Source organism: Streptomyces sp. 5K101, from assembly GCF_046506645.1.
Lineage (GTDB): Bacteria > Actinomycetota > Actinomycetes > Streptomycetales > Streptomycetaceae > Streptomyces.
In genome coordinates, this window is record NZ_JBKFFO010000005.1 from 343,199 (window position 1) to 457,800 (window position 114,602).

The 114,602-nt window shown below is 69.5% G+C and carries 104 protein-coding genes, 3 tRNA genes, 3 pseudogenes and 1 riboswitch (2 of these 111 running past the window's edge); of the genes and pseudogenes, 51 read left to right on the forward strand and 59 right to left on the reverse strand.

Features of this window, described 5'->3' with window-relative positions; genetic code table 11:
- The 3 genes from ACLB9X_RS12515 to ACLB9X_RS12525 all read left to right on the forward strand — a co-directional run.
- A protein-coding gene (locus ACLB9X_RS12515) for an alanine/glycine:cation symporter family protein (protein ID WP_410360372.1) crosses the window boundary here: on the forward strand, positions 1-445 show its final stretch. Its footprint begins 1,091 nt before the window's first position; only the last 445 of its 1,536 coding nucleotides appear in the window; the start codon falls outside the window, past its left edge; its stop codon occupies positions 443-445.
- A gap of 285 nt (positions 446-730) precedes the next feature.
- Positions 731-2,029 carry a Na+/H+ antiporter NhaA gene (gene nhaA, locus ACLB9X_RS12520; protein WP_410360373.1) on the forward strand — a complete coding sequence of 433 codons (1,299 nt, stop codon included), beginning with the start codon at positions 731-733 and terminating at the stop codon, positions 2,027-2,029.
- Between the two features lie 34 nt (positions 2,030-2,063).
- Positions 2,064-2,216 (forward strand): hypothetical protein, encoded by a 153-nt coding sequence (locus ACLB9X_RS12525; protein WP_410360374.1) that lies wholly within the window; start codon positions 2,064-2,066, stop codon positions 2,214-2,216.
- Between the two features lie 18 nt (positions 2,217-2,234).
- Here ACLB9X_RS12525 and nhaA (ACLB9X_RS12530) read toward each other — a convergent pair.
- From nhaA (ACLB9X_RS12530) to ACLB9X_RS12545, 4 genes and pseudogenes are all read right to left on the reverse strand, one after another.
- Positions 2,235-3,475: pseudogene (gene nhaA, locus ACLB9X_RS12530) on the reverse strand (Na+/H+ antiporter NhaA).
- Positions 3,421-4,197 (reverse strand): DUF3040 domain-containing protein, encoded by a 777-nt coding sequence (locus ACLB9X_RS12535; RefSeq protein ID WP_410360375.1) that lies wholly within the window; start codon positions 4,195-4,197, stop codon positions 3,421-3,423. Before ACLB9X_RS12535 ends, nhaA (ACLB9X_RS12530) begins: the two are co-directional and overlap by 55 nt.
- Positions 4,194-4,985, reverse strand: coding sequence for a slipin family protein (locus tag ACLB9X_RS12540; RefSeq protein ID WP_410360376.1), 792 nt, complete (start codon positions 4,983-4,985; stop codon positions 4,194-4,196). Before ACLB9X_RS12540 ends, ACLB9X_RS12535 begins: the two co-directional genes overlap by 4 nt.
- On the reverse strand, positions 4,970-6,340 hold the full coding sequence (locus ACLB9X_RS12545) for an NfeD family protein (protein WP_410360377.1): 1,371 nt from the start codon (positions 6,338-6,340) through the stop codon (positions 4,970-4,972). Before ACLB9X_RS12545 ends, ACLB9X_RS12540 begins: the two co-directional genes overlap by 16 nt.
- 153 nt (positions 6,341-6,493) lie before the next feature.
- Between ACLB9X_RS12545 and ACLB9X_RS12550 the strand changes: the two genes are divergently transcribed.
- Positions 6,494-8,089 (forward strand): PucR family transcriptional regulator, encoded by a 1,596-nt coding sequence (locus ACLB9X_RS12550; RefSeq protein WP_410360378.1) that lies wholly within the window; start codon positions 6,494-6,496, stop codon positions 8,087-8,089.
- A gap of 292 nt (positions 8,090-8,381) precedes the next feature.
- Here ACLB9X_RS12550 and ACLB9X_RS12555 read toward each other — a convergent pair whose 3' ends face one another.
- Together ACLB9X_RS12555 and ACLB9X_RS12560 are read right to left on the reverse strand one after the other, a co-directional pair.
- Entirely contained in the window at positions 8,382-8,651 is a 270-nt protein-coding gene (locus ACLB9X_RS12555) for a hypothetical protein (RefSeq protein ID WP_410360379.1), read from the reverse strand.
- A gap of 109 nt (positions 8,652-8,760) precedes the next feature.
- Positions 8,761-9,981: a cation:proton antiporter gene (locus ACLB9X_RS12560; protein ID WP_410360380.1), complete on the reverse strand. Its 1,221-nt coding sequence runs from the start codon at positions 9,979-9,981 to the stop codon at positions 8,761-8,763.
- A gap of 575 nt (positions 9,982-10,556) precedes the next feature.
- Between ACLB9X_RS12560 and ACLB9X_RS12565 the strand changes: the two genes are divergently transcribed.
- A complete protein-coding gene (locus ACLB9X_RS12565) occupies positions 10,557-10,925 on the forward strand; it encodes a hypothetical protein (RefSeq protein WP_410360381.1) in 369 nt (122 codons plus the stop codon).
- A gap of 249 nt (positions 10,926-11,174) precedes the next feature.
- Here the strand turns inward: ACLB9X_RS12565 and ACLB9X_RS12570 are convergent.
- Positions 11,175-11,261: transfer RNA gene (locus ACLB9X_RS12570), tRNA-Leu, on the reverse strand.
- Positions 11,262-11,598: 337 nt separating this feature from the next.
- Between ACLB9X_RS12570 and ACLB9X_RS12575 the strand changes: the two genes are divergently transcribed.
- The 6 genes from ACLB9X_RS12575 to pknB all read left to right on the forward strand — a co-directional run bounded on the left by ACLB9X_RS12575 (position 11,599) and on the right by pknB (position 19,704).
- Positions 11,599-12,432: an FhaA domain-containing protein gene (locus tag ACLB9X_RS12575; RefSeq protein WP_410360382.1), complete on the forward strand. Its 834-nt coding sequence runs from the start codon at positions 11,599-11,601 to the stop codon at positions 12,430-12,432.
- A 10-nt stretch (positions 12,433-12,442) separates the two neighbouring features.
- Positions 12,443-12,955, forward strand: coding sequence for an FHA domain-containing protein (locus ACLB9X_RS12580; protein ID WP_410360383.1), 513 nt, complete (start codon positions 12,443-12,445; stop codon positions 12,953-12,955).
- A 149-nt stretch (positions 12,956-13,104) separates the two neighbouring features.
- Positions 13,105-14,604, forward strand: a complete 1,500-nt coding sequence (locus ACLB9X_RS12585; protein ID WP_410360384.1) for a PP2C family protein-serine/threonine phosphatase — start codon at positions 13,105-13,107, stop codon at positions 14,602-14,604.
- 26 nt (positions 14,605-14,630) lie between these two features.
- On the forward strand, positions 14,631-16,055 hold the full coding sequence (locus ACLB9X_RS12590; RefSeq protein ID WP_365994920.1) for an FtsW/RodA/SpoVE family cell cycle protein: 1,425 nt from the start codon (positions 14,631-14,633) through the stop codon (positions 16,053-16,055).
- Positions 16,052-17,512 (forward strand): peptidoglycan D,D-transpeptidase FtsI family protein, encoded by a 1,461-nt coding sequence (locus tag ACLB9X_RS12595; RefSeq protein WP_410360385.1) that lies wholly within the window; start codon positions 16,052-16,054, stop codon positions 17,510-17,512. The genes ACLB9X_RS12590 and ACLB9X_RS12595 overlap by 4 nt, the downstream gene beginning before the upstream one ends.
- A 167-nt stretch (positions 17,513-17,679) precedes the next feature.
- Entirely contained in the window at positions 17,680-19,704 is a 2,025-nt protein-coding gene (gene pknB, locus ACLB9X_RS12600; protein ID WP_410360386.1) for a Stk1 family PASTA domain-containing Ser/Thr kinase, read from the forward strand.
- Positions 19,705-19,779: 75 nt separating this feature from the next.
- Here pknB and ACLB9X_RS12605 read toward each other — a convergent pair whose 3' ends face one another.
- The 6 genes from ACLB9X_RS12605 to ACLB9X_RS12630 are packed head-to-tail and all read right to left on the reverse strand — an operon-like array spanning position 19,780 to position 24,201.
- Positions 19,780-20,457, reverse strand: a complete 678-nt coding sequence (locus ACLB9X_RS12605; protein ID WP_410360387.1) for a class E sortase — start codon at positions 20,455-20,457, stop codon at positions 19,780-19,782.
- Between the two features lie 39 nt (positions 20,458-20,496).
- On the reverse strand, positions 20,497-21,819 hold the full coding sequence (locus tag ACLB9X_RS12610) for a class E sortase (protein WP_410360388.1): 1,323 nt from the start codon (positions 21,817-21,819) through the stop codon (positions 20,497-20,499).
- Positions 21,816-22,454 (reverse strand): aminodeoxychorismate/anthranilate synthase component II, encoded by a 639-nt coding sequence (locus ACLB9X_RS12615; protein ID WP_410360389.1) that lies wholly within the window; start codon positions 22,452-22,454, stop codon positions 21,816-21,818. Before ACLB9X_RS12615 ends, ACLB9X_RS12610 begins: the two co-directional genes overlap by 4 nt.
- On the reverse strand, positions 22,451-22,624 hold the full coding sequence (locus tag ACLB9X_RS12620) for a hypothetical protein (RefSeq protein ID WP_410360390.1): 174 nt from the start codon (positions 22,622-22,624) through the stop codon (positions 22,451-22,453). Before ACLB9X_RS12620 ends, ACLB9X_RS12615 begins: the two co-directional genes overlap by 4 nt.
- A 56-nt stretch (positions 22,625-22,680) precedes the next feature.
- The gene (locus ACLB9X_RS12625) at positions 22,681-23,382 is read right to left on the reverse strand and encodes a class E sortase (protein ID WP_410360538.1); all 702 of its coding nucleotides are present in this window, start codon (positions 23,380-23,382) and stop codon (positions 22,681-22,683) included.
- Positions 23,383-23,433: 51 nt separating this feature from the next.
- Positions 23,434-24,201 (reverse strand): DUF881 domain-containing protein, encoded by a 768-nt coding sequence (locus tag ACLB9X_RS12630; protein WP_410360391.1) that lies wholly within the window; start codon positions 24,199-24,201, stop codon positions 23,434-23,436.
- A 140-nt stretch (positions 24,202-24,341) separates the two neighbouring features.
- Between ACLB9X_RS12630 and crgA the strand changes: the two genes are divergently transcribed.
- Complete coding sequence (gene crgA / locus ACLB9X_RS12635; RefSeq protein ID WP_410360392.1) at positions 24,342-24,599, forward strand: cell division protein CrgA; 258 nt, start codon at positions 24,342-24,344, stop codon at positions 24,597-24,599.
- Between the two features lie 264 nt (positions 24,600-24,863).
- Here the strand turns inward: crgA and ACLB9X_RS12640 are convergent, their stop codons facing one another.
- A complete protein-coding gene (locus ACLB9X_RS12640; protein ID WP_410360393.1) occupies positions 24,864-25,769 on the reverse strand; it encodes a rhomboid family intramembrane serine protease in 906 nt (301 codons plus the stop codon).
- Between the two features lie 95 nt (positions 25,770-25,864).
- Positions 25,865-26,398 carry a peptidylprolyl isomerase gene (locus ACLB9X_RS12645; protein ID WP_410360394.1) on the reverse strand — a complete coding sequence of 178 codons (534 nt, stop codon included), beginning with the start codon at positions 26,396-26,398 and terminating at the stop codon, positions 25,865-25,867.
- A gap of 277 nt (positions 26,399-26,675) precedes the next feature.
- Here ACLB9X_RS12645 and ACLB9X_RS12650 point away from each other — a divergent pair, with 277 nt between their 5' ends.
- Complete coding sequence (locus ACLB9X_RS12650; RefSeq protein WP_410360395.1) at positions 26,676-27,356, forward strand: DUF5324 family protein; 681 nt, start codon at positions 26,676-26,678, stop codon at positions 27,354-27,356.
- Between the two features lie 192 nt (positions 27,357-27,548).
- Here ACLB9X_RS12650 and ACLB9X_RS12655 read toward each other — a convergent pair.
- A pseudogene (locus ACLB9X_RS12655) lies at positions 27,549-27,908 on the reverse strand (DUF6344 domain-containing protein); the annotation flags it as partial.
- Between the two features lie 626 nt (positions 27,909-28,534).
- On the opposite strand from ACLB9X_RS12655, the gene ACLB9X_RS12660 reads away from it, so the two are divergent.
- Genes ACLB9X_RS12660 through crcB form a run of 3 tightly spaced genes read left to right on the forward strand, consistent with a single transcriptional unit; the run spans position 28,535 to position 29,720 of the window.
- Positions 28,535-28,999, forward strand: a complete 465-nt coding sequence (locus ACLB9X_RS12660) for a fluoride efflux transporter FluC (protein WP_410360539.1) — start codon at positions 28,535-28,537, stop codon at positions 28,997-28,999.
- Positions 28,996-29,349 carry a DUF190 domain-containing protein gene (locus tag ACLB9X_RS12665; RefSeq protein ID WP_410360396.1) on the forward strand — a complete coding sequence of 118 codons (354 nt, stop codon included), beginning with the start codon at positions 28,996-28,998 and terminating at the stop codon, positions 29,347-29,349. Before ACLB9X_RS12660 ends, ACLB9X_RS12665 begins: the two co-directional genes overlap by 4 nt.
- Complete coding sequence (gene crcB / locus ACLB9X_RS12670; RefSeq protein WP_410360397.1) at positions 29,346-29,720, forward strand: fluoride efflux transporter CrcB; 375 nt, start codon at positions 29,346-29,348, stop codon at positions 29,718-29,720. Before ACLB9X_RS12665 ends, crcB begins: the two co-directional genes overlap by 4 nt.
- A 123-nt stretch (positions 29,721-29,843) precedes the next feature.
- Here crcB and ACLB9X_RS12675 read toward each other — a convergent pair.
- Positions 29,844-29,916 (reverse strand) — tRNA-Ala (locus tag ACLB9X_RS12675).
- A 190-nt stretch (positions 29,917-30,106) separates the two neighbouring features.
- Between ACLB9X_RS12675 and ACLB9X_RS12680 the strand changes: the two genes are divergently transcribed.
- A complete protein-coding gene (locus ACLB9X_RS12680) occupies positions 30,107-30,655 on the forward strand; it encodes a helix-turn-helix domain-containing protein (RefSeq protein ID WP_410360398.1) in 549 nt (182 codons plus the stop codon).
- Between the two features lie 46 nt (positions 30,656-30,701).
- Positions 30,702-32,057: a protein kinase domain-containing protein gene (locus ACLB9X_RS12685; protein ID WP_410360399.1), complete on the forward strand. Its 1,356-nt coding sequence runs from the start codon at positions 30,702-30,704 to the stop codon at positions 32,055-32,057.
- A gap of 14 nt (positions 32,058-32,071) precedes the next feature.
- Here the strand turns inward: ACLB9X_RS12685 and ACLB9X_RS12690 are convergent, their stop codons facing one another.
- The 11 genes from ACLB9X_RS12690 to dnaA form a co-directional block, all read right to left on the reverse strand.
- Positions 32,072-33,562 (reverse strand): hypothetical protein, encoded by a 1,491-nt coding sequence (locus ACLB9X_RS12690; protein WP_410360400.1) that lies wholly within the window; start codon positions 33,560-33,562, stop codon positions 32,072-32,074.
- Positions 33,563-33,984: 422 nt separating this feature from the next.
- Entirely contained in the window at positions 33,985-34,119 is a 135-nt protein-coding gene (locus tag ACLB9X_RS12695; RefSeq protein ID WP_003958712.1) for a DLW-39 family protein, read from the reverse strand.
- A 165-nt stretch (positions 34,120-34,284) separates the two neighbouring features.
- A tRNA-Ile gene (locus ACLB9X_RS12700) sits at positions 34,285-34,361 on the reverse strand.
- Between the two features lie 82 nt (positions 34,362-34,443).
- Complete coding sequence (locus ACLB9X_RS12705) at positions 34,444-35,079, reverse strand: DUF3566 domain-containing protein (protein WP_410360401.1); 636 nt, start codon at positions 35,077-35,079, stop codon at positions 34,444-34,446.
- A 3-nt stretch (positions 35,080-35,082) separates the two neighbouring features.
- Entirely contained in the window at positions 35,083-37,677 is a 2,595-nt protein-coding gene (gene gyrA / locus ACLB9X_RS12710; protein ID WP_410360402.1) for a DNA gyrase subunit A, read from the reverse strand.
- 44 nt (positions 37,678-37,721) lie between these two features.
- The gene (gene gyrB / locus ACLB9X_RS12715) at positions 37,722-39,797 is read right to left on the reverse strand and encodes a DNA topoisomerase (ATP-hydrolyzing) subunit B (RefSeq protein ID WP_410360403.1); all 2,076 of its coding nucleotides are present in this window, start codon (positions 39,795-39,797) and stop codon (positions 37,722-37,724) included.
- 305 nt (positions 39,798-40,102) lie between these two features.
- Positions 40,103-40,648: a DUF721 domain-containing protein gene (locus tag ACLB9X_RS12720; RefSeq protein ID WP_410360404.1), complete on the reverse strand. Its 546-nt coding sequence runs from the start codon at positions 40,646-40,648 to the stop codon at positions 40,103-40,105.
- Positions 40,645-41,814, reverse strand: a complete 1,170-nt coding sequence (recF, locus tag ACLB9X_RS12725; RefSeq protein ID WP_410360405.1) for a DNA replication/repair protein RecF — start codon at positions 41,812-41,814, stop codon at positions 40,645-40,647. Before recF ends, ACLB9X_RS12720 begins: the two co-directional genes overlap by 4 nt.
- A gap of 57 nt (positions 41,815-41,871) precedes the next feature.
- Positions 41,872-42,765, reverse strand: a complete 894-nt coding sequence (gene gnd, locus ACLB9X_RS12730) for a phosphogluconate dehydrogenase (NAD(+)-dependent, decarboxylating) (protein WP_410360540.1) — start codon at positions 42,763-42,765, stop codon at positions 41,872-41,874.
- An 86-nt stretch (positions 42,766-42,851) separates the two neighbouring features.
- On the reverse strand, positions 42,852-43,982 hold the full coding sequence (gene dnaN / locus ACLB9X_RS12735; protein WP_177149470.1) for a DNA polymerase III subunit beta: 1,131 nt from the start codon (positions 43,980-43,982) through the stop codon (positions 42,852-42,854).
- Between the two features lie 902 nt (positions 43,983-44,884).
- Complete coding sequence (gene dnaA, locus ACLB9X_RS12740) at positions 44,885-46,693, reverse strand: chromosomal replication initiator protein DnaA (protein ID WP_410360406.1); 1,809 nt, start codon at positions 46,691-46,693, stop codon at positions 44,885-44,887.
- A gap of 360 nt (positions 46,694-47,053) precedes the next feature.
- On the opposite strand from dnaA, the gene rpmH reads away from it, so the two are divergent.
- The 9 genes from rpmH to ACLB9X_RS12785 all read left to right on the forward strand — a co-directional run bounded on the left by rpmH (position 47,054) and on the right by ACLB9X_RS12785 (position 53,917).
- Positions 47,054-47,191, forward strand: coding sequence for a 50S ribosomal protein L34 (rpmH, locus tag ACLB9X_RS12745; protein WP_003956500.1), 138 nt, complete (start codon positions 47,054-47,056; stop codon positions 47,189-47,191).
- Between the two features lie 18 nt (positions 47,192-47,209).
- Positions 47,210-47,581 (forward strand): ribonuclease P protein component, encoded by a 372-nt coding sequence (gene rnpA, locus ACLB9X_RS12750; protein ID WP_392324512.1) that lies wholly within the window; start codon positions 47,210-47,212, stop codon positions 47,579-47,581.
- The gene (gene yidD, locus ACLB9X_RS12755) at positions 47,578-47,937 is read left to right on the forward strand and encodes a membrane protein insertion efficiency factor YidD (RefSeq protein WP_177149323.1); all 360 of its coding nucleotides are present in this window, start codon (positions 47,578-47,580) and stop codon (positions 47,935-47,937) included. The genes rnpA and yidD overlap by 4 nt, the downstream gene beginning before the upstream one ends.
- 3 nt (positions 47,938-47,940) lie before the next feature.
- Positions 47,941-49,227: a membrane protein insertase YidC gene (gene yidC / locus ACLB9X_RS12760; RefSeq protein ID WP_410360407.1), complete on the forward strand. Its 1,287-nt coding sequence runs from the start codon at positions 47,941-47,943 to the stop codon at positions 49,225-49,227.
- Between the two features lie 14 nt (positions 49,228-49,241).
- On the forward strand, positions 49,242-49,754 hold the full coding sequence (locus ACLB9X_RS12765; RefSeq protein ID WP_410360408.1) for a protein jag: 513 nt from the start codon (positions 49,242-49,244) through the stop codon (positions 49,752-49,754).
- 109 nt (positions 49,755-49,863) lie between these two features.
- Complete coding sequence (rsmG, locus tag ACLB9X_RS12770; RefSeq protein ID WP_410360409.1) at positions 49,864-50,580, forward strand: 16S rRNA (guanine(527)-N(7))-methyltransferase RsmG; 717 nt, start codon at positions 49,864-49,866, stop codon at positions 50,578-50,580.
- Positions 50,581-50,827: 247 nt separating this feature from the next.
- Positions 50,828-51,901, forward strand: coding sequence for a ParA family protein (locus ACLB9X_RS12775; RefSeq protein WP_410360410.1), 1,074 nt, complete (start codon positions 50,828-50,830; stop codon positions 51,899-51,901).
- Complete coding sequence (locus tag ACLB9X_RS12780) at positions 51,898-52,995, forward strand: ParB/RepB/Spo0J family partition protein (RefSeq protein WP_410360411.1); 1,098 nt, start codon at positions 51,898-51,900, stop codon at positions 52,993-52,995. The genes ACLB9X_RS12775 and ACLB9X_RS12780 overlap by 4 nt, the downstream gene beginning before the upstream one ends.
- A 304-nt stretch (positions 52,996-53,299) precedes the next feature.
- Positions 53,300-53,917: a GNAT family N-acetyltransferase gene (locus ACLB9X_RS12785; protein ID WP_410360412.1), complete on the forward strand. Its 618-nt coding sequence runs from the start codon at positions 53,300-53,302 to the stop codon at positions 53,915-53,917.
- Between the two features lie 75 nt (positions 53,918-53,992).
- On the opposite strand, the gene trxA is transcribed toward ACLB9X_RS12785, so the two are convergent.
- From trxA to ACLB9X_RS12820, 7 genes are all read right to left on the reverse strand, one after another.
- Positions 53,993-54,325: a thioredoxin gene (trxA, locus tag ACLB9X_RS12790; protein ID WP_307714557.1), complete on the reverse strand. Its 333-nt coding sequence runs from the start codon at positions 54,323-54,325 to the stop codon at positions 53,993-53,995.
- 49 nt (positions 54,326-54,374) lie between these two features.
- Positions 54,375-55,349, reverse strand: a complete 975-nt coding sequence (gene trxB, locus ACLB9X_RS12795) for a thioredoxin-disulfide reductase (protein WP_410360413.1) — start codon at positions 55,347-55,349, stop codon at positions 54,375-54,377.
- 122 nt (positions 55,350-55,471) lie between these two features.
- Positions 55,472-56,371 (reverse strand): hypothetical protein, encoded by a 900-nt coding sequence (locus ACLB9X_RS12800; RefSeq protein WP_410360414.1) that lies wholly within the window; start codon positions 56,369-56,371, stop codon positions 55,472-55,474.
- On the reverse strand, positions 56,368-57,072 hold the full coding sequence (sigM, locus tag ACLB9X_RS12805) for an RNA polymerase sigma factor SigM (protein WP_410360415.1): 705 nt from the start codon (positions 57,070-57,072) through the stop codon (positions 56,368-56,370). Before sigM ends, ACLB9X_RS12800 begins: the two co-directional genes overlap by 4 nt.
- A 24-nt stretch (positions 57,073-57,096) precedes the next feature.
- Positions 57,097-58,833 (reverse strand): protein kinase family protein, encoded by a 1,737-nt coding sequence (locus ACLB9X_RS12810; RefSeq protein WP_410360416.1) that lies wholly within the window; start codon positions 58,831-58,833, stop codon positions 57,097-57,099.
- 120 nt (positions 58,834-58,953) lie between these two features.
- Positions 58,954-61,107 carry a murein biosynthesis integral membrane protein MurJ gene (murJ, locus tag ACLB9X_RS12815; protein WP_410360417.1) on the reverse strand — a complete coding sequence of 718 codons (2,154 nt, stop codon included), beginning with the start codon at positions 61,105-61,107 and terminating at the stop codon, positions 58,954-58,956.
- Between the two features lie 44 nt (positions 61,108-61,151).
- Positions 61,152-63,506, reverse strand: a complete 2,355-nt coding sequence (locus ACLB9X_RS12820) for a DUF6049 family protein (protein WP_410360418.1) — start codon at positions 63,504-63,506, stop codon at positions 61,152-61,154.
- Between the two features lie 181 nt (positions 63,507-63,687).
- Here ACLB9X_RS12820 and ACLB9X_RS12825 point away from each other — a divergent pair, with 181 nt between their 5' ends.
- Positions 63,688-65,154, forward strand: a complete 1,467-nt coding sequence (locus ACLB9X_RS12825) for a CCA tRNA nucleotidyltransferase (RefSeq protein WP_410360419.1) — start codon at positions 63,688-63,690, stop codon at positions 65,152-65,154.
- 93 nt (positions 65,155-65,247) lie between these two features.
- Here the strand turns inward: ACLB9X_RS12825 and ACLB9X_RS12830 are convergent, their stop codons facing one another.
- The 3 genes from ACLB9X_RS12830 to ACLB9X_RS12840 form a co-directional block, all read right to left on the reverse strand.
- The gene (locus ACLB9X_RS12830; protein WP_410360420.1) at positions 65,248-66,516 is read right to left on the reverse strand and encodes an MFS transporter; all 1,269 of its coding nucleotides are present in this window, start codon (positions 66,514-66,516) and stop codon (positions 65,248-65,250) included.
- Between the two features lie 77 nt (positions 66,517-66,593).
- A complete protein-coding gene (locus ACLB9X_RS12835; protein ID WP_410360421.1) occupies positions 66,594-67,676 on the reverse strand; it encodes an inositol-3-phosphate synthase in 1,083 nt (360 codons plus the stop codon).
- 59 nt (positions 67,677-67,735) lie between these two features.
- A complete protein-coding gene (locus tag ACLB9X_RS12840) occupies positions 67,736-68,452 on the reverse strand; it encodes a helix-turn-helix transcriptional regulator (protein WP_410360422.1) in 717 nt (238 codons plus the stop codon).
- A 372-nt stretch (positions 68,453-68,824) separates the two neighbouring features.
- On the opposite strand from ACLB9X_RS12840, the gene ACLB9X_RS12845 reads away from it, so the two are divergent.
- Together ACLB9X_RS12845 and ACLB9X_RS12850 are read left to right on the forward strand one after the other, a co-directional pair.
- Positions 68,825-71,485 (forward strand): transglycosylase domain-containing protein, encoded by a 2,661-nt coding sequence (locus tag ACLB9X_RS12845; RefSeq protein ID WP_410360423.1) that lies wholly within the window; start codon positions 68,825-68,827, stop codon positions 71,483-71,485.
- Between the two features lie 121 nt (positions 71,486-71,606).
- Positions 71,607-73,208, forward strand: a complete 1,602-nt coding sequence (locus ACLB9X_RS12850) for a glycosyltransferase family 87 protein (protein ID WP_410360424.1) — start codon at positions 71,607-71,609, stop codon at positions 73,206-73,208.
- 41 nt (positions 73,209-73,249) lie between these two features.
- Here ACLB9X_RS12850 and ACLB9X_RS12855 read toward each other — a convergent pair whose 3' ends face one another.
- The 3 genes from ACLB9X_RS12855 to ACLB9X_RS12865 form a co-directional block, all read right to left on the reverse strand.
- Positions 73,250-74,281, reverse strand: a complete 1,032-nt coding sequence (locus ACLB9X_RS12855; protein WP_410360425.1) for an alanine racemase — start codon at positions 74,279-74,281, stop codon at positions 73,250-73,252.
- A 94-nt stretch (positions 74,282-74,375) separates the two neighbouring features.
- On the reverse strand, positions 74,376-75,494 hold the full coding sequence (locus ACLB9X_RS12860; RefSeq protein ID WP_177149303.1) for a lipid II:glycine glycyltransferase FemX: 1,119 nt from the start codon (positions 75,492-75,494) through the stop codon (positions 74,376-74,378).
- 141 nt (positions 75,495-75,635) lie between these two features.
- Positions 75,636-75,950, reverse strand: coding sequence for a hypothetical protein (locus tag ACLB9X_RS12865; protein WP_410360426.1), 315 nt, complete (start codon positions 75,948-75,950; stop codon positions 75,636-75,638).
- A 271-nt stretch (positions 75,951-76,221) separates the two neighbouring features.
- Here ACLB9X_RS12865 and rpsF point away from each other — a divergent pair, with 271 nt between their 5' ends.
- The 4 genes from rpsF (at position 76,222) to rplI (ending at position 77,917) form a co-directional block, all read left to right on the forward strand.
- Complete coding sequence (gene rpsF / locus ACLB9X_RS12870) at positions 76,222-76,512, forward strand: 30S ribosomal protein S6 (RefSeq protein WP_004950685.1); 291 nt, start codon at positions 76,222-76,224, stop codon at positions 76,510-76,512.
- A 75-nt stretch (positions 76,513-76,587) separates the two neighbouring features.
- Positions 76,588-77,172, forward strand: a complete 585-nt coding sequence (locus ACLB9X_RS12875) for a single-stranded DNA-binding protein (protein ID WP_365994878.1) — start codon at positions 76,588-76,590, stop codon at positions 77,170-77,172.
- A gap of 43 nt (positions 77,173-77,215) precedes the next feature.
- Complete coding sequence (gene rpsR / locus ACLB9X_RS12880; protein WP_005315025.1) at positions 77,216-77,452, forward strand: 30S ribosomal protein S18; 237 nt, start codon at positions 77,216-77,218, stop codon at positions 77,450-77,452.
- An 18-nt stretch (positions 77,453-77,470) separates the two neighbouring features.
- Entirely contained in the window at positions 77,471-77,917 is a 447-nt protein-coding gene (gene rplI, locus ACLB9X_RS12885; RefSeq protein WP_410360427.1) for a 50S ribosomal protein L9, read from the forward strand.
- Positions 77,918-78,057: 140 nt separating this feature from the next.
- Here rplI and ACLB9X_RS12890 read toward each other — a convergent pair whose 3' ends face one another.
- A complete protein-coding gene (locus tag ACLB9X_RS12890) occupies positions 78,058-79,395 on the reverse strand; it encodes an MATE family efflux transporter (protein WP_410360428.1) in 1,338 nt (445 codons plus the stop codon).
- 426 nt (positions 79,396-79,821) lie between these two features.
- Between ACLB9X_RS12890 and dnaB the strand changes: the two genes are divergently transcribed.
- Together dnaB and ACLB9X_RS12900 are read left to right on the forward strand one after the other, a co-directional pair.
- On the forward strand, positions 79,822-81,294 hold the full coding sequence (gene dnaB, locus ACLB9X_RS12895) for a replicative DNA helicase (RefSeq protein WP_410360429.1): 1,473 nt from the start codon (positions 79,822-79,824) through the stop codon (positions 81,292-81,294).
- Between the two features lie 141 nt (positions 81,295-81,435).
- Positions 81,436-82,812 (forward strand): serine hydrolase domain-containing protein, encoded by a 1,377-nt coding sequence (locus tag ACLB9X_RS12900; protein WP_410360430.1) that lies wholly within the window; start codon positions 81,436-81,438, stop codon positions 82,810-82,812.
- An 83-nt stretch (positions 82,813-82,895) separates the two neighbouring features.
- On the opposite strand, the gene ACLB9X_RS12905 is transcribed toward ACLB9X_RS12900, so the two are convergent.
- The 4 genes from ACLB9X_RS12905 to ACLB9X_RS12920 form a co-directional block, all read right to left on the reverse strand.
- Positions 82,896-83,348 carry an N-acetyltransferase family protein gene (locus tag ACLB9X_RS12905; protein ID WP_410360431.1) on the reverse strand — a complete coding sequence of 151 codons (453 nt, stop codon included), beginning with the start codon at positions 83,346-83,348 and terminating at the stop codon, positions 82,896-82,898.
- Positions 83,349-83,358: 10 nt separating this feature from the next.
- The gene (locus tag ACLB9X_RS12910; RefSeq protein WP_410360432.1) at positions 83,359-83,817 is read right to left on the reverse strand and encodes a MarR family winged helix-turn-helix transcriptional regulator; all 459 of its coding nucleotides are present in this window, start codon (positions 83,815-83,817) and stop codon (positions 83,359-83,361) included.
- A gap of 170 nt (positions 83,818-83,987) precedes the next feature.
- The gene (locus ACLB9X_RS12915) at positions 83,988-84,842 is read right to left on the reverse strand and encodes a GNAT family N-acetyltransferase (RefSeq protein WP_410360433.1); all 855 of its coding nucleotides are present in this window, start codon (positions 84,840-84,842) and stop codon (positions 83,988-83,990) included.
- 5 nt (positions 84,843-84,847) lie between these two features.
- On the reverse strand, positions 84,848-85,393 hold the full coding sequence (locus ACLB9X_RS12920; protein ID WP_410360434.1) for a DUF2269 domain-containing protein: 546 nt from the start codon (positions 85,391-85,393) through the stop codon (positions 84,848-84,850).
- Positions 85,394-85,925: 532 nt separating this feature from the next.
- On the opposite strand from ACLB9X_RS12920, the gene ACLB9X_RS12925 reads away from it, so the two are divergent.
- Complete coding sequence (locus ACLB9X_RS12925) at positions 85,926-87,845, forward strand: globin domain-containing protein (protein ID WP_410360435.1); 1,920 nt, start codon at positions 85,926-85,928, stop codon at positions 87,843-87,845.
- A gap of 39 nt (positions 87,846-87,884) precedes the next feature.
- On the opposite strand, the gene ACLB9X_RS12930 is transcribed toward ACLB9X_RS12925, so the two are convergent.
- The 4 genes from ACLB9X_RS12930 to ACLB9X_RS12945 form a co-directional block, all read right to left on the reverse strand.
- The gene (locus tag ACLB9X_RS12930) at positions 87,885-88,364 is read right to left on the reverse strand and encodes an NUDIX domain-containing protein (RefSeq protein WP_410360436.1); all 480 of its coding nucleotides are present in this window, start codon (positions 88,362-88,364) and stop codon (positions 87,885-87,887) included.
- 61 nt (positions 88,365-88,425) lie between these two features.
- A complete protein-coding gene (locus ACLB9X_RS12935) occupies positions 88,426-89,316 on the reverse strand; it encodes a LysR family transcriptional regulator (RefSeq protein WP_410360437.1) in 891 nt (296 codons plus the stop codon).
- Between the two features lie 239 nt (positions 89,317-89,555).
- Complete coding sequence (locus ACLB9X_RS12940; protein WP_410360438.1) at positions 89,556-90,689, reverse strand: cystathionine gamma-lyase; 1,134 nt, start codon at positions 90,687-90,689, stop codon at positions 89,556-89,558.
- Between the two features lie 51 nt (positions 90,690-90,740).
- The gene (locus ACLB9X_RS12945) at positions 90,741-91,118 is read right to left on the reverse strand and encodes a phage holin family protein (protein ID WP_410360439.1); all 378 of its coding nucleotides are present in this window, start codon (positions 91,116-91,118) and stop codon (positions 90,741-90,743) included.
- 47 nt (positions 91,119-91,165) lie between these two features.
- Between ACLB9X_RS12945 and ACLB9X_RS12950 the strand changes: the two genes are divergently transcribed.
- The 4 genes and pseudogenes from ACLB9X_RS12950 to ACLB9X_RS12965 all read left to right on the forward strand — a co-directional run bounded on the left by ACLB9X_RS12950 (position 91,166) and on the right by ACLB9X_RS12965 (position 93,431).
- Positions 91,166-91,483, forward strand: a complete 318-nt coding sequence (locus tag ACLB9X_RS12950) for a cupin domain-containing protein (RefSeq protein ID WP_410360440.1) — start codon at positions 91,166-91,168, stop codon at positions 91,481-91,483.
- 128 nt (positions 91,484-91,611) lie between these two features.
- Complete coding sequence (locus ACLB9X_RS12955) at positions 91,612-91,827, forward strand: DUF5326 family protein (RefSeq protein ID WP_410360541.1); 216 nt, start codon at positions 91,612-91,614, stop codon at positions 91,825-91,827.
- Positions 91,828-92,085: 258 nt separating this feature from the next.
- Positions 92,086-92,855 (forward strand): annotated as a pseudogene (locus ACLB9X_RS12960) (IclR family transcriptional regulator).
- 141 nt (positions 92,856-92,996) lie between these two features.
- Entirely contained in the window at positions 92,997-93,431 is a 435-nt protein-coding gene (locus ACLB9X_RS12965; RefSeq protein ID WP_410360542.1) for an SsgA family sporulation/cell division regulator, read from the forward strand.
- 22 nt (positions 93,432-93,453) lie between these two features.
- Here ACLB9X_RS12965 and ACLB9X_RS12970 read toward each other — a convergent pair whose 3' ends face one another.
- Positions 93,454-94,782, reverse strand: coding sequence for a YibE/F family protein (locus tag ACLB9X_RS12970; protein WP_410360441.1), 1,329 nt, complete (start codon positions 94,780-94,782; stop codon positions 93,454-93,456).
- A 71-nt stretch (positions 94,783-94,853) separates the two neighbouring features.
- A riboswitch (TPP riboswitch) is annotated at positions 94,854-94,986 on the forward strand.
- Here ACLB9X_RS12970 and thiC point away from each other — a divergent pair.
- Positions 94,979-96,769 (forward strand): phosphomethylpyrimidine synthase ThiC, encoded by a 1,791-nt coding sequence (gene thiC, locus ACLB9X_RS12975; RefSeq protein WP_410360442.1) that lies wholly within the window; start codon positions 94,979-94,981, stop codon positions 96,767-96,769. Its footprint overlaps the riboswitch before it by 8 nt.
- A 797-nt stretch (positions 96,770-97,566) precedes the next feature.
- On the opposite strand, the gene ACLB9X_RS12980 is transcribed toward thiC, so the two are convergent.
- From ACLB9X_RS12980 to ACLB9X_RS12990, 3 genes are all read right to left on the reverse strand, one after another.
- On the reverse strand, positions 97,567-97,830 hold the full coding sequence (locus ACLB9X_RS12980) for a hypothetical protein (RefSeq protein WP_410360443.1): 264 nt from the start codon (positions 97,828-97,830) through the stop codon (positions 97,567-97,569).
- A gap of 91 nt (positions 97,831-97,921) precedes the next feature.
- A complete protein-coding gene (locus tag ACLB9X_RS12985; protein ID WP_410360444.1) occupies positions 97,922-98,164 on the reverse strand; it encodes a hypothetical protein in 243 nt (80 codons plus the stop codon).
- A gap of 4 nt (positions 98,165-98,168) precedes the next feature.
- Complete coding sequence (locus ACLB9X_RS12990; RefSeq protein WP_410360445.1) at positions 98,169-98,699, reverse strand: DUF5994 family protein; 531 nt, start codon at positions 98,697-98,699, stop codon at positions 98,169-98,171.
- Between the two features lie 335 nt (positions 98,700-99,034).
- On the opposite strand from ACLB9X_RS12990, the gene ACLB9X_RS12995 reads away from it, so the two are divergent.
- The 3 genes from ACLB9X_RS12995 to ACLB9X_RS13005 are packed head-to-tail and all read left to right on the forward strand — an operon-like array spanning position 99,035 to position 99,886.
- Complete coding sequence (locus ACLB9X_RS12995; RefSeq protein ID WP_410360446.1) at positions 99,035-99,559, forward strand: DUF5994 family protein; 525 nt, start codon at positions 99,035-99,037, stop codon at positions 99,557-99,559.
- A 5-nt stretch (positions 99,560-99,564) separates the two neighbouring features.
- Positions 99,565-99,723: a hypothetical protein gene (locus ACLB9X_RS13000; RefSeq protein ID WP_410360556.1), complete on the forward strand. Its 159-nt coding sequence runs from the start codon at positions 99,565-99,567 to the stop codon at positions 99,721-99,723.
- A gap of 34 nt (positions 99,724-99,757) precedes the next feature.
- Positions 99,758-99,886, forward strand: coding sequence for a hypothetical protein (locus ACLB9X_RS13005; RefSeq protein WP_410360447.1), 129 nt, complete (start codon positions 99,758-99,760; stop codon positions 99,884-99,886).
- A gap of 163 nt (positions 99,887-100,049) precedes the next feature.
- On the opposite strand, the gene ACLB9X_RS13010 is transcribed toward ACLB9X_RS13005, so the two are convergent.
- The 3 genes from ACLB9X_RS13010 to ACLB9X_RS13020 all read right to left on the reverse strand — a co-directional run bounded on the left by ACLB9X_RS13010 (position 100,050) and on the right by ACLB9X_RS13020 (position 103,415).
- On the reverse strand, positions 100,050-100,862 hold the full coding sequence (locus ACLB9X_RS13010; RefSeq protein WP_410360448.1) for a hypothetical protein: 813 nt from the start codon (positions 100,860-100,862) through the stop codon (positions 100,050-100,052).
- A gap of 148 nt (positions 100,863-101,010) precedes the next feature.
- Positions 101,011-102,108, reverse strand: a complete 1,098-nt coding sequence (locus ACLB9X_RS13015; RefSeq protein ID WP_410360543.1) for a metallophosphoesterase — start codon at positions 102,106-102,108, stop codon at positions 101,011-101,013.
- Between the two features lie 194 nt (positions 102,109-102,302).
- Positions 102,303-103,415, reverse strand: a complete 1,113-nt coding sequence (locus ACLB9X_RS13020) for a LacI family DNA-binding transcriptional regulator (RefSeq protein WP_410360449.1) — start codon at positions 103,413-103,415, stop codon at positions 102,303-102,305.
- A 359-nt stretch (positions 103,416-103,774) separates the two neighbouring features.
- On the opposite strand from ACLB9X_RS13020, the gene hisC reads away from it, so the two are divergent.
- Complete coding sequence (gene hisC / locus ACLB9X_RS13025; protein WP_410360450.1) at positions 103,775-104,854, forward strand: histidinol-phosphate transaminase; 1,080 nt, start codon at positions 103,775-103,777, stop codon at positions 104,852-104,854.
- A 53-nt stretch (positions 104,855-104,907) separates the two neighbouring features.
- On the opposite strand, the gene ACLB9X_RS13030 is transcribed toward hisC, so the two are convergent.
- Positions 104,908-105,300 (reverse strand): cyclophilin-like fold protein, encoded by a 393-nt coding sequence (locus ACLB9X_RS13030; protein ID WP_410360544.1) that lies wholly within the window; start codon positions 105,298-105,300, stop codon positions 104,908-104,910.
- A 191-nt stretch (positions 105,301-105,491) separates the two neighbouring features.
- Here ACLB9X_RS13030 and ACLB9X_RS13035 point away from each other — a divergent pair, with 191 nt between their 5' ends.
- The 4 genes from ACLB9X_RS13035 to ACLB9X_RS13050 all read left to right on the forward strand — a co-directional run bounded on the left by ACLB9X_RS13035 (position 105,492) and on the right by ACLB9X_RS13050 (position 113,185).
- On the forward strand, positions 105,492-106,997 hold the full coding sequence (locus ACLB9X_RS13035) for a cytochrome ubiquinol oxidase subunit I (protein ID WP_410360545.1): 1,506 nt from the start codon (positions 105,492-105,494) through the stop codon (positions 106,995-106,997).
- 21 nt (positions 106,998-107,018) lie between these two features.
- Entirely contained in the window at positions 107,019-108,020 is a 1,002-nt protein-coding gene (cydB, locus tag ACLB9X_RS13040; protein ID WP_410360451.1) for a cytochrome d ubiquinol oxidase subunit II, read from the forward strand.
- A 15-nt stretch (positions 108,021-108,035) separates the two neighbouring features.
- Positions 108,036-111,626, forward strand: coding sequence for a thiol reductant ABC exporter subunit CydD (gene cydD, locus ACLB9X_RS13045; RefSeq protein WP_410360452.1), 3,591 nt, complete (start codon positions 108,036-108,038; stop codon positions 111,624-111,626).
- A 560-nt stretch (positions 111,627-112,186) separates the two neighbouring features.
- Complete coding sequence (locus ACLB9X_RS13050) at positions 112,187-113,185, forward strand: peptidoglycan DD-metalloendopeptidase family protein (RefSeq protein ID WP_410360546.1); 999 nt, start codon at positions 112,187-112,189, stop codon at positions 113,183-113,185.
- A gap of 69 nt (positions 113,186-113,254) precedes the next feature.
- Here the strand turns inward: ACLB9X_RS13050 and ACLB9X_RS13055 are convergent, their stop codons facing one another.
- Entirely contained in the window at positions 113,255-114,118 is an 864-nt protein-coding gene (locus ACLB9X_RS13055; protein ID WP_410360453.1) for a Cof-type HAD-IIB family hydrolase, read from the reverse strand.
- 125 nt (positions 114,119-114,243) lie between these two features.
- Between ACLB9X_RS13055 and ACLB9X_RS13060 the strand changes: the two genes are divergently transcribed.
- Positions 114,244-114,602, forward strand: partial view of an LLM class flavin-dependent oxidoreductase gene (locus ACLB9X_RS13060; RefSeq protein ID WP_410360454.1) — the beginning only. It continues 538 nt past the right edge of the window; the window shows 359 of its 897 coding nt (coding positions 1-359); its start codon is at positions 114,244-114,246; its stop codon lies off the right edge, out of view.

A 114,602-nucleotide genomic window follows, 5' to 3' on the forward strand; every position in this document is an offset into this window, starting at 1 on the left:
CAGCTGGGCCGAGGCCCGCGCGGGCGAGTCCATCGGCGGCGTCACGATCACCTCCGACGCCTTCGCCACGGTGCTGCCCTGGTTCCCGTACATCCTCACCATCGCGGTGATGCTGTTCGCGATCTCCACGGTGCTGACCTGGGGCTACTACTGCATGAAGGCCTGGACGCACCTGTTCGGCCGCAGCCAGGCCAGCGAGCTGACCTTCAAGGTCCTCTACACGGTGTTCGCCGTCGCCGGCTCGCTGCTCACGCTGCAGACGCTGATCGACATGGCCGACGCGGTGCTGTTCATGCTCGCCGTCATCAACATCATCGGCCTGTACCTCCTCGCCCCCGTCGTCAAGCGCGAGCTCAACTCGTTCCTGGAGTTCGTCCGCGCCCGCAATGCCGGTGAGATCACCGAGGACGACGAAGACCAGGAGCCGGTGAAGACCACCGTCTGACCGCCCCCGCGGCCCGGCTCCTGGGGTCCCCCCGCCGAAGGCAGGAGGGAGGGCCCGTCCACACCTCGCGCCCTTGGTGTGGACGGGCCCGCTTGTCATGTCTCTGAGGGCGTTTCAGCAGGTGAAACGCCCTCTAGTGGGATCGCGTAGGGCCGGTTAGGGTGTGAAGAACGCGTCAACGGCCCTCCCCTGAGCGGCAGTGCCAGACGCGCGGTGTGCCGGGAAGTCTGGTCGGCGTCTTCGGGCCCGTGTGCCCAAACCGATCCCTTACCCGGAGGTCCACCCATGGCTGCTGCCCCGCGCGAGCGTGCCCCGTTCCTCGGCCTGCTCCCGCTGCCGGAACGCAACGCCGTGGTCCAGGCTCTGAGGACGGAAACGGTCGGCGGCCTGGTGCTCCTCGCCGCCGCCGTGCTGGCCCTGGTGTGGGTGAACAGCCCCTGGGGCGATGTCTACGAGCGAATACGTGACTTCCACTTCGGCATACCGGCACTCGGCCTGGACCTCTCCGTCGGCCACTGGACCGCCGACGGACTGCTCGGCGTCTTCTTCCTCGTCGCCGGCATCGAGCTGAAGCGAGAGCTGGTCGTCGGTGAACTGCGTACGCCCGCCACCGCCGCCCTCCCGGTCATCGCCGCGGTCAGCGGCATGGTTGTTCCCGCCGCCTTCTACGCCGTCACCGCCTCGGCCGGCGGCGGAAACGTGAACGGCTGGGCCGTGCCGATGGCCACCGACATCGCCTTCGCTCTCGCCGTGCTCGCGGTCCTCAGCAGCCATCTGCCCGCCGCGCTCAGGGCGTTCCTGCTCACGCTCGCCGTCGTCGACGACCTCGGCGGGATCCTCGTCATCGCGATCTTCTTCACCAGCGACCTGAACTTCGCGGCATTGGGCGGCGCGTTCGCCGGCCTGGTCGTCTTCTACGTGCTCCAGCGCTTCCGTGTGCGCGGCTGGTGGTGGTACGTCCCCCTCGGCATCGCGATCTGGGCGCTGATGTACAACGGCGGCGTCCACGCCACCGTCGCCGGCGTCGCCATGGGCCTGATCCTGCGCACCACCCGCGACAAGAGCGAGGACGCCTCCCCCGCCGAGCGCACCTCCCACCTCCTGCACCCCGTGTCCGCCGGTATCGCAGTGCCTCTGTTCGCGCTCTTCGCCTCCGGCGTCAGCGTCACGGCCGCCTCCCTGGGACAGGTCTTCACCGAACCGGAGCCGCTCGGCGTTGTGCTGGGCCTGGTCGCCGGCAAGGCCCTCGGCATCTTCGCCGGCACGTACCTGGCGGCCCGCTTCACCCGAGCCCGTCTCAACCCCGAACTCGCCTGGGCGGACGTCTTCGCGCTCGCGGTGCTGGCGGGGATCGGCTTCACCGTCGCGCTGCTCATCGGCGAGCTGGCCTTCCCCGATCCGGCCACCGCCGAACACATCAAGGCCGCCGTCCTCGTCGGCTCAGTCATCGCCGCCTGCCTCGCCGCCCTCCTCATCAAGCGCCGCAACGGTGTATACCGCCGCCTGTACGAGGAGGAGAACCGCGACGACGACCACGACGGCATCCCCGACATCTACCAGCGCGCCGGTGCCCCGAACCACTGACGCCGGTGCCCCGAACCACTGACCAGGAGGGCACATGGATCCCCACTCGCTGACGGTGGCCGTCACCGCCGTCACCCTCGTCATGGGAACCGCGGTGGCGTGGTCGATGCTTGCCGGTGTACTCGTCGCCTACGTCGTGGGCCCGTCCACCTCGGGACTGACCACCCTTTCGCAGGCGTGGGCCTGATGAGCGCGGTTGGTGGTCCTAACCGTTGCTCGAGGGAGGGTCCCTGGCCTTCGGGCGCGTGCCGCGCCGACGCTCGTGGGCATCGCCAAGCTGGTAGATGTCCGGAATGCCGTCCGCGTTCTGGTCGGCGGTCTCCGCCTCGTACAGCCGCCGGTATTTGTTGTTCCGCAGCCTCAGCAGCAGGCAGGCCACGACGGCAGAGGTCAGGGAGCCCAGGAGGACTCCGGCCTTGATGTGCTTTAGCTCGGCCGGATCGGGGTAGGCCAGCTCGCCGATGAGCAGGGACACGGTGAATCCGATGCCGGCCAGCATGGCCACGGCGACGACGTCGGCCCAGGCGAGGTCCTCGCTGAGTCGGGCTCGGGTGAAGCGCACGGCGAGGTAGGAGCCGCCTGCGATGCCCAGGACCTTGCCGGCGGCCAGGCCGAGCGCCACACCCAAGGGTTCGGGGCGTTCGACGACATCGCCCAATGTGTCGCCGGAAACGCTCACTCCGGCCGCGAAGAGTGCGAAGAGCGGAACGGCCACCCCGGCGGAGACGGGCCGGGCCAGGTGGGCGATCCGCTCGGCCGGACGCCTGCCTCGCTCGCCGTCCTTCGCCACGCGCAGCATGAGCCCCATGGCGACTCCGGCCACGGTGGCGTGGACGCCGCTGGCGTGCGTCAGCCCCCAGATGGCCAGGGGCAGGTACCAGTACCAGCCGTGCACCCGCCTCCGGTCATGCAAGTGGAAGAACAGCCCGAGGCCGAGTACGGCGCCGATGAGGGCGGGAAGGTGGATCGCGGACGTGTAGAAGATGGCGATGACGACGATGGCCCCGAGGTCGTCGACCACGGCGAGGGTGAGCAGGAACGCGCGCAGTGCGGAGGGCAGATGGGTACTGATCACCGCGAGGACGCCCAGTGCGAAGGCGATCCGTGGCCATGGGGACGGCCCAGCCGTTCCACGTACCGCCCCTGGAGGTGGCGACGAGTCCGTAGACCAGTGCCGGCACGAGCATGCCGCTGGCGGCCGCGACTACGGGCAGGAGGGCGGTTTCCCGATGGCGCAGTTCACTCGATGACCAACTCGCGCTTGAGTTCGGCGCCGGCCACGAAGAAGAAGATGGTCAGCAGTCCGTCCGCCGTCCAGTGGGCCACGGAGAGGTTCAGGCCCAGTGCTTCGATGCCGAAGTGGAAGTTGCGTATTGACTCGTACGCGCCGCTCAGCGGCGTGTTCGCCCACACCAGCGCGACGGCCGCCGCGGCGAGCAGAACCATGCCGCCCACGGTCTCCGTGCGCAGAGCGTCCGCCACGAAGGTGTGCTCGGGCAGGGGGAGCCGCCCGAGGAAGGTGCGGGTCCGGCGGTTGCTCCGGGGCATGCGGCTGATCTCTCGGCGGTCAGGGGGTCTTCGTACGCTTCAGGTCGGGGAGCCTGCCAGCGGCCGGGTGGTGCGCGTTCAGGGCGGTAAGCGTGCGGCTCGTCGATCAACGGCGTGGGTGTCGGATGGGCCGGAGAGGGGGCGAGCGCAACTGACATGGGGTCACCGGGGGAGGCCTTCTCGAAGGTCCTTCCGGCGGCCTCAGGTGCGAGGGTCGGAATGCCGTCCCTCGCGTGCCGTGGGGTAGCGGATCGCTGCGCGCGCCGTCCTTTCGCCGGTGTTGCCGGCAGGACGCGGCGCTGCATGTGTAGGGAATGGGCCGGAGTAACGCCGTTCGGCGGGCTCTTGTTGTCGTCGGGCGACGTCTGCCCGCTGAGGATCGCCGTGAGGAGCATGCCGACCACCGCTACCACGGCGAGCACGATGGCCAGCTTCCCGTACCACTTGTGTGATGCCTTGTTGTCGTTCTCGTTCTCGTGGCCGTCTTCGGGGAACTGATGGTTGAGGGCGTCCATCAGCGAGGCCAGCTCCGGGTCGTCCCGGGCGAGGTGCCGCTCCATCTCCGCGAGGATGCGCCGGTCGTCCATCGAAGGGGTCACTCCGATCACCTGCGTTCTCATGTCTGTACGGGGCGGGGGGCACCCCCGGCATCGGGCGGGCGGAGCATGTCGACCAACCGCAGGATTTCCATGGGCAGCGGGAAGATGAGGGTGGAGTTCCGCTCGGAGGAGACCTCGGCCATGGTGGAGAGGATCCGCAGGTGCATGGCGGCGGGGTGGCCCTCAAGCCGTTCCGCCGCATCCGCGAGCGTCTGCGCGGCCTCGAACTCGCCCTTGGCGTGAATGACCTTGGCGCGCCGGTCGCGCTCAGCCTCGGCCTGCCGGGCCATCGCGCGGCGCATGGCCTCCGGCAGCTCGACGTCCTTCACCTCGACCAGGGTGACCTTGACGCCCCAGGGGTTGGTGACGTCGTCGATGATCTGCTGGAGACGCTGGTTGATCTCGTCCCGATTGACCAGCAGCTCGTCCAGGTCCACCTGGCCGAGGATGCTGCGCAGCGTGGTCTGGGCTATCTGCGAGGTGCCCTTGATGTGGTCCTCGATCGACACGACGGAGCGGTTGGGGTCGACGACGTTGAAGTACGTTACGGCGTTGACCCGTACCGTGACGTTGTCCTTGGTGATGACGTCCTGCGGCGGGATGTCCATCGTCACCGTCCGCAGCGAGACGCGCACCATACGGTCCACCACGGGAATGATCACGAACAGTCCCGGGCCCTTGGCGCCGATGATCCGTCCGAGCCGGAAGATCACCCCGCGCTCGTACTCGGGCACGATCTTCACGGCGGCCATCAGCAGCATGAGCAGGACGGCTGCGCCGAGGATGATGCCGATCAGTCCTGAGTCCATGATCCATCCTCCTGTTCGGTCTCCCGGCCCCCCTCGGGGCCGGCACCTTCGACGATCAGGTCCAGTCCATCGAGGTCCACGACGCGGACGTGCTCTCCTGCGACGATCGGGGCGTCGCGGCCGCGGGCGGTCCACCAGGCGCCTTCGAGCAGCACCTGACCTGTACTGGTGCGGGGATCGACTCGGCGTACGACGGCCTCACGGCCCACCAGCCCCTCGTGCCCGGTCGTGGCAGGCGCCCGGCGGGCACGCCACGCAAGCCGGCCCGCCAGCAGAGTGCCGCCTCCCACCACCACGGCGGTGGGCCACAGCACGGCGGGATCCACGCCCAGCTCGCCCCGGAAGAGCAGCACGCCCGCGAACACGAGAGACACGGTTCCTCCGGCGGCGAAGATGCCGACCCCTGGTGTGAGCACCTCCGCGACGAACAGAGCGGCGGCGAGTGCAAGGAGCAGCAGACCGCCGACGTTGAACGGCAGCACGCTGAGCGCGACGAAACCGAGGACCAGGAGGATCGCCCCGGTGACCCCTCCAAGCCCCATGCCCGGGCTGGCCAGCTCGTAGATCAATGCCAGCGTTCCGATCGACAGGAACAGAAACGCCAGCTCGGGGCTGGCCAGCAGTTGGCGGAGCTCGCCGAAGAAGCCGAGGCCGTGCTCCACCACCTGAGCGCCGGTCGTCCGCAGGACGACCTCGTGCGGGGCGTCCGCCGGGCCGACGATGACCCGCCGTCCGTCCAGCTCGGTGAGCAGGACATCACGAGACGGCGCCACCAGATCGACCACATCAGTCCGCACCGCCTCCTGGTCGGACACCGCCGTACCCTTGCGCACCATGTCCTCGGCGAACCGCGTACTGCGCCCTCGCTCTTCGGCGATCGACACCGCGAACGCGACCGCGTCACTGACGACCTTGTCGCTCGCCTCCTCGCCCTGGCCGGTCACCGGCGTGCCGGCCCCGATGTGGGTGCCGGGCGCCATGGCGGCGACGTGCGCGGCCATCGCGATGTAGGCGCCCGCGGACGCGGCGCGCGCTCCGGGCGGGGCGACGTAGACGACCACGGGGACCTCCGACGCGAGGAAGTCCTGGACGATCTCCCTGGTGGACTGCAGCAACCCGCCCGGCGTATCGAGCTCGATCACATACGCCGCGTGCCGATCCTGCTCGGCGGTGCGCAACCCTTCCTGGAGGTGATCGGCGACGACGGGGGTGATGGTGCCGTCGACACGGGTGACGAGCACAGTCGACGGCGACTGCGCCGCGCTGATCGACGGTGCCGCGAGCAGGCAGGCCAAAGCGAGCAGGAGGAGGCGGGTAAGCCTCCGCAATGACGCCAGAGAGCGGGTCTGGGGCACGGCGCGGCACCCCCTTCGAGTCCGAGCGCGGACCTCGCCGGGTGCTGTGTATTCACGGGCTACCCGTCCCCTTCGACCGGACGCCTGCCGAGGCTGCACAGCGACGGCCGTCTCGGACCATCCCATATTGCCGAGGTCCGGCAAAATGGGACCATGGAGACGGGCAAGCGGGGCGACGCAGCGCAGGCAGCCGCGGGAACGGCCGCAACGGAGAGGGGCCTGCCGGCGGCCGATGCGCTGGAGGGCTTCGAGGAGCAACTCGCCGTGATCTCCCTCAACAGGCGACGGCTGGCTGAGGCAGACCTCGAGCCCTTCAGGGAACTCGCGGTCGCCGCGGCGGACGACGGCACTCCGCTGCGGGCGCTTGTCGGCACCTGCCTGGACTCCGCCTGCCGGCACTGGGCGGATCTACCCGGCGCGAAACAGGCACGGGACCGTGAAGCTCTGGAGCAGGTGGTCTCCGCCGTCCTGTGGGCCGTCGGGGATACGACGGTGGCGCTGACCGAGGCGTACGAGACCGCTCACCGGGCGGCCATTCGCGGAGAGGAGGCTACACGGCGCGAGTTCGTCGACGACCTCCTGGAAGGCCGCACCCACCTGGGCCGGCTCGCCGAGCGGGCCGAGCGGTTCGGATTCCGTCTGCTGGGCCCCCACGTCGTCGCTGTCGTCCGCGCAGCAGGCGCCTTCGGGGCTGGGGATGCCGCGACCCGTTACGTCGAGGAGGCGCTGGTGGCCCGGTTCAGCGCCCGCGGGGAACTGATCACTACCAAGGAGGGCCTGCTGGTGTGCGTGTCGCCCGGCGCGGCGACGGAGGTCCCCGCCTCCCTCGCCGAGGGTGTGCGCCACGCCGTGGGCGAGGAGTACCGGATCGCCGTCAGCCGGCCCCGGCCGGGACCCAGCGGCATCGTCCGCTCCTACCAGGAAGCCCGCAGCACCCTCGGCCTCGCGGCGACCCTGGGCCTGCGCACCCAGGTCGTGGACGCCGCCGACGTCCTGGTCTTCCAGGTGCTCGGCAGGGACCGAGCGGCGATCACCGACCTGGTCGCCACCGTGCTCGGTGGGCTTGAGGGGGCCCGCGGCGGCCCTCAGCCGCTCCTGGAAACCCTGAGCGCGTACTTCGCCAGCGGCTGCCTGAACACCACCACCGCGCGGCTGCTCGGCCTGAGCGTCCGAACCGTCAGTTACCGGCTCGGCCGCATCCGGCAGCTCACCGGCCACGACCCCACCGATCCCGAGCAGCGATACGTCCTCCAGACCGCCGCGCTCGGCGCCCGTCTCCTCGACTGGCCCTCCAGCCCCCTCCAGCCCGCCGACTGCCCCCTCCTCCCTCACCCCAAGGAAGCGTTCAGCGATGCAGGGCCTCCGTCGCGGCGAAGAGCCCGACGGCCAGCGGCAGCGCCCGCCAGGCGAACGCAACGCCCGTCACAGCACGGCCGGCCTGGCCCTGGGGCGGCAGCTCAGGGTGGCGGGCGAGCACCGTCAAGGTGTCCGCCACGTGGCTGCCGTGGCTGGTACGACGCAACAGCCGGTTCGCCCACGGCGGCAAGAAGGAGCCTGCCAGGGCCTCCTTATCGGGGCCGGAAAAGCCGAGGAACCCGTCGCGGCGAAGCTCGACGTGACCGATCGCCGACCACGGAATGCATCGCACCGCCCAGAACCTGCGGAGGTGCACGCCCTCTCGGTCGGCGGCGACACGCCACATGCCCAAACGGCAGCACACCAGCCCACGGCGGCACCCCGGCCGGGTAGGCCCGCACGCCAGACGAACGGCACTGGAGACGCTTCCATACCGGCCGCCAGTTCCTCGATCCGCAACCGCCGCTCGTACCGCTGCCGGTGCCGTGCGCTGCGCCGGTCCACGGCCGTCACCGCCCGTCCCGGGCGAAGAGGCGCAGAACCGCGGCCATGAGCAGAAGGACCACCCCCGCTGCCAGCACGAGCGAGCCAGGGCCCGGAAGCACGTACATCACAGCCCCGGCGCCGACGAGCACGGCACCGCTGCCGGCCAGCCACCCCAAAGCCGGACGCCTGTACCGCCCGTTCACGACCCACCTACCTCGCCGCCGGAATTGACGGTCGGCCAGTTCGCTGCCTCACGGCGGTTGAATCGCTCGCAGAGCGTCGCCCCCAGGATGAGTCCGTGTCCGCCGAAGACGGTCATGGGCACCAGCACCATGCGCACGAGCTCCGCGGCCTCGGGTCCCATCCCGGAGAGGGTCGTGACCGGCGGAGCCAGCAGGCCCGCGTACAGGACGAACGCCGCGATCCCCTTCACCTTCAGCCCGCCGGGCGTGGAGTCCGCCGCATCCACCGCGGCACACGCCCGGCCATCAGCGCCGCCGCGAGAGGCAGCATCACGGCTGACGAGACGGCGATCCACAGCCACTGAAATATCAACACGGCTCCTCCTTGGGGCGCACTCAGCGCTGCCGGGCAACCGTGCCGTCGTCGTCCTTGTCCGGGATCCCGGCGAGGTCGTCGACGTCGAACAGCCTGGCGATGGGTACGTCGGTGCTGCTGTGGGCGATGATCGAGAACGCGATGCAGACGGCGATAAGCGTGAACGCCTGCTCGCCCTGCGGAATACCTGCCTGGAGCACGAGCAGCCCGTAGACGACCGATGCGAACCCCTTGGGTCCGAACCAGGCGGCGACCAGCTTCTCGCGGCGGTCGAACCGCGTGCCGATGAGCGAGAGCAGGAGGGATGCGGGTCGGATGAGCACGATCGCCAGGAACACCGCGACGTATCCGCCGAAGGAGAGGTCTCCGAAGAGCTGCGGTGTCAGGAGCGCGCCGAAGACGAGCAGGGCGGCGAACTTGGCCAGCTCCGCCAGGGCCTCGCCGAGCGGCTCGAACGCCGTCTTGGCCTCCGGCGATACGGCCACGATCACGGCGCCCGCCGAGAACGCCGCCAGGTAGGGGTTGGCGTGGGTCAGGTGGCACAGGGCGTACAGGATGATCCCGGTGGCCAGCGGCAGCAGCGGCTGCAGCTTCGGCTCCGCGCCCAGCAGGCGGAAACGTGCGAGCCCGTTGACGAGCAGCGGCAGCAGCACGCCGAAGGCGAGCCCCAGCGCCAGCTCCAGGCCGATCTTCCCGAACGACGCCTCGGCGTGGCCACTGCTCGGGCCAGCCGCGGCGATGAGGACCAGGACGACCGGGAGTGCGAGCCCGTCGTTGATGCCGCTCTCCACATTCAGCAGCTGCCGCAGCTTGGCGGGCACTTCCTTGCGGCTCACGATGGCGGAGGCGAACACCGGGTCGGTCGGCGCCAGGACGGCGCCGATGAGGAAGGACGTGGTCCAGTCCAGGCCGACCAGGTAGTGGGTGACCAATGCCATGCCGACGAAGGCGAGCGGCATGCCGAGGCCGAGGGCCCGGGCCGGGTTCTTCCAGCTGGCACGCAGCTTGAGGAAGGACACGTGCATGCCGTCGGTGAACAGCACGGCGAACAGCGCCAAGTCGGCGGTGACCGCGACGATCTCGCTCTCCGGCGTGATGTGGATCAGCCCGAGGAAGCCGTCACTGACGAGCGCGCCGCCGACGAGGAAGAGGAAGGACGTGGACAGCACGGTCCGGGCCGCGAGCCCGGAGAGCAGAACCGCGATGAGCAGAGCGGCACCGAAGACGGCTACGAGCACCATGCGAGAAACTTCCGATCAGCGAAGACAACTGTCCCTTGTTCGCCGACCAGGCTTCCCGGCACACCGCAGCGGACTTTACATGCTTCTTACGCGTTCTTGACAGGTGCCTGGCGGGCATACGCGATTGGTCCACGCTGCCGGTGCACGGCAACGACCGCACATACGGGGGCGCCCCACATCCGGATTCCCGCCGATACAACTGGGTCACGGCGGCCGAATCATTGACGCGCCGTACGCGGCGTCTAGGGCTTGCAACGCGGCTTCGTCGGTGTCCACATCCACCACGACGCGATTGTCCGGCGGTTCGCCGACAACGTCGGCGAACCGCCGACCGCCCAGGGTTCCGGGATGCCGGGTGCGGGCCGCGATCTCGTCGAGTCGGGGTGCGGGTGCTGGGGCTCTCACCGCGTTCAGTTCCCGTGCGCGGTGCTCGAGGCCCGCGCCGAGACCAGGTCGACTCGGTCGGTCAGGTCGGCCATCATGGACCGGCGTACGGCCACGTCGTGCCAACGCCTCTCCTTCTCCTCCAGAAGCTGGAGCTGCTTGTCGGGATCAACGGAAATTACCTTCCACTCGTGGACCCCGAGCCCAGCCCGGTCGGCCCGCTCAAGGTGTGCCGCCAGCGCAGCGTCACCCTGGCACCTGCCGAAGGCGCCAAGCACTGGCAGGCTCTCGAATACGGCGACGCAGAATGGCAGAAGGTCTACTTCCGGCTCCGCAACAGTGTCGAGGGCTACAACGGCTACGCGAAGAACCCCCTGGCCGAGGCCATCGAGGCTGCCGGCTCCGGCCGTAACCGCGGAATGCCGCCCAGACCATCCTCCTGGTCTTCCAGCTCGCCCACGCCAACCGCCGGAAGATCAAGAACTGGGTCGAGGCCCTGGCCCTGGCCGGCCAGAGACCTCGCCGACGCACCCACCACCGGCGACGGACCAAACCGCTGAGCAGCTGGACCCCCACCGGATACCTGGCCCCAAGCAGCTAGCACCACAGAGAACGGACCACCTCAACCGAAGATCTTGAAAGACGCGGGCCCGCTCCGTGACGTACGCCACGGAGCGGGCCTTGCTGCGTGCGGGCCGTCGGGCACGACGAAGCCCCTACAGCACTGCGGCCGCTGGGGTTGATCAACGAGAAACGGGCCCTCACCTGGACTTTCGTCCCTGGTGAGAACCCGTTTCGTCGGTTTCTCATGGTGCGCGAGGGGGGAGTTGAACCCCCACGCCCTTGCGGGCACTGGAACCTGAATCCAGCGCGTCTGCCTATTCCGCCACCCGCGCATTGGGTGTTGTCGTCCGGCGCTTCACCGGTTTCGGTGCTGCCCCCTGGCGACATGCAGAAGATTAGCACGCTGCGCAGGGTGGATTCACATCCGTTGTTTCGGGGCCCCTCGGAACGAACAGGGAACGAGGCGAGCAAGCGGGGAACGAAGAGCGGCCTGCCCCCACTCCTCCTGGATGCACCCCGGGTGCGGGACACTGTTCTCAGGCCGCCTCTACGATCCGTGTGAGAGGTGACACTCATCGACGGGGCAGACAAGGGGAACCAGCCGATTTCCCGACGCGTGGATACGATCAGTAAGCAGTACCAGGGCGACAACGACGGAGGAGGTGCCCCATGGGAGTCCTGAAGCGTTTCGAGCAGCGTCTCGAAGGCCTGGTCAACGGCACCTTCGCCAAGGTGTTCAAGTCCGAGGTCCAGCCTGTCGAGATCGCGGGCGCCCTCCAGCGCGAGTGCGACAACAACGCGACGATCTGGAACCGCGAGCGGACGGTCGTCCCCAATGACTTCATCGTCGAGCTCAGCGCGCCCGACTTCGAGCGCCTGAGCCCGTACTCGGGCCAGCTCGGCGACGAGCTGTCCGGCCTGGTCCGCGACTACGCCAAGCAGCAGCGCTACACCTTCATGGGCCCGATCAAGGTCCATCTGGAGAAGGCGGACGACCTCGACACCGGTCTGTACCGCGTGCGCAGCCGCACTCTGGCGTCGAGTACGTCACAAAACGCCGACCCCGCCGCCCCGCAGGGCGCACCGCGCGGCGGCTACGGCTACCCCCCTCCCGGCGCACCGCCCATGCCGGCCGCGCCGCCTCCCGGCATGCCCGGCGACCGGCGCCCCGGCCCCGCGGCCGGCCAGCGCCCGCCCGGCCCCGGCTCCCTGCCGAACGCGCAGGTACGCCGCTGGATCGAGATCAACGGCACACGCCATCAGATCTCCCGCCCGACGCTGGTGCTGGGTCGCAGCACCGACGCCGATGTGCGGATCGACGACCCCGGCGTCTCGCGCCGGCACTGTGAGATCCGGACCGGAACGCCCTCGACGATCCAGGATCTCGGGTCCACCAACGGCATCGTGGTGGACGGGCAGCACACCACCCGCGCTACGCTCCGCGACGGCTCGCGGATCGTCGTGGGCAGCACCACCATCGTTTACCGGCAAGCCGAAGGGTGAAGCGGGGGCAATGTCAGAGCTGACCCTGACGGTCATGCGGCTAGGTTTCCTGGCTGTTCTGTGGCTGTTCGTGATCGTGGCCGTCCAGGTCATCCGCAGCGACCTGTTCGGGACGCGCGTCACGCAGCGCGGCTCGCGCCGCATGGCCGACGCCCGTCCCCAGCAGGGGCGTCAGGCCGCTGCGCCGCCGCAGCAGCGCCAGCAGGCCGGCGGCCGCCAGCGCAGGGGGGCGCCCACGAAGCTCGTCGTCTCGGAGGGCAGCCTCACGGGCACCACGGTCGCCCTCCAGGGCCAGACGATCACCCTGGGCCGTGCGCACGACTCCACCATCGTGCTGGACGACGACTACGCCTCCAGCAGGCATGCCAGGATCTACCCCGATCGAGACGGCCAGTGGATCGTCGAGGATCTCGGGTCCACCAACGGCACCTATCTCGACCGGACCCGGCTCACCACCCCGACACCGATTCCGCTGGGCGCGCCGATCCGCATCGGCAAGACCGTCATCGAGCTGCGGAAGTAGTGCTACGTCATGAATGAGTGCGAGCGGAGCGAGCGAGCCGCAGGGGTCCCCGCGGGCGACCGGCACGGGCTCCCGACCGGAGGGTGGGCAGTGTGGCTCGAGACCGGCTGGCGCGACAGTCAAGCGGCGAACCGACGGGCGAGGTGCGCATGAGTCTTTCTCTGCGTTTCGCCGCCGGATCGCACAAGGGCATGATCCGCGAGGGCAACGAGGACTCCGGTTACGCCGGCCCGCGCCTGCTCGCCATCGCCGACGGCATGGGCGGCCAGGCCGCCGGCGAGGTCGCCTCCTCCGAGGTCATCTCCACGCTGGTCACCCTCGACGACGACGTTCCCGGCTCCGACATCCTCACCTCGCTCGGCAGCGCGGTACAGCGTGCGAACGACCAGCTCCGGATGATGGTCGAGGAGGACCCTCAGCTCGAGGGCATGGGCACCACGCTCACCGCGCTCCTGTGGACCGGTCAGCGCCTCGGTCTCGTCCACGTCGGCGACTCGCGCGCGTACCTGCTGCGCGACGGTGTGCTGACCCAGATCACCCAGGACCACACCTGGGTGCAGCGGCTCGTCGACGAGGGCCGTATCACCGAGGAGGAAGCCACCACCCACCCGCAGCGCTCCCTGCTGATGCGCGCGCTGGGCAGCGGCGACCATGTCGAACCCGACCTCTCCATCCGCGAGGTCCGCGTCGGTGACCGCTACCTGATCTGCTCCGACGGCCTGTCCGGCGTCGTCTCGCACCAGACGATGGAGGAGACACTCGCCAGCTACCAGGGCCCGCAGGAGACCGTGCAGGACCTGATCCAGCTCGCCCTGCGAGGCGGCGGTCCCGACAACATCACCTGCATCGTCGCGGACGTCATCGACACCGATTCCGGCGACACGCTCGCCGGACAGCTGAGCGACACCCCGGTCGTCGTCGGCGCGGTCGCCGAGAACCAGCACCAGCTGAACGACGGCGGCGCCATGCAGACCCCGGCCGGCCGCGCCGCGGGCCTCGGCCGCCCCTCGGCGGGGCAGGCTCCCAGCGGCAGCTTCGGCCCGCCCGGCTCCGGCGACGGATACGGCGGCATGCCGCCGGAGGGCTCGTTCGGGTCCTTCACCGACGACGACTTCGTCAAGGGGCGCGGCGGCCGCAAGTGGCTGAAGCGGTCGTTCTTCGTCGTCCTCGCCCTCGCGGTCGTGGGCGGCGGACTGTACGGCGGCTACCGCTGGACCCAGACCCAGTACTACGTCGGTTCCAAGGACGAGCACGTCGCGCTCTACCGGGGCATCAGCCAGGACCTGGCGTGGGTCTCGCTCTCGGATGTGGAGAAGGACCACCCCGAGATCGAACTCAAGTACCTACCGCCCTACCAGCGCAAGCAGGTGGAGGCGACGATCACCGAGGACAGCCTCGGCAGAGCCCGGGCAAAGATCGACGAGCTCGCCCGCCAGGCCACCGCCTGCAAGAAGGACGAGCAGCGCCGCGAGGTGGCCGACCGTGCCAGCACCCCGCCGCCCGGCGCGGGCGAGGGTGAGGCCGACGGCGCCGCCGGGACGCCGACCACGCAGAGCTCCAAGACCAAGCCGAACGCAGCCGCTCCCTCTCCGGGTCCCACCCTCTCGGAGGAGGAGCAGAAGCTGGCCTCGAACTGCGGCAAGCAGTAACAGGGCCGTAGGGGGCCTTCTCCACCATGAGCGTTGTCACCAACACGACCACGATCGGCGCGATCGACGCACCGAGCCGACGCAACACCGAGCTGATGCTGCTCGGGTTCGCCGTCGCGATTCCGGTGTTCGCGTACCTCAATGTCGGGCTCGCCCTCGACGGCGAGGTGCCGACCGGCATGCTCGGCTACGGCCTCGGCCTCGGTCTGCTCGCAGGCGTCGCCCACCTCGTGGTGCGCAAGTTCGCCAAGTACGCGGACCCGCTGCTGCTGCCGCTGGCGACGCTGCTCAATGGACTGGGCCTGGTGCTGATCTGGCGCCTGGACCAGTCGCCCCGGCTGCTGGCCCGCAGCGACTTCGCGCCGCAGGCCACCAACCAGCTGATGTACTCGGCCGTCGGCATCGCCCTGTTCCTCGGTGTGCTCCTCATGCTGAAGGACCACCGCATCCTGCAGCGCTACACCTACATCTCCATGGCGGCGGCGCTCGTTCTGCTGCTGCTGCCGCTCGTTCCGGGGCTCGGCGCGAACGTCTTCGGCGCGAAGATCTGGATCCGGGTCGGCGGTTTCTCCATCCAGCCGGGCGAGTTCGCGAAGATCATCATCGCCGTCTTCTTCTCCGGCTACCTCATGGTGAAACGGGATGCGCTGGCCCTGGCCAGCCGCCGCTTCATGGGGCTCTACCTGCCGCGCGGCCGGGATCTCGGCCCGATCCTGACCATCTGGGCCATGAGCCTGCTGGTGCTGATCTTCGAGAACGACCTGGGCACCTCGCTGCTGTTCTTCGGCATGTTCGTGATCATGCTGTACGTCGCCACCGAGCGGACCAGCTGGATCGTCATGGGTCTGCTGATGTCCGCGGGCGGCGCGGTCGTCGTCTCGCAGTTCGCGGGCCACGTCCAGTCCCGCGTGGCCGCCTGGCTCGACCCCTTCGGATGCCTGGAAACCGCCCAGGACCCCAACATGCTCAACGCCTGCGACCAGATGACGCAGGTCCTGATGTCCTTCGGCGCCGGAGGGACGCTCGGCACCGGACTGGGGCAGGGCAACTCCGACCTCATCCAGTTCGCCGCCAACTCCGACTTCATCTTCGCCACCGTCGGCGAGGAACTGGGCCTGGCCGGCGTGATGGCCTTCCTGCTGCTGTACGGCCTGCTCATCGAGCGAGGCGTGCGCACCGCCCTCGCGGCACGCGACCCATTCGGCAAGCTGTTGGCGATCGGCCTGTCCGGTGCGTTCGCGTTGCAGGTGTTCGTGGTCGCCGGCGGCGTGATGGGGCTCATCCCGCTGACCGGTATGACCATGCCGTTCCTCGCGGCAGGCGGTTCCTCAGTGATCGCCAACTGGGCCCTGATCGGCATCCTGATCCGTATCAGCGACACCGCGCGCCGTCCCGCGCCTGCCCCCGCCCCGTCCCCCGACGCCGAGATGACCCAGGTGGTCCGACCGTGAACAAGCCCCTGCGCCGGATCGCGATCTTCTGCGGGCTGCTCGTCCTCGCCCTGCTGATCCGGGACAACTGGCTGCAGTACGTCCGTGCCGACGAGTTGAACTCACACAAGCTCAACCGCCGCGTCCAGATCGAGCGCTACTCCTACGAGCGCGGCAACATCATCGTCGACGGCAAGGCCATCACCGGCTCCGTCGAGAGCGGCGACAGGTATTACAAGTACAAGCGCACGTACATCAACGGCCCCATGTGGGCACCGGTGACCGGGTACGCCTCCCAGGCGTACGACGCCAACCAGATCGAGAAGCTCGAGGACGGCATCCTCAGCGGCAACTCCGACCAGCTCTTCTTCGACCGCACCATGTCGATGTTCACCGGTGACAAGAAGAAGGGCGGCAACGTCGTCACCACCCTCAGCGGCAAGGCCCAGGAGGCCGCCTTCAAGGGGCTCGGTGACAAGAAGGGCGCCGTCGCCGCCATCGATCCGAAGACCGGCAAGATCCTCGCCCTCGCCTCCACGCCGTCCTACGACCCCTCCTCCTTCGCCGGCTACTCCGCCAAGGACGAGAAGGCCTGGGTCGCGCTGGAGAAGGACAAGGACAAGCCGAAGCTCAACCGCGCGCTCCGCGAGACCTACCCGCCCGGCTCCACGTTCAAGGTGGTCACGGCCGCTGCGGCACTGGAGTACGGCGAGGTCGACGACATCGACGCCGCGACCGACACCCCGGAGCCGTACATCCTGCCCGGCACCCGCACCCCGATGGTCAACCACGCGGGCGGCTGCGAGAACGCCAGCCTGAACGAGGCGATGCGCGTCTCCTGCAACTCCGTCTTCGCCAAGCTCGGCGACGACGTGAGCCGCGACAAGATGGTCGAGATGGCGGAGCGGTTCGGCTTCAACAACCCGGAGATCGACACGCCGGTCCGCGCCGCCGCCTCCGTCTACGACAAGAACATGAGCCGGGACGGCAACGCACAGTCCTCCATCGGCCAGTTCAACACCGCGGCCACCCCCCTCCAGATGGCCATGGTCACGGCTGCCATCGCCAACGACGGCAGGCTGATGAAGCCGTACATGATCGACAAGCTCGTCTCGCCGAACCTGGACACCGTCCAGCAGAACAACCCGGAGGAGATGAGTCGCCCGATCTCGCCGAAGAACGCCCAGCTCCTCCAGCAGATGATGGAGAACGTCGTCGAGAACGGCACCGGCGGCAACGCCGCGATCAGCGGCGTGAAGGTCGGCGGCAAGACCGGTACCGCCCAGCACGGCGAGAACAACAGCAAGAACCCCTACGCCTGGTTCATCTCGTACGCCAAGGACGACAACGGATCGCCCGTCGCCGTCGCTGTCGTCGTCGAGGACAGCAACGCCCGTCGTGACGACATCTCGGGTGGCGGCCTCGCGGCCCCCATCGCCAAGGCCGTGATGAAGGCGGTGCTCGACGAACAGGAGTGACGAGGATCACTCCCGACCCGCATACCTGCACATTGCGATACCGGTCGGGTATCAGCTGTCGCTCCCGGGCGGATCAAGCAGTACGTGCCCGGTAGCGTATGCGCGAACAGCACACCGGCGGACCACACACGGGTGCGGTCGGGACTGACGGAGAGGGCTGGAAGGTTATGGAAGAGCCGCGTCGCCTCGGCGGCCGGTACGAACTGGGCTCGGTGCTCGGCCGTGGTGGCATGGCCGAGGTCTACCTCGCCCACGACACCCGGCTCGGCCGTACCGTCGCCGTGAAGACGCTGCGGGCCGACCTGGCCCGCGACCCGTCCTTCCAGGCCCGGTTCCGCCGTGAGGCCCAGTCGGCCGCCTCGCTCAACCACCCGGCGATCGTCGCTGTCTACGACACCGGCGAGGACATGGTGTACGACGGCGCCTCCGGCGGGGGCGCCGGGGTCTCGATCCCGTACATCGTCATGGAGTACGTCGACGGGTCGACCCTGCGTGAGCTGCTCCACTCCGGCCGCAAGCTGCTGCCCGAGCGCACGCTGGAGATGACGATCGGCATCCTCCAGGCGCTGGAGTACTCGCACCGCAACGGCATCGTCCACCGCGACATCAAGCCGGCGAACGTCATGCTGACGCGCACCGGCCAGGTCAAGGTCATGGACTTCGGCATCGCCCGTGCGATGGGCGACTCCGGCATGACCATGACCCAGACCGCGGCGGTCATCGGCACCGCGCAGTACCTCTCCCCGGAGCAGGCCAAGGGCGAGCAGGTCGACGCCCGCTCCGACCTGTACTCCACCGGCTGTCTGCTGTACGAGCTGCTGACCGTGCGGCCGCCGTTCGTCGGCGACTCGCCGGTGGCCGTGGCGTACCAGCACGTGCGGGAAGAGCCGCAGCCGCCCAGCAACTTCGACCCCGAGATCACGCCCGAGATGGACGCGATCGTGTTGAAGGCCCTGGTCAAGGACCCGGACTACCGCTACCAGTCCGCCGACGAGATGCGCGCCGACATCGAGGCCTGCCTCGACGGCCAGCCGGTCGCCGCGACGGCCGCGATGGGCGCTGTGGGCTATGGCGGCGGCTACGGCCCCGACGACCAGCCGACCACGGCGCTGCGCCAGGCCGACCCGGCCGGTCAGACATCCATGCTCCCGCCGATGAATCCGGACGACGGCGGCTACGGCGGTTACGACGACCGCCCGGACCGCCGGCGACAGAAGAAGTCGAGCACCTCCACGATCCTGCTGGTGATCGCGGGCATCCTCGTCCTGATCGGCGCGGTGCTCATCGGCCGGGCGGTCTTCAGCGACAGCAGCGGCGGCAACGTGCCGGTGCCCCAGCTGGTCGGCCTGACCCTGGAAGAGGCGAAGCAACGGGCCGAGAACGCCAGCGTCGAGGTGCAGCAGTCCGGTACCCAGCGCTGCGACCAGCCCAAGGGCAAGATCTGCAGCCAGACCCCCGAGTCCGGTGAGGTCCCCGAGGGCAGCACGGTCAACGTGGTCGTGTCGGAGGGCGCGCCCAAGGTCAAGGTTCCCGACGTCACCGACAAGGACGTCGAATCGGCGACCGAACTCCTCGAGGAGGACGGCTTCACGGTCGACATCAAGGAGGTCGAGTCCGCCGAGGAGGACCCGGGCACGGTCCTCGAGCAGAACCCGCCCGGCCGGTCCATGGTCGAGAAGGGCACCGAGGTCACGCTGACGGTCGCCAAGCAGGCCAAGGCGGACCTGCCGGACGTGGTGGGCCAGCAGTTCGACAACGCGAAGGGCCAGCTGGAGATCCTCGGCTTCGAAGTGGTCCGGCTGGACGTCGACTCGGCCCAGCCGGCGAACCAGGTCGTCGGCCAGAACCCGCCAGCCGGCAAGGTCGCCAAGGGATCCAAGGTCACGCTGCAGGTCTCGAAGGGCCCGCAGCAGACGCAGGTCCCGGTGCCCGAGATCCGGGGCAAGCGGGTGTCCGAGGCCAAGCAGATCCTGGCGCAGGCCGGCTTCACGAACGTCGCGATCGCCCCTGGCAACCCGCAGGACGACAACGCCCTCGTGGCCGGCTCCAACCCGTCGCCCGGCACCCCCGCCGACCCGAGCCAGCCGATCGTCCTCGCGACGTTCGGCGGTGGCGGCAACAACGGCGGCAACAACGGCGGCAACAACGGCGGCAACGGCGGCGGCTTCATCGGCGGCGTCGGCGACGACTGAGGTCCTCCCCGGAGCAGCACAGAGCCCCGGCACCCATGAGCGGGTGCCGGGGCTTTCCCGTGCCGTGGAGGCCGGCTAGCGCAGCTCGGCCGGTGGCGTCCGCTGCGCGTCCACCTTCTCCGTGCGCTCCAGCTCGCCCCACACGATGTACCGGTAGTCCGACGTGTAGACCGGCGTGCACGTCGTCAGCGTGATGTAGCGTCCGGGCTTGTTCCTGCCCGACTCCTCCGGGATCGGCTTCAGCACGTCGACGTTGTACTTCGAGGTCTCCGGGAGCGTCTCGTAGACCTTGTAGACGTACCAGGTGTCCTTGGTCTCGAAGACGATCGGGTCGCCCTCGCGCAGCTTGTGGATGTTGTGGAACTTGGCGCCGTGGCCGTCCCGGTGCGCGGCCAGCGTGAAGTTGCCCTTGTCGTCCCACGGGAGCGCGGACTTGATCGGGTCGGTGTAGTAGCCGGCGATCCCGTCGTTGAGGGCCTCGGTGCTCGTGCCCCTCTTGACCAGCACCTCGCCGTTCTCCATGGCGGGTACGTGGAGGAAGCCGATGCCGTCCTTGGTGTCCAGCTCACCGGGACCCCTGCTCGCCCAGCCGTCGCGCATCCGGTCGCCCTGCTGGAAGGCCTCCCGGTCGGCGAGGACGTTCGTCCACCACAGCGAGTAGACGACGAAGAGCCCCAGCACCAGGCCCGCGGTGATCAGCAGCTCGCCGAAGACGCTGATGGCGCCGGCGATCCGGCTTCGTGCACGTGCCACTGCACCTGTTCCTGTCTTGAAGTGTCTCGGCCGACGTCATCAGCCGACCAGTGCGTCGGGTTTTCCCTTGCTGCGCGGCCGTTCCTCGACCATCTTGCCCCACACGATCATGCGGTAGGTACTGGTGAACTCCGGCGTACAGGTCGTCAGCGTGATGTATCGGCCCGGACGGGTGAAACCGGAGCCCGGCGGCACTGGACCGATCACGCTCACGTTCGACGGCGGGGTCTGCGGCAGGATGCTCGTCATCTCGTACGTGTAGTAGGTGTCCTGCGTCTCGACGACGATCGGGTCGCCGGGCTTCAGCCGGTTGATGTACCGGAACGGTTCGCCGTGGGTGTTGCGGTGGCCGGCCACCGCGAAGTTGCCCTGCTTGTCCTGGGGCATCGCGGTCTTGAGCTTGCCCTCGCTGTAGTGACCGACCATGCCGCGGTCCAGGACGCCGTTCTTGTCGATGCCCTCGGCGATGGGGACCACGACGTCCAGCTTCGGGATGTACATGATGGCGAAGCCCTGGCCCGGTTCGAAGGCATCGGGCTTGCGTCCCTTGGCCCAGTCGTCCTGGATCCTGTTCGCCGCCTTGTCGGACTGCTGTCCGGCCAGCACGTTCGTCCACCACAGCTGATACGTGACGAACAGCAGCATCAGCACGCCGAACGTGATGAACAGCTCGCCGATGGCGCGGCTCGCGATGACGGCCGGGCTGTCCTTGGCCGCCTTGGCCGCCCGTCTCGCCTCGACCCGCGACATCGGTTTCGCGGGCCCTGCGGGCGTCTCGGCGGCTGCGGCGGCCGTCGCGGCGGCGGGCCGCCTTCGGCCCCTGCCCTTGGCCGCCCTGCGCCGCTCGGCCCGGCCGGGACCCGGTGGCGCCTCGGCCGCGCGGCGCGTGTCGGAGGTGCGCAGCGCCACCGTCTCGTCGTCGGTCACCGGGACGGTGACGGAAGGGCCGGGCGCGGACTCCCCCGGCGCGGCCTTGGGGGCCAGCGTCCCGAACACGGCGGTCTCCGCCAGGGCGTCCGGGGTTCGCTCCTCGGGCGCCGGCGGCTGCGGCGTGACCGGAGCGTGCGACGGTGCCCGTACCGGGGCCGGTTCCGCCTCCCGCTTCGGCTCGGGGCCGTACCAGTCCTGGCGGTAGCCCTCGCGGTCGTACCAGTCGACCGGCTCCCCTGCTGCCTGCGGCTCCGCGTACGGCGCGGACGGGGGCTCAGGGCCCCGGGAAACAGTCGGTGTGCGGAACCAGGCGGAAGCGTGCTCGCCCGGGGGCAGGGGATCCGTCAGCGGGTCGTAGCCGGGCCCGGCCTCGCCCCCGTACTGCCGCCCGTGCTCATGCTCGTGCTCGTGCCCGGGGCGCACGGCGCTCACGCCAGTGCCTTGCCCACCACCGGTGCGAGCCCTGCCGAACGCCCCACGGCTCCGGCGTCGCCGCACTGCACCAGCCAGTTGGCGAGCATGAGATGTCCGTGCTCGGTCAGGACTGACTCGGGGTGGAACTGCACGCCTTCGACCGGCAGTTCACGGTGGCGCAGGCCCATGATGATGCCGTCGGCCGTGCGTGCCGTCACCTCCAGCTCGGCCGGCAGGTCGGCGGGCTCGGCGGCCAGCGAGTGGTAACGCGTCGCCGTGAAGGGCGACGGCAGCCCGGTGAAGACGCCCTTGCCCTCGTGGGTGACCAGCGAGGTCTTGCCGTGCAACAGCTCGGGTGCGCGGTCCACGACGCCGCCGTAGGCGACAGCCATCGACTGCATGCCCAGACAGACGCCGAAGACGGGCACGCCCGTGGCCGCGCAGTGGCGGACCATGTCGATGCAGACACCGGCCTGTTCGGGCGCGCCGGGGCCGGGGGAGAGCAGCACTCCGTCGAAGCCGTCCTGCGCGTGCTCCAGGGATACCTCGTCGTTGCGCACCACTTCGCATTCGGCGCCGAGCTGGTAGAGGTACTGGACGAGGTTGAAGACGAAGCTGTCGTAGTTGTCGACGACGAGGATGCGCGCGCTCATCGGGCCGCTCCTTCTCCGTCGACCGTCACGTCGTTGAACGGGAGCAACGGCTCCGCCCACGGGAAGATGTACTGGAACAGCACATAGACGACCGCCAGGACCAGCACGAGCGAGATGAGCGCCCGCACCCACGCATTCCCCGGCAGATGCCGCCAGATCCAGCCGTACATGCCGTCCCTTTCCGTTCGGTACGGCACCAGACTAAAGGGCCGCGGGGGCCCGTGGGTCAGCTGTGGAAAGCTCGCGGTTTGCCGTCGGTCACAGGCTGCGTCGTATCGAGACGCGCCCAGACGACGAGCCGGTGGCTGCTGCCCCACTCCGGTTCGCACGTGGTGAGCGTCAGATAGCGGCCCGGCCCGTCCAGTCCGGCGGCGCCGGCCTCGGCCGGATCCGGCACGGGAGCGATGACGCCGATGTCCGTGGGCAGCGTGCGGTAGGGGGCCTGCACGATCCGGTAGGTGAACCAGGTCGTCCCGTCCGTCAGCACGACGGCGTCCCCCGCGCGCAGCCGCGGGAAGTCCTTGAAGGGGTCGCCGTACGTGCGGCGGTGGCCGGCGACCGCGAAGTTGCCCGTCTCGCCCAGGGCGGCGGTCCCCGCGTAGTGCCCGAGTCCCTTCTTGAGGACCCCTGTGCCGGTGCCCTCGAGGACCGGCCAGTCCCAGTCCTTCCCGAAGCGCGGGATGTGCATGACGGCGAACGGCTTCCCGGACGCGTACCGCTTGGGTGCGGGCGGGCTCGTGCGGTCGGGCCGGGGCGTCGCCATCGGGGCCGTGGCCCAGCTGTCGCGCAGCCGGTCGATCTGCCCCTCCGTCGCGCCCTCGGCCTCGACACCGGTCCAGAACACCGCGTAGACGACGAACAGCACGATCACCGTGCCCGCGGTGATGCACAGTTCGCTGAAGGTCCGTACGAGCAGCCGCACCTTCACGTGCACCCCCAGGCTCCACCGACCGGCGGCGCCCGCCGGGCGGCCCGAGCGCTACCCGGCGGGCTTCGCGTAGTGGAGATCCACTGTGCCCGAGTAGCCGGGAAGAGTCACCCGCTCGTCCTCGTCCACTTTCCAGCCGAGGCCGTACGCCTCCACGTACAGCTGGTAGTTCTTGATCGCGGGTGACGCGGCGAGCGCCTTCTTGAGCGCCTCCTGGTCACCGACAGCGGTGATCTTGTAGGGCGGGGAGTAGACGCGCCCCTGGAGGATGAGCGTGTTGCCCACGCACCGCACCGCGCTGGTGGAGATCAGCCGCTGGTCCATGACCCGGATGCCCTTGGCCCCGCCCTGCCACAGGGCGTTGACCACCGCCTGCAGGTCCTGCTGGTGAATGACCAGGTCGTTGGCCTGGGGCTCGGGGTAACCGGGGGCGGCCTGCGCGTTCGGCGGCGCGTCGTTGAGCGTGACGCTCACGGCCTCGCCGCTCAGCCTCTCGGTGCCCGCGGACTCCTCCAGGGCCTTGAGCCTGGCGTCCTCGGCCTGGGTCGAGCCGTCGTCGCGCTGGGCGAGGGCGTCGACGTCGTCGCGTACGGCCGCGGTGGACTCCTCGAGGTCGCCGTTGTGGGCGCTGCGCTGCTTGATCAGGTCGGAGAGTTTCAGCAGGGAGTCGTCGGTGCGCAGATCGGTACCCTTGGCGGTGTTGAAACTCGTGACGAAGATCAGACCGGCGAGGGCGAAAACGGCAGCCGTGAGCAGCCGGACAGGCCGCCACCTGCTGCGGCGAACCTGCCCTTGCGGGGAGTCGGCAGAATTGCTCAACGTACCCTTATCTCCTTCGGCACCGCGGAAGCACTACGCTAACGGACGCCCGGGGAGCCGATGGTCCCCCTCGCGCCGCTCCCGGCGCCAGCCACAGTTACCTGCGCGGTCACGCAAGCGCATCGACAGGAGAGTCCCTCGTGCCGAAGTCACGTATCCGCAAGAAGGCCGACTTCACGCCGCCGCCCGCCTCGCGGCAGGCCGCGAACATCAAGCTGACCAATCGCAGCTGGGTCGCGCCGGTGATGCTCGCGCTGTTCCTGATCGGACTCGCCTGGATCGTTCTCTTCTACGTGACCGAGGGCAGCCTGCCGATCAAGAGCTTCGGCAACTGGAACATCGTCGCGGGCTTCGGCTTCATCGCCGCCGGCTTCGGTGTCTCCACGCAGTGGAAGTAGCCTCCGCGCCCGTCGGCCGTCAAGCCCTGCCCTGAGGTTATCCACACGGTTGTCCACAGCAGGGGAAAAGGTCAGACGATCTGTGGATAACTCTCCGGACGTTGACGCCGATGTGACTGCTACGGCCGGTCCGGTGAAGCGAAGGGCCCCTCGCCCTCGACCGGGAAACCCCAGGTCAGCGACGAGGGGCACGCTTGTTCCCCACAGCATGCACAAGATCCGCCACACGCTGTGGAGAACTTTGGGGAAAGATGCCGCCCCCGGTCAGGTGAGCGCGAGGGTCCGCGCCACGACGACCACGAGCGAGACGAGCAGGACGAAGGCGCACACGCCGAACTGGACCGCGGTGCGCCGCTTGCCCTGTGGTACGTGGACGAGCCCGTAGGCGATGGCCGCGCCGGCGACCAGACCGCCGACATGGGCCTGCCAGGCGATGTCGAGGCCCGGCAGGAAGGTGATCAGCAGGTTGATCGCCAGCAGCGCGAGGATGGGACGCAGGTCGTACCGCATCCGCCGCATCAGGACGATGGTTGCCCCGAGGAGCCCGTAGATCGCGCCGGAAGCACCGAGTGAGCCCGAGTTGGGCTCGGCGATGAGATAGGTCAGCGCACTGCCGGCGAACCCGGAGATCAGATAGAGCGCCAGGTAACGCGCACGTCCCAGCGCTTGCTCCAGCGGACCGCCGAGCCACCACAGCATGAGCATGTTGAAGAAGATGTGCCACACCTCTTGGTGCAGGAACACCGAGGTCAGCAGTCGGTACCACTCGCCTTCGGCCGCTACCCCCACCACGCCGTCCAGGACACCGTCATAGGCGGCCGCGATCAGCGTGAAGCGATGGATGAACGGGAGACCCAGCGCGAACCCCAGGACGTACACCGCGACGTTGATCGCCAGCAGCACCTTCGTCACCAGGCGCGGATCCGCCGTCACCGTCCCGCCCGCGATCGTGCGCGGGCGGTTCGCGTCGGGGGCGTGGCCGGTGCCCGATCCGGTGCGCACGCAGTCCGGGCACTGGAAGCCGACCGACGCGCTGATCATGCAGTCCGTGCAGATCGGACGCTCGCAGCGGGTGCAGCGGATACCCGTCTCGCGGCCCGGGTGCCGGTAGCAGCCCGGCAGGCCATGGGTGTCCTGCGGCTCCTGCGGACTGCCTGGCGCCTGGTCCATGAGGTCCCCTCGTCTTCCGGGCTCGCGCGACGTCGCCCTGCCCATCCTTACGGACGGACAGGGCGAAAAGGTTCCCGTACGGGAATCCCGCGGAATCAGCCCTCGCGCTTCTCCACGACGACCGACTCGATGACGACGTCGCTCAGCGGGCGGTCGGTGCGCGGGTTGGTCGGGGCGGCCGCGATGGCGTCCACGACCTTCTTGCCCGCGTCGGTCGAGACCTCGCCGAAGATGGTGTGCTTGCGCGTCAGCCACGCGGTCGGGGCCACGGTGATGAAGAACTGCGAGCCGTTGGTGCCCGGGCCGGCGTTGGCCATGGCCAGCAGGTACGGCTTGTCGAAGGCCAGCTCCGGGTGGAACTCGTCGGCGAACTCGTAACCCGGGCCGCCGGTGCCGTTGCCCAGGGGGTCACCGCCCTGGATCATGAAGCCGCTGATCACACGGTGGAAGAGCGTCCCGTCGTACAGCTTGTCCGTGGACTTCTTGCCGGTACCCGGGTGGACCCATTCGCGCTCACCGGTCGCGAGGTCGACGAAGTTCTTCACCGTCTTGGGCGCGTGGTTCGGCAGGAGCCGGATCTCGATGTCGCCTTGGTTGGTCTTCAGGGTGGCGTAAAGCTGCTCGGCCACGGTCTGCCTTCCGTAAGTCTTCTCTGACGTCGCCCGATCCTCGCACGGCGCGGCGGCGTACACGGAAAGGCAGCGGGGTAGTCGTCGTCGAAAGGCGCGCTTCGGCCCGAACAGGGGCATTGTCGTCCGCACGGTCCCGGACGTGACCCGGATGCCCGCCCCGCATGCCGGGAGAGCGCTCAAAAGGCATGATTTTCAATCGGGTGGAAAGGCGGAACTGTGCCCAACTGGGGACAAACCCCAGGCCCACCAGAACGCCACCGAGGAGGAGGATCCCGTGACCCGCATGGACAGCGTGCGCGCCGCGACCGGTACGGCGAAGGAGAGCGTGCTGCACGCCGCGGAAGTGGTGGCGCCCTACGCCGGCACGGCCAAGGACCAGGCCGCGCTCTACGCGCGCGAAGCCCGCGTACGGCTCGCGCCAACAGTCTCCAAGGCCGCTTCTCAGGCCCGTGTTCAGTACGGCGTACGTGTGGCGCCGCATGTGCCGCCCAAGCTCGACAAGGCCGCGCACCGGGCTGCTGTGAAAGCCCGGAGGGCCGCGTGTCAGGCGGCTGACTACACCGTTCCGCGTGTCGAGCACGCGGTGGCCGTCGCCCAGCCCGTACGTGCGGAGGCCGCGGCCCGTTCTGCTGCCGCTCTGGCCGCGCTGCGCGGACAGGTGACGGCGAAGGAGATCCGGAAGCTTGTGAGGAAGCACGAGCGGCGGTCCAGGGCCGGACGTGTCTTCAAGGGTGTTGCAGTGATCGGCGTGCTGGCCGGCGGCGCTTTCGCCGCCTGGAAGTGGTGGGACAAGCAGGCCAACCCGGACTGGCTGGTGGAACCGCCCGCCGCCACGGAGGTCTCCGACCGGGCCCCGCTGGCGTCCGTCGACGGCAGCACCAAGTCCGATCTGGATCCCGAGGTCCAGGCGAAGCAGGACGACGCGGAGTCCGCGGACCGCGACGAGGGTCGCTGACCATGGACGGTGGCGCCGGGAGATGAGGACGCTCCCGGCGCCTCACGCCGCTACGGCATACGCGGAACGGACAGGAGCGACGGCCGGGGCGCCGTTCGCGGGCCGCGCGGCGAGCGCCGTGCGTGCCGTCCGCCGTGAACCGGCGGGACGCGCCGCGGCGGCGGCGGGGGCGGCGACCGTGGGGGCCACCGTGGGGGCCGCTGCCTGGGCATCGGCCTCGGCCATGTCGGCGGCCTCGGCGTCGAGCGCGCGGACGTGCCTGGTGGCCGGGGAGGCACCGTGGGCCTCGGCGCCGATGCGCTGCTTCATGGTCGGCGGCAGCGACCGGTCCCGGGCCGTGGCGAGCCGGCGTGGCGTGGACGTTCTCCTCCTCTGCGCCGGCACGAGGACCGCGCCGGAGGCCTGCGGACGGGCCTTCGCCGGCTCCTCGGGCGTCCGGACGGCGGGCTGCGACGCGGCAGCGGCGGCGGTGGTGAGCCCCACCGAGGCAAGCAGTGCGAAGAACGCGGTGACGAACGCGGTCCACAGATTTTTGACCTTGAAGGCGGCCATGACCCCTCGCTTTCGGGTTGAGCGCTTTACATACCTTTCTCATGATGTGTACGCATCTCGAGGAGTGTGGGAGCGACGCCGCTCCCGCGCAGTTCTTCGGATGAACACCACCCGTGTGGCCCATCGCCCACGGCCGCGGACAGGCCGCGCACGGGATGCGAGGCCGGCCGAGGTCGTGTAGCGCGTGTCCCCCAGGACATCACCGCCCCTGATTCCTGCCTGATCAACGGCCGCCCACCCCCGCGCCTGCCAGGGGCAGATCGGCCGGCCCCCGGTGCGATCGGCGGGGCGACGGCGTCCCCAGCGGCAGGTGAGGATCTCGGCATCCGTCGGACGGCGCAGCGGGCGGCGCACGGTCCCGGGGCTGCTCCCCGTGCGACGGGTCAAATCGGCGAGCCCATTGGGCCGTCCGTGATGAGCCCGCCGAGCAGGGAGCCGAGCCCGCGAGCGGGCCACGCTACCCTTGAAGTCTGCGGCGACCGGAGTGGCCGCGCGGCGGTGGGGCCCGCCGTACTCAACCGCGGCGACGACGCCGCCAACGGTCCCTGCTTGCGACGTAGGCGTGCCCGGCCATCGGCCGGGTGCCGAGCGAGCAGGAGACGTGTGTGGGAGAGGCCCGACCCCGAGTGCTGAACGAACCCACCGACCCCGACGTCGATCTGCACGTGCCCGCCCAGCGGCGTGAGCTGGGACGCGGGCAGTTGCCGATCATCGCGGCGGTGTCCCTCGGCGGGGCCGTGGGTGCCTCGGCCCGCTACGGGGCCGCCCTGCTGTGGCCGACCGCCCCGGGCACCTTTCCCTGGACCACCTTCGCGGTGAACGTGATCGGCTGCGGCATCATCGGCGTCTTCATGGTGATCATCACCGACGTGTGGGCCGCGCATCGACTCGTGCGCCCGTTTTTCGGTACCGGCGTCCTCGGCGGCTTCACCACTTTCTCCACCTACGCCGTCGACATCCAGGGGCTCGTCGGCAACGGCCACGCGGGCACCGCCCTGGCCTATCTGGCCGCCACGATGCCGGCGGCCCTGGCCGCGGTGTGGACGACGGCGAACCTGACCCGCCGCGTGATCGAGTGGAGACAGTCATGACCCGCCTGACCGGCACCGCCCTGAGGCTGACCGTCTTCATCGGCGAGAACGACACCTGGCACCACAAGCCCCTGTTCTCCGAGATCGTCCACCGCGCCCACGCCGCCGGCCTCGCCGGGGCGAGCGTGTTCCGCGGGATCGAGGGCTTCGGCGCCTCGTCCCTCATCCACACCACCCGGCTGCTCTCGCTGAGTGAGGACCTTCCGGTCGCGATCGTCATCGTCGACACCGAGGAACGGGTCCGCGCCTTTCTGCCCCAGCTCGACGAGCTGGTCTCCGAGGGCATGGTGATCCTCGACGGGTGCGAGGTCATCCGCTACGTCGGCCGCGCCGTGAAGGAGCAGGCGTGAACTGGCTGCTCGTCATAGCCGGTGCCATGGTCGGAGCCCCGCTGCGCTACCTGACCGACCGCGCGGTGCAGTCCAGGCACGACACCGTCTTCCCGTGGGGCACCTTCACGGTCAACGTCGTCGGCTGCCTCGTCCTCGGCGTGCTCACCGGCGCCGTCACCGCCGGCACAGCCTCTTCCGAGATCCAGCTCCTGCTGGGCACCGGCCTGTGCGGAGCACTGACCACGTACTCCACTCTCTCCTACGAGACCCTCCGCCTGGCCGAGGAAGGCGCGCGCTTCTTCGCCGCGGCCAACGCGGTCGCCGGCATCGTCGCCGGTCTGGGCGCCGCCTTCACCGGAGCCGCCGTCGCACAGGCCATGTGGGCATGACCGCCTCCATCCCCGCCCCGGCCTCTCGCTCCAGGGCTCCCAAGCCTCTCGTGGCTGCTCACGCACCCGCACGCAAAATGCCCTCCGATCCCCGTTTCCGCGGATGGGAGGGCATTTCACGAGTGGAGCCTAGGGGAGTCGAACCCCTGACATCTGCCATGCAAAGACAGCGCTCTACCAACTGAGCTAAGGCCCCGGGAAAGGTGACCACGACCGAGAGGCACGCTTCTCGGTCACCGTCGCGCACCAGAGTACCGGGTCACCCCCGTGGTTCTGCAAAAGGATTGGGACTCCCGATGGGACTCCCGGTCCCTGGACACGCTCCGTAAGATGCACCACGCGGTTCGCAGCAGCGAAGCCGCTTGGGGAAGCGATGGGGAGGCGCAATGGACGCAGCACAGCAGGAGACGACCGCAAGAGCCCGGGAACTGCAGCGCAGCTGGTACGGGGAGCCGCTGGGGGCGCTCTTCCGCAGGCTCATCGACGACCTCGGCCTCAATCAGGCGAGGCTCGCCGGCGTGCTCGGTCTGTCGGCTCCGATGCTCTCCCAGCTGATGAGCGGCCAGCGCGCGAAGATCGGCAACCCGGCTGTCGTCCAGCGCGTCCAGGCCCTGCAGGAGCTGGCGAGCCAGGTGGCCGACGGCAGCGTGAGCGCCGTGGAGGCAACGGACCGGATGGAGGAGATCAAGAAGTCGCAGGGCGGCTCGGTCCTCACCGGCACCAGCCAGTCCGCGAACACCTCCGGGGCGCCGACCGTGCGCCGCGTCGTGCGGGAGATCCAGTCGCTGCTGCGCTCGGTCGCGGCGGCGGGCGACATCATCGATGCGGCCCACTCGCTCGCCCCCACCCACCCCGAACTGGCAGAGTTCCTCCGGGTGTACGGCGCCGGGCGCACCGCCGACGCGGTCGCCCACTACGAGTCGCACCAGAGCTGAACGAGGCGGACGCCGCCGCGAGGGAACCGGGAGCTGGCGCAGCACAATGGGTGAGGTCTTCGCTGGTCGGTACGAGCTGATCGACCCGATCGGACGCGGCGGCGTCGGAGCCGTCTGGCGCGCCTGGGACCACCGGCGCCGCCGCTATGTGGCGGCGAAGGTCCTGCAGCAGAGCGACGCCCACACCTTGCTCCGCTTCGTGCGCGAGCAGGCGCTGCGGATCGATCACCCCCATGTCCTCGCCCCGGCGAGCTGGGCCGCGGACGACGACAAGGTCCTGTTCACCATGGACCTGGTGAGCGGCGGGTCTCTGGCGCACGTCATCGGCGACTACGGCCCGCTGCCCCCGCGCTTCGTCTGCACCCTCCTCGATCAGCTGCTGTCCGGACTTGCCGCGGTGCACGCGGAGGGGGTCGTGCACCGCGACATCAAGCCGGCCAACATCCTGTTGGAGGCCACCGGAACCGGCCGGCCCCACCTGCGGGTCTCCGACTTCGGCATCTCCATGCGCAAGGGTGAGCCTCGGCTGACCGAGACCAACTACGTGGTGGGCACGCCGGGTTACTTCGCGCCCGAGCAGATGATGGGCGCGGAGCCGGACTTCCCCGCCGACCTGTTCGCCGTCGGTCTCGTGGGGCTCTATCTCCTGCAGGGCCAAAAGCCCGACTCCCAGGCGCTGGTCGAGCACTTCGCCAACTACGGCACCCCGAGCGCCCCTCAGGGCATTCCCGAGCCGCTGTGGCAGGTGCTGGCCGGGCTGCTGCAGCCCGACCCGCAGGCCCGCTTCCGCACGGCCACAGGTGCGCGCAAGGCGCTCACCGCCGCCGTGGAGATGCTGCCCGAGGCGGCGGCCGACGAGGAACCGGTCGAGATCTTCGACCAACTGGGGCCGCTGCCGGCCGGCTTCGGTCCGGGAGGGCCTGAGCCGGCCCAGGCGACGCCCCGGCAGGCACCGCCCGCCGCCCCTGCTCCGCAGCCCGTCCCGGCCTCTCAGACGGGCAGCTTCCACCTGGCCCCGCCCCCGCAGCAGCCGTCCGCACAGCTGCCGGATACGGCGCAGCCCGCCACTCCGCCCGCCGTGCCCGTCCAGCAGGAGTCCGCGCCGAGCCCGGCGCCCGCTGCCCCCGCTGCCGTACCAGCGCATCCCCTCTCCCCCCATCACGCGCCGACGCAGGGGCAGCCCTCACAGGCGCTCACCGCTCCGGTGCCGTACGAACAGCCTTCCACTCGTGCCTACACCGCCCAGCGCCCGCAGGTTCCCGATCCCGCCGCGCAGAATTCCGGGGCCCTCCGTTCCGCCGCACAGAAGCGGCCGGGACCGCCCCCGAAGGTCGCGGTCCCGGTTCTGATCGTCGCTCTGCTGTGCTTCGCGGTGGGCATCTGGGCGCTCACCCAGACCTGAGTCCGCCCTCCCGCCTACCGGCCGGGGGGCGGTCCGTACTGCCCGTACCCGTGGCCCTGTCCCGGCCGGCCCTGCGGGGGCTGCGGCGACTGCGCGGGTGGGTAGCCGTATCCGGTCGCCGGGCCGTACGCGGCTGCCGGCGGGTCCTGCGCCCGGGCCGCGTGGGCCTGATGCGCGGCCGGCGCCTGTCCTTGGGCCGGGACGGAGGCCGGGCCCTGCGCGGCCCCGCCCCGCCGCCGTGCGAGCAGGGTCCATGCGCCGAGCCCCAGCACCAGGACAGTTCCCGCGCCGATACCCGCCGCGGCGACGACCACCATCGTGCCGCTCTTCTCCGCGGCGTCAGCGTTCTTGCCGCTGTCCGCGGCGGCCCGGTCGTCGTCGGTGACCTGGAAGTCGCCCGCCGGACCGTCGTAGGCAGGCCCCGCCTCGGCTTGACCGGTCACGTTCACGCGCAGCGTCAGCGGCATCGGCTTCTCGCTGAACGCCTTGGCCATCTCCGGGCTCAGCGTGACGGAGAGGTAGTACCAACCGGCGAACCGCATGGCGGCCACGCTGCTGTCGGAGTCGTAGCGGTTCTCGTAGGCCACCGGCGGCAGGGGGTCCAGGGCCATGGACTTCTGCTTGCCGTCGTAGTAGACGCTGCTCTCCTCGTCCACGAGCCCGCGGGCCGGGTTGTGCAGGGCCACCGCCAGGGCGTTGCCGACGCCCTGCAGGCTGTCGCCCTCGGGGCTGTTGCCGAGGTCGGCGCTGACGAACAGCTGCTGCCCCCAGTCGACCGGCACCCGGTAGAAGAGCGTCTGCCCCGGTGCGATCGCGTCCTGCCACTCGCCTTGTTCGAGGCTGGTGGCGTCGTGGAAGCCGGCGCCTCCCGCCCGCTTCTGCGGACCGCCGCCCGGTGCCGCGGGGGAGGCAGACTCCCAGCTCTCCGGTGCCGCCGTGGGCTCGGCCTCCTTCAGCTCGGGCTCGGAGACGAAACGGATCTCCACGTCCCACGGCTCCGACCCCGACGCGGCATCGCTCGTACGCTCCAGGAGGACGTAGTAGGCACCCGCCTCCTGGCAGCTGCTTCTGTCCCTCTCGATCCGCCGCGTCGCGTAGTCGGCGACCGGGCGGGCATACAGCGCCGATCCGAAGTCGGCCTCGCCGTCGCTGCACTCGGAGCCCGACCGGTCCTCGATGCTGACCGCGAGCTTGTCGGCGTAGGCGACCTTCCTCCCATGCTCGGGGACGGCCACCGCCGAGACGTAGGCGTTGGACGTGGCGTCCAGGTCGATCCGGTAGTAGCGCTTCTCACCCGGCTTGATGCTGTCCCGGTACGTCGAACCGGCGGTCAGTTCCGGGCCGTTGCTGTTCACGGGCGTGCCCTGGACGCGCTTCGCCTCGTCGTCGAAGGTGTACGGGCTCGGTTCGCCCGCCGCCCGCGCCTGCCCCGGCAGCGCCGCCACGGCGCACATCGCCGCCATCGCGGCCAGCGTCACCCGGCCCCTGCCGCGCTGCCTCTTCACGCGCTTCTCCCTGTGGTCGATGAGTCCGACGATCCGCCGCCGGGCTCGGCCAACCGGACGGGCCGGTGGCCGCCGCGGTCCTGCGCCGCGGCAGGACGAGCGCCGCGGCCGCGATCAGGACGGCGCCGCCGCCCGCTGCCGCGGCGATCGCGACGCCGGACCATCCTGCCTCGTCGGCGCCCGCGCTGTCTGCGCGCGCGGGCGAATCACCCCTTCTTGTCCCGCTGTTCGCCCGTACCGCACTTCCCCCTCCCCGCCTCCCATTTGCTCTCGCACGTCAGTGATTTACGGAGGTGAATCCAACGACGCTGCGTCACGGCCACTCAACGGAACGCAGTCAACTGCCCTCGCGGTGTTGACCCCGGACAGCACGAAGCCCCGGCCGCTTCCGCGACCGGGGCCCGCGATCCAAGGACTGGGTCTCACACACCCGAACCTGCGGGCACGGAGTCGGTCGCCTCCGTCCACAGATCCTGCTCGGCGCGATCCGCCTGGATCTGGCGGTACACGAGGAGCCCGCCGATGGCGGCCAGTGCGACCAGGAGAAGCTTCTTCACCGCGCGACCTCGTCTTTCCTTGACGTATGAGGACTTCTGGCGCCCGACTATACACACCGACCGATACCGATCGGTGACCTACCGGTCCGCCGCCGAGACCCCGCCCGCCTCAACCGGGGCCGACGACAAAGGCCCCCAGCCGTTCCCGGCTGGGGGCCCTTGCACTGGTGGGGCTAACAGGATTTGAACCTGTGGCCTCATCCTTATCAGGGATGCGCTCTAACCAACTGAGCTATAGCCCCTCCGCGCTGCGCGCTGACCTCTGAAGATTAGCGCACACGCGGTGCAGCGCCAAAATCGGATTCCGGGAACCCGGCTCCGGCGCTACTCGTCCTCGGCGAGCGTGAGCTCCACACCGCCCACAAATCCGGCGGAGAGGTTGTAGATGAAGGCGCCGAGGGTGGCCAGCGCTGTGGCGAGCACCACATCGATCACCGCGATGACCGAGGTGAAGATCAGCACGCGCGGCAGCGACAGGAACGACTGGAGGTCGAAGCCGTTGCTCTCGTTGGAGCCGGTGGCCTCGCTGATCGTCCCGCCGACCGTCGAGAAGACGCCCATCGCGTCCATGACCATCCACAGCACCGCGGCCGCGACCACGGTGCAGATGCCCAGGGCGATGGAGAGCAGGAAGCTGACCTTCATCACCGACCACGGGTCGGCCTTCGCCACCCGCAGCCGCGCCTTGCGCGTACGCGGTGTCGTACTGGCACCCGTACGCGGCCGGCGCACCGCGGAAGCGGCCTGGCCGCCCTGGGTGCCGCCCGGCGAGGGATACGCCTGCGGCGGGTGGTACGCCTGCCCTGGCTGGACGGGAGCGGGCTGCTCGCCGCCGTACGTCTGGTGCGGGGGCTGAGGCCCCCGGGTGTCCGTCACTGTGGCCCCCTGGGAGTCCGCGGCAGGGCCACGGGCACCGTTCGCTCCGGAAGCGGCCGCTCCGGCGCCCGTGGCTCCACTCACGCTCTACTCCTCGTGCTCCCCTGCCGAGGACGGAGTGCCCTCGGCTGCCGACTCGGCCGGCTCGTCGCCGTCCGCCTCGGTCCCGTCGATCTCTTCGGCCTCGCGACCTGCCTCGGCGTTGCGAGCGATCCCGACGACGGCATCGCGCTTGCCCAGGTTGATCAGTTGGACGCCCATGGTGTCACGGCCCGTCTCCCTGACTTCATTGACTCGCGTACGAATAACGCCGCCACCCAGGGTGATGGCGAGGATCTCGTCGGTCTCCTCGACCACCAGCGCGCCGACGAGCGAACCGCGGTCCTCCACGATCTTCGCGGCCTTGATTCCGAGGCCGCCGCGGCCCTGGACACGGTACTCGTCGACGGCGGTCCGCTTCGCGTACCCGCCGTCGGTGGCAGTGAACACGAACGTACCGGGCCGGACCACATTCATCGAGAGCAGTTCGTCGCCTTCGCGGAAACTCATGCCCTTGACACCGGAGGTCGCGCGTCCCATCGGGCGGAGCGCCTCGTCCGTCGCGGTGAACCGGATTGACTGCGCCTTCTTGCTGATGAGCAGCAGATCGTCCTCGGCGGACACCAGCTCGGCACCGATCAGCTCGTCGTCGGCGCCGCTCTCGGTCTCCCGGAGGTTGATCGCGATGACACCGCCGGAACGCGGGGAGTCGTAGTCCTTCAGCGACGTCTTCTTCACCAGACCGGCCTTGGTGGCGAGCACCAGGTACGGCGCGGCCTCGTAGTCGCGGATCGCGAGGATCTCGGCGATCTGCTCGTCCGGCTGGAAGGCCAGCAGGTTGGCGACGTGCTGACCGCGCGCGTCCCGGCCGGCGTCCGGCAGCTCGTAGGCCTTGGCCCGGTAGACCCGGCCCTTGTTGGTGAAGAACAGCAGCCAGTGGTGCGTGGTGGAGACGAAGAAGTGGTCGACGATGTCGTCTTCCTTCAGCTTCGTGCCGCGCACGCCCTTGCCGCCGCGCTTCTGCGAGCGGTAGTCGTCGGTCTTCGTGCGCTTCACATAGCCGCCACGCGTGATCGTGACGACGATGTCCTCCTCGGCGATCAGGTCCTCGATGGACATGTCGCCGTCGAAGGGCACCAGCTTGGACCGGCGGTCGTCACCGAACTTCTCGACCAGCGCGGCCAGTTCCTCGCTGATGATCGCGCGCTGCTTCTCCGGCGAGGCGAGGATCGCGTTGTACTCGTTGATCTTCGCCTGGAGTTCGTCGTGCTCCTGGATGATCTTCTGGCGCTCCAGGGCGGCGAGCCGGCGCAGCTGCATCTCGAGGATCGCGTTGGCCTGGATCTCGTCGATCTCCAGCAGGCCCATCAGTCCCTCGCGCGCCACCTCGACGGTGTCGCTGCGCCGGATCAGCGCGATGACCTCGTCGATCGCGTCGAGCGCCTTGAGCAGACCGCGCAGGATGTGCGCCCGCTCCTCGGCCTTGCGGAGGCGGAACCTGGTGCGCCGGACGATGACCTCGATCTGGTGCGTCACCCAGTGGCGGATGAACGCGTCCAGGGACAGCGTGCGCGGCACGCCGTCGACGAGGGCGAGCATGTTGGCACCGAAGTTCGTCTGCAGGTCGGTGTGCTTGTACAGGTTGTTCAGCACGACCTTGGCGACCGCGTCGCGCTTCAGCACGATGACCAGACGCTGACCGGTGCGCGAGGACGTCTCGTCACGGACGTCGGCGATGCCGCCGATCTTGCCGTCCTTCACGAGGTCGGCGATCTTCTGCGCGAGGTTGTCCGGGTTGACCTGGTACGGAAGCTCCGTGACCACCAGGCACTGGCGGTTCTGGATCTCCTCGACCTCGACGACCGCGCGCATCGTGATGGAGCCGCGACCGGTGCGGTACGCCTCCTCGATGCCCTTGCGGCCGACGACCAGGGCGCCGGTCGGGAAGTCCGGGCCCTTGATCCGCTCGATCAGGGCGTCGAGCAGCTCCTCGTGCGTGGCCTCCGGGTGCTCCAGCGCCCACTGGGCGCCGGCCGCGACCTCGCGCAGGTTGTGCGGCGGGATGTTGGTGGCCATACCGACGGCGATACCGGCGCTGCCGTTGATCAGCAGGTTCGGGAAGCGCGCCGGCAGGACCGTCGGCTCCTGGTTGCGGCCGTCGTAGTTGTCCTGGAAGTCGACGGTCTCCTCGTCGATGTCCCGGAGCATCTCCATGGCCAGCGGCATCATCTTGCACTCGGTGTACCGCATGGCCGCGGCCGGGTCGTTGCCCGGGGAACCGAAGTTGCCGTTGGAGTCCACCAGCGGCATGCGCATCGACCACGGCTGGGCCAGGCGGACCAGGGCGTCGTAGATCGAGGTGTCGCCGTGCGGGTGGTACGTGCCCATGACGTCACCGACGACACGGGCGCACTTGTAGAAGCCCTTCTCGGGGCGGTAACCGCCGTCGTACATCGCGTACAGCACGCGGCGGTGGACGGGCTTGAGCCCGTCCCGCACGTCCGGCAGCGCGCGCGAGACGATGACGGACATCGCGTAGTCGAGGTAGGAGCGCTGCATCTCCGTCTCGAGCCCGACGGGCTCGACACGCAGGGCGAGAGGCTCTTCCTCTTCGGTGGTGACAGGAGTGTTCTCGTCGGCCATTGCTGGTCTTCAGTCCTTTCGTGCGGTACTCAGCTGAGACCGACTCAGATGTCGAGGAAGCGGACGTCCTTGGCGTTGCGCTGGATGAACGAGCGCCGCGCCTCCACGTCCTCGCCCATGAGCACCGAGAACAGGTCGTCCGCCTGCGCCGCGTCGTCCAGCGTGACCTGGCCGAGCACACGGTGCTCCTGGTCCATGGTGGTGACGCGCAGCTCCTCGGCGTTCATCTCGCCAAGACCCTTGAAGCGCTGGATCGAGTCCTCCTTGATGCGCTTGCCGGCCTGCTTGCCGAGCTCGACCAGGGCGTCGCGCTCGCGGTCCGAATACGCGTACTCGAAGTCGTCCCGGCCCCACTTGATCTTGTACAGCGGGGGGCGGGAGAGAAAGACGTGGCCGGCCTCGACCAGCGGCCGCATGAAGCGGAACAGGAACGTCAGCAGCAGGGTGTTGATGTGCTGACCGTCGACGTCGGCGTCCGCCATCAGGATGATCTTGTGATAGCGGAGCTTCTCGATGTCGAAGTCCTCGTGGACACCGGTGCCGAAGGCCGAGATCAGCGCCTGGACCTCGGTGTTCTGCAGGATCTTGTCGATCCGCGCCTTCTCCACGTTCAGGATCTTGCCGCGGATGGGCAGGATGGCCTGGTACATCGGGTTGCGGCCGGACTTGGCCGAGCCGCCGGCGGAGTCGCCCTCGACGATGAAGATCTCGCACTTGGTGGGGTCGTTGGACTGGCAGTCGCTCAGCTTGCCCGGCAGCGACGCCGACTCCAGCAGGCCCTTGCGGCGGGTCAGATCGCGCGCCTTGCGGGCCGCCACCCGGGCGGTGGCCGCCTGGATCGCCTTGCGGACGATGTCCGCGGCCTCGTTCGGGTTGCGGTCGAACCAGTCGGTCAGGTGCTCGTGGACGACCTTCTGCACGAAGGTCTTCGCCTCGGTGTTGCCCAGCTTGGTCTTGGTCTGGCCCTCGAACTGCGGCTCGCCGAGCTTGACCGAGATGATGGCGGTCAGACCCTCGCGCACGTCCTCGCCGGAGAGGTTGTCGTCCTTGTCGCGCAGCAGCTTCCTGTCGCGCGCGTACCGGTTGACCAGGCCCGTCAGAGCGGCCCGGAAGCCCTCCTCGTGGGTACCGCCCTCGTGCGTGTGGATCGTGTTCGCGAAGGAGTAGACACCCTCCGTGTACTGCGAGTTCCACTGCATCGCGATCTCGACCGAGAGCATCCGCTCCTTGTCCTCGGCCTCGACGTCGATGACCGTGGGGTGGATGAGCTCGCCCTTGCGGCTGTTGAGGTACTTGACGAAGTCGACGATGCCGCCTTCGTAGTAGTACTTCACGGTGCGGGCCGGCTGCTCCTCGACCGTCTCGGCGGAGGCGTCCGCGTCGTCGGCGCCCATGGTCGCCTTCGCGGACTCGCGCTCGTCGGTCAGCGTGATCGTCAGGCCCTTGTTGAGGAAGGCCATCTCCTGGAAGCGCCGCGACAGCGTCTCGAAGGAGTAGTCGGTCGTCTCGAAGACGTCCGGGTCGGCCCAGAACGTGACCGTGGTGCCGGAGTCCTCGACGGCCTCGTGCTTGGCGAGGGGCGCGGTGGGCACTCCCTGCTTGTACTCCTGTGTCCAGCGGTAGCCGTCGCGCTTGATGTCGACCGAGACCTTGGTCGACAGCGCGTTGACGACGGACACACCGACACCGTGCAGACCGCCGGAGACGGCGTACCCGCCGCCGCCGAACTTGCCGCCGGCGTGCAGCACGGTCAGGACGACCTCGACGGCCGGCTTCTTCTCGACGGGATGGATGTCGACGGGGATACCGCGTCCGTTGTCCACCACCTGGACCCCGCCGTCGGCGAGGATCGTGACGTCGATGGTGTCCGCGTGCCCGGCCAGGGCCTCGTCGACCGAGTTGTCGACGACCTCCTGCACCATGTGGTGCAGGCCACGCTCGCCGGTCGAGCCGATGTACATGCCGGGGCGCTTGCGGACCGCGTCCAGACCCTCGAGGACGGTGATCGCGCTGGCGTCGTACGAGGAGCTTGCCTCGCCGTTCCCACCGGCGGCAGTGGACAGGGTGTTCTCGTTGGGGTTGCCGGAATCGGCCACGAAGCGCCCTTTCTGGCACAGCACAAGCCGCTCTCCGGGCTAGCGGGACCGGCTGCGTCGTTCGGCATCTAGTCGACGTGTCCCGCGAGAGACGCGGGATTGTCCACCAGTCTACCGGTACCGGCGACACGAATGGGGGTTTGCCGGTAGCTGAGTCCGCATGTGCCGCCCTGAACCGCCTCCGTCCGACTCCCCATATGCGGGACGGGGCTCCAAGAGGCTCACACCGGCTTTGAGAGCTTCGGGCTGTCAACCTCCGGCTACCGTGAGGGACGCCTCAGACGTACCGGCCGTTTTCCCCCGTCGCAGAGCCGCGCGGCCGGGCCTGATCAGCCGTACGTGTCCCCCGGGCCCGTGCTCCCCGGCGCCCGCAGCGGGCCGAAGCGGCGCTGCGGCCCGCCGGGCCCGAGCACCTTGATCACGCGGACCGTGCCGTGCCCGAGGTCCTCGTTCAGCCGCGCCACCAGCCGCGGAGCCAGCAGCCGCAGCTGCGTCGCCCATGCCGTGGAGTCGCACTGGACCGTCAGCACGCGCTCGTCCGGGTCCTCGTCGTAGCGCAGCGGTACGCAGTGCTTGGCCAGGTCCTCGCCGACGATCTGCGGCCAGCGGCCCATCACACCGCCCACCGCGGCCGGGGTCTCCCAGCCGCGCTCGGTGATCAGCCGGTTGATCGCCGCGCCCAGCGGCAGCGGGTCGCGGCCGTCCGCCCGCGCACCCGAGCGCAGCCCGCCACCGCGCCTGGCCTGCTTCTTCTGCTGCGCGGCCGCGCCCTTGGCCTTCGCCTGCTCCTTGGCCGCGCGCAGCGCGACGCGTGCCAGGTCGACGCCCGAGGACTCGGGGACCCGCGGGGTCGAAGGGTCCCTGTCCTCGCTCATACGCGCCTCACCTGCCCGTCGGCCACCGCGTACCGGGCACCCGCCAGCACGTCCGGGACGTCGTCGTCCACCGCGGCCGTCACCAGCACCTGCTCGCCGGGGGCCACCAGCTCCGCGAGGCGTTCCCGGCGGCGCGCGTCCAGCTCGGCGAACACGTCGTCGAGCACGAGCACCGGCTCGTTGCCCTCGGCACGCAGCAGGTCGTAGGAGGCCAGCCGCAGCGCCAGCGCGTACGACCAGCACTCGCCGTGGCTCGCGTATCCCTTCGCCGGCAGCTGCCCCAGCTTGAGCAGCAGGTCGTCACGGTGTGGGCCGACCAGGGTCACGCCCCGCTCGATCTCCTGCTTGCGGACGTCGGCCAGCGCCCCCATCAGCTGCTCGTACAGCTCCTCACGGGTCACGGGCCCGGCGTGCTCGGCGCCCGCGGGACCGGAGGAGGAACGGTACTCCAGGGCGATCGGGCCGCCGCCCGGGGCAAGTGCCTCGTACGCCTTGTCCGTCAGCGGCTGCAGAGCGGTGATCAGGTCGAGCCGCCGGGCCAGCAGCTCGGCGCCGGCCCGCGCCAGGTGCTGGTCCCATACGTCCAGCGTGGACATGTCCGCCCCCGCGGACTTCGTCGCGGGAGTCGCCCCCGAACGCCCGCCGTACCGGCGGGCCATCGCGGCCGACTTCAGCAGGGTGTTGCGCTGCTTGAGCACCCGTTCGTAGTCCGAGCGCACCCCGGCCATGCGGGGCGATCGGGCCGTGACCAGCTCGTCGAGGAAGCGCCGGCGCTCACCGGGATCGCCCTTGACCAGTGCGAGGTCCTCGGGCGCGAACAGGACCGTGCGTACGATCCCGAGCACGTCACGCGGCCTGACCTGCGAGGACCTGTTGATACGGGCGCGGTTCGCCTTGCCGGGGTTGAGTTCGAGCTCGACCAGCTGGGAGCGCTCGCCCTGGGTGACGGCGGCGCGGATCACCGCCCGGTCGGCACCCATCCGCACCAACGGCGCATCCGAGGACACCCGGTGGCTGGACAGCGTCGCCAGATAGCCGACGGCCTCGACGAGGTTGGTCTTGCCCTGGCCGTTCGCCCCCACGAAAGCGGTGACGCCCGGATCGAGAGGGACCTCGACCCGGGCGTACGAGCGGAAGTCGGCCAGCGACAGATGCGTGACGTGCATGGTGTGGCGCCGACCTTCCCCCGGCGTGACCGTGCACCGCGGTGCACGGCCTGTGGATTACTTCTTGCTCTCCACCGCGTGGCCGCCGAACTGGTTGCGCAGCGCGGCGATCATCTTCATCTGCGGGGAGTCGTCCTGGCGGGACGCGAACCGTGCGAACAGCGACGCGGTGATCGCCGGCAGCGGCACGGCGTTGTCGATCGCGGCCTCGACGGTCCAGCGGCCCTCGCCGGAGTCCTGCGCGAAACCGCGCAGCTTCTCCAGGTGCTCGTCCTCGTCCAGCGCGTTGACCGCGAGGTCGAGCAGCCAGGAACGGATGACCGTGCCCTCCTGCCAGGAGCGGAAGACCTCGCGCACATCGGTGACGGAGTCGACCTTCTCCAGCAGCTCCCAGCCCTCGGCGTAGGCCTGCATCATGGCGTACTCGATGCCGTTGTGGACCATCTTGGCGAAGTGACCGGCACCGACCTTGCCCGCGTGGACGGAGCCGAACTCGCCCTCGGGCTTGAGCGCGTCGAAGATCGGCTGGACCTTCGCCACGTGTTCGGCGTCGCCGCCGTACATCAGCGCGTAGCCGTTCTCCAGGCCCCAGACACCGCCGGAGACGCCGCAGTCGACGAAGCCGATGCCCTTGATGCCCAGCTCGACGGCGTGCCTCTCGTCGTCGGTCCAGCGGGAGTTGCCGCCGTCGACGACGATGTCGCCGGGGGACAGCAGCTCCGCCAGCTCGTCGATCGTGGACTGGGTCGCGGCACCCGCCGGGACCATGACCCAGACGACGCGCGGGCCCTTGAGCTTGCTCACCAGCTCTTCGAGGCTGTGGACATCCGCGAGGTCCGGGTTGCGGTCGTAGCCGATGACGGTGTGGCCTGCGCGGCGAATGCGCTCGCGCATGTTGCCGCCCATCTTGCCGAGGCCGACGAGACCGAGCTCCATCAGAGATTCCTCAATCGTTGTGTGCCGTTTCCTACCCGCGTCCGAGACTACGCCCGGACGCGGGTGCACACCTGTGGGGTCAGGCGCTCAAAAGCCGCTGATCAGCCGCTCAGGCGGACCGGCATGATCAGGTACTTGTACGCCTCGTCCGCCTCCGCGTCCACGGCCGGCTTGCCGCTCAGCAGCGCCGGCTTGGTGGAGGTGGTGAAGGACAGCTGGGCGACCGGGGAGTCGATCGCGCTCAGGCCGTCCAGCAGGAAGGTCGGGTTGAAGGCGATCGAGATGTCGTCGCCTTCCAGCTGCGCGTCCACCCGCTCCACAGCCTGTGCGTCGTCGCTGGAGCCGGCCTCCAGGATCAGCACGCCCTGCTCGAAGCTGAGGCGCACCGGGGTGTTCCGCTCGGCGACCAGGGCGACACGCTTGACGGCCTCGACGAACGGCGCGGTCTCGATGACGGCCACCGAGTTGAACTCGGTCGGGAACAGTGTGCGGTACTTCGGCAGGTCGCCTTCGAGCAGACGGGTCGTCGTCCGCCGCCCGGCGCCCTCGAAACCGATCAGCCCCTCACCGGCACCCGAGCCGGACAGCGCCAGCGTGACCGTGTCACCGCTGGTCAGCGCCTTGGCGGTGTCGAGCAGCGTCTTGGCGGGCACCAGGGCCACCGCGGAGGCGTCGGGGCTCTCGGGCTTCCACAGGAACTCCCGGACCGCGAAGCGGTAGCGGTCGGTGGAGGCCAGGGTGACGGTGTCGCCCTCGATCTCGATCCGCACACCGGTCAGGACGGGAAGGGTGTCGTCGCGGCCGGCGGCGATGGCGACCTGGGCGGCGGCGGAGGCGAAGACCTCGCCGGGCACGGTGCCGGTCGCGGTCGGCATCTGCGGCAGTGCCGGGTACTCCTCCACAGGCAGGGTGTGGAGGGTGAACCGCGAGGAACCGCAGACCACGGTCGCCCGTACACCGTCTGTGGAAATCTCCACCGGCCGGTTGGGCAGGGCGCGGCAGATGTCGGCGAGCAGACGGCCGGAGACGAGCACAGTGCCGTCCTCGTCGATCTCGGCCTCCACCGAGACGCGGGCCGAGACCTCGTAGTCGAAGCTGGAGAAGCTGAGAGCGCCGTCCTCCGCCTTCAGAAGAAGGCCTGCGAGTACGGGCGCCGGCGGACGGGCCGGGAGGCTTCGGGCCACCCAGGCCACCGCCTCCGCGAGTACATCGCGCTCCACCCGGATCTTCACCGGAACCGCCTCCTGCTGTTGCTGGCTCGCCCTGCTGGCCTTCGTCGTCGGCTTGATGCCGGAGACCAGTCTGACGCACGGCGCCGACAGCTGGTGCGGGTCGGGGTCAAGTCGCGCCAAGAGGTACCGGGCGCTCCGGGCTCGAGTTGTGCACAGGCCCGTCTTCCAAGCGAATTCCCCGGTAACTCTGAGTGGGAGTAGTAGTAGGGCCTGTGGAAACCGTGGATAACGCCTTCTGCGCAGGTCAGGGCCGGTTTTTTGTCCACTGCGCCTGTGGGCGGGACCGGTGGACAACCGGGTGCTTCTGTGGACACGGGAAAGTTCTGCACACCCGATGCACAGCCCCCGGGGACTTCTCCCCAGTGCCGTCCCCAGCTTTACCCACGTTCCCCACAGCCCAACCGGCCTCCTTGGTGTGATGCCTTTCACTCGACCCGGTGAGCGGGGGTGTTCCGTTGCCGAACAGTGGACAGGGTGGGGAAAAGCTGTGGGCAACGAGGCCGTCCCTGTGGGCTGCCGGTGGACAACGTGGATCAAGGTCTGTGGACGATTCGGCTGTCCACAGACTGTGGAGGCCGCCCGGCCACAAATCCACACCCTGTTGAGCTGGTCCTACAGCGCCTCCAGAAGGCTCTCCTGTGGACCGTATCTGGACAACTTCCCGGTCCCCAGGCTGTGGACGGAAGATCGCCCCCCCAGCTGTGGAGAACGGGCACCGGTCGGCACGTATTCGAACACAGGGGGCCCGGGGCAGGACGTCACGGCGGGCGGCCGAGCGGGCCCGACGGGTCGGGGAGAGGCTCTGGGGGCGCCGAAAGGCGCCGGGGAGAGGCCTGGAACGCCGAAGGCGCCCCGGGGATCTCGTCCCGTGGGCGCCTTCTCGGTCTGTGCCGGCGGCCGCGTCAGCCGTTCTTGATGCGGTTGGTGAGCTCGGTGACCTGGTTGTAGATCGACCGCCGCTCCGCCATCAGCGCCCGGATCTTGCGGTCCGCATGCATCACGGTCGTATGGTCACGCCCGCCGAACTGCGCACCGATCTTCGGCAGGGACAGATCCGTGAGCTCCCTGCACAGGTACATCGCGATCTGGCGTGCCGTCACCAGCACGCGGCTGCGGGACGATCCGCACAGGTCCTCGACCGTGAGGCCGAAGTAGTCGGCCGTGGCCGCCATGATCGCGGTCGCGGTGATCTCGGGAGCGGCGTCCTCGCCGCCGGGGATCAGGTCCTTGAGCACGATCTCGGTGAGACCGAGGTCCACCGGCTGCCGGTTGAGCGAGGCGAACGCCGTGACCCGGATCAGGGCGCCTTCGAGCTCACGGATGTTCCGGGAGATACGGGAGGCGATGAACTCCAGTACCTCCGGTGGGGCGTTGAGCTGCTCCTGTACGGCCTTCTTGCGCAGGATCGCGATACGGGTCTCCAGCTCCGGCGGCTGGACGTCCGTCGTCAGGCCCCACTCGAAGCGGTTCCGCAGCCGGTCCTCCAGGGTCATCAGCTGCTTGGGCGGCCGGTCCGAGGACAGCACGATCTGCTTGTTGGCGTTGTGCAGCGTGTTGAAGGTGTGGAAGAACTCCTCCTGCGTCGACTCCTTGCTCGCGAGGAACTGGATGTCGTCGACCAGCAGGATGTCCACGTCGCGGTAGCGCTTGCGGAAGGTGTCGCCCTTGCCGTCGCGGATCGAGTTGATGAACTCGTTGGTGAACTCCTCGGAGCTCACGTACCGCACGCGGGTGCCCGGGTAGAGGCTGCGCGCGTAGTGCCCGATGGCGTGCAGCAGGTGCGTCTTGCCGAGCCCCGACTCCCCATAGATGAACAGGGGGTTGTACGCCTTGGCCGGCGCCTCGGCGACCGCGACGGCAGCGGCGTGCGCGAAGCGGTTGGACGCGCCGATGACGAACGTGTCGAAGAGGTACTTGGGGTTCAGGCGGGCGTGCGGTTCGCCGGGGCCGGGGGCAGATGCGGGCTTGGCGCCGAGCGGTCCGGGGGCGCCCGACGGGCCGCCGCGGTGCGGGCCCTGCGGCTCGGGCAGCTGGCGGTCGGGACGCGGGCCGTACTGCTGGCGCTCGGGCGGCTGCCGGTAGTCGTGCTGGGGCCGGGTCGGCGCGGCGGATGCGTACGGGTCGCGCTCCTGGAAGCCGCCGAGGCGCGGCTGCTGCCAGGAGAGGTCCTCCTGGGTGCGCGGCCAGGCGCCGGGTTCGGGGCGCTGCTGCTGGTACTCGGGGTACGACGGGCGCACGTCCGGCAGGCCGTCGTCGGGGGACGGCCGGTGGCCGTAGCCGCCGTCGTAGGGGTCGTTCTGGCGCGCGGTGTCGTAGGCGTCGCCACCCTGACGCGGTCCGTCGTAGGTGTCGGCCGGGCGGGGCTCGTCGTGCTGAGGTCCCTGGTAGCGCGGCTGCTGCTGATGCGCGGGAGGTGCCAGGGGAGCGGCCGGCTCGCCCACGGAGTCGTCGACGGTGATCGCGATCCGGATGGGGCGGCCGCACTCACGGCTCAGGGTCTCGCTGATCAGCGGGGCGAGGCGGCCCTCGAGCACGCGCTTGCCCCATTCATTGGGGACGGCGAGGAGCGCGGTGTCGGCGACGAGGGCGAGGGGCTGGCAGCGTTCGATCCACTGCTTGTCCTTGGGCTCGACGCCCTGCTGGCCCTCGTCGAGGAGCTGGTCCAGCACTCGTGGCCACACTGCGGCAAGATCGGCAGGTACGTCAGCCACGAAGCACGCTCTCTCACAGGTCCCACGAATGTGTGGTTCTCGGGACGGGATGGGAAGACAGGCAGGAAAGGAATCCGAGTTCAGCCACGGTAGTCAGGCCGAGCCGTGCGGTTCAAGTTGTTGTCCACAGCCTGTGCACAGTGGGGACGGCCGTCGACCTGGTTTGACCGGATGGCGTAGCCGCGCGTACCGTAACCAGGTCGAGTTGTCGATGGCTGCTGCCGCCTGCCTCCGATGGGCAAAGATCACGGTCTGTGATTGTGAAGCGGTGCACTCGGGCGTAATCGCGAGCTACTCGTGGGCGCACGGTGACAGCCAGGCGATGTCCCGCCATCAACGAATCATTTCTGGAGCCCCCGAGTGAGCAAGCGCACCTTCCAGCCGAACAACCGTCGTCGCGCGAAGACCCACGGTTTCCGTCTGCGCATGCGTACCCGTGCCGGCCGCGCGATCCTCGCGTCCCGCCGCAGCAAGGGTCGCGCCCGCCTGTCCGCCTGATCGCGTACAGGTCATGACGTGCTGCCTACCGAGAATCGGCTGAGGCGGCGCGAGGACTTCGCGACTGCGGTACGCCGAGGACGCCGGGCCGGACGCCCGCTTCTCGTCGTCCATCTACGCAGCGGTGCAACGGACCCGCACGCGCCTGGGGAGAGCGCTCCCCCGACGTGTGCGGGTTTCGTCGTGAGCAAGGCCGTGGGCGGTGCCGTCGTACGGAACAAGGTCAAGCGGAGACTTCGCCACCTCATGCGCGATCGGCTCTCCGAGCTGCCCCCCGGTAGCCTGGTGGTCGTACGGGCGCTGCCCGGTGCGGGCGACGCCGACCATGCACAGCTGGCCCGAGACCTGGACGCCGCTCTGCAGCGGCTGCTGGGAGGGGGCGCGCGATGAAGTACCCACTGCTGGCACTGATCAAGATCTATCAGTGGACGATCAGCCCGCTGCTGGGACCTGTCTGCAGGTATTACCCGTCGTGTTCCCACTATGGATTTACGGCCATCGACCGGCACGGTGCGGTGAAAGGCACGGCCCTGACCGCCTGGCGGATCCTGCGGTGCAATCCGTGGTCGCCGGGCGGTGTGGATCATGTGCCACCGCGCAAGCGCCCACGGTGGCACGAAATGCTGCGCGACGCCTTGCGCGGCAGCAAGGGCGGGCACTCCGCCGCTGACGTGCCTGCCCCGGGGTCGGCCCCCGGAACCCCGAGCCCGGCCGCAGAGACCTCGCCCAATGCTCAAGGAGCCTGATTAGTGGACACGATTGCCAGTCTCTTCAGTTTTATCACCACACCTGTCTCGTGGATCATCGTCCAGTTCCACAAGCTCTACGGGGCGATCTTCGGCCCGGACACGGGCTGGGCCTGGGGACTGTCCATCGTGTCGCTGGTGATCCTCATCCGGATCTGCCTGATCCCGCTCTTCGTGAAGCAGATCAAGTCGACGCGGAACATGCAGGCGCTCCAGCCGAAGATGAAGGCGATCCAGGAGCGCTACAAGAACGACCGACAGCGTCAGTCCGAAGAGATGATGAAGCTGTACAAGGAGACGGGAACCAACCCGCTCTCCTCGTGCCTGCCCATCCTCGCGCAGTCGCCGTTCTTCTTCGCTCTGTACCACGTGCTCAGCAAGATCGCCTCGGGTGACGAGATCGGTGTCCTCAACCAGGGCCTCGTGAACAGTGCGCGTGAGGCGCACATCTTCGGCGCTCCGATCGCCGCGAAGTTCATGGACGACCCGGCCAAGGTCGAGGCGCTCAACGCCTCCCTGACGGACGTCCGCATCGTCACCGCGATCATGATCATCCTGATGTCGGCGTCGCAGTTCTACACGCAGCGCCAGCTGATGCAGAAGAACGTCGACCTCACGGTCAAGACGCCGTACATGCAGCAGCAGAAGATGCTGATGTACATCTTCCCGGTGATCTTCGCCGTCATGGGCATCAACTTCCCGGTCGGCGTCCTCGTCTACTGGCTGACCACCAACGTGTGGACCATGGGCCAGCAGATGTACGTCATCAACCAGAACCCGACCCCGGGCAGCAAGGCCCAGGACCACTACCTGCAGCGCCTGCTCAAGGGTGTCGTCGCGCACGGCGAGGTCCGCTCGCGCCGCAAGCGCTCGGTCGTCCAGGCGATCGTGGCCAAGGGGACGGACCGCAACGAGAACGAGCGCCGGTTCATCACCGGGCTGGCCAAGGCCGGCCTGGCCGCCCAGACGGACGGCACCGTGACGAAGAGCGAGACGGCGGTGGCCGAGGCCGAGGGCGGCAGCGCCGCTCAGCGGCGCCAGCAGCCCAAGCGGCAGAGCAAGGCGCGGCGTCAGTCCGCGGCCGGCACCGTGGGTGCGGCCAAGGACCCCGAAGCCCCGACTGCCTCCGTGTCCAAGACGTCGCTGCAAAAGGATGAGTCCGCCGAGGGCGTCACGCCCAAGGCCGGCGGTGGCAAGGCCACCGGATCCCGCCAGACCAAGCCGGGACAGGCGAAGTCCGGCCAGCGCAAGGGCCAGCAGCGCCCCAAGCACCCGTCGTCCAAGAAGTAAGAAGGAGTCCATCCGTGACGGAAGGCACCATCTCCGCCGCCGCCGAGGGTGGCGACACCCTGACCCGCCTCGAGCAGGAAGGGGAGATCGCGGCCGACTACCTCGAGGGCCTGCTCGACATCGCCGACCTCGACGGTGACATCGACATGGACGTCGAGGCGGACCGCGCCGCGGTCTCGATCGTCAGCGACGCGGGCAGCCGGGATCTGCAGAAGCTGGTGGGCCGGGACGGCGAGGTCCTCGAGGCCCTCCAGGAGCTGACGCGCCTGGCCGTGCACCGTGAGACCGGTGACCGCAGCCGTCTCATGCTCGACATCGCCGGATTCCGGGCGAAGAAGCGCACCGAGCTGGCCGAGCTCGGTGCCAAGGCGGCCGGCGAGGTCAAGAGCACCGGCCAGCCGGTGAAGCTCGACCCCATGACGCCCTTCGAGCGCAAGGTCGTCCACGACGCGGTCGCGGCCGCCGGCCTGCGCAGCGAGTCCGAGGGCGAGGAGCCCCAGCGCTTCGTCGTCGTACTCCCTGCCTGACCCACGTGTTCCCTCGGCCCCGTCTGTTCGCAGGCGGGGCCGATCTTTGTCAGCCTGATAGTCAGCACCACGGCCCTGTGCGGCAGTGCGGTACGGAAGGACGGTTCCCGTGACGGAGGCAGCGGAGCTTCCCCAGGCGCCCGAGGCGGCGCGGACGGTGTTCGGAGAGTTTTTTCCGGAGGCCGTGCGGTATGCGGAGCTGCTCGCGGATGCCGGGGTCAAGCGTGGCCTGATCGGTCCGCGTGAGGTTCCCCGCTTGTGGGAGCGTCACCTGCTGAACTGCGCTGTGCTCTCGGAGGTCGTGCCGGAGGGGGTGACGGTCTGCGACGTCGGCTCGGGCGCCGGTCTGCCGGGCATCCCGCTCGCCCTCGTCCGGCCGGACCTCAAGATCACCCTGCTCGAACCTTTGCTGCGGCGTACGAACTTTCTGCAGGAGGTCGTCGAGCTGCTGGGCCTCGATCACGTGACTGTGGTCAGGGGTAGGGCCGAGGAGATGCTGGGGAAGGTGCCTCCGGTGCACGTCGTGACGGCACGAGCCGTGGCACCGCTGGACCGGCTGGCCGGCTGGGGCGTCCCTCTGCTCCGCCCTTACGGTGAGATGCTCGCTCTCAAGGGCGACACTGCCGAGGAGGAGATCCAGAGTGCCCGGGCCGCGCTGAGCAAGCTCGGTGTCGTGGAGACGTCGGTCCTCCATGTCGGTGAAGGCATCGTCGATCCGTTGTCCACCGTCGTCCGGGTCGAGGTGGGGGAGAGTCCGGGCGGTGTGAGGTTCGCGGCCAAGCGTGCGAAGGCCGCAAGGACGAGCCGAACCAGGCGTCGTCGCTGAGCTCATTGCGCTGAGCCAGAAAAGCTTCCATACGTACGCATTTCGGAGTGTCGTCCCGGTTCGGTGATGCGGCCCATGCATCGTGTTTCACGTGAAACGTCGCTCACTGCTGCAGGGAATCATCAGCCGCGGCCGTGCGGCCGCCCCGATGAGGGAGCGCAAGCCCCTCGTGCGGGCTACCGAGTTGTCCACAGAGGTGGATTCCTCCACAGAACCACGGGCCTCGCTGGTTCACGACCCCGAAAGCATGGCAGGCTCTCCTCATCGCGAGCCTGAAGTCGAGGAGAGTGAATCCTTGCGGTCCGACGCCAACATCGCGGGACCGATGACCGATCCGGTCCCCGGTCCCCGTACCGAGTCCCCGGGGGAGGATGTTTCACGTGAAACACCGCCGCCCATGGACGACACCCCCATCGGCCGTGCTGCCCAGCTGGCTGTGGAGGCGCTGGGGCGTGCCGGTGAGGGGCTGCCCCGGCCTGAGCAGACACGCGTCATGGTGGTCGCCAACCAGAAGGGCGGCGTAGGGAAGACCACGACCACGGTCAACCTCGCCGCCTCACTCGCCCTGCACGGTGCGCGCGTTCTGGTGGTGGACCTCGATCCTCAGGGCAACGCCTCCACGGCGCTGGGTATCGACCACCATGCGGAAGTTCCCTCGATTTATGACGTCCTGGTCGAGAGCAAGCCCCTCGCCGAGGTGGTCCAGCCCGTCCCCGACGTCGAAGGACTCTTCTGCGCTCCCGCCACCATCGATCTCGCCGGTGCGGAGATCGAGCTGGTGTCGCTGGTGGCGCGGGAGAGCAGACTTCAGCGCGCCATCCAGGCGTACGAGCAGCCGCTGGACTACATCCTGATCGACTGCCCGCCGTCGCTCGGACTCCTGACCGTCAACGCGCTCGTCGCGGGTGCGGAGGTCCTCATCCCCATCCAGTGCGAGTACTACGCACTGGAGGGCCTGGGCCAGCTGCTGCGGAACGTCGATCTGGTGCGGGGACACCTCAATCCCTCGCTTCACGTCTCGACGATCCTGCTCACCATGTACGACGGCCGGACGCGGCTCGCCTCCCAGGTGGCGGACGAAGTGCGCAGCCACTTCGGGGATGAGGTCCTGCGGACGAGCATCCCCCGGTCGGTGCGCATCTCGGAGGCCCCGAGCTACGGGCAGACGGTCCTGACCTACGATCCGGGTTCCAGCGGCTCCTTGTCGTACCTTGAAGCCGCCCGGGAGATCGCGCTTCGCGGCGTGGGGGTTCACTACGACCCGCAGCACGCCCACGCGGCTCAGAACAACCAGCAGAATGTGTCGGAGGGGATCCAGTGAGCGAGCGACGTAGAGGATTGGGGCGTGGGCTCGGTGCGCTGATCCCGGCAGCTCCCCAGGAGCAGCAGGCGCCCCCCTCGGCGGGTGCCATCTCTCCGGCAGCGGTTCCGGTGCTGACCACGGACCGTGGGGTGGCGGCGGCCAAGGTCGCCACACTCCCCGCGGCCGCCACCGCGCCCGACATGATCGGTTCCACCGTGGATGCCGACGCCGCACCGCAGCCGAGCGAGCCGGCGGGAGCGCACTTCGCGGAGGTGCCGCTCGGCGCGATCACCCCCAATCCCCGACAGCCGCGTGAGGTCTTCGACGAGGACGCTCTCGCCGAGCTGATCACCTCCATCAAGGAGGTCGGCCTGCTCCAGCCCGTCGTCGTACGGCAGTTGGGGACGGACCGCTACGAGCTCATCATGGGCGAGCGTCGCTGGAGGGCGTGCCGCGAGGCCGGCCTGGAGCGCATCCCCGCGATTGTCCGGCACACCGAGGACGAGAAGCTTCTGCTGGACGCCCTGCTGGAGAACCTCCACCGGGCTCAGCTGAACCCGCTGGAAGAGGCCGCCGCCTACGACCAGCTGCTCAAGGACTTCGACTGCACCCACGACCAGTTGGCCGACCGCATCGGACGCTCGCGTCCGCAGGTCTCCAACACGCTGCGACTCCTCAAGCTCTCACCGCCCGTGCAGCGCAGGGTCGCTGCCGGCGTTCTCTCCGCGGGGCACGCGCGTGCGCTGCTCTCCGTGGACGACTCGGAGGAGCAGGACAGGCTGGCCCATCGCATCGTGGCCGAGGGCCTGTCGGTACGGGCGGTCGAGGAGATCGTCACTCTGCTCAACTCCGGACCCAAGAGCACGCCCAAACCGAAGGGCCCGCGAGCCGGGGCCCGGCTGTCCCCGGCGCTCAGCGATCTCGCCTCCCGGCTCTCGGACCGGTTCGAGACACGAGTGAAGGTCGACCTCGGCAAGAGTAAGGGGAAGATCGTCGTCGAGTTCGCGTCGATAGACGATCTCGAGCGCATCCTCGGCACGCTGGCGCCCGGAGAGGGCAGAGTCCTGGAGAAGGGGCTCGGTGCGGAGCCTGCCGAGGACGAGGACGTCTGAGGTTCTCTCGACCGCTGTCAGGGGCGGGTCGTGTCGCGTTTCGCGAGACACGACCCGCCCTTTGCCGTAGTGCGCTATCCGTGTCGGGGCTGGGTGGATACGATGCGTTCTGGTATGACGCATCCACCTTGAGCCACCTCAAAGGGAGGGCGGGGGCTATGCGAGCGGTGAGCCGCAGCCAACTGGTGACAGCGGGCCTGGGACTTGGAGCAGTAGGCGGATTCGTCAGCAGCCTGCTTCGCGAGAGGAGTGCACTGGCAGCCGCGCGGAGCGCAGCCGATCAGGGAAGAGGGGGTGAGCCTCCATGGGACGCCGACTCGTACCGCTCACGCTCGACAACCTTTCGGACCTTCCCCAGCGCTGTCGTTCGTGTGTCTTCTGGGAACTTGACCCGGTCAGCGGCGAAGCAGCGGTAAGGGCGGGGACCCCGCAGCTCGAGAAGGAGGCCTGGATCTCGGCGGTCCTTCTCGACTGGGGCTCGTGCGGCCGTGTGGTCTACGTCGACGACGTTCCGGTTGGCTTCGTTCTCTACGCACCGCCGGCTTATGTGCCCCGATCGATGGCCTTTCCCACCAGTCCCGTCTCCGCGGACGCGGTGCAGCTCATCACCGCGTGGGTCATGCCCGGGTATCAGGGACAGGGTCTGGGGCGGGTGATCGTCCAGACCGTTGCCAAGGATCTGCTGCGGCGGGGATTCCGGGCCATCGAGGCGTTCGGTGATGCACGGTGGAAGGAGCCCGCCTGCGTCCTGCCCGCCGACCATCTGCTCGCGGTGGGGTTCAAGACGGTGAGACCCCATCCGACGCACCCCCGGCTCCGTCTCGAGTTGCGCACCACGCTCTCCTGGAAGGAAGACGTGGAGCTGGCGCTGGACCGGCTGTTGGGCGCGGTGCAGAAGGAACCGGCGCTTCGCCCGCTGTGAGGCCGACATGAGAATGGGCTCGCCCCCGCCCCAGGGGTGAGCCCATTCGATGTTTCACGTGAAACGTGAGGCTGATTACTCGCCGATGAAGCTCTCGAGGTCGCGGACGATGGCGGCCTTCGGCTTGGCGCCGACGATGGTCTTGGCGACCTCACCGTTCTGGTAGACGTTCAGCGTCGGGATGGACATGACGCCGTACTTCGCAGCGGTGGCCGGGTTCTCGTCGATGTTGAGCTTCACGACCTGGATCTTGTCGCCGTGCTCGGCCGCGATGGCTTCGAGGGACGGCGCGATCTGGCGGCAGGGGCCGCACCAGGCAGCCCAGAAGTCCACCAGGACGGGCTTGTCGCTCTTGAGGACGTCCTCTTCGAAGGAGTCGTCGGTCACGTTCTTCAGGTCGCCGGCCACGGCGTCCTCCTTACTTCTCTGCGGGGTGTAGGGGAGTGCGGTGCGGGGGTCAGACCACGGGGGTCTTCTCGGGCTCGGCGACCTTCTCGCTGTCCGAGAGGGCGGCGAGGAAGCGCTCGGCGTCCAGGGCGGCGGAGCAGCCGGTGCCGGCGGCCGTGATGGCCTGACGGTAGGTGTGGTCGACGACGTCGCCGGCACCGAAGACACCGGTCAGATTGGTGCGCGTGGACGGCGCATCGACCTTCAGGTAGCCCTCGTCGTCGAGCTCGAGCTGGCCCTTGAAGAGCTCGGTACGGGGGTCGTGGCCCACGGCGATGAACAGGCCGGTGACAGCCAGCTGCGAGGTCTCACCCGTCTTGGTGTTGCGCAGGGTCAGACCGGAGAGCTTCTGGTCACCGTGGATCTCCGCGACTTCGCTGTCCCAGGCGAAGGAGATCTTCGGGTCGGCGAAGGCGCGCTCCTGCATCGCCTTGGAGGCGCGCAGCGTGTCACGGCGGTGGACGATCGTGACGGACTTGGCGAAGCGGGAGAGGAAGGTGGCCTCCTCCATGGCGGTGTCGCCACCACCGATCACGGCGATGTCCTGGTCCTTGAAGAAGAACCCGTCACAGGTGGCGCACCAGGAGACGCCGCGTCCGGAGAGGGTGTCCTCCTTGGGCAGGCCCAGCTTGCGGTGCTGCGAGCCGGTGGTGACGATCACGGCCTTCGCACGGTGCACCGTCCCGGCGGTGTCGGTGACGGTCTTGATCTCGCCCGTGAGGTCGACGGCTACGACGTCGTCGGGGACCAGCTCGGCGCCGAAGCGCTCGGCCTGAGCGCGCATGTTGTCCATCAGGTCGGGACCCATGATGCCGTCGCGGAAGCCGGGGAAGTTCTCCACATCGGTCGTGTTCATCAGTGCGCCACCGGCCGTGACGGCCCCCTCGAACACCAGCGGCTGCAACGACGCGCGCGCGGTGTAGAGAGCGGCCGTGTAGCCCGCGGGCCCGGAGCCGATGATGATCACGTTACGGACGTCGCTCACGGGTTTCTTCCTCGTCTCTGCAGACTGCCTACTGCCTACGGGGCGGGTTACAGGGTCTCACCCCACCCAACGGATCCTACGGGGCTTGCATTCCCGGGATGTCGGAGCGGCACGGGCAGGTCTCAGTCGCGGGGGTAGGACTCCGTGTGCAGTAGCTTTCCCGGGCCTGCGGCGGCGTTGCCGACGCAGGCGGCGTCCACCACATACGCCTGGACCCGCGTCGCGTCGGTGGGGTGCGTCATTACGACGAGGTAGGCGTCGACACCCGCGTAGCGGCCGTGCTCGAAGGCGAGGGGGCGATCGGAGCGGCCGGTCCCCTGCTGGATGCACGCCGGCAGCGAGATCTCGGGTGAGCTCTTGGGCGAGATCGTGGAGGACTCGGTGTCGGGCGGAGGCACTTTCTCGATCCTCGGTTCGGCGTGGGTGTCCGCAGCGATCAGCGTGTGTACGCGGTCCTTGATGGGCGCCCCGGAGAACTCCCCCGTGTCGGCGCTGACGCTGGCCTCGTGGGTGCCGGTGTCCTTCCCCGATGGTGTCGGTACCGACTGGAGGAACATGACGCCGATCCCGACGGCGGCAGCGCCGAAGACGGCACCGAGCAGGGCCACGCGCCGACGGCGGGTCCGACGGTTCCGGCCGGGGCCGGTCGCGGCACGCGAGTGGCCCGCGGGGCGGTCGGCGGCGGGGGCGGTTGCCTCAGCCGGAGAGGGGGGCGGCGCTGTTTCACGTGAAACATGCGCGGGCTCGGACGGGGCGCTGGCGGCCAGGAGCGCTTCGGCAGCGAGGGCGGCGTCGATCCGGCCGGCGATGTCGGCAGGCATGCGGCCGGCCCCGGACAGCGTCCCCAGCAGGCCCCGGATCTCTTCGAGTGAGCTGCGGACGTCTGCGCACAGGGAGCAGTCGTCGAGGTGCAGGCGTACCTCGGCGGCACGGGAGGGGGTCAGAAGACCTTCGGTGAGGTCGGAGATCTCCGAGACGTCCGGGTGCTGTGCTGTGCCGGCCCTGTCGGTCGAGGATGTCACACGCGCCCACCTCCACCCTTCACAGCCGCAGGCCCGTTCGACCCTGTGTCTTCTGCTCCCGACTCCGGTGGGACGGATGTCCCCGGCGTCCGGTTCCTTCCCCCGCTGACGTCGGGGCTACCTCCACCATCCGCACGGAGGTGCGTGAGCATCGGCAGCAGCCGGGCCCGGCCGCGGGCGCAGCGGCTCTTGATCGTCCCGGTCGGTACGTCGAGGACCCGTGCGGCTTCCGCGACGGGATAGCCCTGCATGTCCACGAGGACGAGCGCGGCCCGCTGATCCGGTGGGAGCGTGGCCAGTGCGGACAGGAGCTGGCGGTGGAGGTCCTGGCGCTCGGCGGGAGCCTCGGCGGACTCATGCGGCTCCAGCAGCTGTTCCAGACGCTCGGTGTCGTCGACGGGGGAGGTCTTGCGGGAGGCCGCCTTGCGGGCGCGGTCGAGGCAGGCGTTCACGGTGATGCGGTGCAGCCACGTGGTCACGGCGGACTGGCCGCGGAAGGTGTGCGCAGCGCGGAAGGCGGATACGAGGGCGTCCTGGACCGCGTCTGCGGCCTCTTCCCTGTCCCCCAGCGTGCGCAGCGCCACTGCCCACAGCCGGTCGCGGTGGCGCCGCACGAGCTCGCCGAAGGCATCGGGGTCACCGGAGACATGGCGGGCCAGCAGATCCTGGTCGCTCGCTTCGCCGAGTGTGACGTCGTCCAACGGTGAGCCCCCTCCCCGCTTCCGTCAGCCGGTGAACGAGACGTCCGTGATGCCTTGCTTGTAACCGGGATCGCTGAACTCATCCTGCGACGAGTACGGCATCGCGGTCATCCAGAGCAGGACATAGCGGCTCGCCACCGGCTTCTTGCCCGTCAACTTCAGTGCCGATCCGCTGGTCTGTCCGGAGGCGATCTGCGTCATGGAGCTCACCGGGCCGGACGGGGACAGGGAATCGGCTGCGTAGAGGCTGATCCTGGTGTGATCTCCGCCGTAGCGCAACGCTATGGAGGCGCTGGAGACGTTCTTCTCCGAACCCAGGTCGAAGACGATGCCCACGCCCTGCTTCACCGACGGAGCCAACTGCGGTCCGTCGAAGTAGCTCTTGGTCCGCCAGTAGGAGGTGGTGTCGCCGTCGTGCGTGGCGCCCACGTCTGCCGCGTTCTGGGGGGAGCCGTCCGGGGCGTACTCCTGGGATGCCTGGATCTTCAGAGGGACGGGAATCCTGGGCTTCTCGTCCTCGGCGTCCGTGGTGGACGTCTCCGACGTCTTGGGCTCCTGGGAACCCTGCTCCTGACCCAGCAGCTTGTCGGCCACCTGCCAGCTGCCGAGCCCCAGGGCAGCGATGAGGAGGGCGGACACGGCCCACTTCAGCGCCTTGCCGGTACGGCCCTCCAGCGGTGCGGGCGGTGCGGGCACTGCCTGCGTGACCCCCACGCCCGGCCGGGCGGTGGTGCGCCCGTAGGTGCCCTGCTGATAGGTGGTGCGCTGGTACTCCGGGGGCGCGGTGAAGGCGGGCTCCGGCGGGCGGATGCGCGGCATCGCGGCGACCGCCTTCGCCAGTTCGTCGGGCGTGGTGCACGGCGGCTCCTGGCGGGAGGCGGTGGCACCGTCGTTGACGAGAGCGCGCATGGCGAGTTCGGACAGTCCGCGATGGACGCCGGCACGCACCTGGTCGGGTGCGACGAGGCCAACGCCCTTCGGGAGCCCGGAGAGGCCGTAGGCGTCATTCTCGTAGGGCCAGCGCTGCGTGAGCGCGGCGTACAGCAGGGCGCCGATCGCCTCCGTGTCGGTGCGCTGGGGGCGGTCGGCGGAGATGCCACGCAGCGCGGCGTTCACCGCGAGGCCACGGATGCGGTACTGACCGGTGGAGGTCCGCAGAACGGCGCCAGGCGTCAGCCGCAGGTGGGCGAGCCCCTCGCGGTGCGCGGCGGCCATGGCCAACGACACTTGCTCGACCAGCTGGTACGCGTCATGCGGTTCAAGAGGCCCGGCAGCGAGCAGGGTAGTCAGCTCGACGGCGTCGGGGAGCCATTCGTGGACGACGTAGACCAGGTCGTTCTCCTCGACGGCGTCGAGGACCTGGACGAAGCGTGGATCGCCGAGGAGAGCCGATGAGCGGGCGGCAGCGAGCACGGATCGGGCCCTGGGATGGTCCGCGGGCAGGAGGTGGACGCCGACGGCACGGCGCAGTTTCTCGTCGACGGCACGCCAGCTGCTGAAACCGTCCAGACGGGTGACGCACTCCTCCAGGCGGTAGCGTCTGGCGAGTTTGTGGCCGCTGTGCAGTTCAGGCGTCGACAGGGCGAGCTCTTTGCTCTTCGCTTCGGTCTTCGCCTCGCCGTCCGTCTCCGGTGCGGTCGTCTCCGCAGTCTTCTGGGATTCTGCCGCCCCGTCGGTCGTGGCCTTGTCCGCCTGCGCGGTCAGCGGTTCGTCCCCGCCGTTGTCGGCCACGTCGACGGCAGCCGTGCTACGTTCCGCCACCGTCGTTCCTGCCTCCCCATCCGTTGCGCCATATCCAAACGCCATGCCAATTGTGCCCACAGTCGGACGCTATGCACGACACACGGCGTCCGACGAAGGTTGTGCCAGGGCCGGCCCGTCCTAGCGACCGAGACGCCCACGGACCATGCCGACCATGGCGTTGAGCTCCTCGATGCGCATCCTCTTCGCCGCGACGAGGAAGACGCCCATCAGTACGGCCCCACCGGCGACCAGCGCGACCAATGAGCCGCCCGCGCCACTGCCCAGCGCCGTCATGACGCCGAAGGCCGCCGCCCCGCCTGCGATGGCGGCCGGCACCGACGCCATGGAGAGCCGTGCGTACGTCCGCATCACGTGAGAGCCGTCCAGATCGCCGCCGAGGCGCTTCTTGAGCCGCCGCCAGGCGACCCCGACGCCCACCGCGTAGGCGAAGCCGTAGGAGGCGCCCATGCCGACGACCGCCCACTGGGCGGGCAGCAGCGCGTAACACAGGGCGGACGCCCCGGCGTTGACCGCCGCGACGATGACCGTGTTGTAGAAGGGCGTCCTGGTGTCCTCGTAGGCGTAGAAGCCGCGCAGGACGACGTACTGGACGGAGTAGGGGATCAGGCCGAGGCCGAAGGCCATCAGGATGAAGCCCATGCCCCGTGCGGCCTCCTGGCCGGTGGACGCGAACAGCAGCGTGGACATCGGAACGCCGAGCGCGAGGAAGGCGAAGGAGACCGGGACGATGGCGACCGCGCTGTTGCGCAGACCCTGGGAGATGTCGTCCCGCACCGCGCCCGGGTCGTCGTCGTGGGCGGCGCGCGAGATGCGCGGCAGCAGGGCGGCCATGACGGAGACCGTGATGATGGCCTGCGGCATGCCCCAGATGAGCTGGGCGTTGGTGTAGGCGATGAAGCCCGCGCCCTGCTTGCCCGAGGCCTCGCCCGCCGCGGTGGCGAGCTGGGTGACGACGAGGACACCGGCCTGGTTCGCCAGGACGAAGAGCACCGTCCACTTGGCCAGCTTCACCGTCTTGCCCAGGCCGTGGCCCTTCCAGTCGAAGCGCGGACGGAAGCGAAAGCCGGTCTCACGCAGGTACGGGATCATCGCCAGCGCCTGGACGACCAGGCCGAGGAGCGTTCCGACGCCGAGCAGGCGGACACCCTCCGGCGGAATCGTCTGCACACCCATCTGCGATTCGGCCGAGGTGCCGTACACCCAGATGAAGAGGCCGAACGTGGTGATCATGACGATGTTGTTGAGGACCGGGGTCCACATCATCGCGCCGAACTTGCCGCGCGCGTTGAGGATTTGGCCCATGACCACATGAATGCCCATGAAGAAGATCGTGGGCAGGCAGTAGCGGGCGAAGGTGACGGCCACACTGTTGGCCGCCGGATCGCCGGCGATGGTGTCCGACATCAGCTGGATCAGCAGCGGTGCGGCGAACACGGCGACGGCGACGATGGCGCCGAGCGCCACCATCACCAGAGTGAGCAGGCGGTTGGCGTACGCCTCGCCGCCGTCCTCGTCGTTCTTCATCGCGCGCACCAGCTGCGGCACGAAGACCGAGTTGAGTCCGCCGCCGACGGTGAGGATGTAGATCATCGTGGGCAGGGTGTACGCGACGGTGAACGTGTCACCGAGGAGCGCGGCGCCGAGGGCAGCGGTGATCACCAGGCTGCGCACGAACCCGGTCAGGCGGGAGACCAGCGTGCCGGCTGCCATCACGGCACTGGACTTCAGCAGGCCGGAGGCCCGCCCGGCCGGCTTCTTGGGGGGCGCGGGCGCAGCGGGTACGGGTTCGGGTGCCGGGACCGGCCGACCCGAGGTCTGCTGGTCCCGGAAGAGGTGAGCGAACGCGTCGGCTTCCGGCTTGCCGTCGCCGGCGCGGGTGACGAGGTCGTCCACGCCCGTGAACTGGGTGGTTCCGGCGGCGTCCCCGTACGGCAGGTGCCGGGAGGGCCCCTCCGGCTCGGGCGGCGGCGTCTGTGCCCAGACGCGGGGGTCGGGGGCGTGATCGGGCGACGGAGGCTGCTGGTAGAGCGGCTGCGGTTCCTGGTACGTCCCGGGTGGCGGCGGAGGGTGCGCAGACCGGTCGTAGAGCGCCTCGGCCACCGGGTCCTGTGCCGAGAGATCCCGGTCCTGGAAAGGGTCGGGGGCGTAGGCGTCCTGGACGTAGGGCTCCTGGACGTGAGACTCGGGAGCAGGTTGGTGGGGCGGCGGGACCTGGCCGGCCGGGTTGCCACCCGAGCCCTGGCCACGGTCACCGTCGTACGGCGCGTTCATGACTACCCCACCTCATCGTCCCCGGCCGACCGGCCACACATCGCTCAACGGTCCACTTTCTCACCAGCGCCCGACGGGTCGCCGCTTTCGGGTCCGATGTCCGGTCCGAGGTCACTCGCCTGCCCGGGATCCGGGCTGTCGATGTCACCACGCGTGCTCGCCGCCTCGTCCGAGGCGGTGTCGTCGTCCTTCGACGGTCCCTCGGACTCCGCGCCCGCCGCCTCGTGGGCGGCGGCGCGCTTGCGCTGGGTGTACATCCTGACGCCTGCGAGGACCAGAAGCAGGACGCCGCCGGCGATGACGAGCATGACCGTCGGTGTGATCTCGGAGACCTTCACCGTGAAGTTCATGGCCTTGCCGTACAGCTGGCCGTCCTGCGTGTAGAGCTGCGCCGTCATCTGGACCTGACCGTTGGCATTGGCCGAGGCGGGGAATTTCACCGTCTGGCTGTGGCCGCCGTCGATCCGGACCTGCTGCTCGGTGACTCCCTTGTCGCCGTCGAGGTTCAGGCGCGTGGGGTTGTGCGAGGTCAGCCGGAGCACCAGATGGTCGATGCCCTGGACCAGCTCGTTCTGCACGGTGACGGGAATCGTGGCGCTGCGGCCCGAGAGGGTCACGTCCGACTTCTCGATCAGCTGGACCTCTTCGGTGAGGTCCCGCAGATAGCTCCGTACGCCGCTGCGGTACTGCTCGGCCGCCATGGGGTTCCCCCGCCACGAAGCCGACAGCTCGCGGTCGATCGCCCTGCCGAAGGGCGTGTTCACCCGGTCCGCCTGGGTGAGGATGCCCTCGAACATGTCGAGGGTCTCCTGGGTGCCCCGGACGTCCTGGAAGGCCTCGACCGGCAGCTCCTGCTTACGGAGCTTTCCCGGGTACTGGGAGGCGGCGGGCACCGTGGTGTTGGCGTCGGGGTCCGGCTTGGCGTCAGCGGCGGCGACGAGGTCGAGCGGCTGGGTCCAGCGCTGGTTGCCGAGGGCCTGCAGGGCACGCGCCATGGACTGGGCCTGGGCCGCCGTGGGCACACGCTGGGGGGCGACGACGATGCTGCGCTGCTTGTCCGGGGCCTGGTGCGTCACCGCGAGCGACTGCGCCAGGAACTCCTGGACGGCGAGCGTGGAGGTCTCCGACCGGGTCATGTCGCCCTGGAACGCCTTGGAGAGCCGTGAGTCGGCCACGACCGCGGTCGTGCCACCGCCGATGGGCCGCGCCGCAGTGGGCGTGTAGACCAGGTTGTCCTGGAGGCTGTCGCTGCGGGCGATCACGTTGTGCGCACCGGCCGATGTGGCCACATCGACGATCGACGAGTCGATCGCGCCCTCCACGGGCCAGGCGAAGTCGGTCGACGCCTTCACGTGGAGGATCGTCTCCACCGTGGTCGCGGCGACCTCGGTGGCCGGCTGGAGATGGCTGAGCGATCCGGAGACGGTCTTGCCGCGGTGCGCCAGCGAGGCCAGGTCGGGATCGGCGAACGGCAGGGCGACGACCTTGCGGTCCTGAACCGCGGCTTCGAGATCGCTCAGCCAGCGCTTGGCCACGGCCTGGTTCTTGCCGGGGACCGTGGTGCTCCCCTTCTTGACCTCGTAATTCCGGGTCATCGCGTCCACGGTGGCCAGCAGGTCCGGATCGATGACCCAGGTGACCGGCAGCTCTTTGCCGAGGGAGACGAGCTCGTCGAGCCGCCCGCCGGTGGACAGCTCGGCAGCCAGTGACTCGTCCTCGAAGACGGGCGTCTGCTGCTCGTCGGAGCCTGTCTCCGAGGTGAGGTGCGTGGAGGAGATCAGCGGCCACAGATACGTCAGGCGGGTCTTCTTCTCCGGCGCCTCCGGCTGCCACGGCAGGAAGGTCCGTTCGATGCCCAGCACGTGGTCGTACGGCAGGTTCGCGGTCTGTCCCGACAGCGAGACGCCGAGTTGGTAGACGCCGCCGTCCTCGTCGAGGTCGAGCTCGTCGGCCGGTACGGAGAGCCGGAAGTCATGGCTGATGCCGGAGGCGAGGCGCGGGATTTCGACGGAGTACGTGTCGTCGATCTCGGCACCGTCGAGGCCCGGGTCGTAGCCGGTGCGCTCAGCCGCCCTGTCGATGGCGGTCCTGGCCGTGAGCTTCTGCCCGACCCGCAGATCGACGTGTGCGTCCGTGATCGTCTGCTTGCCCTCGTTGATCACCGTCCCGGAGATGGTGATCGTGTCCTTCTCGCCCGGCGTCGAAGGCGTGAACGTGTCGAGAGACACATCGACGGTCCGCGACCCGGTCGCGTCCTCCGCGGCATGCGCCGTCGACGTCGCGGGGCCGCACAGCAGCCCGGCCACGAGTGGTGCGCCGGTGAGCAGCGAGGCTGAACGACGCAGCCACCGGCGGGCAGGAGAAGTACGCATCCCCTGGAAGTCTGCCGCCTCGGCCACGCGCTCGCCCGTCCCTCGTCGTCTGCTTGCCGGTGGTGGTTCTCCGGTTCTTGCGTCCACGCATGGTAACGATGTGCGCTGTGTCGACGTGCCGCGGACTGCATCACAAGATCGCAGGGGCGCCGGAGGCTGCCGTAAACCGGGGCGCTCCCGTCGGCCGGGACACGTACCCTTTTCTGTTGTGCCGAACGCCAATGAAGACAACCCCACTGCCCTGAGCCAGGTGCAACGCCGCGCGGTGAGCGAACTGCTGCGGGTGTCCCCGGTCGCCGACGACCTTGCCCGCCGTTTCCAGGAGGCCGGGTTCAGCCTTGCCCTGGTCGGCGGGTCGGTACGTGACGCACTTCTCGGCCGGCTCGGCAACGACCTCGACTTCACGACGGACGCTCGGCCCGAGGACGTACTGAAGATCATCCGGCCGTGGGCGGACTCGGTCTGGGACGTGGGCATCGCCTTCGGCACAGTCGGGGCCCAGAAGGAGGGCCGCGTCGGCGACGACGTGCAGCGTTTCCAGATCGAGGTGACCACCTACCGGTCGGAGTCCTACGACCGGACGTCACGCAAGCCCGAGGTGTCCTACGGCGACTCCATCGAGGAAGACCTCGTTCGTCGTGACTTCACGGTGAACGCCATGGCCGTCGCCCTTCCCGAGAAGGCGTTCGTCGACCCGCACGGTGGCCTCGAGCACCTCACGGCCCGCGTGCTGCGGACGCCCGGCACCCCAGAGGAGTCCTTCTCGGACGATCCGCTGCGGATGATGCGCGCCGCCCGTTTCGCGGCTCAGCTCGATTTCGAGGTGGCGCCCGACGTGGTGGCCGCCATGAAGGCGATGGCCCAGCGCATCGAGATCGTCTCCGCTGAACGTGTGCGTGACGAACTGAACAAGCTGCTGCTGTCGGCACACCCCCGCAAGGGCCTGGGACTGCTCGTCGACACCGGGCTCGCGGACTACGTGCTGCCCGAACTGCCTGCCCTTCGCCTCGAGAGCGACGAGCACCACCGGCACAAGGATGTGTACGAGCACTCACTCACCGTGCTCGACCAGGCGATCGATCTCGAGGACGAAGGCCCGGACCTGGTGCTGAGGCTCGCTGCGCTGCTCCATGACATCGGAAAGCCGAGGACACGGCGGTTCGAGAAGGACGGGCGCGTCTCCTTCCACCACCACGAAGTGGTGGGCGCGAAGATGACCAAGAAGCGGATGACGGCGCTCAAGTACTCGAACGACATGGTCAAGGACGTCGCGCGGCTCGTCGAGCTGCACCTGCGCTTCCACGGCTACGGAACCGGTGAATGGACCGACTCGGCGGTGCGGCGCTATGTGCGGGACGCCGGACCACTGCTGAGCCGACTGCACAAGTTGACCCGCTCGGACTGCACCACCCGGAACAAGAGGAAGGCGGGTGCACTCTCCCGGGCCTACGACGGGCTGGAGGAGCGCATTGCCCAGCTGCAGCAGCAGGAGGAGCTGGACGCGATCCGGCCGGACCTCGACGGCAACCAGATCCAGGAGATCCTGGGCATCGGCCCCGGTCCGGTGATCGGCAAGGCGTACGCGTTCCTGCTCGATGCGCGTCTGGAGAACGGGCCGATGGAGCATGATGCGGCGGTAGCCGCGCTCAAGGAGTGGTGGGCGGCTCAGAGCTGAGCATGAAGGGCGCGATGTTTCACGGGAAACGTGGCACCGGCGCTGACGGACGGGGCGGTGTTTCACGTGAAACATCGCCCCGCCCGCTTGTCGTCAGGACAGTTCTCCTCTGCGTCTCCAGTGCACCAGCATCACGATGATCACTGCGTAGATGCTCGCGATCAGAACGACGAGCTGAACGGACCTGCCGTCCGGCGGCAGCATGAGCGCCGCGATACCGGCCGCTCCGACGAAGCCCACGTTGAACAACATGTCGTAGAGGGCGAAGACCCGGCCACGGAAGGCATCGTCCGTGGCGGTCTGGACGATCGTGTCCGTCGCGATCTTCGCTCCTTGGGTAACGAGCCCCAGGACGAAAGCGGCGGCCAGCATCGGCTCGGGAACGAACGGCAGCCCAAGTGCCGGTTCGAGGACGGCTGCCACCGCGGCGCAGCCGATCATCCAGCCGTACCGCCCAAGGCGCCCGACCGCCCAGGGCGACAGCACAGCGGCGGCGAAAAACCCGGCACCCGAGACCGCGAGCGCGAGACCGAGGAGGCCAAGCCCCTCCGATTCGGTCTCGGACCACGCGTAGCGGCAGAGCATGAGCACCATCACCGTGAACGCGCCGTAGCAGAACCGCATGAGGGTCATCGCCCCCAGGGCATGGGCGGCGGGCGGTCGCCCGGCAAGATGCCGCAAGCCGTCCAGCAGCCCGCGAGCCGTGGACGCGATCGCCGTGAACAGGCGGGGCTGGACGAGTTCCGGATCGGGTCCGAGCAGCTCGCGCCCCATGCGCAGCGCCGCCAGGGCAGCGGAGAGATAGAGCGCGGCCCCGAGCAGCACCACCACGGCATCGGAGTCGGCGACGACGAGGCGGACCAGGAACGCCAGTCCACCGCCCGCGGTGGCGGCGAGGGTCCCAGCGGTGGGTGACACGGAATTGGCCATGACGAGCCGGTCGTCGTCGACCACCCGCGGCAGGGCGGCCGAGAGTCCGGCAAGCACGAACCGGTTGACGGCCGTGACGGACAGCGCGGAAACGTAGAAGAGCCAGTCCGGCACCGAGGCGAGAATGAGCAGCGCCGTGCAGCCGGCGAGGAGCGCGCGCAGGAGATTGCCGTACAGGAAGACCTGTCGGCGCTGCCAGCGGTCGAGGAGCACGCCGGCGAAAGGGCCCACGAAGGAGTACGGGAGGAGCAGGACGGCCATGGCGGAGGCGATCGCGGCGGGCGAGGTCTGCTTCTCCGGTGAGAACACCACATACGTGGCGAGGGCGACCTGGTAGACGCCGTCGGCCGACTGGGAGAGCAGCCGGACGGTCAGCAGTCGGCGGAAGTCGGTCAGGCGCAGTAGTACGCGCAGATCACGTACAGCAGGCATGCGAGCAAGCGTCACATACGAGGAGGGTCCCCGGGCCGAAGACCCGGGGACCCTCCTCGATCGGACGGGACGAACGCTTAGCGCTCGACCTCGCCCTTGATGAACTTCTCGACGCTCTCACGCGCCTCGTCGTCGAAGTACTGGACCGGCGGCGACTTCATGAAGTACGAGGACGCGGAGAGGATCGGGCCACCGATGCCCCGGTCCTTGGCGATCTTCGCGGCGCGCAGGGCGTCGATGATGACACCCGCGGAGTTCGGGGAGTCCCACACCTCGAGCTTGTACTCGAGGTTCAGCGGGACGTCTCCGAAGGCGCGGCCCTCGAGACGCACGTACGCCCACTTGCGGTCGTCCAGCCAGGCCACGTAGTCCGACGGGCCGATGTGGACGTTCTTCTCGCCCAGCTCGCGGTCCGGGATCTGCGAGGTGACGGCCTGCGTCTTCGAGATCTTCTTGGACTCCAGACGCTCGCGCTCGAGCATGTTCTTGAAGTCCATGTTGCCGCCGACGTTCAGCTGCATCGTGCGGTCCAGGATGACGCCCCGGTCCTCGAACAGCTTCGCCATCACGCGGTGCGTGATGGTGGCGCCGACCTGCGACTTGATGTCGTCGCCGACGATCGGGACACCGGCCTCGGTGAACTTGTCCGCCCACTCCTTGGTGCCGGCGATGAAGACCGGGAGGGCGTTGACGAACGCGACCTTGGCGTCGATGGCGCACTGCGCGTAGAACTTCGCAGCGTCCTCGGAACCGACGGGCAGGTAGCAGACCAGGACGTCGACCTGCTTGTCCTTGAGGACCTGGACGACGTCGACCGGGGCCTCGGGGGACTCCTCGATGGTCTGGCGGTAGTACTTGCCCAGACCATCCAGGGTGTGGCCGCGCTGCACGGTGACGCCGGTGGACGGCACGTCGCAGATCTTGATGGTGTTGTTCTCACTGGCGCCGATGGCGTCCGCGAGGTCGAGGCCGACCTTCTTGGCGTCCACGTCGAAGGCGGCCACGAACTCGACGTCACGAACGTGGTAGTCGCCGAACTGGACGTGCATCAGACCCGGCACCTTGCCTGCCGGGTCGGCGTCCTTGTAGTACTCGACGCCCTGCACCAGCGAGGCGGCGCAGTTGCCCACGCCGACGATGGCTACGCGAACCGAACCCATTCCGGTTGCTCCCTGTGTGATCTCGGTATTCCGGATGAAACCCTGCGGAGCGCAGAGCCTCACTTGGCGGTGTCGTCGGACGGATCCGGCGGGGTGGAGCCGTCGGGAGGTGTCCCTCCGGACGACTCGTCGCCCTGGTGCCGGGGCAGGCCGCCCGTCGCTCCAGATGTGTTGTCCTGCTGAGCGGTGCTCCCGGGGGAGGGCCGTCGCTGATCCCGCCCCGCCCGCTCGCTCTCGATGAGCTCGTTCAGCCAGCGCACTTCGCGCTCCACGGACTCCATGCCGTGCCGCTGCAGTTCGAGCGTGTAGTCGTCGAGGCGCTCGCGGGTGCGGGCGAGAGAGGCGCGCATCTTCTCCAGGCGCTCCTCCAGTCGGCTGCGGCGGCCCTCCAGGACCCGCATCCGCACCTCGCGCTCCGTCTGGCCGAAGAAGGCGAAACGGGCTGCGAAGTGCTCGTCCTCCCAGGTGTCGGGGCCGGTGTGCGAGAGCAGCTCCTCGAAGTGCTCCTTACCTTCCGCCGTCAGTCGGTAGACGATCTTGGCGCGGCGCCCCGCCAGCGATGCGGCGAGGGCGTCCTCGGGTGCGCTTCCCGGTTCCTCGATCAACCAGCCGTTGGCGACGAGCGTCTTGAGGCAGGGGTAGAGGGTTCCGTAGCTGAAGGCCCGGAAGATTCCCAGTGAGGTGTTGAGCCGCTTGCGCAGCTCGTACCCGTGCATCGGGGCTTCGCGGAGCAGGCCGAGGACGGCGAATTCGAGGATGCCTGAGCGCCTGCTCACTGCCGCCTCCCTCGTCCCTCGGTGCCCGTGTCGCGGCCCGATGTGTCGTGCTGATGTATCGATTCGATACATCAGCACGATAGAGCGGCGGTCCGCACCCGACAAGGGGGGCCTTGGTGAGCGGCGTCACATCGTCAATTCGTCGGCGGCGAGTTGCCTGATATGGGGTGAACCTCGGCCCTCGGTGGGTTTTGACCGTGCGTAGTCTGTGCGGCATGCAGACCACCGGGAACCATGTGACGCTCCTGAGCGTCATCGCCGTGGATGCACAGCGGATGAGCCCTCCGGAGAGCTCGTTCGTATCCATTTCGGGGGGACCGGAACTCAACTGCCGCTTCCAGGCGTCTCGCCTGCCCGAGGAGTAGTCGTTCGATGAGCGAGCACCGACGCAAACCGCCGCAGCCGCAGGGTGGCGGGCGCGCCGCGGCCCGACGCGCCGCCCAGCAGTCGTCCGGGCGCCGTGCAGCACCCGGAAGGGATGCCACGTCAGCCTCCCCGTCCGCTTCTTATGCCGAGGAGCGCCCGTACGGTGGCAGAGCCGAAGCCCGGCGCGCCGCCCAGCGGGGAGGTGGTCGCCGGCGTGTGGACGAGTCGGGAGCCGGCGGCCGGGCAGCGCGCCGCGGAGCCGCAGGTGCCGGAGCCGGCAAGAAGCGGCTGATCGACTACCCGAGGCACAACAAGTACGGATGGCGTCGCTGGATGCCCTCCTGGAGGCTTGTCGCCGGACTGTGCATCGGCTTCGTCGGGCTGCTCACCGTGGCCGCGGCCATCGCGTACAGCACGGTCGTCATCCCGAAGGAGGCGGAGGCGGCCACGGCCCAGAACAACGTGTACTACTGGGCCGACGGCTCGCAGATGGCCGCCACGGGTGGTGAGGTCAACCGCCAGATCATCGGCATCGACCAGATCCCGAGAGCGATGCAGAAAGCCGTGATCTCCGCGGAGAACAAGACGTTCGAGAAGGACTCGGGCATCGACCCGATGGGCATCACCCGTGCTGTGTTCAACATGGCCCGTGGCCAGGAGACCCAGGGTGGCTCCACCATCACCCAGCAGTACGTGAAGAACGCGCGGCTGGACGACCAGAACCAGACCCTGAGCCGCAAGTTCCAGGAGCTGTTCATCTCCATCAAGATCGACAGCGAGATGGGCAAGCCCGAGATCATGCAGGGCTACCTGAACACCTCGTACTACGGGCGAGGCGCGTACGGCATCCAGGCCGCGGCCCGGACGTACTACAACAAGGACGCCGAGAAGCTGAACCCGAGCGAGTGTGCCTTCCTCGCCACACTCCTCAAGGGCGCGACGTACTACGACCCGGCCGGTGCCACCGAGATCGACTCGAGGGCGACGGCCCCGGCCAACCGGGAACGGGCCGAGAAGCGCTGGCGCTGGATCCTCGACGAGATGGTCAAGGACAACCACCTCACGGCCGAGGAGCGCGCCGAATACACGGAGTTCCCCGACCCGCAGAAGCCGAAGAAGAACGCGCAGCTGGGCGGGCAGATCGGTTACCTGGTGGATCTCGCCAAGGCCAACTTCCTCAACAACTACAAAGGCATGACGGAGAGGAAGCTGGCGCAGGGCGGCTACGAGATCCACACGACCTTCGACAAGAAGAAGGTCCAGGCACTCGAAGACACCATCAAGGGCATCTACAAGAAGCACATCGACCCGGAGAAGCGGCCGGACACGGACACCCACGTCCAGTTCGGCGGCGCCTCCGTGGAGCCGGAGACCGGCAAGATCGTCGCGATCTACGGCGGTACCGACGCGACGAAGCACTTCACGAACAACGCCGACGCGACCGGTGCCCAGGTCGGATCGACGTTCAAGCCCTTCGTGCTGGCCGCCGCGATGCGGGACGGCGTACGCGACCCCGAGGGCGAGATCGAGCAGGGGCCCGGCCAGCGCACCATCGTCGACCCCGACAAGAGCCGGTACAACGGAGCCAACAAGCTCAAGATCAAGAACTACGACGGCTCGATCTGGCGCAACGAGGAGGGCAAGGAGTGGCTGCAGACGAACGACGGTGACGAGTCGTTCAAGAACATCAGCCTGCGCGAAGCCATGATCCACTCGGCCAACTCGCCGTTCGTGCAGCTCGGCATGGACATCGGCATCCCGCAGGTGCGGAAGGCGGCCGTCGACGCCGGTCTGCTCGAATCCAGCCTGGTCGAGTCGAACGTCCCCTCGTTCTCCCTCGGTATCTCGGACCCCAGCGCCATCCGCATGGCGGGCGCGTACGGCACCTTCGCGGCCAACGGAAAGCAGCGCGACCCGTACTCCGTGACGTCCGTCGAGCACAGGGGCCAGACGATCTACAAGCACGAGGACGAGGTCGAGACCGCCTTCACCAAGGCGGTCGCCACCAACGTGACCGACGTGCTCCGGGACGTCGTCGACGACGACGAGGGCACGGGTAAGAACGCTCGACTCCCCGGCCGTCAGGTCGCCGGCAAGACGGGTACCACCGACGACAACAAGTCCGCGTGGTTCGTCGGCTACACCCCGCAGCTGTCGACCGCCATCGACATGTACCGCCTCGACGACGACGAGAAGAGCGGCAAGAAGCGCGAGTTCCTGAAGATGTACGGCACCGGTGACCGGGACACGATCCACGGTTCGTCGTTCCCGTCCGAGATCTGGCAGACGTACATGTCCAAGGCGCTCAAGGACGCCAAGATCCTGGAGTTCGACGAGCCGGTGGAGCTCGAGGACGCCGAGGCCGTCTGGGGCGGCGGCGCGGTCAAGCCGAAGCCGACGCCGAGCAGCAGCCCGTCCCCGAGCCCGTCCCAGTCGCCGTCCTCGAGCCCGTCGCCGAGCCTTTCGCCGAGCCCGGGCCCGTCGGAGTCGTGCAACCCGTGGGAGGACTGGACCTGCGAGCCGACCGGCGGCGCCAACGCGGGCACCGATCAGGGCGGCGGCAACGGCGGGATCACCTCGAGTCCGAGTACGTCACCGGGTACGGACAGCGGCGGCAACGGCAACAACGGCGGAGGCTTCATCGGAGGCTCCGACGGAACCCAATAGCCGCCGCACCTGGGCCGGCACCGATCGAGGGCCGCCGTATCCGGCACAGCGCAGCGCTTCGCGCCCGCAGGATACGGCGGCCCTCGTCGTGTACCCGGCCCCTTGCGGCAGGATGTGCACCATGCCCAGCGCAGAGGAGACGAGCGTGTACGAGGACCGCCGCGGTGCCCTGCCCGCACGGCGCGACAGTCCCGACGTGCGCCCCGCACGCCGCGACGGTCCTGACGTGCGCCCCACACGGTGCGACAGGGTCGCCGCGGCCGGCAGCGAGCTGATCGGCGGCCCCGCGGGTCGCTGGGCACGGCGCGGTGGCAACGGTCCGCTCACCCCCGTGCGTGTCATCGCCCTGGTCGCCATCGGCATGTTCGCGCTCGGCATGGTGCAGAAGCTGCCCTGCTACAACTGGGCCTGGTTCCGGGGCACCAGCTCGCAGTACACCCACGCCTGCTACTCGGACATCCCGCACCTGTATCTCGGCCGCGGCTTCGCGGACGGTCGTATTCCGTACTTCGACCGGCTGCCCGGCGACATGGAGTACCTCGAATACCCGGTGCTGACCGGCCTGTTCATGCAGGTCGCCTCCTGGGTCGTCGACGCCGCCTCCTGGCTCGGACTGTCCGGCGACGACATGATGGGGCGCGAGCAGCTGTACTGGATGATCAACGCGGGCATGCTGCTGATCTGCGCCGCCGTCATCGCCGTCTGCGTCGCCCGCACCCACCGCCGCCGCCCCTGGGACGCACTGCTGGTCGCGCTGGCGCCCGCGTTCGCGTTGACGGCCACGATCAACTGGGACCTGCTGGCCGTGGCTCTGACGGCCTCGGCGATGCTGATGTGGTCGCGCAGCAGGGTGCTCGCCGCGGGCGTCCTCATCGGACTGGCGACGGCCGCCAAGTTCTACCCGTTCCTGCTCCTCGGGCCGCTGCTGGTGCTGTGCTGGCGCGCGGGCAAGTGGCGTGAGTTCCTCACGGCGGCCTTCGGGGCCGTGTTGGCGTGGCTCGTGGTCAACGTCCCCGTCATGCTGCTCGCACCGGAGGGGTGGAAGAAGTTCTACACCTTCAGCCAGGAGCGGCCGGTCGACTTCGGCTCGTTCTGGCTGATCATCACCCAGCGCACCGGTCGCTCGATCGAGGCGGAGACGGTCAACACGTACGCGCTGCTCCTGACGATCGTGGCGTGCGCCGGTATCGCTCTGCTGACCTTCACCACACCGCGGAGGCCCCGGTTCGCACAGCTGGCGTTCCTGGTCGTCGCCGTGTTCGTCCTCACCAACAAGGTCTACTCGCCGCAGTACGTGCTGTGGCTGATCCCGCTCGCGGCGCTCGCCCGTCCGCGCTGGCGGGACTTCCTCGTCTGGCAGGCCTGCGAGGTCATGTACTTCCTCGGCATCTGGATGTATCTCGCGTACACCACCAGCGAGAAGCACCAGGGACTGCCGCCGGAGGGCTACCAGCTCGCGATCGCCCTGCACCTGCTGGGGACGCTCTACCTGTGCGCGGTGATCGTGCGGGACATCCTCATGCCGGAACGCGACGGGGTGCGGACGGACGGCTCGGACGACCCCTCCGGCGGAGTGCTCGACGGGGCCGGAGACGTGTTCGTCCTGGGGCGCGCGGCGCGGCCGCGACGGCATGCTGCCCCGACCGTGGAAGGCCCGCGGGTGGAATGGGGGGCACAGCCCGCCGGGACGGGGCAGGGCACAGGCGCTCAGCAGTCCGCCTGACGGCGTCCGGCCATCCGCGCGGGGCGCGGTGCCCGGGCGGCCTAGCGGTCGACGAGGCGGTCGAACTGCGTGGTCGTGTGCCGCAGGTGGGCGACGAGCTCGTCACCGACCCTGGGTTCCGTGGCGTCCCCGGGCACGAACAGGATCGACACCTGCATGTGCGGCGGTTCCGCGAACCAGCGCTGCTTGCCCGCCCACACGAACGGCGACAGGTTGCGGTTGACCGTCGCCAGACCCGCACGGGCCACGCCCTTGGCGCGCGGCATCACGCCGTGCATCGCCTTGGGCGCCTCCAGCCCCACGCCGTGCGACGTGCCGCCGGCGACGACGACCAGCCAGCCGTCGGACGCGGCCTTCTGCTGCCGGTAGCCGAAACGGTCCCCCTTGGACACGCGGGTCACGTCCAGGACCGCTCCCCGGTACTCCGTCGCCTCGTGGTCGCCGAGCCACAGGCGGGTGCCGATCCGGGCGCGGAACCGGGTCTGCGGGAACTGCTGCTGCAGCCGCGCCTGTTCGTCCGCGCGCAGGTGGCTGACGAACATGGTGTGCAGCGGCAGACGGGCGGCACGCAGCCGGTCCATCCAGCCGATGACCTCCTCGACGGCGTCGGAGCCGTCCGTGCGGTCCAGCGGCAGGTGCAGCGCGAAACCCTCGAGCCGCACGTCCTCGATCGCGGCGTGCAGATGGCCGAGCTCGTGCTCGGCGATGCCGTGGCGCTTCATCGAGCTCATGCACTCGATGACCACCCGCGCGCCCACCAGGGCGTGCACCCCGTCCACCGAGGAAACCGAACGGATCACCCGGTCGGGCAGCGGCACCGGCTCCTCACCGCGCCGGAACGGCGTGAGGACCAGCAGGTCGCCGCCGAACCAGTCCTTGATCCGCGCGGCCTCGTATGTCGTGCCGACCGCGAGCATGTCGGCGCCGAAGCGGGCGGCCTCGTCGCAGAGGCGCTCGTGACCGAAGCCGTAGCCGTTGCCCTTGCAGACCGGGACGAGGCCGGGGAACTGATCGATCACGGACTTCTGGTGCGCCCGCCAGCGCGCGGTGTCGACGTAGAGGGAGAGCGCCATGACCGGCCCGGAACCTTTCTGGTGGCTGCGGTGTATCAAAGACATGTACGAGACTACGGAGTACTTCACGCCGCCGGAGCGGTCAGCGGCGTCCTCAGCGGCGCGACATGTAGATGTCCAGCGCCTTGTGGAGCAGCTTGTTCAGCGGGAAGTCCCACTCGCCGACGTACTCGACGGCCTCGCCACCCGTGCCGACCTTGAACTGGATCAGGCCGAAGAGGTGGTCCGTCTCGTCGAGCGAGTCGCTGATGCCCCGGAGGTCGTAGACAGTGGCGCCCATGGCGTAGGCGTCGCGCAGCATCCGCCACTGCATCGCGTTCGAGGGCCGGACCTCGCGCCCGATGTTGTCGGAGGCCCCGTAGGAGTACCAGACGTGCCCGCCGACGACGAGCATGGTCGCCGCGGACAGGTTCACGCCGTTGTGCCGCGCGAAGTACAGCCGCATGCGGTTGGGGTCCTCGTTGTTGAGGACCGTCCACATGCGCTGGAAGTACGACAGCGGGCGCGGCCGGAAGCGGTCCCGCTCGGCAGTGATCTCGTACAGGCGCTGCCACTCGGCGAGGTCCTCGTAGCGGCCCTGGACGACCTCGACACCGGCCTTCTCGGCCTTCTTGATGTTGCGGCGCCACAGCTGGTTGAAGCCCTTGAGGACGTCGTCCAGCGACCGGTTGGCCAGGGGCACCTGATAGACGTACCGCGGCTGCACGTCGCCGAAGCCGGCGCCGCCGTCCTCGCCCTGCTGCCAGCCCATCTTCCGCAGGCGGTCGGCGACTTCGAAGGCCCGGGGTTCGATGTGCGTGGCCTCGACATCACGCAGGCGCTTGACGTCGGGGTCCTGGATGCCGGCCTTGATCGCGGGAGCGTCCCAGCGGCGGATGACGACGGGCGGCCCCATCTTGACCGAGAAGGCGCCCTGGTTCTTGAGGTGCGCCAGCATCGGCTGGAGCCAGTCGTCCAGGTTCGGGGCGTACCAGTTGATGACCGGGCCCTCGGGGAGGTACGCGAGATACCGCTTGATCTTGGGCAGCTGGCGGTAGAGCACCAGGCCGACGCCAACGAGGTCGCCGTTCTTGTCGAACCAGCCCAGGTTCTCCGAGCGCCACTCCGTCTTCACGTCCGCCCACGCCGGGACCTGGCAGTGACTCGCCGAGGGCAGGCTCTGGATGTATGCCAGATGCTGCTCACGGCTGATGGTCCTCAGGGTCAGGCTCATGCGGGGCGCTCCTCGGCAGGTGTGTCCCCATCGGTACAGGGGTTCCGGCTCTCGCGCCGAAGCCTACTGGTCCGAGGAGGCGCTCCGAATGGCTGTACGCAAGAGCGGGCCGGTCGCGGCCCGCTCCCGATGCGCTGTGCGTCAGCCGAGCACTCCGCCGAAGAGGCCGCCGTGCGCCATGCCGAGGAAGAAGCCCACGGCCGACGCCCCGAGTCCGATGATCAGCAGGAACCGCTCGCGTGTGGTCGCCGAGATGAACTGGCCGTACGCGCCCGTGAAGATTCCGATGAGGCCGGTCCAGGAGCTGAGCAGGTGGAGGTGGTGGAACATCGCCGTGATGAACGCAATGGCGCCGAGCACCAGCGTCACCGCCATCAGGGTGTCCTGCAGCGGATGGGGCTTGCCGTCCGTGGCGAGGAGAGAGGCGGGGGACTGACGTCGCATTGCATGTGCCATGAGGCACCTCCTGGCTGTGCCGGAAGGCGGCGCATCGTAGCGCCGCGCGCACCCGATGCGTACAGATTGCGGCCATCCGCCGCCGGATTTCAACCGGAAGCCGCTGTGCGGGTACTCTGTACGGTCTGCACCGGTGTCTGCCCAGGCCAAGGCACGATCTCCCCTCGTCGAGCGGGGATTGTCAGTGGCGGCCGATACCGTTGCTCACGCATCACGACCCTCCTGCCACGGAACGACCGTGGCCGCTGAGTCCAAAGGAGGTGGGTTCCACATGCGTCACTACGAGGTGATGGTCATCCTCGACCCCGATCTCGAGGAGCGCGCTGTCTCCCCGCTGATCGAGAACTTCCTCTCCGTCGTCCGTGAGGGCAACGGAAAGGTGGAGAAGGTCGACACCTGGGGCCGTCGTCGTCTCGCTTACGAGATCAAGAAGAAGCCCGAGGGCATCTACTCGGTCATCGACCTGCAGGCCGAGCCTGCGGTCGTCAAGGAGCTCGACCGCCAGATGAACCTGAACGAGTCGGTCCTCCGGACCAAGGTCCTCCGTCCCGAGACCCACTGAGCACCTAGCTCAGAGGTCATCGGGTTCGAGTAGCAGCAAGCAGCCAGAAGCAATCCCCGCCGAGAGGTTCCCCCAATGGCAGGCGAGACCGTCATCACGGTCGTCGGCAATCTCGTCGACGACCCCGAGCTGCGCTTCACCCCGTCCGGTGCGGCGGTCGCGAAGTTCCGCGTCGCGTCCACTCCCCGCACCTTCGACCGGCAGACCAACGAGTGGAAGGACGGCGAAAGCCTGTTCCTGACCTGCTCGGTCTGGCGGCAGGCGGCGGAGAACGTCGCCGAGTCGCTCCAGCGCGGCATGCGCGTCGTCGTGCAGGGCCGCCTGAAGCAGCGGTCCTACGAGGACCGCGAGGGCGTCAAGCGCACGGTCTTCGAGCTGGACGTCGAGGAAGTCGGCCCCAGCCTCAAGAACGCCACGGCCAAGGTCACCAAGACCACTGGTCGCGGCGGCCAGGGTGGTTACGGCGGCGGCCAGCAGGGCGGCGGCGGCTGGGGCGGCGGCCCCGGTGGTGGCCAGCAGCAGGGCGGCGGCGGTGCACCCGCCGACGACCCCTGGGCCACGAGCGCGCCGGCCGGCGGTGGCCAGCAGGGCGGGGGCGGCGGCTGGGGCGGAAGCTCCGGCGGTTCCGGCGGCGGCTACTCGGACGAGCCTCCCTTCTAGGGCAGCTCGTACCCCCACTTCTTGATCACACAGGAGAATCACCATGGCGAAGCCGCCTGTGCGCAAGCCTAAGAAGAAGGTCTGCGCGTTCTGCAAGGACAAGACCGCGTACGTGGACTACAAGGACACGAACATGCTGCGGAAGTTCATTTCCGACCGTGGCAAGATCCGTGCCCGCCGCGTGACCGGCAACTGCACGCAGCACCAGCGTGACGTCGCCACGGCCGTCAAGAACAGCCGTGAGATGGCGCTGCTGCCCTACACGTCCACCGCGCGATAAGGGAAGGGTGACCGAGACATGAAGATCATCCTCACCCACGAGGTCTCCGGCCTCGGCGCTGCCGGCGACGTCGTCGACGTCAAGGACGGCTACGCTCGCAACTACCTGGTCCCGCGCGGTTTCGCGATCCGCTGGACCAAGGGTGGCGAGAAGGACGTGGCGCAGATCCGCCGCGCCCGTAAGATCCACGAGATCGCGACCATCGAGCAGGCGAACTCCGTCAAGGGCCAGCTCGAGGCCGTGAGGGTGCGCCTGGCCGTTCGCTCCGGCGAGGCCGGCCGCCTGTTCGGTTCCGTCACCCCGGCCGACATCGCCTCGGCGATCAAGGCTGCCGGTGGTCCGGATGTCGACAAGCGTCGCGTCGAGCTCGGTGCGCCGATCAAGACCCTGGGCTCGCACCAGGTGTCCGTGCGTCTGCACCCCGAGGTTGCCGCGCAGCTCGGCGTCGAGGTTGTCGCCGCCTGAGCAGCGCGTTCGACTGAGCAGTAGGAAGGGCCGTACCCCTCTGGGTGCGGCCCTTCTGTCGGTCGGTGGCGGTGGTGCCGTCCCGGTTCTCCGTGGCTCGGCGGTACCGCAGTGCCACTGCGGACGTTTCACGTGAAACGTCAGCGCGTGGCGCCGGTCACGATCCAGCGTCCGGACCGGGCGCGCCACCACAACGTCAGCAGCCGCACGGTCATCATCAGCGTCATGGCCCACCACAGCGCGGTCAGGCCGCCGCCGAGGGTGGGCACCATCAGGGCGACCGGTGCGAACGCCGCGAGGGTGACGAGCATGGCCCATGCGAGATACGGGCCGTCCCCCGCACCCATCAGCACCCCGTCCAGGACGAAGACGACGCCCGCGATCGGCTGGGACACCGCCACGACCAGAAGTGCGGGCAGAAGCGTGTCCTGGACCGCCTGATCCCCGGTGAACAGAGGGATGAACAGCGGGCGCGAGGCCACGACCAGGAGGCCCAGCACCACGCCCGCGGCGATTCCCCACTCCACCATGCGGCGGCAGGCCTGCCGTGCTCCCTCGGCATCGTCGGCACCGAGGTAGCGCCCGATGATGGCCTGCCCGGCGATCGCGATGGCATCGAGGGCAAAGGCCAGCAGGCTCCAGAGCGACAGCACGATCTGGTGTGCCGCGATGTCCGTGTCGCCAAGGCGGGCAGCCACGGCGGTGGCGATCATCAGAACGGCGCGCAACGAGAGCGTGCGGACCAGCAGAGGGACGCCGGCCTGGGCACTCGCCCTGATGCCGGCCACGTCCGGGCGCAGGGAGGAACCGTGTTCGCGGGCTCCGCGCACGACGACGACGAGATAGGCGACGGCCATGCCCCACTGGGCGGCGACGGTGCCCCAGGCGGAGCCGGCGATGCCCAGCCCGGCGCCGTACACCAGTCCTGCGTTCAAGGCGGCGTTGGCCGTGAATCCGCCGATGGCCACGTAGAGCGGCGTCCGTGTGTCCTGGAGACCCCGCAGGACGCCGGTCGCCGCGAGCACGATCAGCATGGCCGGTATGCCGAGGCTGGAGATACGCAGATACGTGATCGCGTGCGGCGCCGCCGTCTCCGACGCCCCGAAGACGTCCACGAGCCAGGGAGCGCTGGGCAGGGTCACCGCGATGACGGCGACACCCAGGAAGAGCGCGAGCCAGATTCCGTCCATGCCCTGGCGGATGGCTGCCTGGAGGTCGCCCGCTCCGACACGGCGGGCGACGGCGGCGGTGGTGGTGTACGCCAGGAACACGAAGACACTGACGGCCGTCATGAGCAGAGCGGCCGCAACACCGAGACCGGCGAGCTGGGGTGTGCCGAGATGGCCGACGATGGCACTGTCGACCATCACGAACAGGGGCTCGGCGACCAGTGCGCCGAAGGCGGGCACGGCGAGCGCGATGATCTCCCGGTCGTGGTGTCGACGGCGCGCCTTGGGGCTCACGGTGGCCTGTGTCATGGACCCAATCTAATCTTCCACAGGTAAGAGATGCAACGCACGTGCATCCCTTACCAATCAGGGGCTCGGGCGGGACCCGGTGCGCGGTTTGTTCTGATCTTGGTCCGGTCGGGAAAGTTTTTCTCCCCCACAGCCGGTGGACGGAAAACGAGCAGCTCAGAGGCCGTGTGGTGAGGCGGGTATGAGTTTGTCCACAGTGCTGTCCCCCGGTCCGTGCACAGGTTCCGAAGGGTTCTCCACAGCATCTGGTCCGTCATCCACAGTGCCTGTGGATAACCAGATTGGCTGACGGTGCCGCCGGGCCTACCGTGGACCGTCGCCCGACTCGAGGCAAGCGGAGTCAGGCGACTCGTTTTGTCAGTGTCGTGCCGTAGAAAGAGTGCCACGGCAAAGGTCCGCGGAGCGGACGGGAGGAGGTGGCCGCGGGTGAGCATTTCCGAGCCCCTGGACGACCCGTGGGCGGCCGACAGTCCCGGTGACCGTCTCCCCGCTTCCCGCCGCCGCGGCAGCGACATCCGCCGTGAGGACCAGCACGACCGCGGCCGGGAGAGCACCGGCTGGGACAGCGTTCCCGGGTTCGAGCGGGTGCCTCCGCAGGACCTGGACGCCGAGCAGTCCGTCCTCGGCGGCATGCTGCTGTCGAAGGACGCCATCGCCGACGTGGTCGAGATCATCAAGGGTCACGACTTCTACCGGCCGGCCCACGAGACCGTCTTCCAGGCGATCCTCGACCTCTACGCCAAGGGTGAGCCGGCCGACCCGATCACGGTCGCCGCCGAACTGGTCAAGCGTGGTGAGATCACCCGCGTCGGCGGGGCCCCGTATCTGCACACGCTGGTCCAGTCGGTGCCGACCGCCGCCAACGCGTCGTACTACGCGGAGATCGTCCACGAGCGGGCGGTGCTGCGCAGGCTCGTGGAGGCCGGCACCAAGATCACGCAGATGGGATACGCGGCGGACGGCGACGTCGACGAGATCGTCAACTCCGCCCAGGCCGAGATCTACGCCGTCACCGAGCAGCGCACCAGTGAGGACTACCTGCCGCTCGGCGACATCATGGAGGGCGCTCTCGACGAGATCGAGGCGATCGGCTCGCGCAGCGGTGAGATGACCGGTGTGCCCACGGGCTTCACCGACTTCGACTCCCTGACGAACGGCCTGCACCCCGGCCAGATGATCGTCATCGCCGCACGTCCCGCGATGGGCAAGTCGACTCTGGCGCTGGACTTCGCGCGTGCGGCCTCGATCAAGAACAACCTGCCCAGCGTGATCTTCTCCCTCGAAATGGGGCGCAACGAGATCGCGATGCGTCTGCTGTCGGCGGAGGCCCGTGTGGCGCTGCACCACATGCGATCCGGGACGATGACGGACGAGGACTGGACCCGTCTGGCGCGCCGGATGCCGGACGTCTCCCAGGCCCCCCTCTACATCGACGACTCGCCGAACCTGTCGATGATGGAGATCCGCGCCAAGTGCCGCCGCCTGAAGCAGCGCAACGACCTGAAGCTGGTCGTCATCGACTACCTCCAGCTGATGCAGTCGGGCGGCTCCAAGCGCGCCGAGAGCCGCCAGCAGGAGGTCTCGGACATGTCGCGAAACCTCAAGCTGCTGGCCAAGGAGCTGGAGATCCCGGTGATCGCGCTCTCCCAGCTGAACCGTGGCCCCGAGCAGCGCACGGACAAGAAGCCGATGGTCTCGGACCTGCGAGAGTCGGGATCGATCGAGCAGGACGCCGACATGGTCATCCTGCTGCACCGCGAGGACGCGTACGAGAAGGAGTCCCCGCGCGCGGGCGAGGCGGACCTGATCGTGGCGAAGCACCGTAACGGCCCGACCGCCACCATCACGGTGGCGTTCCAGGGCCATTACTCACGCTTCGTGGACATGGCCCAGACATGATGCGCGGCGCCTGAGGTCGTCACGCCCGGGGTCCTGGGGCCGTGACGGGGGCACGCCTCCGCCTCCCCGGGCGGGACGGTCGGCAGGGACGGGCCGGGAAATCGGTCGACGCAGCGTTCGTGGACCGATAGACCTGCCCCCATGACCTCAACCTGGGAAGAGCTGCTCCCCACCACCCGCAGGGCTCTCCTGCACCGCATCGCCGTCGCGCAGAGCGAGGGGCGCACCCCCTCGCTCGTCGGAGCCGTGCTGAGGGAAGGACGTCTGGTGTGGACGGGCGCGCGTACCTGTGTCGACGGGCACGCACCCGACGCCGATACGCAGTACCGCATCGGCTCGATCACCAAGACATTCACCGCGGTTCTCGTCATGCGGCTGCGTGACGAGGGGCTGCTGGATCTGAGCGATCCGCTGGAGAAGCATCTGCCCGGCACGGGTGTCGGCGAGGTGACCATCGCTCAGCTCCTCGGTCACAGCGCGGGTTTGAGCGCCGAGTCCCCGGCCCCCTGGTGGGAGCGGACTCCCGGCACACTGCGGCCCGAACTCACCGATGTGCTGGGCGACAAGGCGCGGATGTACCCTCCCGGCCGACGGCACCATTACTCGAACCCCGGCTACACGCTCCTCGGTTCACTGGTGGAAGTCGTACGCGGCGTTCCATGGGAGCAGGCGCTCCAGGCGGAGATCCTCGATCCGCTGGGGCTGGACCGGACGAGCGCGCAGCCGCGAGCGCCGCACGCGGGCGGCTGGGCAGTCCATCCGTGGGCGGATGTCCTGCTGCCCGAGCCCGTCGAGGACCTGGGGCTGATGGCCCCCGCCGGACAGTTGTGGTCGACCGTGACGGACCTCTGCCGCTTCGCCTGGTTCCTCGCCGAGGGTGACGACCGGGTGCTCAGCGCCGACTCCGTGCGGGAGATGCGCACGCCGTCGGTGCCCGCGGAGGCGGGGGATTGGAACAGCACCTATGGCCTGGGCTTGCAGATCGTGCGTGGCGAGGAGCGCACCCTCGTGGGGCACTCGGGTTCGCTGCCCGGATTCCTCGCGGGGCTGTGGGTGAGTGTGGAGGACGGCGTCGCCGCGGTGGCGCTGACCAATGCGACGTCAGGGCCGCTCGCGAGCACCGTCGCCGCCGATCTTGTACGGATCGTCGCGGATGCCGAGCCACGAATGCCCGCGCCGTGGCGACCGCTGCCCGAGGTCGACCAGGAGCTGCTGGCCCTCACGGGCCCCTGGTACTGGGGGACGTATGCGTACGGGCTGCGTCTCGACCGTGATCGGGGGGTCGAGCTGGAGCCCCTGCGTGGAGGCGGCCGGCGGTCCCGCTTCGTGGCCGGGCCCGACGGGGCATGGACCGGGCTGGACGGCTACTTCGCCGGGGAGACGCTCACGGTGGTGCGCCGTGAGGACGGGTCGGTGAGCCATCTGGATCTGGGATCGTTCGTGTTCACCCGGGAGCCCTATGAGCAGGGGGACGCGGTGCCCGGAGGTGTGGACGAGGCCGGCTGGCGCGGGCTCTGAACTCTCGACGTTTCACGTGAAACGGGCCGACTCGCCCTGGCGGGTCGGCCCGTTCTCGTCGAGGCACGTAGCGCCCGCGTCGCTCAGAGCGTCAGCTTGAACCCGAGGTGGGAGGGCTTGAAGCCGAGCCGCTTGTAGAAGCGATGGGCATCGGTCCGGGTCGCGTCGGACGTGAGCTGGACCAGTCGACAGCCCAAGCCGCGGGACTCCTCGACAGCCCACTCGATGAGCTGTGTGCCCAGTCCGTTGCCGCGCTCGTCGGCATGGATGCGGACGGCCTCGATGATCGACCGGGTCGTGCCGCGCCGGGAGAGCCCGGGGATGATCGTCAGCTGGAGTGTGCCGACGACCCGGCCGGCTCGTACGGCGACGACCGGGTGCTGGTTGGGGTCGGCCGCAAGCCGCTCGAAGGCGGCGATGTACGGAGCGAGGTCGTCGGGCGATTCCCGCTGGGCGCCCAGCGGGTCGTCGGCAAGCAGCGCAACGATTGCCGGGATGTCCTCGACGACCGCCGGCCGTATGTGCAGATCACTCATGATCCGCAGACTACGCGGGGACCCGAAGCTCTTCGACGGTCTTGACGAGCGGAGCGAGCTCGGGGTTCTTGGCGGCTTCGTCGAGCGCCTCGCGCAGGGCGGTGTCGTTCGTCGGCCGCGCCTCGGCGAGCAGAGCCAGGCCGGCTTCGGTGACATCGGTATAGATGCCGCGGCGGTCCGTGTCGCAGAGGTAGCGGGTCAGCAGTCCGCGGTCCTCGAGGCGGGTGACCAGTCGGGTCGTGGCGCTCTGGCTGAGAACGACAGCGTCGGCGACCTGCTTCATCTGCAGATGCCCGCCCGGCCCGCTGTGCTGCCTGCTGAGCACGTCGAGCAGCGAGAACTCGCGCATGCTCAGCCCGTGCCGGGACTCCAGAGCCCGCTCGATGCGCGCCTCGATCTTTCCGTGCAACAGCGAGAGGGCGCACCAGCCCTGTGCGAGGGCCGTGAGGGCGGGGTCGGTCGCGGTCATGTGTCTCCTCCTCGGTGCCGTGCGGTCTTCCACCAGAGTAGACGATGAGCGCAATAGTCCGCGCCTGCAACTAATAATGTCTGCAAGCATGGCGATGCAGCCAAGGCGCGCGCAATCTCTGGAAGGTCACTCGCCCACGGCGCCCTCGCGGCGGCCCCCGGGATAACCCCTCAGCCCGCCGCGACGGTCAGCGGTGCGAACCGGCGCGTCCAGTCGCCCGGCAGCGCGGGGGAGGCATAGGTCATCACCGCGTTGAAGGCCAGTGACTCCAGGCCCTGGGACTTCACCCAGGCGAGCAGATCCTCGTGGCGCACGTCGATATCGGTGCGCAGCGGGCGGTCCGTGTTCGCCGCGAGTGAGGTGATCAGGGCTTTTGCCGTCTCGGTGTCCTTGGCGATCAGGGGGCCGACGACATGCGTTGCCATGTTCGGCCACGCGGCCGCGTACCCGATCAGCGCGCCGTCCTGCTCGGCCACCCGGAGCTGGTCGGCGAAGGCCGGGAGCCGAGTGATCAGGTGAGTGCGGTCCACGCCGAACACCTCGGCGTCCAGGCGCACCAGGGCGGCCATGTCCTCCGCTGTCGCCGGGCGGGTCGGCACCGTGACAACCGGGTCGGTGGCGGTGAAGCGGCCCCGGACCATCTCCGCCCGGCCGGTGGTGACGAAGCCCAGTTCCTCGTAGAGCGGCCGGCCGTTGGGCGTGGCATGCAGGGTCAGCGGGGTGTCTCCGGCCTCCGCCAGTACGTGCTTCATCAGTCGGCGCCCGATGCCCTGACGGGCGAACCGTTCGGCGACGAGCACCATGCCGATCGCGGCGAGGCCGGGGCCGTACGACGTCAGCACGCAGGCGGCCACCAGCCCCTTGCCCGCCGGATCGTCGATGCCGTACCCCGTGCCGGCCGTCAGCAGCAGACCCCACTTGTGCTCCTCGCGTGGCCAGCCGCGGTCCTCCGAGAGGCCGGCACAGGAGACGAGGTCATCGGTGGTCAGGCGCCTGATGGGAAGCTCGGAGAGCGGAGTCGACATGGGGGTCAGGCTGTCTGACGCACTGATCGCTCGTCCACCGCTTTAGGAAAAGTGACGGATGCCCGCGGACGACGACCGCGCCGGATGGTTCCCCACGGCTTGAGCACCGAAATGACCGTCATGAAGAGGTAGGCGGCCAGGGACACGGCAGGCCCCATCACGAGGTCACGCGGATCCGCGACCACGACACCCGAAGCGACCCTCTCGGCAGCCTCGTTGACGCCCGGCCGCAGGGCGAGGACCGACGCGGTGGTCGTCGCCAGCGTCAGCCAGAACTTGATGAAGACCCACCAGTGGCGGGCCAGGCCCCACTTCGTGCCGAGCGACAGGATCAGGCCACTGAGGAGTGTGAGGAAGGCGACAGGCAGGACGAGCCAGTCCGTGAAGACCTTCATGGAGCGGTACGAGGCCTCGATCACCGGCTGGGAGCCCGTGGTGAAGGCGGTGAGTGCAAGCGCGAGCAGACCGAGAGTGAGCCCGAGCCAGCCCGCGGATGCGGCGACATGGACGACGAGGATTCCCCGGCGGAGGGGGCGCTTGAGTGGTTTCACGTGAAACACAGTGCCGGGCAGGAAGGCGCCGGTCGTCTGACGGCGGGAGTATGTCTCGGTACTGGCGTCGGTGTACAGGAGCCCGCCGACGTATGAACGGCCCGTGCGACGGTGAAGATCGCGAACCAGGTCTGTGCAGAGTTCGGGGTTGGCCTGGACAGGTGTCTTGCATACGGTGGTTCCATCTCCGCGAGGCCCGGGATGTGATGCGGGGTGCACGAGGAGTTGGAGTGCAGGAGCTCCGAACGATCCGGATGCGGGGGCATGGGGGCACAAGGCAAGGAAGCCTAATGGGGAAAGGGGTTCGGCTGCCCGGTCTTTCGGCTCTTCGTTCCGGTCCTGCGAATCGGCTGCCATGCTGCGACAGGGGACTTTCGGGCCGAGTCTCATCGGAGGGAACTCGTCCTGATACAAGGCATGGCCGCGGCGAGGACGAGCTGCGGCAGTGCTGGGACAGCGCAGGTAAGTGCGGCACGTTCCGACTCGCGGACGTGCGCGAACCGACCGAAAGACGTTCGAGGCGAGGCACACCATGGAAGCTCCGGCCACCACGTCGGCCGACAACGGCGCGTCAGGCGACAACGGCGGAGGCGGTTGGTTCACCCCTCGCCGGCGTCCGGCCCGGCCCGATGGGACGACCCGTGCCGAGGGTTCACCGGCTCCCTCGCGACCCGGTCGGGAAGGACAGGACGGCCGGGCGGATGACAGCGAGCCGGGTCGGCCCGCGGCCACCCCGACGCGTCCCGTGTCGGCGATACGCCCGGTCGGTTCCGGCTCGTCCCGCCGCAACCGGCCGCAGCTCTCGGTCGTCAGGGACGTACCGCCGGCACCCGCCCCCGAGGAGACCCGTACCGAGCGGCCGACCGCGGGCGCAGAACCGGACCAGAGCCCGGCCACCACATCGGATGCCGACACCCGGGGCGAGTCCGCATCCGATGCCGAGCCGGAGCACTCCAGGCCCGTCGCCGACCAGGCCGCGGTTCCTGGAGCACCGGAACCGAGCGACATCCCGGCCCAGCAGCCGTCCTACGGTCACCCCACGCCGAGCGACACGCCGCCTTCCGGTACGGCCCACGCCGGCCAGGACGCTTTCGGCGTGCCGCCCCAGCGCGCACCGCACCCGGCCCCTGCACAGCACCCGGCCGCCGCGCACCATGCCTCCACGCCGCACCCGGCCTCCGCGCCCCACGACCGCCCGTCCCACTCCGACCCGGCCGGCCCACCCGGTGCCTCCGCACCCGCCGACCCGGCGGGGCCGCCCCGTGCCCCCGCACCCGCCGACCCACTCGACCTATCCGGTGCCTCAGCGCCCGCCCCGTCCCCCGAGCCCACCGCGTCCCCCGACGCCGTGCTGATCCGGCGGACCATGGTCGAGATCGCGCCCGTGGCCGACCAGGTCACCTCGTACTTCTACGCGCTGCTCTTCGTCCGCCACCCCGAGCTGCGGTCCCTGTTCCCAGTCGCCATGGACACCCAGCGCGACCGGCTGCTCAAGGCGCTGCTGACCGCGGCCGAGCACATGGACAACGCGGCGGTGCTGACCGACTACCTCCGCAACCTCGGCCGCGGCCACCGCAAGTACGGGACGCAGCCCGCCCACTACCCGGCCGTCGGCGAGGCCCTGATCGGTGCCCTGACGCGGTACGCGACGAGCACGTGGGACGCCGAGACCGAGGCGGCCTGGGTCCGGACGTACACGACGATCTCCCAATTCATGATCGACGCGGCGGCCGAGGACGAGCAGCGCGCGCCCGCCTGGTGGGACGCCGAAGTCGTCTCGCACGAGCTGCGCACCCCGGACATCGCGATCATCACGGTCCGCCCGGACCAGCCGTACAAGTTCCTCGCCGGGCAGTACACGAGCCTGGAGACGCCGTGGTGGCCGCGGATCTGGCGGCACTACTCCTTCGCCGGCGCACCCCGGCCCGACGGTCTGCTGTCCTTCCACATCAAGGCCGTCCCGGCGGGCTGGGTCTCCAACGCCCTGGTCCACCACGCCCGGCCCGGGGACGTGCTGCGGCTCGGTCCGCCCGCCGGCTCGATGACGGTCGACCACACCACCGACAACGGTCTGCTCTGTCTCGGCGGCGGCACCGGCATTGCGCCCATCAAGGCACTCGTCGAGGACGTGGCCACCCACGGAGAGCAGCGCACGGTCGAGGTCTTCTACGGGGCACGCTCCGATCACGACCTGTACGACATCGACACCATGCTCCGGTTGCAGCAGACGCACCCCTGGCTGTCGGTCCGTCCGGTGGTCGACGACCGCGCGGAGTTCCCCTCGGCCGTGCGGGACCTCGGCCGGTACGGACCGTGGCACGGCTTCGACGCCTATATCTCGGGGCCGCCCGGCATGATCCGCAGCGGTGTGCACGCGCTGCGCGGCATCGGCATCCCGTCCGACCGGATCCGGCACGACTCCCTGGAAGAGCTCGTGGCGGCGGCCGACTAGGCGACGACCTGACGGCAACCCGCGGCGCCGCCGTGGGCGTCAGCCGAGGTCGGGAGCGTGCATCGCCCGCACGCCTTCGATGTTGCCGTCCAGGTAGTGCCGCAGGGACAGCGGCACCAGATGCACCGCCGCGATCCCGACCCTGCTGAACGGGACGCGGACGATCTCGTACCCCCCGCAGGGCTCGTCGACCTCCGGGCCGTGCCGCAGCGACGGGTCCATGGACTCCAGGCGGCAGACGAAGAAGTGCTGCACCTTCACTCCGGTCACGCCGCCGTCGGCGATGTGCTCGACCGTGTCGACGAAGCACGGCACCACGTCGGTGATCTTGGCCCCCAGCTCCTCGTGGACCTCACGGTGGAGGGCGTCGACGACGGTGGCATCCTCCGGCTCGACCCCGCCGCCCGGCGTGAGCCAGTAAGGGTCGACACCGGGCTTGGTGCGCTTGATCAGGACGAGGTCGTTCCCGTCGAGCAGAATGGCGCGTGCGGTGCGCTTGACCACTGGTCGTTCGGTCATGGCAAGAGAGTGGCCCATGTCGCCGCCTCTGAAACTCCCGCGGCCCCTCGCGTGCCGCGCCTCACCAGCCCTCGGCCGCGCGCAGCAGTTCCTCGTGGGCCCGTGCCACATGGGGGTGGGCCAGTGTCCCGGTGCGTATAACGAGGAAGTACGTGCGCAGCGGGGGCACGGGCGGGTCGAGGAGCGTGACGATCCGGCCCCGGGCGAGCGCGTCCTCGCACAGGTAGCGCGGCAGGACGGCCAGTCCCGCGCCGGCGGCGGTGGCCTCCAGGACGGCGCGCAGATCGGGTGCGATGACGGCGCCGGCGGCGGCCGGAGGAGAGTCGAAGACGGCGTGCCAGTAGCGGGAGACGAGGGGCAGGGACTCGTGCACCTCCACGACCGGCAGCTGCTCGAGGACGACATGGCCCTTGCGGAGCGCGTCCGGCCCGAGGCGGGAGGCCCACCGCGGGGCGGCGACGAGGACGTGCTCCTCGTCGCACAGGGCAGTCGGGGTGAGCAGCCGCCCACGGGGCCGCGCGGTGACGATGGCCATGTCGTGATGGCCGGCGGCGAGCCCTTCGAGGGTCTCCTCGGCGTTGCCGAAGGAGGTGCGCAGGGCGAGACCCCGGCCGATCAGCGGGGCGAGGGCGGGCAGGGCGCGCAGGGCGGTGAACTCGGGCGGTCCGGCGAGGTGGACCGTGCGGACCGGCGACTCGTCGTCGAGTCCGGCCTCGGCGATCTCCAGCAGGGCGTCCAGATGCGGGGCGGCCCGGTGGGCGAGCTCGTCCCCGATGGTGGTCGGGGTGACACCACGGGCCTGGCGCAGGAACAGGGGGCGCCCCAATTGCCGTTCGAGCGTGCGTATCTGGCCGGTGACGGCCGGCTGGGACAGGCCGAGCAGCGCCGCGGCGCGGGTGAAGGAGCCGGCCCGGTGCACCGTGACGAATGTGCGCAGCAGGGCCAGATCCATGCCATGTCCCTCCCTCTCCGACGGCACGCCCGAACTCGGCCAACGATAAATAAATCGATAGGTCCCTGTCGTCAGCGTGATTGGACACTGACGCAGAGTCAACTAGCCTTGGACGCATGGTTCTTGGCGCGCAGGAACCGGAACGGTCCGAGCCGCGAGGGGGGAGGCTCGGACCGTTCGCCCAAGCCCCCCGGTCCCCCACGGGTGCCTTCGGATGCGCACAGCGCCTGCCAGGCCCGTCAGTGGGCGGCCGCCTCGTCCAGCGCCCGCAGCACGTCGGCCACCAGGTCCTCGGCGTCCTCCGCGCCGGCGGAGAAGCGGACGAAGCCCTCGGGGACGGCGTCCCCGCCCCAGCGCCCCCGCCGCTCGGCCGTGGAGCGCACCCCGCCGAAGCTGGTGGCGTCGTCGACGAGCCGCAACTCGGCCAGGAAGCGTTCCGCGTGCGCCCGGTCGGGGAGGACGAAGGAGACCACGCATCCGAAGCGCCGCATCTGCCGGGAAGCGATCGTGTGCGAGGGGTCGGTGGCCAGTCCCGGGTAGCGCAGGCCGGTCACCTCCGGCCGATCGGCGAGGGCCCGCGCGAGCGCCAGGGCGTTCGCGCACTGCCGGTCGGCACGCAGGTGCAGGGTGGCGAGCGAACGGTGGGCGAGCCAGGCCTCCATCGGTCCCGGAATGGCCCCGACGATCTTCCGCCAGCGGCGCACGCCCGCCGCCAGATCGGTGTCGCGGCAGGTCACATGGCCCAGCAGGAGGTCGCCGTGCCCCGTCATGCCCTTGGTGTCGCTGGCCACCGAGAAGTCGGCGCCGAGCTCCAGCGGCCGCTGGCCGAGCGGGGTGGCGAGTGTGTTGTCGACGGCGACGAGCGCGCCGGCGGCGTGCGCGGCCTCGCTGAGGCGCCGTACGTCGCACACGTCGAGGCCGGGGTTCGACGGCGTCTCGATCCACAGCAGGCGTGCCCCGTCGAGGACGGCCAGCTGTGCGTCGCCGCCGGTGGGCGCCGTGCGGACCTCGATGCCGTACGCCTCCAGCTGGTCGCGCACCAGAGGCAGCGCCTGGTAGCCGTCGGACGGCAGGACGACCGCGTCGCCGGACCGCAGCTGTGAAAGGAGAACGGCGGAAACCGCCGCCATCCCGGACGAAAAGACGACCGTCTCGACGGCCTCACCGGGCGCCTCCAGCTCGCCGATCGCCCGCTCCAGCCGGGTCCACGTCGGATTCTCGTCGCGGCCGTAGGTGTAGGGGCCGGTGGGCTCGCCCGGCAGATGGAAGTGGGCCGCGAAGACGGGGCCCGGCAGGGGCGGTTCGTACTTCACCGGATCGGGCAGCCCCGCCCGTACCGCCCGTGTGCCGTCTCCCCGGGGTGCACCGGTCATGCGGGCCGCTCCTCTGTCTCGTCTTGCGCGATGCCGGACCTCACGTCGCGCTCAGTCCTTGTCGGGCAGCACGACGTTCAGCGCCCACGAGACGACGGAGATGATCAGGCCGCCCAGCACGGCGGTCCAGAAGCCCTCCACATGGAAGTTCAGGCCGAGTTCGTCGGCGAGCCACGAGGTCAGCAGCAGCATGAGCGCATTGATGACCAGGGTGATCAGGCCGAGGGTGAGGATGAACAGCGGCAGCGTGAGCAGCTTCACCACCGGCTTGACGAGGAAGTTCACCAGGCCGAAGATCAGCGCCACCAGGACCAGGCTCCATGCCTTCCTGCCGGTGCTGTCGCCGGTCAGGGTGATGTCCTGCACGAGCCAGATGGCGACCAGCAGAGCCGCCGCGTTGGCGATCGTCTTGACGAGGAAATTCATCATGTGTCTGATCGTGGCAGACGTGATCGGACAAGGGCAGGGGCGGACGGATGAAGGCATTCCGACTGGACGAACTGGAGGCGGAACGCGCCGCCAACGAGGGCGCGTATCTGCAGTTCCTGCGGGAGCGGAACATGTCGGTCGGTCTCTACGCGCTGGACGCCGGGCAGATCGATCCGCAACTGCCCCACAACCAGGACGAGGTCTACTTCGTCGTCAGCGGCCGTGCCTCGATCACGGTCGGCATGGAGACGACCCAGGTCGGGCGCGGCAGCGTCGTCTACGTGCCCGCGGGGGTGCCGCACAAGTTCCATCACATCAGCGAGGACCTGCGGGTCATGGTGGTCTTCTCTCCCCCCGAGAGCTGAGCCGGACCTCGCCCGGTCCCTAGGGGTTCACTCAGGGGACTTCAAGGGATCACGGCTCCCCGGACACGGCGCCCCGCCGCCTAGCATCGAATGCACGCAGTCGGAGAAACGAGGTAGGGACGATGGCCGTGCGGAAGATTTTCGCGGGGATGCCCTGGTGGGTGAAGTGGATCGCGGTGCCTGTCATCGCCCTCGCCGTGTTCGGCGGTCTGATCACGAGCATCATCGGCTTCGTGATCAGCGTGCTCTTCAAGGTGCTGCTCTTCGTCGCACTGGTCGGTGGACTGGTCTTCCTCGTACGGAAGTTCAAGGCGTCCTCCGGTTCGTCGCGCGACGACTGGTGAGTGCCGGACGTCCGTTAGCCCGGCCGGGGGAACGGGCCGGACAAAGCCCGCCCCGTGCCGAGTGCTGCCATTAGAGTGGCAGCCCTCTGCCGCCCCCTCGGAAATCTCTGCGCGCGTGTGGGTCGGCCGGCGCACCGTGCCGGCCCGGGGCTGATCGCCCGTTCAGGTCGGCTGTTCGGGGTCCGGGGGCGCGGCGGCCGCGCGGGGGCGGCCCCCGCGGGCGGGCGCGCTGCCCGTCACCACGCCTGGGGGTGACCTTTGGCCGGGGCTACGAACGCCGCTGTCCCTACCCTGATCGGCTCGGTGCAGCGTGCGCTCCGGCTGCTCGAGGCGGCGGCGGCGCACGAGGGCGGAGCTCCTGCCAAGCAGCTCGCGCGTGAGGCCGGCATTCCGCTGCCCACCGCCTATCACCTGCTGCGCACTCTGACGCACGAGGAGTACCTCCGCCGGGACAAGGGCGTGTTCACGCTCGGAGACGCGATCGGCCGGCTGGTCGGGAGCGAGCAGGCGCGGAATCGTCGCAGCACCGTCGAGGACTCGCTGACGCACTGGCGGGACGCGATCGGCGTCGCCGTCTACTTCGCCGTCTACCGCGAGGGCGAGATCGAGCTCGTGTCGGTCGCGGACTCGCCGTACGCCCCGGCCGTCCAGGAGTGGGCCGGCTTCCGTGCGACCGGGCACGCCCACGCCATCGGACAGTGCCTGCTCAGCCAGCTCGGCGAGGACGCCCGCCGCGACCACCTCGACCGCCACCCCGTGCAGCCGGTGACGCCCTACTCGGTGCGCGACCGGGCCGCCCTCATGGAGCGGCTCGCTTCCCTCGGGCACAGGGAACCGGTCGTCGAACGCCAGGAGTACGCGCTGGGCACGGTCTGCGCGGCCATTCCGGTCACAGCGGGTGACACGGCTGCGACGATGGCCATTTCCCTTCCCGTGCACCAAGAAGCCAGGCTGGCCCGGCAGTTGCACAGATGCGGTCCGGGATCGGCAGTCTGCTGGCGCTGTTCGCCTTCTCTATCAGTATCTGAAATATCACTCCTTGTGATCTGCTGCCGCTTCCAGCACGATGGCGTCGACAAGGCCAAGAGAGCCGGCAGAGATCGTTCCTGGCCGCTTCCTCTTTTCGTCAGCACGGTTCATTCATTGCTTCAGCTATTGCGAGGTACGTGATGCGAGAGTCGGTCCAGGCCGAGGTTCTGATGAGTTTTCTCGTCTCCGAGGAGCTGTCCTTCCGGATGCCCGTGGAGCTGCGCTACGAGACGTCGGACCCCTACGCGGTGCGGATGACCTTCCACCTTCCCGGTGACGCGCCCGTGACCTGGGCCTTCGGCCGGGAACTGCTGCTCGACGGGATCAACGCCCCGAGCGGGGACGGAGACGTGCACGTGGCGCCGACCCGGCCCGAGACGCTGTCGGACGTCCACATCCGCCTGCGCGTCGGAAGCGACTCCGCCCTGTTCCGCGTCGCCGCGCCGCCGCTCGTCGCCTTCCTCGACCGTACGGACAAACTGGTGCCGCTCGGCCAGGAGCTCGCGCTGGGCGATCTCGAGGTCAGCCTGGAGGAGGAGCTCGGGCGCATCCTGGCCGAGGAGAACGCCGGCTGACGAACGGTCAGCCGCCGTCCGGCTACTTCTTGCGGCGCCGCCCCCTGCCGCCCCGCGCGGGTGCCGCCGTCGTCTCGCCCGCTCGGCCGGGACGGTCCGCCGAGACGACCAGGGCGGCGAGCGCTGTGGTCACCGGCACCGAGGCGACGAGGCCGATCGAGCCCACCAGGGTCCGCACGATCTCCTCCGCCACCAACTCGCTGTTCGCCACCGTGCCCACGCTGGACTGGGCGATCGAGAAGAGCAGCAGCAGCGGCAGGGCCGCGCCCGCGTAGGCGAGGACGAGCGTGTTGACGACCGAGGCGATGTGGTCGCGGCCGATCCGGATGGCGGACCGGTAGAGGCCGCGCGGCCCCATGCCCGGATCGGCCTGGTGCAGTTCCCAGACCGCCGAGGTCTGCGTCACCGTGACGTCGTCGAGCACGCCGAGCGAGCCGATGATGACTCCCGCGAGCAGCAGGCCGCTCATGTCGATGTTCGGGTAGAGGCCCTTGATCAGGCCGGTGTTGTCGTCGGTGTTGCCGCTGAGGCTGGCCCAGCCGATGAACAGCGAGCCGAGCAGGCCGATGAGCAGCAGCGAGATCAGCGTGCCCAGCACGGCGACCGACGTCCGCGCCGTGATGCCGTGGCACGAGTAGAGGGCGATCAGCATGATCGCGCTCGCCCCGACCACCGCGACCAGCAGCGGATTCGACCCCTGCAGGATCGCGGGCAGGATGAACAGCGTCAGCACGGCGAACGAGACGGCGAGCGCGATCAGCGCCATCACGCCGCGCATACGCCCGACCAGGACCACCACCAGGGCGAAGATGCCCGCCAGCAGAGCCATCGGGAATCCGCGGTCCACATCGGTCACCGAGTACTGCAGATCGCGGGGGGCGTCCGGCGCGTACGCCACCACCACGCCCTGGCCCTCCTTCAGCTGCCGCGGCGCGTCGGGCTGGACGATCTCGACGAACCTGCGGCCCTTGTCCTTGCCGGTGGTGACCTCGACGGTGGCCTTTCCGCAGTCGCCCTGCTGCGCGGCGACCGCCTCTCGGCCCTCTGGCGTCGACGTGTCGCCCGTCGGCGGGACCTGGCCCGCGTTGACGTCCTTGCAGTCGACCCTCTCGACGCTCACGACCCTGCCCTGCTCGGTCTGCCGGTCGAAGCCGACCCCCGAGCGCTCGTGGCCGGGCGCCTCGCCCGGCCACAGCACGGCGAGGCCGACCAGAACGGCCGTCGCGAAGGGGATCAACACCGCGGCGATGACCCTGCGGAGGTGCCGGGAGACCGGCGCTGCCGGCCCGTGACTGTGCACGTGGCCGTGATCGTGGCCCTGCTGTTCGGGGTGCTGCGGCGATGAGGTCACGGACCGATCATCGCAAGAACGAGAGGGGCCCTCTGTTCAGCGCGCCAGACATGACGCTAGCGTGGTGCCACCTTTGCACACGCGGGAGCTCGGAGCACCGGGCTGAGAGGGCGCTGACCTTCGTACATCCGTACGGGACAGCTGCGCCGACCGCCGAACCTGTTACCGGGTAATGCCGGCGTAGGGAGTAGGTCTCATGACCGTATCGGACGCACGCACGCCTGCCTCCAACGAGAACGACGAGGCCGGGAAGTCCATCGGCTGGCACAAGGGATACGTCGAGGGCTCGCGTCCCGACCTCCGCGTGCCGGTCCGCAAGGTGCACCTCACCAACGGCAAGGACGTGACGCTGTACGACACGTCGGGGCCGTACACGGACCCGAACGTCGAGACGGACGTACGCCGCGGTCTGCCCCCGCTGCGGGAGAACTGGATCATCGGTCGCGGCGACACCGAGGAGTACGCGGGCCGCCCGGTCCGCCCCGAGGACGACGGGATCAAGCACACGTCTCCGCGCGGGGGCCTGCGCAACCTCGACGCCGTCTTCCCCGGCCGTCCGCGTCAGCCCCGCCGGGGCCGGGACGGCCAGGCGGTGACGCAGCTCGCGTACGCCCGCCGCGGCGAGATCACGCCGGAGATGGAATACGTCGCCCTTCGCGAGAACGTCGCGCCCGAGGTGGTGCGCCAGGAGATCGCCGCGGGCCGCGCCGTCCTGCCGGCGAACGTCAACCACCCGGAGATCGAGCCGATGATCATCGGCAAGCGGTTCCTGGTGAAGGTCAACGCCAACATCGGCAACTCCGCGGTCACCTCCTCCATCGAGGAGGAGGTCGAGAAGATGACCTGGGCGACCCGCTGGGGCGCCGACACGGTCATGGACCTGTCCACCGGCCGCAACATCCACACCACTCGTGAGTGGGTCCTGCGCAACTCCCCCGTGCCGATCGGCACGGTGCCGCTGTACCAGGCACTGGAGAAGGTCGACGGCAAAGCCGAGGAGCTGACCTGGGAGATCTACAAGGACACGGTCATCGAGCAGGCCGAGCAGGGCGTCGACTACATGACGGTCCACGCCGGCGTCCGCCTGGCGTACGTGCCGCTCACCGCGAACCGCAAGACCGGGATCGTCTCGCGCGGCGGCTCGATCATGGCGGCGTGGTGCCTGGCGCACCACAAGGAGAGCTTCCTCTACGAGAACTTCGAGGAGCTGTGCGAGATCCTCGCCGCGTACGACGTCACGTACTCGCTCGGCGACGGCCTGCGCCCCGGCTCGATCGCGGACGCCAACGACGAGGCGCAGTTCGCGGAGCTCAGGACGCTCGGTGAGCTGAACACGATCGCCAAGCGGCACCATGTGCAAACCATGATCGAGGGCCCGGGCCACGTCCCGATGCACAAGATCAAGGAGAACATCGACCTCCAGCAGGAGATCTGCGAGGAGGCGCCGTTCTACACGCTCGGCCCGCTGACCACCGACATCGCTCCGGCCTACGACCACATCACCTCCGGCATCGGAGCGGCGATGATCGCATGGTGGGGCACGGCCATGCTCTGTTACGTGACGCCCAAGGAGCACCTGGGCCTGCCGAACCGCGACGACGTGAAGACCGGTGTCATCACGTACAAGATCGCGGCGCACGCGGCGGACCTGGCCAAGGGGCACCCGGGCGCCCAGGAGTGGGACGACGCGCTGTCCGACGCCCGCTTCGAGTTCCGGTGGGAGGACCAGTTCAACCTGGCCCTCGACCCGGATACGGCACGGGAGTTCCACGACGAGACGCTGCCCGCCGAGCCGGCGAAGACCGCGCACTTCTGCTCGATGTGCGGCCCGAAGTTCTGCTCGATGAAGATCAGCAGAAGCATCACAGAGCGGTTCGCCCCGGATCTCGCCATGACCAGTGACGATGACGTTGAAGCGGGCATGCTCGCCAAGTCGAAGGAGTTCGCGGAGGCCGGCCACCGCGTCTACCTCCCTATCGCGGACTGATCTTCTTACGTCTCAGCGTCCCTCGGCATGCGACCCGGGGGACGCTGTCGTCTCTCACGAACGAGCTGCGGCAGGAAATGTCTGGTGGCGCGGCCGGGCGGCGACCTCTGACTGGGCCACTGTCACCGGCGCCGACCGACGCGTTCGCGAAAACTGTCCTTGCCGGGCTGCCGATCGCCCTCCACCATAGCCGCGCCCTTTCACGTCACCAGCCCTGCTTTCACGTTCGCCTGCCGCGCCGGCTGTCTCCAAACGAGTGGGTCGCCCGGGGCAGCCGTGTGCTGGGCTTCGATGCCTTGCTGCCAGGATCCGCTCGATCACTACCGTCGTGTCGACCGTGCGCAACGGCCCCGGCGTTTACACACCGGGGCCGCCCATCCAGGCCGTCGCACGTGAGAAGTGCGCCGACCCATGCACAATGGTATGCCTATGCCGCTTATCCGGCATAAGGGACTCTTCAGATAATACGTTCCTTGATCGGAAAGGCTCGGCGCCGTGTCAGCCGCGTTCCTCCTCTTGGGCCTCCATGAGCCGGATTCCGTGGTGCGTCAGCGTGACCAGTGCGGGTGTGGTTCCTGTGTCCAGCCGACCGTGATGAGCCCGTCGCCCGCGAGATACGCACAGGCTGCGGCCAGGTCCTGCTCAGGCATGTGGAGGTCGTTGCGCAGCTGTGCCAAGGAGGCGTTTGCCGTCTGGGGCCTCCTACAGGGTCTTCATGATCGCTTCGCGATAGTTCTTCCGCTCGCGAAGTGTTGCCATGATTGCTGCCCACTGGTGCTGGGGATGAGGTCCTTTCCTCAGACTTCGTCCGTCTGTGTGCGGTCCTGCGCGGAGGACCGACTGGTTTCCAGCCAGGGCTGTGCCCGCTCTGCCGTGTGCGTCGTGTCCACCGTGAGGTGGAGGCGGGTTCCGCCGTCGCTCCCCGCGGGGTAGCTGCGCTGTTCGGTGGCGGCGAAGCGTTGACGGAGTGCCTCTGCGACCTGACGGGCAGCCTTGGGGGATGCCGCGACGATCCGCACCTCGGCCCGCCCGTCCGAGGGGGGTTGTTCTGTAGGCTTCACGGTGGCTTCTTTCATCGGGACGACGTGCCGGTGGGCGGACGCTTGGCGCCACGCCCACCGGCACGGCCCCGGTCAGGAGACAGGTCAGGCGTCATCCGCGGCCCTTCTCGGTGTTCGCCTTGAGTGGTGACGAGCGGGTTTGCGGGGACGGCGGGCGACCCGGCATGTTCTTCCGGTGTCGGGTCTTCCGGCTCCGTCGGCCGATTCCCGGCAGGGCATCGCCGTAGTGGAATGCTGCGATCCGCTCGTCGTGCTGGCCGTTGAGCAGATGGATCAGCAGCACTCCGGCAATGATCATGGCGATGATCACGGAGATGGTGATCGCGATCTCCATGACCTCACATCCCTCGGGCGGAGCTCATGGATCCGGGCGGGTTCTGGTTCTCAGCCGCCACTGAGGCGTGCCCGCCTTCGGTCTCCCACTCCTCTTCCGGTTCGAGCGACTCCTGCACCTCACGAGAGGTTTCCTCGTTCGTCATCAGAGTGCTGGCGGTGGCGACCCCGCCGGGGGTTGTTGCGGCGGCCATCAGCCGGGCGGCGGCAGCCGCGTCGGTCTCCGGGGGGATTACCAGCAGGTCCCAGCGGCCCGCGGTGTAGGAGAGGAGAATCAGCTTGTGCGGGTCCTGCTCATCGGCGAACCAGCCGACGTGCACCGTGTGTCCCGCGACGGGCACCTTGCGTGGGATTATGGGCCAGTGCGTCGGGTTCACCGTCACACGCGTGATCCGGCCCCAACGGGCGTCCAGTATGTCGATGAGGGTGGGGAGTTCCTCGGAGAGATCGCGGGAGCGAGGCCACCAGGCGCCGTCCAGGAGACCCGGGGCGGGCCCACCCGCGGTCAGAGACAGGCGGGCCGCTGGTGGGGTCACGCGGTCACTGTCAGTCGTACGATCGATGGTCGCGGTCATGGCGCGGACCTGTCCCCGGGGCTCGTGTCGGCGTCCCGGTGTTGTTGCTCGCCGAGAACGACACCGGCATGAGCGCCGGCGTGCGAAGTACTCCCGGTGTCTTCACTCTACTCCGGGCACGGTCCACAAAAGCCCGCGCGTGACCAACCACTTCGTCGGGAACTCGGGGTCTGGATCAGCGGCGCGCAGGTGAGCCTGGACATAGGTACACGGAGTACGGTGAAACCGGCAGCCGCGCCAACGTCCTCCCAGGCGGTCAGCGGGCATGCCGAACTTTAAAGACGGGTGAGCACACCATGTCCGACGCCGAAACCCCGCGTGAAACGAAGCTTCTGCCGGACGCGATTCACCATGCCGTGAAACCTGGAACAGCCCTCCTGCGGCTGGAGACGACACATGCCCGTCAGGGAGTTCTCGACGGCGCATGGTGGCCGCGTTCCCGCGAAATCGGCGCCGAACTGCCGAGCCTCATCACCGCGCTGACCGAGTACCTCGGACCCGTCACGCGCGTCGGCCTGGACTCCAGTGCCTGGGAAAACCTACCGACACGACTGATCATCAACGACCTGGTCGTGCACATCGACTCCTTCCCGGTCGGTGACGACACCGTCCTCATCACCCGAGGCGAGCGCGACCACTTCTCCCTGCTGGTGATCCCACCGGACACGACTCCCGACGCGGCACGCGCAGCGATGGCCCAGGCCGTCCGCGCCGGCAACGCCACGGCCGAGCAGATCCTCATCGACACCGGCACCGGCCGGACACGCCCGATCGGCACGGAAGACCCGCAGACGGGCCAGGAACGCCGCGATATGAGGTGATGCAAATGGCCATGGCCCTCTTTCTCGTGCTGGTCGTCGTGGCGATAGTGCTGGGCATCATCGGAGTGGTGACCGAGGGACTGTTCTACCTGCTGATCATCGGGGTGATGGTGCTCGTCGCCGGCCTCGTGTTCCTCCGCATACGCCTAGGCCGCCGGCCATGAGTGGGGCCGGTATCCATGATGAGAAGCTTGCTCGATGAAGATCTCCCAGGACATCCGCCGACAGCACGGCGGCAACCAGGAGGAGATCGAGGCGGGCATGGCGGAGAAGTCCAAGGAGTTCGCCGCCGCGGGCAACCGGGTCTACCTGCCCATCGCGGACTGACGAGCCGTCCCTGCCGCGCCCGCACCGGGTGCACCGCTGGGCCCCGCTCGCGCCCGCCCTGTTCCAGCCGGCCCTCGTGCAGAGCACGGGCGGACGGTGGTTGAGCGGGCGGAGGCCCAGGTCGTACGGCGGCTGTGACCACTGGTCCGGTGGACGCCGGCGGTCAGTCCGGCTGGTGCTCGGGGCCGCCGAAGTCGGGGCTGGAGAAGTCCGGGCTGGTGTAGGTCGGACGCCGGCCCGCGACCCGGCCCTCGGCCGGACTGGAGAAGTCCGGCCCGCTGTAGCCGACCTTGGGGATGCGGTTCGCGCGGTGCGGGGGATCGGCGGGGGGCGACGCGGCAGCCGGGTCGGCCAGGGCGGCGCTGAGGAAGGGCACGATGCCCCGCTCCCGCAGGGCCTCGCACCAGGCGTCCCTGGCCGTTCGGACCTCGTCCTCCTGCCGCCCGTCCGCGACGTGGCTGGCGCCGTTGCGCAGGGCGGTGAGCAGCAGCGCGACCGCCGCCATCAGCATGGCGGCGGCCATGAGGGCCCCGAAGACCCAGCCGGTGAAGACCAGGGTGTCGGCGAAGGACGGGGTGGGGCTCAGCATCTTGAGGAGGTAGCCGACGATCAGGAAGATCGCGGCCGCCGTGCCCGCGAGGAGCGGTGCCAGGACGGCGACGACGGCCGCGAATCCGGCGCCGGTCTGGGCCGCCTCGCCGGCCGGGGCCGTGCGCAGGGAGCCGGGCATGGAAGCGGCGGCGAGCGCGCGTGTCTCCGCGCGGACCTTCACATAGTGCGCGTACTCGGCGGCGGCCGAGGCGGTGATCAGCGCCGTCGCGTCCAGGGCCATGGTGCGCAGCTGTTCGGTGCTCAGGCGCGCTTCCGCGGCGGCCTGATCCGGACGGTCACGGGCGTCGCGCAGTGCGCCGTCGAGGACCCGCTCGTACTCGGCGCGGTCCTCGTTCAGCAGGTGCGGAGCGCTGTTCATGTGCATCCCCCGATGCTCCGTAGGGCCGGATCGCCCGTGGTTGCCGGGCGGTTGGGCGGAAACGGAGGAGAGCCTGCTACGGATAAGCCGATGGTAGAGCGGTTACGGCACGGCGTGACAGGGGGTTTCCGTAAATCGCCTGCCGCCGTGCCGGTCAGCTCGGCAGCGGGAGTTGCTGGACAAGGAGCTTTCCGGCCATGGTCACTCCGCCGTCCATGGCGATGGCCAGATCGTCCGCGTACACATGGGGGCCCTCGACGACGGGGCGCTCGCCGTCCTCGCCGTCCTCGGTGCCGACCTCGCCGAGGAGGTACGGGATCGGGCTGTGCCCGTGCACCACGCGCGTGCCGCCGTACGCGGACAGCAGTTCGCGCACGGCCTGCGGGCCCCCTTCGTCGCGGAAGGCGAAGCGCTTGGTGAACTTGCGGAACAGGTCCCAGCACTCGTCGGCGTCATTACGGGTGAGGATCTCGTGCACCGCGTCGTTGACGTCCTCGATGGTCGAGCCGTATTCGAGGTAGGCGGTGGTGTCGGAGTGGAGCAGCAGGTGGCTGTCCTCCTCCACGATCGCGTCGAGCCGGGCCATCCACTGCAGGTGGACCTCCTGCAGCCGGTCCATGTCGTACTTCTGGCCGCCGTTGAGGAGCCAGGCCGCCTGGAAGGTGGCGGTCCCCGCACCGGAGTTGACGGGCGTGTCGCCGAAGCGCTTCGCGCCGATCAGCAGCAGCTCGTGGTTGCCCATGAGCGCCTTGCAGTAGCCGCCGGCGGCCGCGGCCTCGGCGGACAGCCGCATGACCAGGTCGATGACGCCGATGCCGTCGGGACCGCGGTCGGTGAAGTCGCCGAGGAACCAGAGCCGGGAGTTGCCCGCGGACCAGCGGCCCTCGGAGTCGATGAGGCCCTTCTCGGTGAGAGCGGCGACGAGCTCGTCGAGGTAGCCGTGGACGTCGCCGACGACGTAGAGCGGGCCGAGGCCGTCGGGCGACGGCCGCTCGTCCAGGGCGACCTGTACCTGGACGGTGTCGCCCGGTCCGCCGCGGGTGATCACGGGAAGGTCGCGCTCGGTGGGGGTGTAGCCCTCCGGCGGCTCGCCCTCGGGGAACGCGTTGCCGGGGTGGCCCGCCTGTCCGGGGTCCACGGACTGCGACTGTACGGGAACCTGCGCGTAGGGCGGTACGCGGAAATCGCGCAGCGTTGCCGTCCGCACCACGGGTCCTTGACCGGCCCCCTGAGTCATCGACCCCTCCACCACCGTCGCGCCGCCGTTCACCTCTCGGCCCAGCCTGGTCGGGGTGGTCCGCGGTGTCGTTCGCCCATCATAGGAATGAGCCCGGCGGTGTGTGACGCACCAGGGGTGGTGAATCCTTCCGCACCCCTGGTTCGTTGACGTTTTCGCCCCAATTGGGGCGGGCCAGGGGGTGTCCGGCCACGATCCGCCGGCCCCCGCTAGTCCTTCGCCGGGGACCGTGGCGCGCTCACCGTCGTGCGCGGGGGTCGGCGCTGCGAGGATGTCCTGACGATCAGTTCGGTCGGTATCACCTGCTCGACCGGCCGGTCGTCGTCGATTCCCTCGATGGCGTCGATCAGCAGCTGGACCACGGCCGTGCCGATCCGGCGGGGCTTGAGCGACAGCGTGGTGATCGGCGGCTCGGTGGTGGCGTACACGGTCGACTCGCTGCAGCACACGAGCAGCAGGTCGTCGGGGACGCGCAGGCCGTACCGCCGGGCCGCGGCCAGCAGGTCGGTGCCGTTGGGGTCGAAGAGTCCGTAGACGGCGTCGGGCCGGTCGGGACGGGCGAGCAGCCGGTCGGCGGCGACGGCGCCCGCGCAGGGGTCGTGCGCCGGATAGGACTCGTAGACGGGGTCCTGGCCGACGCGTTCGCACCAGCTGAGGTACGCGGTGGTCGACAGTCGCGTGTAGGTGTCGGTGGTGGTGCCCGTGAGCAGGCCGATCCGGCGGGCGCCGGCGGCGGCGAGGTGGTCGAGCAGGTCGAGTACGGCGGCTTCGTGGTCGTTGTCGACCCAGGCGGTGACCGGGAGCGTGCCGGCTGGGCGGCCGTCGGAGACGACGGGCAGACCCTGGCGCACCAGCTCGGTCACGACGGGGTCGTGGTCGGAGGGGTCGATGACGACGGTGCCGTCGAGGGCGACGTTCGACCAGACGTCGTGGCGAGAGGTGGCGGGGAGGATGACGAGCGCGTAGCCGCGGGCGAGCGCGGCGGACGTGGCGGCTCTGGCCATCTCCGCGAAGTAGGCGAATTCCGTGAAGGTGAAAGGTTCATCCCCGTACGTCGTCACGGTCAGGCCGATTAAGCCGGATTTCCCGGTCCTCAGCGTGCGGGCCGCGGCGGAAGGGCGGTAGCCCAGCCGGTCGGCGACCTCGCGGACGTGCCGGCGGGTGGCGTCCGGGAGCCTGCCCTTGCCGTTGAGCGCGTCGGAGACAGTCGTGATGGAGACTCCGGCTGCGGCGGCGACGTCCCGGATGCCCGCCCGGCCTTGCCGGCTGCCCCGGCGGGATGTGTCCGTCCGGCTCACCTGGTGCTTCCCTGCTGCTGTCATGGCGAGCCGATAGTAGGGCTCGCGTGGTGGGTCTGGCCGGTCGCATATGCAGGCATTGACAGGCACGTTTTTGCATGATCATTAGACCTCAAACTCCTTGGATAGCAAGGGAGTTGGCGGTGGGTGGCTCAATGTGTCGGGTATCCGGCCGCGTGGGCCTGTCGAAGGGGCCAGGTTGCGAAGAGGTCTCAACTCACCACTACGGGGGACGCGCGCCACGGCGCGCGCCACCGGCGTACGCCAGGGTGGCGTGCTCCCCCTTTTCCTCGCCTGCGGCCATTCGCAGCGGCCAGGAATCCTCATAAGGTGAGGAGTATTGGTGAGCGGTACCGAACATGCATGATCGAGGAGGACCTGCGGTGAGCGAGACGAGCCCCAAGCTGCGCGCCGAGCTGGACGGCATCCCCACGTACAAGCCCGGCAAGCCGGCGGCGGCCGACGGCCCGGTCGCCTTCAAGCTCTCCTCCAACGAGAACCCGTACCCGCCGCTGCCGGGCGTCATGGAGAGCGCCCTGGCCGCGGCGCGGAACTTCAACCGCTACCCCGACATGGCCTGCACCGGTCTGATCAGTGAGCTGGCCGACCGGTTCGGGGTCCCCGCCACCCATCTGGCGACCGGCACCGGCTCGGTGGGCGTCGCCCAGTCGCTGCTCCAGTCCACCTCCGGCCCCGGCGACGAGGTGATCTACGCCTGGCGCTCCTTCGAGGCGTACCCGATCATCACGCAGATCAGCGGGGCGACGTCGGTGCCGGTGCCGCTGACCGCGGGTGAGGTGCACGACCTCGACGCCATGGCGGATGCGATCACCGACCGGACCCGGCTGATCTTCGTCTGCAACCCCAACAACCCGACCGGCACCGTGGTGCGCCGGGCCGAGCTGGAGCGCTTCCTGGACCGGGTGCCCTCGGACGTGCTGGTCGTGCTGGACGAGGCGTACCGCGAGTTCATCCGCGACGCGGACGTCCCGGACGGCATCGAGATCTACCGGGACCGGCCCAATGTGGCGGTGCTGCGCACCTTCTCCAAGGCGTACGGCCTCGCGGGACTGCGGGTCGGCTTCGCGATCGCCCACGAGCCGGTGGCCGCCGCCCTGCGCAAGACGGCGGTGCCGTTCGGCGTCTCGCAGCTCGCGCAGGACGCGGCGGTGGCCTCGCTGCGGGCGGAGGACGAGCTGCTGGGCCGGGTCGGCTCGCTGGTGTGCGAGCGCACCCGCGTCCACGAGGCGCTGGTGAAGCAGGGGTGGACGGTCCCGGAGACGCAGGCCAACTTCATCTGGCTGCGGCTCGGCGAGCGCACGCTCGACTTCGCGGCCGCGTGCGAGAAGGCGGGCGTCGTCGTGCGGCCGTTCGCGGGCGAGGGCGTGCGTGTGACGATCGGTGAGGACGAGGCCAACGACCTGTTCCTGCACACCGCCGAGACGTTCCGCGCGTCCCTCTAGGTCTCTCTTCCGGATCAGCCGGGCGAGCCCTCGGTCTCAGCCTGGCCAGTGGGTCAGGCCCGGTCGGTCGCGACGTGTTCCACCCGGACCGGGTCGCCGTCGCGGACGGACGCGAGCCGGCGCGGGTCGCCGTCGATGCGGCCGAGGACGTTGCACGGGCTCGCGAGACGGCATTCTCCGTCCCGGGAGATGGGCGTCGGTCCGTAGGGCAGCGCCAGGGCGTCGCCGTCGGTCCAGAACGCGCCCGTGCCCGGCTCGACGACCTGGCGCGCGTCCGGCTCGGGAGCGGGGGAGACCGGGGTCTCGAAGTAAACCTCCTCCCCCCAGGTCCGCGCCGTTGCGGTGAACGGCAGAACCCCCATGAGCGCCTTGCTCGTGGGGGTTTCGTCGATCGTGGCGGTCAGCTGCCCGGTGGGCCAGGAGATGCGTATCTGTACGCCCAGAATTCAACAATATGTTGAAAACTTTGGGAAGAGGCCCCTTGAGGGACCCCCGGTGGGCGCTGCGGATTTCGTTTGAGCCATAATTGCTTGTGAATGTGAACGCGTTCACAAGCTCGCCCGGCTTGATCCCGTATGGAAGGGAATGGGTGGGCCACCACGGTGACCACGCCGATGTAAGGAGAGACGACGTGGACCTGAACCTGGCGCTGGCGCCCGAGACTCTGGCGCGCTGGCAGTTCGGCATCACCACCGTCTACCACTTCCTCTTCGTCCCCCTCACGATCTCGCTCGCCGCGCTCACGGCCGGACTGCAGACGGCCTGGGTGCGGACGGAGAAGGAGAAGTACCTCAGGGCCACCAAGTTCTGGGGGAAGCTCTTCCTGATCAACATCGCCATGGGCGTGGTGACCGGGATCGTGCAGGAGTTCCAGTTCGGCATGAACTGGTCCGACTACTCGCGCTTCGTCGGCGACGTCTTCGGTGCGCCGCTCGCCTTCGAGGCGCTGATCGCGTTCTTCTTCGAGTCGACGTTCATCGGCCTGTGGATCTTCGGCTGGGACAAGCTGCCCAAGAAGGTCCACCTGGCCTGCATCTGGATGGTCTCGATCGGCACGCTGCTGTCGGCGTACTTCATCCTCGCGGCCAACTCCTGGATGCAGCACCCCGTCGGCTACCGGATCAACGAGGAGAAGGGCCGCGCCGAACTGACCGACTTCTGGCTGGTCCTGACCCAGAACACCACGCTCAACCAGGTCTTCCACAGCTTCTCGGCGGCCTTCCTGACCGGCGGCGCCTTCATGGTCGGCATCGCCGCCTTCCACCTGATGCGCAGGAAGCACATCCCGGTGATGCGGACCTCGCTCCGGCTCGGCCTCGTCACCCTGGCGGTCGGCGGCGTGCTCACCGCCGTCAGCGGGGACACCCTCGGCAAGGTCATGTACGAGCAGCAGCCGATGAAGATGGCCGCCGCCGAGGCACTGTGGGACGGCGAGGAGCCGGCGCCCTTCTCCGTGTTCGCCTACGGGGACGTCGACAAGGGGCACAACAAGGTCGCTCTGGAGATCCCCGGGCTGCTGTCCTTCCTCGCCCACAGCGACTTCGACTCGTACGTGCCCGGCATCAACGACACCAACAAGGCGCTGCAGGAGAAGTTCGGCCCCGGTGACTACAAGCCCATCGTCCCCGTCGCCTACTGGGGCTTCCGCTGGATGATCGGCTTCGGCATGGCGTCCTTCTCCCTCGGCCTGCTGGGGCTGTGGCTCACCCGGAAGAAGTTCCTGCTGCCGGCCGCCCTGCGGACCGGGGAGGACGAGGTGCCGCACCTGGTACTCCTGCGACAGCCGCTCGGCACACGGCTCACCCGGCTGTACTGGCACCTGGCGTTCTGGACGATGGGCTTCCCGCTGATCGCCAACTCCTGGGGCTGGATCTTCACCGAGATGGGCCGGCAGCCCTGGGTCGTCTACGGCGTGATGCAGACCCGGGACGCGGTCTCCCCCGGCGTCTCCCAGGCGGAGGTCATCACCTCGATGACCGTCTTCACCCTGCTCTACGCGGTGCTCGCCGTGATCGAGGTCAAGCTGCTCGCGAAGTACGTCAAGGCGGGACCGCCCGAGCTGACGGAGACCGACCTCAACCCGCCCACCCGGATCGGCGGCCACGACCGTGACGCCGACCGGCCGATGGCCTTCTCGTACTGAGACCGCTGAGGAGCTTGAGGCATGGAACTCCACAACGTCTGGTTCGTCCTCATCGCCGTTCTGTGGACCGGCTACTTCTTCCTGGAGGGCTTCGACTTCGGTGTCGGTGTCCTGACGAAGCTGCTCGCCCGGGACCGCGCGGAGCGCCGGGTCCTGATCAACACCATCGGGCCCGTCTGGGACGGCAACGAGGTGTGGCTGCTGACCGCGGCCGGCGCGACCTTCGCGGCCTTCCCGGACTGGTACGCCACGCTCTTCTCCGGCTTCTACCTGCCGTTGCTGCTGATCCTGGTCTGCCTGATCGTGCGCGGTGTCGCCTTCGAGTACCGGCACAAGCGGGACGAGGAGCGCTGGCAGACCAACTGGGAGCACGCGATCTTCTGGACGTCGCTGCTGCCCGCCGTGCTGTGGGGCGTGGCGTTCGGCAACATCGTGCGCGGCGTGAAGATCGACGAGAACAAGGAGTACGTGGGCGGGCTCGTCGACCTGCTCAACCCGTACGCGCTCCTGGGCGGGCTCACGACGCTCGCCCTGTTCACCTTCCACGGCACGGTCTTCGCCGCGCTGAAGACGGTGGGGGACATCCGGGTGCGGGCCAGGGCGCTGGCGCTGAAGCTTGGGCTCGTCACCGCCGCCGTGGCGCTGGTCTTCCTGGCCTGGACGCAGGCGTCCCGAGGTGACAGCACCAGTCTGGTCGCCATGGTGGTCGCCGTCGCGGCGCTGGTCGGTGCGCTCGGGGCCATCAAGGCGAGGCGCGAAGGATGGTCGTTCGCGCTGTCCGGAGTGACCATCGCGACGGCCGTGGCGATGCTGTTCCTGACGCTCTTCCCGAACGTGATGCCCTCCACGCTCGACGACGCCTGGAGCCTGACGGTCACCAACGCCGCGTCGAGCCCGTACACCCTGAAGATCATGACCTGGCTGGCGGCGGTCGCCACCCCGCTGGTGCTGCTCTACCAGGGCTGGACGTACTGGGTGTTCCGCAAGCGGATCGGCACGCAGCACCTCGCCGACTCCCACTAGCGAGGGATGTTTCACGTGAAACCGATCGACCCCCGTCTCCTGCGGTACGCCCGTGCCACCCGCCTCTTCCTGGGCGCGGTGGTGGTTCTCGGGCTCGTCGGCGCGGTGCTCGTCATCGCGCAGGCGATGCTGGTCGCCGAGGTCGTGGTCGGTGCCTTCCAGCAGGGGCTGACCGTGTCGGGGCTGTCGGCGCCGCTGATGCTGCTGGCGGCCGTCGCGGTCGGCCGAGCGCTCGTCTACTGGCTCACCGAGCTGGCGGCCCACCGGGCGAGCGCGGCGGTCAAGTCGGAGCTGCGCGGCCGGCTGCTGGCGCGGGCGGCCGAGCTGGGACCGGGCCGGGTGGGCGGCGCCGGCCGGGCCGGGGCCGGCACCGGTGCACTGGTCACGCTGGCGACGCGTGGCATCGACGCCCTGGACGACTACTTCTCGCGCTACCTTCCGCAGCTAGGACTCGCGGTTGTCGTCCCGGTCGCCGTGCTCGCCCGGATCGTGACCGAGGACTGGGTCTCCGCCGCGATCATCGTGGTGACGCTGCCCCTGATCCCGCTGTTCATGGTGCTCATCGGCTGGGCCACCCAGTCCCGGATGGACCGTCAGTGGCAGTTGCTGTCCCGGCTGTCGGGGCACTTCCTGGACATCGTGGCCGGGCTGCCGACGCTCAAGGTGTTCGGACGGGCCAAGGCGCAGGCGGAGTCGATCCGCTCCATCACCACGCAGTACCGGCAGGCGACGGTCCGCACGCTGCGGATCGCGTTCCTGTCGTCGTTCGCGCTGGAACTGCTGGCCACGCTGTCGGTGGCACTGGTGGCCGTCAGCATCGGCATGCGGCTCGTCCACGGCGAACTCGATCTGTACACGGGCCTGGTGATTCTGATCCTCGCCCCCGAGGCGTATCTGCCGCTGCGTCAGGTGGGAGCGCAGTACCACGCAGCGGCCGAGGGTCTCGCCGCGGTCGAGGAGATCTTCGAGGTGCTCGGCACCGAGCCCAGACGCAGCGGCGGCGGGCCCGTCCCGCACGAGCTCCGGCTGGAGTTCGACGCGGTGACCGTACGCCGTCCCGGGCGCGATGAGGCCGCTCCCGCCGCGGCCTCGCTGGTGGTGGAACCCGGCGAGACGGTGGCCCTGGTCGGCGAGAGCGGCGTCGGCAAGTCGACCTTGCTGGACGTGCTGATGGGGTTCGTGGAACCGGCCGAGGGACGGGTGCGGATCGGCGGCACCGACCTCGCCGCCGTCGACGCCGAGCTCTGGCGGCATCAGATCGCCTGGGTGCCGCAGCGTCCGTACCTCTTCGCCGGGACGATCGCCGAGAACGTACGGCTGGCGCGCCCGGACGCGGACGACGAGGCGATGGACGCCGCCCTGCGGGAGGCGGGGGCGTACGACTTCGTCGCCGCACTGCCCCAGGGTGCGGACACGGTGCTCGGCGAGGACGGCGCGGGGCTCTCCGCCGGACAGCGGCAACGGCTCGCGCTCGCCCGGGCGTTCCTGGCCGACCGGCCGCTGGTGTTGCTCGACGAACCGACCGCCGCGCTCGACGGCGTGACGGAGGCGGGCATCGTCGAGGCCGTGGGCCGGCTGGCGCAGGGACGCACGGTCCTGCTCGTGGTCCACCGCCCGGCCCTGCTGGCCGTGGCGGACCGGGTGGTCACGCTCACCCGCGCCTGCGGCGGGTCGCCCGAGGCTCACGGTGCCGCCGTTCCGGCGAGGACTCCCGCGGCGGAACGGCCGGACGAGGGTGCCGGCGCGGAGCCGGACGGTGTACGGGCCGCCGGCGCGGGCGACGGACGGTCTGCGTTGCTGAGGGTCCGTGCGGTCGGCGAACGGTCCGCGCTGCTGAGGGTCCGTGCGGCGGCGGACGGGCTGCGCGGCCGGCTCGCCCTGGCCCTGCTGCTCGGCAGCCTCGCGCTCGGATCGGCGGTCGGGCTGATGGCCGTGTCCGGATGGCTGATCTCCCGGGCGTCCGAACAGCCGCCGGTCCTCTACCTGATGATGGCGGTCACGGCCACGCGTGCCTTCGGCATCGGACGGGCGGTCTTCCGGTACGCGGAGCGGTTGGTGTCCCACGACGCGGTGCTCCGCATGCTCGCCGAGACGCGGGTCGCGGTCTACCGGCGGCTGGAGCGTATCGCGCCGGCAGGGCTGCGCCGGGCCCGGCGCGGGGACCTGCTCGCGCGACTGGTCGCCGACGTGGACGCCCTCCAGGACTACTGGCTGCGCTGGATGCTGCCCGCGGGCGCGGCCGTCGTCGTCGGCGCGGCCTCCGTCGGCTTCACCGCCTGGCTCCTGCCCGAGGCCGGGGCCGTCCTCGCCGCCGGCCTGCTGGCCGCAGGCGTGGGCGTGCCGCTGCTGAGCGGGGCCGTCGCCCGCCGGACCCAGCGGCAGCTCGCGCCGGCACGCGGAGTGCTCGCCGCCACGGTGGCCGACCTGCTGCGCGGAACGGCCGAACTGACTGTTGCCGGTGCCCTGCCGCGGCGGCTGGCGGCGGCCCGCGGCGCGGACAAGGACCTGACAGGCATCGCCGCAACCGGCGCGGCCGCCACCGCACTCGGCGGCGGACTCTCGTCGCTGATCTGCGGCCTGACCGTGGTGGGTGCGGCGTTCACCGGCATCCAGGCCGTGCACGACGGCCGGCTCACCGGCGTCTGCCTGGCGGTCGTCGTCCTCACGCCGCTCGCGGCCTTCGAGACCGTCGCCGGGCTGCCGCTCGCCGTGCAGTACCGCCGCCGGGTCGAGCGCAGCGCCGAGCGGGTGCACGAGGTGCTGGACGCGCCCGTACCGGTGCACGAGCCGGCGCACCCGGCCGTACCGCCGACCACCGCCTTCCCACTGGAGCTGCGCGGGATCGGTGCCCGGTACGCCGGGCAGGAGACGGACGCGTTGAGCGGCGTCGACCTGACGCTCACGGCGGGCAGGCGGGTGGCCGTCGTCGGCACCTCCGGGTCGGGGAAGACCACGCTCGCCCAGGTGCTGCTCCGCTTCCTCGACGCCGGCTCGGGGACGTACACGCTCGGCGGCGTCCCCGCCGAGGCGCTGGAGGGGGACGCGGTACGGCGTCTCGTGGGCCTGTGCGCCCAGGACGCCCACATCTTCGACAGCACGCTGCGGGAGAACCTGCGCCTCGCGCGCCCGGATGCCACCGAGGACGACCTGAGGCGGGCGCTCGACGAGGCCCGGCTGCTGGACTGGGCCGACGCGCTGCCCGAGGGGCTCGACACGCTCGTCGGGGAACACGGTGCCCGCCTCTCCGGCGGACAGCGCCAACGGCTCGCCCTGGCACGGGCGCTGCTGGCGGACTTCCCGGTACTCGTTCTGGACGAGCCGGCCGAGCATCTCGACCTGGCGACCGCCGACGCGCTCACTGCCGACCTGCTCGCGGCCACGGAGAGGCGCGGCGGCGAGGGGCCGGCGACCGTCCTGATCACGCATCGCCTGCGTGGCCTGGAGGCCGTCGACGAGGTCGTGGTGCTGGAGGCGGGGCGCGTCGTGCAGCGCGGCCCGTACGAGGAACTCACCCTGGTGGCGGGACCGTTCCGGTCGATGCGGGAGCGGGAGCGGGCCGCCGACACCCATGGCTCCCGGCTTTCTGCCTCCTTCGCGGCTCAATAGCCGCGACGCGGGAAGGGCGGCGCGGGCACGACGGTCTTCCGGGAGGCACCGCTGTAGGTCCGGAGGACCGTTCGGAGGGCGCCTGTCGCCCGAGTTGCGGTGCCTGCTGGGCCAGGTGGCCGTATGGCGCCGTACTGCTGTCGCCGTCGGCGGCGGAACCGGGTGACGATCGCCCAATGTGCTTGAGACACCGTGACCGGCTGGTGATCGTTCCGGTGGTGCTGTGCACGCTCCTCGGTGCGCCGGCACCCGCCGTGGCGTCCGAGAAGCCGAAGCCGAAGCCGTCGGCCACCGCGCCCGCGCTGCCGCCGGTCCCCGACCAACCCGTGCCCGCGCTCCATGGCCCGCACGTGCCCATGCTCCCCGACGCGCCCTCGCTTCTCGGCCCGCCAGTGCCCGGGCTCCACGGCCCGCCTGTGCCGCGGCTGCCCGAGCTCCCCGACGTGCCGGCGCACGCGCTCCATGGCCCGCACGTGCCCAGGCTCCCCGACCCGCCCGCGCTTCACGGCCCGCCCGCGCTCCCTGACGCGCCCGTGCCGCCGGTCCCCGACCAGCCCGCGCTGCCCGGACTCGATCAGCCCGCGCCCCTCGCCGCGGAGCACGACCAGCCCTCGGCCCCCGTCGCCGTCGAAGTGGCACGGCTGTTCGCCGATGCGGCCGAGGCCACCGCGAACTACGAGCGGAGCAGGCGCGCGGTGGACGCGCAGCGCGTCACGGCAGAGGACCTCCAGGCCAGACTGGCGGAACAGCGGGCCGAACTGGGCGCCATCCACGACTCGATCGGCGATGTCGCGCGCGAGCAGTACCGCACGGGCGGTTCCCTCGCCCACACGGCGCGGCTGCTGCTCGCCGACAACCCCGACGCGCTGCTGCGCGGCTACCGTCTCGCGACGCAGGCGGAGCGGGCGGTGAACCGGCTGCTGGAGCGCGCCCGGCGGGCGGAGCGCAAGCTCGGACGGGCCGAGGAGAAGGCGCAAGCGGCCTGGCGGAGCCTCGCCACGCGCAACGCGGAGCTCGCGGCGATCAAGCAGGGCATCGAGGCGAAGCTGGAGACCGCGCAGTGGCAGCTGCAGAGCGAGGCCGACCGCAGCGTGGCGGCGGGTGCCTGCGCGGGTGCCGTACGCCTCGATCAGCCCGAGCTGCACGACGGGGGGCCGGATTGGGTCACCCCCGTCGAGGACTACAGCCTGTCCGCCGGGTTCGACAGCGTCGGCGAGCGCTGGGCCCGGCGGCACACCGGGCAGGACTTCGCCGTGGGCATCGGCGCGCCGGTGCGTGCGATCGGGGCGGGCCGAGTGGTCTCGGTGTCCTGCGGCGGCGGCTTCGGCATCGAGATCGTCGTCGAGCACCCCGGCGGGTACTACTCGCAGTACGCGCACCTGGCCGGGGTCACCGTGGACCAGGGCGAGCAGGTGCGGACCGGGCAGTGGATCGGCCAGGCCGGCACGACGGGCAATTCGACGGGGCCGCACCTGCACTTCGAGGTGCGGCTCACGCCCTACCTGGGGTCGGGAGTCGATCCGATGGCCTGGCTGCGGGAGCACGGCGTCCCGGTGTAGCGCAGCCGTCGCTCCCGCGAGCGGCAGCCCGGCCGCCGCGCACCTGGCGCCGGCCGGGCGGGTGTCCGGTCAGCTCCGCGCCCGGGCGTGCCGGGTGAGGATCTCCTCGATGATCACAGCGACGCCGTCGTCGTTGTTCGCGACGGTCCGCCCGGATGCGGCGGCGACGACGTCCGGGTGGGCGTTGCCCATCGCGTACGACGTACCGGCCCAGGTCAGCATCTCCATGTCGTTGGGCATGTCCCCGAAGGCCACGACTTCGTCGGCCGAGATCCCGCGCTCCGCGCAGCACAGGGCCAGGGTGCTGGCCTTGCTCACGCCCAGGCCGCTGATCTCCAGCAGCGCGGTCGGGCTGGACCGGGTCACGGACGCGAGGTCGGCGGTGGCGGCGCGGGCCAGCGCCAGGAACCCGTCCGGAGTCAGCTCGGAGTGGTGGGCCAGCAGCTTGAGCACGGGGGCGCCCTCGCCCGGCTGCGGTTCGTGGAGCAGCTTCTCGGCGGCGGCGACGGTCGCGCCCGGGTCGAGGTGGAAGGGCGGGTAGTCCGGCTCGTAGTGGATGCCCGTGGTCAGCTCGACGGCGAACGAGGTGCCGGGGGCCGCGGCCCGGAGGGCGGTCACCACGGCGAGCGCGTTCGCCCGCGGCAGGTCACGAACCTCGAGCAGCCGCCCGCCGGCGTGCAGATCCACGACGGCCGCGCCGTTCGCGCAGATCGCGAGGCCGTGGCCGTGGACGTGGTCGCTCACGACGTCCATCCAGCGGGCCGGGCGGCCGGTGACGAAGAAGACCTCGATCCCGGCCTCCTCGGCGGCGGCGAGTGCGGCGATCGTCCGCTCGGAGACGGACTTGTCGTCGCGCAGCAATGTGCCGTCGAGGTCGGTGGCGATCAGCCGGGGCGTCGCGGGCAGGTGGCGGGGATCGGTAGCTGAGGTCACTGGGACATTCTCCCGTACCGGGTGCACGGGCGTGCGAGAGGGCGCACATCTGAGAGCCGAGCGCGTGTGCAGGCTCGCATCTGCGCGGGGCGGGGCTTCCGTTTGCGGCCCCGTACGCTCGATGCATGCGTCTGAGTACCGTGATCCTTCCCGTCCGACCCTGGCACGACGGCGGCCGCGACCAGTGGCTGCGTGCCGAGCAGCTCGGGTTCCACGCCGCGTACACCTATGACCACCTCTCGTGGCGGACCTTCCGGGACGGGCCCTGGTACGGCGCCGTGCCGACGCTGACCGCCGCCGCGGCCGCGACGGACCGAATGCGGCTGGGCACGCTCGTGACGTCCCCCAACTTCCGCCACCCGGTGACCCTCGCCAAGGAGCTGATCTCCCTGGACGACATCTCCGGCGGGCGGATCACGCTCGGTATCGGCGCGGGCGGTGTCGGCTTCGACGCCACGGCACTGGGGCAGGAGGCGTGGACGCC

Bases quoted from the DNA above. Each gene is read 5' to 3' on its own strand.
- nhaA (WP_410360373.1), top strand. From the start codon at position 731: ATGGCTGCTGCCCCGCGCGAGCGTGCCCCGTTCCTCGGCCTGCTCCCG.
- ACLB9X_RS12525 (WP_410360374.1), top strand. From the start codon at position 2,064: ATGGATCCCCACTCGCTGACGGTGGCCGTCACCGCCGTCACCCTCGTC.
- ACLB9X_RS12535 (WP_410360375.1), bottom strand. From the start codon at position 4,197: ATGAGAACGCAGGTGATCGGAGTGACCCCTTCGATGGACGACCGGCGC.
- ACLB9X_RS12540 (WP_410360376.1), bottom strand. From the start codon at position 4,985: ATGGACTCAGGACTGATCGGCATCATCCTCGGCGCAGCCGTCCTGCTC.
- ACLB9X_RS12550 (WP_410360378.1), top strand. From the start codon at position 6,494: ATGGAGACGGGCAAGCGGGGCGACGCAGCGCAGGCAGCCGCGGGAACG.
- ACLB9X_RS12560 (WP_410360380.1), bottom strand. From the start codon at position 9,981: ATGGTGCTCGTAGCCGTCTTCGGTGCCGCTCTGCTCATCGCGGTTCTG.
- ACLB9X_RS12575 (WP_410360382.1), top strand. From the start codon at position 11,599: ATGGGAGTCCTGAAGCGTTTCGAGCAGCGTCTCGAAGGCCTGGTCAAC.
- ACLB9X_RS12580 (WP_410360383.1), top strand. From the start codon at position 12,443: ATGTCAGAGCTGACCCTGACGGTCATGCGGCTAGGTTTCCTGGCTGTT.
- ACLB9X_RS12585 (WP_410360384.1), top strand. From the start codon at position 13,105: ATGAGTCTTTCTCTGCGTTTCGCCGCCGGATCGCACAAGGGCATGATC.
- ACLB9X_RS12590 (WP_365994920.1), top strand. From the start codon at position 14,631: ATGAGCGTTGTCACCAACACGACCACGATCGGCGCGATCGACGCACCG.
- pknB (WP_410360386.1), top strand. From the start codon at position 17,680: ATGGAAGAGCCGCGTCGCCTCGGCGGCCGGTACGAACTGGGCTCGGTG.
- ACLB9X_RS12615 (WP_410360389.1), bottom strand. From the start codon at position 22,454: ATGAGCGCGCGCATCCTCGTCGTCGACAACTACGACAGCTTCGTCTTC.
- ACLB9X_RS12620 (WP_410360390.1), bottom strand. From the start codon at position 22,624: ATGTACGGCTGGATCTGGCGGCATCTGCCGGGGAATGCGTGGGTGCGG.
- ACLB9X_RS12640 (WP_410360393.1), bottom strand. From the start codon at position 25,769: ATGGACCAGGCGCCAGGCAGTCCGCAGGAGCCGCAGGACACCCATGGC.
- ACLB9X_RS12665 (WP_410360396.1), top strand. From the start codon at position 28,996: ATGACCCGCCTGACCGGCACCGCCCTGAGGCTGACCGTCTTCATCGGC.
- ACLB9X_RS12680 (WP_410360398.1), top strand. From the start codon at position 30,107: ATGGACGCAGCACAGCAGGAGACGACCGCAAGAGCCCGGGAACTGCAG.
- ACLB9X_RS12685 (WP_410360399.1), top strand. From the start codon at position 30,702: ATGGGTGAGGTCTTCGCTGGTCGGTACGAGCTGATCGACCCGATCGGA.
- gyrA (WP_410360402.1), bottom strand. From the start codon at position 37,677: ATGGCCGACGAGAACACTCCTGTCACCACCGAAGAGGAAGAGCCTCTC.
- ACLB9X_RS12720 (WP_410360404.1), bottom strand. From the start codon at position 40,648: ATGAGCGAGGACAGGGACCCTTCGACCCCGCGGGTCCCCGAGTCCTCG.
- recF (WP_410360405.1), bottom strand. From the start codon at position 41,814: ATGCACGTCACGCATCTGTCGCTGGCCGACTTCCGCTCGTACGCCCGG.
- yidD (WP_177149323.1), top strand. From the start codon at position 47,578: ATGAAGTACCCACTGCTGGCACTGATCAAGATCTATCAGTGGACGATC.
- ACLB9X_RS12775 (WP_410360410.1), top strand. From the start codon at position 50,828: ATGGCAGGCTCTCCTCATCGCGAGCCTGAAGTCGAGGAGAGTGAATCC.
- ACLB9X_RS12785 (WP_410360412.1), top strand. From the start codon at position 53,300: ATGGGACGCCGACTCGTACCGCTCACGCTCGACAACCTTTCGGACCTT.
- murJ (WP_410360417.1), bottom strand. From the start codon at position 61,107: ATGAACGCGCCGTACGACGGTGACCGTGGCCAGGGCTCGGGTGGCAAC.
- ACLB9X_RS12830 (WP_410360420.1), bottom strand. From the start codon at position 66,516: ATGCCTGCTGTACGTGATCTGCGCGTACTACTGCGCCTGACCGACTTC.
- ACLB9X_RS12835 (WP_410360421.1), bottom strand. From the start codon at position 67,676: ATGGGTTCGGTTCGCGTAGCCATCGTCGGCGTGGGCAACTGCGCCGCC.
- ACLB9X_RS12845 (WP_410360423.1), top strand. From the start codon at position 68,825: ATGAGCGAGCACCGACGCAAACCGCCGCAGCCGCAGGGTGGCGGGCGC.
- ACLB9X_RS12850 (WP_410360424.1), top strand. From the start codon at position 71,607: ATGCCCAGCGCAGAGGAGACGAGCGTGTACGAGGACCGCCGCGGTGCC.
- ACLB9X_RS12855 (WP_410360425.1), bottom strand. From the start codon at position 74,281: ATGGCGCTCTCCCTCTACGTCGACACCGCGCGCTGGCGGGCGCACCAG.
- ACLB9X_RS12860 (WP_177149303.1), bottom strand. From the start codon at position 75,494: ATGAGCCTGACCCTGAGGACCATCAGCCGTGAGCAGCATCTGGCATAC.
- ACLB9X_RS12865 (WP_410360426.1), bottom strand. From the start codon at position 75,950: ATGGCACATGCAATGCGACGTCAGTCCCCCGCCTCTCTCCTCGCCACG.
- rpsF (WP_004950685.1), top strand. From the start codon at position 76,222: ATGCGTCACTACGAGGTGATGGTCATCCTCGACCCCGATCTCGAGGAG.
- ACLB9X_RS12875 (WP_365994878.1), top strand. From the start codon at position 76,588: ATGGCAGGCGAGACCGTCATCACGGTCGTCGGCAATCTCGTCGACGAC.
- rpsR (WP_005315025.1), top strand. From the start codon at position 77,216: ATGGCGAAGCCGCCTGTGCGCAAGCCTAAGAAGAAGGTCTGCGCGTTC.
- rplI (WP_410360427.1), top strand. From the start codon at position 77,471: ATGAAGATCATCCTCACCCACGAGGTCTCCGGCCTCGGCGCTGCCGGC.
- ACLB9X_RS12890 (WP_410360428.1), bottom strand. From the start codon at position 79,395: ATGACACAGGCCACCGTGAGCCCCAAGGCGCGCCGTCGACACCACGAC.
- ACLB9X_RS12900 (WP_410360430.1), top strand. From the start codon at position 81,436: ATGACCTCAACCTGGGAAGAGCTGCTCCCCACCACCCGCAGGGCTCTC.
- ACLB9X_RS12905 (WP_410360431.1), bottom strand. From the start codon at position 83,348: ATGAGTGATCTGCACATACGGCCGGCGGTCGTCGAGGACATCCCGGCA.
- ACLB9X_RS12910 (WP_410360432.1), bottom strand. From the start codon at position 83,817: ATGACCGCGACCGACCCCGCCCTCACGGCCCTCGCACAGGGCTGGTGC.
- ACLB9X_RS12915 (WP_410360433.1), bottom strand. From the start codon at position 84,842: ATGTCGACTCCGCTCTCCGAGCTTCCCATCAGGCGCCTGACCACCGAT.
- ACLB9X_RS12925 (WP_410360435.1), top strand. From the start codon at position 85,926: ATGGAAGCTCCGGCCACCACGTCGGCCGACAACGGCGCGTCAGGCGAC.
- ACLB9X_RS12930 (WP_410360436.1), bottom strand. From the start codon at position 88,364: ATGACCGAACGACCAGTGGTCAAGCGCACCGCACGCGCCATTCTGCTC.
- ACLB9X_RS12935 (WP_410360437.1), bottom strand. From the start codon at position 89,316: ATGGATCTGGCCCTGCTGCGCACATTCGTCACGGTGCACCGGGCCGGC.
- ACLB9X_RS12940 (WP_410360438.1), bottom strand. From the start codon at position 90,689: ATGACCGGTGCACCCCGGGGAGACGGCACACGGGCGGTACGGGCGGGG.
- ACLB9X_RS12945 (WP_410360439.1), bottom strand. From the start codon at position 91,118: ATGATGAATTTCCTCGTCAAGACGATCGCCAACGCGGCGGCTCTGCTG.
- ACLB9X_RS12950 (WP_410360440.1), top strand. From the start codon at position 91,166: ATGAAGGCATTCCGACTGGACGAACTGGAGGCGGAACGCGCCGCCAAC.
- ACLB9X_RS12965 (WP_410360542.1), top strand. From the start codon at position 92,997: ATGCGAGAGTCGGTCCAGGCCGAGGTTCTGATGAGTTTTCTCGTCTCC.
- thiC (WP_410360442.1), top strand. From the start codon at position 94,979: ATGACCGTATCGGACGCACGCACGCCTGCCTCCAACGAGAACGACGAG.
- ACLB9X_RS12985 (WP_410360444.1), bottom strand. From the start codon at position 98,164: ATGGAGATCGCGATCACCATCTCCGTGATCATCGCCATGATCATTGCC.
- ACLB9X_RS12995 (WP_410360446.1), top strand. From the start codon at position 99,035: ATGTCCGACGCCGAAACCCCGCGTGAAACGAAGCTTCTGCCGGACGCG.
- ACLB9X_RS13000 (WP_410360556.1), top strand. From the start codon at position 99,565: ATGGCCATGGCCCTCTTTCTCGTGCTGGTCGTCGTGGCGATAGTGCTG.
- ACLB9X_RS13005 (WP_410360447.1), top strand. From the start codon at position 99,758: ATGAAGATCTCCCAGGACATCCGCCGACAGCACGGCGGCAACCAGGAG.
- ACLB9X_RS13010 (WP_410360448.1), bottom strand. From the start codon at position 100,862: ATGCACATGAACAGCGCTCCGCACCTGCTGAACGAGGACCGCGCCGAG.
- ACLB9X_RS13020 (WP_410360449.1), bottom strand. From the start codon at position 103,415: ATGACAGCAGCAGGGAAGCACCAGGTGAGCCGGACGGACACATCCCGC.
- cydB (WP_410360451.1), top strand. From the start codon at position 107,019: ATGGAACTCCACAACGTCTGGTTCGTCCTCATCGCCGTTCTGTGGACC.